95 protein-coding genes and 1 riboswitch (1 of these 96 only partly in view) are annotated in these 115,343 nt (G+C 50.0%); of the genes, 45 read left to right on the forward strand and 50 right to left on the reverse strand.

The annotated features are described in order from the left end of the window. Positions 1-201: the 3' end of a flavin reductase family protein gene (locus LMG33818_RS04810; RefSeq protein WP_442322235.1), read on the forward strand. Its footprint begins 429 nt before the window's first position; the window shows 201 of its 630 coding nt (coding positions 430-630); the start codon falls outside the window, past its left edge; it ends in the stop codon at positions 199-201. A gap of 169 nt (positions 202-370) precedes the next feature. On the opposite strand, the gene LMG33818_RS04815 is transcribed toward LMG33818_RS04810, so the two are convergent. After that, positions 371-664 (reverse strand): hypothetical protein, encoded by a 294-nt coding sequence (locus LMG33818_RS04815; protein ID WP_442322236.1) that lies wholly within the window; start codon positions 662-664, stop codon positions 371-373. Between the two features lie 1,070 nt (positions 665-1,734). Between LMG33818_RS04815 and LMG33818_RS04820 the strand changes: the two genes are divergently transcribed. Then, positions 1,735-2,436, forward strand: a complete 702-nt coding sequence (locus LMG33818_RS04820) for a response regulator (protein ID WP_442322237.1) — start codon at positions 1,735-1,737, stop codon at positions 2,434-2,436. Positions 2,437-2,582: 146 nt separating this feature from the next. Here the strand turns inward: LMG33818_RS04820 and LMG33818_RS04825 are convergent, their stop codons facing one another. After that, on the reverse strand, positions 2,583-3,011 hold the full coding sequence (locus LMG33818_RS04825) for an NUDIX domain-containing protein (RefSeq protein WP_442322238.1): 429 nt from the start codon (positions 3,009-3,011) through the stop codon (positions 2,583-2,585). A 141-nt stretch (positions 3,012-3,152) separates the two neighbouring features. Between LMG33818_RS04825 and LMG33818_RS04830 the strand changes: the two genes are divergently transcribed. Both LMG33818_RS04830 and LMG33818_RS04835 read left to right on the forward strand, forming a co-directional pair. Next, on the forward strand, positions 3,153-4,595 hold the full coding sequence (locus LMG33818_RS04830) for a peptide MFS transporter (protein WP_442322239.1): 1,443 nt from the start codon (positions 3,153-3,155) through the stop codon (positions 4,593-4,595). A 358-nt stretch (positions 4,596-4,953) separates the two neighbouring features. Continuing rightward, positions 4,954-6,933, forward strand: a complete 1,980-nt coding sequence (locus LMG33818_RS04835) for a S9 family peptidase (protein WP_442322240.1) — start codon at positions 4,954-4,956, stop codon at positions 6,931-6,933. Between the two features lie 94 nt (positions 6,934-7,027). Here the strand turns inward: LMG33818_RS04835 and LMG33818_RS04840 are convergent, their stop codons facing one another. Then, positions 7,028-7,948, reverse strand: coding sequence for a LysR family transcriptional regulator (locus tag LMG33818_RS04840; RefSeq protein WP_442322241.1), 921 nt, complete (start codon positions 7,946-7,948; stop codon positions 7,028-7,030). A 300-nt stretch (positions 7,949-8,248) separates the two neighbouring features. Between LMG33818_RS04840 and LMG33818_RS04845 the strand changes: the two genes are divergently transcribed. After that, complete coding sequence (locus LMG33818_RS04845; protein WP_442322242.1) at positions 8,249-8,926, forward strand: uracil-DNA glycosylase family protein; 678 nt, start codon at positions 8,249-8,251, stop codon at positions 8,924-8,926. A 38-nt stretch (positions 8,927-8,964) separates the two neighbouring features. On the opposite strand, the gene LMG33818_RS04850 is transcribed toward LMG33818_RS04845, so the two are convergent. Next, positions 8,965-9,504: a DNA-3-methyladenine glycosylase I gene (locus LMG33818_RS04850; RefSeq protein ID WP_442322243.1), complete on the reverse strand. Its 540-nt coding sequence runs from the start codon at positions 9,502-9,504 to the stop codon at positions 8,965-8,967. A 284-nt stretch (positions 9,505-9,788) separates the two neighbouring features. Here LMG33818_RS04850 and gloA point away from each other — a divergent pair, with 284 nt between their 5' ends. After that, a complete protein-coding gene (gloA, locus tag LMG33818_RS04855) occupies positions 9,789-10,229 on the forward strand; it encodes a lactoylglutathione lyase (RefSeq protein ID WP_442322244.1) in 441 nt (146 codons plus the stop codon). A 115-nt stretch (positions 10,230-10,344) separates the two neighbouring features. Next, positions 10,345-11,625 carry an FAD-dependent monooxygenase gene (locus tag LMG33818_RS04860; protein ID WP_442322245.1) on the forward strand — a complete coding sequence of 427 codons (1,281 nt, stop codon included), beginning with the start codon at positions 10,345-10,347 and terminating at the stop codon, positions 11,623-11,625. Between the two features lie 121 nt (positions 11,626-11,746). Here LMG33818_RS04860 and tatC read toward each other — a convergent pair whose 3' ends face one another. The 14 genes from tatC to LMG33818_RS04930 all read right to left on the reverse strand — a co-directional run bounded on the left by tatC (position 11,747) and on the right by LMG33818_RS04930 (position 27,266). Then, positions 11,747-12,499: a twin-arginine translocase subunit TatC gene (gene tatC, locus LMG33818_RS04865; RefSeq protein ID WP_442322592.1), complete on the reverse strand. Its 753-nt coding sequence runs from the start codon at positions 12,497-12,499 to the stop codon at positions 11,747-11,749. A 79-nt stretch (positions 12,500-12,578) separates the two neighbouring features. After that, positions 12,579-13,142: a Sec-independent protein translocase protein TatB gene (tatB, locus tag LMG33818_RS04870; RefSeq protein WP_442322246.1), complete on the reverse strand. Its 564-nt coding sequence runs from the start codon at positions 13,140-13,142 to the stop codon at positions 12,579-12,581. A 78-nt stretch (positions 13,143-13,220) separates the two neighbouring features. After that, entirely contained in the window at positions 13,221-13,454 is a 234-nt protein-coding gene (locus LMG33818_RS04875; protein WP_442322593.1) for a Sec-independent protein translocase subunit TatA, read from the reverse strand. Positions 13,455-13,909: 455 nt separating this feature from the next. Further along, positions 13,910-14,263 carry a phosphoribosyl-ATP diphosphatase gene (locus LMG33818_RS04880; RefSeq protein ID WP_442322247.1) on the reverse strand — a complete coding sequence of 118 codons (354 nt, stop codon included), beginning with the start codon at positions 14,261-14,263 and terminating at the stop codon, positions 13,910-13,912. A gap of 115 nt (positions 14,264-14,378) precedes the next feature. Then, complete coding sequence (gene ubiB, locus LMG33818_RS04885) at positions 14,379-16,007, reverse strand: ubiquinone biosynthesis regulatory protein kinase UbiB (RefSeq protein WP_442322248.1); 1,629 nt, start codon at positions 16,005-16,007, stop codon at positions 14,379-14,381. After that, positions 16,001-16,798, reverse strand: a complete 798-nt coding sequence (locus LMG33818_RS04890) for a ubiquinone biosynthesis accessory factor UbiJ (protein ID WP_442322249.1) — start codon at positions 16,796-16,798, stop codon at positions 16,001-16,003. The genes ubiB and LMG33818_RS04890 overlap by 7 nt, the downstream gene beginning before the upstream one ends. Continuing rightward, positions 16,795-17,565: a bifunctional demethylmenaquinone methyltransferase/2-methoxy-6-polyprenyl-1,4-benzoquinol methylase UbiE gene (gene ubiE, locus LMG33818_RS04895; protein WP_442322594.1), complete on the reverse strand. Its 771-nt coding sequence runs from the start codon at positions 17,563-17,565 to the stop codon at positions 16,795-16,797. Before ubiE ends, LMG33818_RS04890 begins: the two co-directional genes overlap by 4 nt. Positions 17,566-17,750: 185 nt before the next feature. After that, positions 17,751-18,287, reverse strand: coding sequence for a gamma-butyrobetaine hydroxylase family protein (locus tag LMG33818_RS04900; protein ID WP_442322250.1), 537 nt, complete (start codon positions 18,285-18,287; stop codon positions 17,751-17,753). Positions 18,288-18,636: 349 nt separating this feature from the next. After that, positions 18,637-19,956: an ATP-dependent protease ATPase subunit HslU gene (gene hslU / locus LMG33818_RS04905; RefSeq protein ID WP_442322251.1), complete on the reverse strand. Its 1,320-nt coding sequence runs from the start codon at positions 19,954-19,956 to the stop codon at positions 18,637-18,639. 4 nt (positions 19,957-19,960) lie between these two features. Beyond that, positions 19,961-20,482: an ATP-dependent protease subunit HslV gene (hslV, locus tag LMG33818_RS04910; protein ID WP_442322252.1), complete on the reverse strand. Its 522-nt coding sequence runs from the start codon at positions 20,480-20,482 to the stop codon at positions 19,961-19,963. Positions 20,483-20,877: 395 nt separating this feature from the next. Then, entirely contained in the window at positions 20,878-21,660 is a 783-nt protein-coding gene (locus tag LMG33818_RS04915; RefSeq protein ID WP_442322253.1) for a fructosamine kinase family protein, read from the reverse strand. A gap of 522 nt (positions 21,661-22,182) precedes the next feature. Further along, on the reverse strand, positions 22,183-23,124 hold the full coding sequence (locus tag LMG33818_RS04920; protein ID WP_442322254.1) for an SPOR domain-containing protein: 942 nt from the start codon (positions 23,122-23,124) through the stop codon (positions 22,183-22,185). Beyond that, a complete protein-coding gene (gene argS, locus LMG33818_RS04925) occupies positions 23,124-24,815 on the reverse strand; it encodes an arginine--tRNA ligase (RefSeq protein WP_442322255.1) in 1,692 nt (563 codons plus the stop codon). The genes LMG33818_RS04920 and argS overlap by 1 nt, the downstream gene beginning before the upstream one ends. 231 nt (positions 24,816-25,046) lie before the next feature. After that, complete coding sequence (locus LMG33818_RS04930) at positions 25,047-27,266, reverse strand: primosomal protein N' (RefSeq protein ID WP_442322256.1); 2,220 nt, start codon at positions 27,264-27,266, stop codon at positions 25,047-25,049. A 513-nt stretch (positions 27,267-27,779) separates the two neighbouring features. Between LMG33818_RS04930 and rpmE the strand changes: the two genes are divergently transcribed. Both rpmE and LMG33818_RS04940 read left to right on the forward strand, forming a co-directional pair. Beyond that, on the forward strand, positions 27,780-27,992 hold the full coding sequence (gene rpmE, locus LMG33818_RS04935) for a 50S ribosomal protein L31 (protein WP_442322257.1): 213 nt from the start codon (positions 27,780-27,782) through the stop codon (positions 27,990-27,992). Positions 27,993-28,084: 92 nt separating this feature from the next. Further along, positions 28,085-28,240 carry a hypothetical protein gene (locus LMG33818_RS04940; protein ID WP_442322258.1) on the forward strand — a complete coding sequence of 52 codons (156 nt, stop codon included), beginning with the start codon at positions 28,085-28,087 and terminating at the stop codon, positions 28,238-28,240. A 176-nt stretch (positions 28,241-28,416) separates the two neighbouring features. Here LMG33818_RS04940 and LMG33818_RS04945 read toward each other — a convergent pair whose 3' ends face one another. Continuing rightward, on the reverse strand, positions 28,417-29,259 hold the full coding sequence (locus tag LMG33818_RS04945) for a DUF481 domain-containing protein (RefSeq protein WP_442322259.1): 843 nt from the start codon (positions 29,257-29,259) through the stop codon (positions 28,417-28,419). Beyond that, positions 29,243-31,756, reverse strand: a complete 2,514-nt coding sequence (locus tag LMG33818_RS04950) for a penicillin-binding protein 1A (RefSeq protein WP_442322260.1) — start codon at positions 31,754-31,756, stop codon at positions 29,243-29,245. The genes LMG33818_RS04945 and LMG33818_RS04950 overlap by 17 nt, the downstream gene beginning before the upstream one ends. A gap of 148 nt (positions 31,757-31,904) precedes the next feature. On the opposite strand from LMG33818_RS04950, the gene LMG33818_RS04955 reads away from it, so the two are divergent. From LMG33818_RS04955 to LMG33818_RS05000, 10 genes are all read left to right on the forward strand, one after another. Beyond that, a complete protein-coding gene (locus LMG33818_RS04955; protein WP_442322261.1) occupies positions 31,905-33,227 on the forward strand; it encodes a hypothetical protein in 1,323 nt (440 codons plus the stop codon). Next, positions 33,221-34,231, forward strand: a complete 1,011-nt coding sequence (locus tag LMG33818_RS04960) for a hypothetical protein (protein WP_442322262.1) — start codon at positions 33,221-33,223, stop codon at positions 34,229-34,231. The genes LMG33818_RS04955 and LMG33818_RS04960 overlap by 7 nt, the downstream gene beginning before the upstream one ends. Continuing rightward, positions 34,224-35,501 (forward strand): hypothetical protein, encoded by a 1,278-nt coding sequence (locus LMG33818_RS04965; RefSeq protein WP_442322263.1) that lies wholly within the window; start codon positions 34,224-34,226, stop codon positions 35,499-35,501. The genes LMG33818_RS04960 and LMG33818_RS04965 overlap by 8 nt, the downstream gene beginning before the upstream one ends. Beyond that, positions 35,494-37,311, forward strand: a complete 1,818-nt coding sequence (locus LMG33818_RS04970; protein ID WP_442322264.1) for a type IV pilus secretin PilQ — start codon at positions 35,494-35,496, stop codon at positions 37,309-37,311. The genes LMG33818_RS04965 and LMG33818_RS04970 overlap by 8 nt, the downstream gene beginning before the upstream one ends. 9 nt (positions 37,312-37,320) lie before the next feature. After that, positions 37,321-37,863, forward strand: coding sequence for a shikimate kinase AroK (gene aroK / locus LMG33818_RS04975; protein WP_442322265.1), 543 nt, complete (start codon positions 37,321-37,323; stop codon positions 37,861-37,863). 195 nt (positions 37,864-38,058) lie between these two features. Next, a complete protein-coding gene (gene aroB, locus LMG33818_RS04980) occupies positions 38,059-39,162 on the forward strand; it encodes a 3-dehydroquinate synthase (RefSeq protein ID WP_442322266.1) in 1,104 nt (367 codons plus the stop codon). A 721-nt stretch (positions 39,163-39,883) separates the two neighbouring features. Then, positions 39,884-44,335 carry a glutamate synthase large subunit gene (gene gltB / locus LMG33818_RS04985; protein ID WP_442322267.1) on the forward strand — a complete coding sequence of 1,484 codons (4,452 nt, stop codon included), beginning with the start codon at positions 39,884-39,886 and terminating at the stop codon, positions 44,333-44,335. 89 nt (positions 44,336-44,424) lie between these two features. Further along, positions 44,425-45,864, forward strand: coding sequence for a glutamate synthase small subunit GltD family protein (locus tag LMG33818_RS04990; RefSeq protein WP_442322268.1), 1,440 nt, complete (start codon positions 44,425-44,427; stop codon positions 45,862-45,864). A 391-nt stretch (positions 45,865-46,255) separates the two neighbouring features. Further along, positions 46,256-46,981 carry a gamma-glutamylcyclotransferase gene (locus tag LMG33818_RS04995; protein ID WP_442322269.1) on the forward strand — a complete coding sequence of 242 codons (726 nt, stop codon included), beginning with the start codon at positions 46,256-46,258 and terminating at the stop codon, positions 46,979-46,981. A 267-nt stretch (positions 46,982-47,248) separates the two neighbouring features. After that, on the forward strand, positions 47,249-48,112 hold the full coding sequence (locus LMG33818_RS05000) for an oxaloacetate decarboxylase (RefSeq protein WP_442322270.1): 864 nt from the start codon (positions 47,249-47,251) through the stop codon (positions 48,110-48,112). Positions 48,113-48,460: 348 nt separating this feature from the next. Here the strand turns inward: LMG33818_RS05000 and ahpF are convergent, their stop codons facing one another. Next, positions 48,461-50,017 carry an alkyl hydroperoxide reductase subunit F gene (gene ahpF / locus LMG33818_RS05005; protein WP_442322271.1) on the reverse strand — a complete coding sequence of 519 codons (1,557 nt, stop codon included), beginning with the start codon at positions 50,015-50,017 and terminating at the stop codon, positions 48,461-48,463. Between the two features lie 243 nt (positions 50,018-50,260). After that, complete coding sequence (ahpC, locus tag LMG33818_RS05010; protein ID WP_442322595.1) at positions 50,261-50,818, reverse strand: alkyl hydroperoxide reductase subunit C; 558 nt, start codon at positions 50,816-50,818, stop codon at positions 50,261-50,263. A 574-nt stretch (positions 50,819-51,392) separates the two neighbouring features. Here ahpC and LMG33818_RS05015 point away from each other — a divergent pair. Then, on the forward strand, positions 51,393-52,067 hold the full coding sequence (locus LMG33818_RS05015; RefSeq protein WP_442322272.1) for a gamma-glutamylcyclotransferase: 675 nt from the start codon (positions 51,393-51,395) through the stop codon (positions 52,065-52,067). Positions 52,068-52,240: 173 nt separating this feature from the next. Here the strand turns inward: LMG33818_RS05015 and LMG33818_RS05020 are convergent, their stop codons facing one another. The 6 genes from LMG33818_RS05020 to LMG33818_RS05045 form a co-directional block, all read right to left on the reverse strand. Continuing rightward, entirely contained in the window at positions 52,241-53,260 is a 1,020-nt protein-coding gene (locus LMG33818_RS05020) for a branched-chain amino acid aminotransferase (RefSeq protein WP_442322273.1), read from the reverse strand. A gap of 330 nt (positions 53,261-53,590) precedes the next feature. Beyond that, positions 53,591-54,361: a DUF481 domain-containing protein gene (locus LMG33818_RS05025; RefSeq protein WP_442322274.1), complete on the reverse strand. Its 771-nt coding sequence runs from the start codon at positions 54,359-54,361 to the stop codon at positions 53,591-53,593. 638 nt (positions 54,362-54,999) lie between these two features. Then, entirely contained in the window at positions 55,000-55,686 is a 687-nt protein-coding gene (locus LMG33818_RS05030; RefSeq protein ID WP_442322275.1) for a DUF2076 domain-containing protein, read from the reverse strand. A gap of 415 nt (positions 55,687-56,101) precedes the next feature. Beyond that, on the reverse strand, positions 56,102-56,776 hold the full coding sequence (locus tag LMG33818_RS05035) for an HAD family hydrolase (protein ID WP_442322276.1): 675 nt from the start codon (positions 56,774-56,776) through the stop codon (positions 56,102-56,104). Between the two features lie 297 nt (positions 56,777-57,073). Next, positions 57,074-57,523 carry a hypothetical protein gene (locus LMG33818_RS05040; RefSeq protein ID WP_442322277.1) on the reverse strand — a complete coding sequence of 150 codons (450 nt, stop codon included), beginning with the start codon at positions 57,521-57,523 and terminating at the stop codon, positions 57,074-57,076. A 242-nt stretch (positions 57,524-57,765) separates the two neighbouring features. Next, positions 57,766-58,977, reverse strand: a complete 1,212-nt coding sequence (locus LMG33818_RS05045) for a benzoate/H(+) symporter BenE family transporter (protein ID WP_442322278.1) — start codon at positions 58,975-58,977, stop codon at positions 57,766-57,768. A gap of 426 nt (positions 58,978-59,403) precedes the next feature. On the opposite strand from LMG33818_RS05045, the gene LMG33818_RS05050 reads away from it, so the two are divergent. Both LMG33818_RS05050 and LMG33818_RS05055 read left to right on the forward strand, forming a co-directional pair. After that, positions 59,404-60,867 carry a SulP family inorganic anion transporter gene (locus LMG33818_RS05050; RefSeq protein WP_442322279.1) on the forward strand — a complete coding sequence of 488 codons (1,464 nt, stop codon included), beginning with the start codon at positions 59,404-59,406 and terminating at the stop codon, positions 60,865-60,867. Positions 60,868-60,929: 62 nt separating this feature from the next. Beyond that, complete coding sequence (locus LMG33818_RS05055) at positions 60,930-61,487, forward strand: DsbA family protein (protein ID WP_442322280.1); 558 nt, start codon at positions 60,930-60,932, stop codon at positions 61,485-61,487. Between the two features lie 134 nt (positions 61,488-61,621). Here the strand turns inward: LMG33818_RS05055 and LMG33818_RS05060 are convergent, their stop codons facing one another. From LMG33818_RS05060 to hexR, 3 genes are all read right to left on the reverse strand, one after another. Further along, positions 61,622-62,359 (reverse strand): glycosyltransferase family 2 protein, encoded by a 738-nt coding sequence (locus tag LMG33818_RS05060; RefSeq protein ID WP_442322281.1) that lies wholly within the window; start codon positions 62,357-62,359, stop codon positions 61,622-61,624. A 354-nt stretch (positions 62,360-62,713) separates the two neighbouring features. Next, complete coding sequence (locus LMG33818_RS05065; RefSeq protein WP_442322282.1) at positions 62,714-64,153, reverse strand: sugar porter family MFS transporter; 1,440 nt, start codon at positions 64,151-64,153, stop codon at positions 62,714-62,716. A 439-nt stretch (positions 64,154-64,592) separates the two neighbouring features. Further along, entirely contained in the window at positions 64,593-65,468 is an 876-nt protein-coding gene (gene hexR, locus LMG33818_RS05070; protein ID WP_442322596.1) for a transcriptional regulator HexR, read from the reverse strand. Between the two features lie 894 nt (positions 65,469-66,362). On the opposite strand from hexR, the gene zwf reads away from it, so the two are divergent. Together zwf and pgl are read left to right on the forward strand one after the other, a co-directional pair. Next, entirely contained in the window at positions 66,363-67,838 is a 1,476-nt protein-coding gene (gene zwf, locus LMG33818_RS05075; protein WP_442322283.1) for a glucose-6-phosphate dehydrogenase, read from the forward strand. Positions 67,839-67,841: 3 nt separating this feature from the next. Next, positions 67,842-68,513 carry a 6-phosphogluconolactonase gene (gene pgl, locus LMG33818_RS05080; RefSeq protein WP_442322284.1) on the forward strand — a complete coding sequence of 224 codons (672 nt, stop codon included), beginning with the start codon at positions 67,842-67,844 and terminating at the stop codon, positions 68,511-68,513. 118 nt (positions 68,514-68,631) lie between these two features. On the opposite strand, the gene LMG33818_RS05085 is transcribed toward pgl, so the two are convergent. The 4 genes from LMG33818_RS05085 to glk all read right to left on the reverse strand — a co-directional run bounded on the left by LMG33818_RS05085 (position 68,632) and on the right by glk (position 72,680). Next, entirely contained in the window at positions 68,632-69,099 is a 468-nt protein-coding gene (locus LMG33818_RS05085) for a hypothetical protein (protein WP_442322285.1), read from the reverse strand. A 626-nt stretch (positions 69,100-69,725) separates the two neighbouring features. Continuing rightward, entirely contained in the window at positions 69,726-70,622 is an 897-nt protein-coding gene (locus tag LMG33818_RS05090; protein ID WP_442322286.1) for an aldo/keto reductase, read from the reverse strand. A gap of 199 nt (positions 70,623-70,821) precedes the next feature. After that, positions 70,822-71,715, reverse strand: coding sequence for a D-hexose-6-phosphate mutarotase (locus LMG33818_RS05095; protein WP_442322287.1), 894 nt, complete (start codon positions 71,713-71,715; stop codon positions 70,822-70,824). Between the two features lie 5 nt (positions 71,716-71,720). Beyond that, positions 71,721-72,680: a glucokinase gene (gene glk / locus LMG33818_RS05100; RefSeq protein WP_442322288.1), complete on the reverse strand. Its 960-nt coding sequence runs from the start codon at positions 72,678-72,680 to the stop codon at positions 71,721-71,723. An 884-nt stretch (positions 72,681-73,564) separates the two neighbouring features. Between glk and gap the strand changes: the two genes are divergently transcribed. Together gap and LMG33818_RS05110 are read left to right on the forward strand one after the other, a co-directional pair. Beyond that, entirely contained in the window at positions 73,565-74,566 is a 1,002-nt protein-coding gene (gene gap, locus LMG33818_RS05105; protein WP_442322289.1) for a type I glyceraldehyde-3-phosphate dehydrogenase, read from the forward strand. A gap of 301 nt (positions 74,567-74,867) precedes the next feature. Then, the gene (locus LMG33818_RS05110) at positions 74,868-75,809 is read left to right on the forward strand and encodes a carbohydrate kinase family protein (protein WP_442322290.1); all 942 of its coding nucleotides are present in this window, start codon (positions 74,868-74,870) and stop codon (positions 75,807-75,809) included. Positions 75,810-75,945: 136 nt separating this feature from the next. On the opposite strand, the gene kefC is transcribed toward LMG33818_RS05110, so the two are convergent. Both kefC and kefF read right to left on the reverse strand, forming a co-directional pair. Beyond that, a complete protein-coding gene (gene kefC / locus LMG33818_RS05115; protein WP_442322291.1) occupies positions 75,946-77,814 on the reverse strand; it encodes a glutathione-regulated potassium-efflux system protein KefC in 1,869 nt (622 codons plus the stop codon). Beyond that, positions 77,811-78,338 carry a glutathione-regulated potassium-efflux system oxidoreductase KefF gene (gene kefF / locus LMG33818_RS05120; RefSeq protein ID WP_442322292.1) on the reverse strand — a complete coding sequence of 176 codons (528 nt, stop codon included), beginning with the start codon at positions 78,336-78,338 and terminating at the stop codon, positions 77,811-77,813. The genes kefC and kefF overlap by 4 nt, the downstream gene beginning before the upstream one ends. Before the next feature lie 236 nt (positions 78,339-78,574). Between kefF and LMG33818_RS05125 the strand changes: the two genes are divergently transcribed. Then, complete coding sequence (locus LMG33818_RS05125) at positions 78,575-79,306, forward strand: type 1 glutamine amidotransferase (RefSeq protein WP_442322293.1); 732 nt, start codon at positions 78,575-78,577, stop codon at positions 79,304-79,306. A gap of 128 nt (positions 79,307-79,434) precedes the next feature. Here LMG33818_RS05125 and LMG33818_RS05130 read toward each other — a convergent pair whose 3' ends face one another. From LMG33818_RS05130 to LMG33818_RS05155, 6 genes are all read right to left on the reverse strand, one after another. Further along, entirely contained in the window at positions 79,435-80,265 is an 831-nt protein-coding gene (locus LMG33818_RS05130; protein ID WP_442322294.1) for a transporter substrate-binding domain-containing protein, read from the reverse strand. A gap of 55 nt (positions 80,266-80,320) precedes the next feature. Beyond that, positions 80,321-81,049 carry an ABC transporter permease gene (locus tag LMG33818_RS05135; protein ID WP_442322295.1) on the reverse strand — a complete coding sequence of 243 codons (729 nt, stop codon included), beginning with the start codon at positions 81,047-81,049 and terminating at the stop codon, positions 80,321-80,323. After that, positions 81,049-81,774 carry an ABC transporter permease gene (locus tag LMG33818_RS05140; RefSeq protein ID WP_442322296.1) on the reverse strand — a complete coding sequence of 242 codons (726 nt, stop codon included), beginning with the start codon at positions 81,772-81,774 and terminating at the stop codon, positions 81,049-81,051. Before LMG33818_RS05140 ends, LMG33818_RS05135 begins: the two co-directional genes overlap by 1 nt. Positions 81,775-81,795: 21 nt before the next feature. Beyond that, positions 81,796-82,566, reverse strand: a complete 771-nt coding sequence (locus tag LMG33818_RS05145; protein WP_442322297.1) for an ABC transporter ATP-binding protein — start codon at positions 82,564-82,566, stop codon at positions 81,796-81,798. Between the two features lie 202 nt (positions 82,567-82,768). Then, positions 82,769-84,061, reverse strand: a complete 1,293-nt coding sequence (locus LMG33818_RS05150) for an MFS transporter (protein WP_442322298.1) — start codon at positions 84,059-84,061, stop codon at positions 82,769-82,771. A gap of 372 nt (positions 84,062-84,433) precedes the next feature. Then, on the reverse strand, positions 84,434-85,981 hold the full coding sequence (locus LMG33818_RS05155) for a GNAT family N-acetyltransferase (RefSeq protein ID WP_442322299.1): 1,548 nt from the start codon (positions 85,979-85,981) through the stop codon (positions 84,434-84,436). Positions 85,982-86,571: 590 nt separating this feature from the next. Between LMG33818_RS05155 and LMG33818_RS05160 the strand changes: the two genes are divergently transcribed. From LMG33818_RS05160 to LMG33818_RS05170, 3 genes are all read left to right on the forward strand, one after another. Further along, on the forward strand, positions 86,572-87,270 hold the full coding sequence (locus LMG33818_RS05160; protein WP_442322300.1) for a glutathione binding-like protein: 699 nt from the start codon (positions 86,572-86,574) through the stop codon (positions 87,268-87,270). A 349-nt stretch (positions 87,271-87,619) separates the two neighbouring features. Beyond that, positions 87,620-88,453 (forward strand): aldo/keto reductase, encoded by an 834-nt coding sequence (locus tag LMG33818_RS05165; protein ID WP_442322301.1) that lies wholly within the window; start codon positions 87,620-87,622, stop codon positions 88,451-88,453. Between the two features lie 534 nt (positions 88,454-88,987). Further along, a complete protein-coding gene (locus LMG33818_RS05170; RefSeq protein ID WP_442322302.1) occupies positions 88,988-90,064 on the forward strand; it encodes a PA0069 family radical SAM protein in 1,077 nt (358 codons plus the stop codon). A 175-nt stretch (positions 90,065-90,239) separates the two neighbouring features. On the opposite strand, the gene LMG33818_RS05175 is transcribed toward LMG33818_RS05170, so the two are convergent. Next, complete coding sequence (locus LMG33818_RS05175; protein WP_442322303.1) at positions 90,240-90,542, reverse strand: ElaB/YgaM/YqjD family protein; 303 nt, start codon at positions 90,540-90,542, stop codon at positions 90,240-90,242. A 329-nt stretch (positions 90,543-90,871) separates the two neighbouring features. Between LMG33818_RS05175 and LMG33818_RS05180 the strand changes: the two genes are divergently transcribed. The 3 genes from LMG33818_RS05180 (at position 90,872) to fabV (ending at position 93,383) form a co-directional block, all read left to right on the forward strand. Next, entirely contained in the window at positions 90,872-91,369 is a 498-nt protein-coding gene (locus tag LMG33818_RS05180; protein WP_442322304.1) for an NUDIX hydrolase, read from the forward strand. Between the two features lie 75 nt (positions 91,370-91,444). After that, positions 91,445-92,074, forward strand: coding sequence for a GNAT family N-acetyltransferase (locus LMG33818_RS05185; protein WP_442322305.1), 630 nt, complete (start codon positions 91,445-91,447; stop codon positions 92,072-92,074). Positions 92,075-92,177: 103 nt separating this feature from the next. Then, a complete protein-coding gene (fabV, locus tag LMG33818_RS05190; protein WP_442322306.1) occupies positions 92,178-93,383 on the forward strand; it encodes an enoyl-ACP reductase FabV in 1,206 nt (401 codons plus the stop codon). A gap of 63 nt (positions 93,384-93,446) precedes the next feature. Here fabV and LMG33818_RS05195 read toward each other — a convergent pair whose 3' ends face one another. Continuing rightward, entirely contained in the window at positions 93,447-94,361 is a 915-nt protein-coding gene (locus LMG33818_RS05195) for a YihY/virulence factor BrkB family protein (protein WP_442322307.1), read from the reverse strand. Positions 94,362-94,802: 441 nt separating this feature from the next. Then, on the reverse strand, positions 94,803-96,263 hold the full coding sequence (locus tag LMG33818_RS05200; protein WP_442322308.1) for a DEAD/DEAH box helicase: 1,461 nt from the start codon (positions 96,261-96,263) through the stop codon (positions 94,803-94,805). A 426-nt stretch (positions 96,264-96,689) separates the two neighbouring features. Here LMG33818_RS05200 and LMG33818_RS05205 point away from each other — a divergent pair, with 426 nt between their 5' ends. Further along, positions 96,690-96,959: a glutaredoxin family protein gene (locus tag LMG33818_RS05205; RefSeq protein WP_442322309.1), complete on the forward strand. Its 270-nt coding sequence runs from the start codon at positions 96,690-96,692 to the stop codon at positions 96,957-96,959. 135 nt (positions 96,960-97,094) lie between these two features. On the opposite strand, the gene thiC is transcribed toward LMG33818_RS05205, so the two are convergent. Together thiC and LMG33818_RS05215 are read right to left on the reverse strand one after the other, a co-directional pair. After that, positions 97,095-99,098, reverse strand: coding sequence for a phosphomethylpyrimidine synthase ThiC (gene thiC / locus LMG33818_RS05210; RefSeq protein ID WP_442322310.1), 2,004 nt, complete (start codon positions 99,096-99,098; stop codon positions 97,095-97,097). Between the two features lie 129 nt (positions 99,099-99,227). Then, positions 99,228-99,345: riboswitch (TPP riboswitch) on the reverse strand. A 307-nt stretch (positions 99,346-99,652) separates the two neighbouring features. After that, positions 99,653-100,024 carry a DUF4870 family protein gene (locus LMG33818_RS05215; protein WP_442322311.1) on the reverse strand — a complete coding sequence of 124 codons (372 nt, stop codon included), beginning with the start codon at positions 100,022-100,024 and terminating at the stop codon, positions 99,653-99,655. Positions 100,025-100,182: 158 nt separating this feature from the next. Between LMG33818_RS05215 and LMG33818_RS05220 the strand changes: the two genes are divergently transcribed. The 11 genes from LMG33818_RS05220 (at position 100,183) to lpxL (ending at position 112,759) form a co-directional block, all read left to right on the forward strand. After that, positions 100,183-100,671: a YajQ family cyclic di-GMP-binding protein gene (locus LMG33818_RS05220; protein WP_442322312.1), complete on the forward strand. Its 489-nt coding sequence runs from the start codon at positions 100,183-100,185 to the stop codon at positions 100,669-100,671. 274 nt (positions 100,672-100,945) lie between these two features. Further along, on the forward strand, positions 100,946-102,481 hold the full coding sequence (locus LMG33818_RS05225; protein ID WP_442322313.1) for an MFS transporter: 1,536 nt from the start codon (positions 100,946-100,948) through the stop codon (positions 102,479-102,481). 513 nt (positions 102,482-102,994) lie between these two features. Then, positions 102,995-103,393, forward strand: coding sequence for a cell division protein FtsB (ftsB, locus tag LMG33818_RS05230; protein WP_442322314.1), 399 nt, complete (start codon positions 102,995-102,997; stop codon positions 103,391-103,393). A gap of 2 nt (positions 103,394-103,395) precedes the next feature. Next, positions 103,396-104,523: a tRNA pseudouridine(13) synthase TruD gene (truD, locus tag LMG33818_RS05235; protein WP_442322315.1), complete on the forward strand. Its 1,128-nt coding sequence runs from the start codon at positions 103,396-103,398 to the stop codon at positions 104,521-104,523. A gap of 61 nt (positions 104,524-104,584) precedes the next feature. Further along, a complete protein-coding gene (locus tag LMG33818_RS05240) occupies positions 104,585-105,310 on the forward strand; it encodes a protein-L-isoaspartate(D-aspartate) O-methyltransferase (protein WP_442322316.1) in 726 nt (241 codons plus the stop codon). After that, the gene (locus tag LMG33818_RS05245; protein WP_442322317.1) at positions 105,307-106,497 is read left to right on the forward strand and encodes an undecaprenyl phosphate translocase family protein; all 1,191 of its coding nucleotides are present in this window, start codon (positions 105,307-105,309) and stop codon (positions 106,495-106,497) included. Before LMG33818_RS05240 ends, LMG33818_RS05245 begins: the two co-directional genes overlap by 4 nt. Positions 106,498-106,520: 23 nt before the next feature. Beyond that, positions 106,521-107,669 carry a peptidoglycan DD-metalloendopeptidase family protein gene (locus LMG33818_RS05250; RefSeq protein WP_442322318.1) on the forward strand — a complete coding sequence of 383 codons (1,149 nt, stop codon included), beginning with the start codon at positions 106,521-106,523 and terminating at the stop codon, positions 107,667-107,669. Between the two features lie 257 nt (positions 107,670-107,926). Further along, on the forward strand, positions 107,927-108,958 hold the full coding sequence (gene rpoS, locus LMG33818_RS05255; RefSeq protein WP_442322597.1) for an RNA polymerase sigma factor RpoS: 1,032 nt from the start codon (positions 107,927-107,929) through the stop codon (positions 108,956-108,958). A 159-nt stretch (positions 108,959-109,117) separates the two neighbouring features. Further along, the gene (locus tag LMG33818_RS05260; protein WP_442322319.1) at positions 109,118-110,506 is read left to right on the forward strand and encodes a TolC family outer membrane protein; all 1,389 of its coding nucleotides are present in this window, start codon (positions 109,118-109,120) and stop codon (positions 110,504-110,506) included. Positions 110,507-110,711: 205 nt separating this feature from the next. After that, complete coding sequence (gene alr, locus LMG33818_RS05265) at positions 110,712-111,821, forward strand: alanine racemase (protein ID WP_442322320.1); 1,110 nt, start codon at positions 110,712-110,714, stop codon at positions 111,819-111,821. Positions 111,822-111,844: 23 nt separating this feature from the next. Further along, positions 111,845-112,759, forward strand: coding sequence for an LpxL/LpxP family Kdo(2)-lipid IV(A) lauroyl/palmitoleoyl acyltransferase (gene lpxL, locus LMG33818_RS05270; RefSeq protein ID WP_442322321.1), 915 nt, complete (start codon positions 111,845-111,847; stop codon positions 112,757-112,759). 189 nt (positions 112,760-112,948) lie between these two features. Here lpxL and ettA read toward each other — a convergent pair whose 3' ends face one another. Together ettA and LMG33818_RS05280 are read right to left on the reverse strand one after the other, a co-directional pair. Next, positions 112,949-114,610, reverse strand: a complete 1,662-nt coding sequence (gene ettA / locus LMG33818_RS05275; RefSeq protein WP_442322322.1) for an energy-dependent translational throttle protein EttA — start codon at positions 114,608-114,610, stop codon at positions 112,949-112,951. Positions 114,611-115,011: 401 nt separating this feature from the next. Next, on the reverse strand, positions 115,012-115,230 hold the full coding sequence (locus LMG33818_RS05280) for a PA3496 family putative envelope integrity protein (RefSeq protein WP_442322323.1): 219 nt from the start codon (positions 115,228-115,230) through the stop codon (positions 115,012-115,014). Between the last annotated feature and the right edge of the window lie 113 nt (positions 115,231-115,343).

The following is a 115,343-nucleotide window of genomic DNA, read 5'->3' on the forward strand; positions in this document are numbered from 1 at the left end:
TCCGGTGAATTGCTGGATACCTGGTTGGTGCTGGGGGAAGTTGTTGGCGTTCATATTGATAATAGTCTGATCGAGAATGGCATCTATAATACTGTTGCGGGCGAACCTCTGATGCGTGGAGGCGGGGCAGGTGACTACTTTACCGTGAATAACGACACCAAATTCGTCATGATGAGGCCACAACCGCCTTCTTCTTCATGAATAAAGAGTATGTCGATCGATTATTGAATAGATGAATACCAAAGGGAGCTGATGAGCGTATATCATCAGCTCCCTTTTTTTGTGCTGACGCCTCATTTATCCGAATCGCTGCGATGTTGCTTTTGTCGTTATTGTTTTCGCAGGTTGTGGGGCAGCGGAGGCCTGCGCCTTATTGGCCAACCACGCGTAAACGGGTAGGTTCCGTGCTATCCAGCCATTCATTGATACGGCGTGGTCCGAAACCTTCAGGTGCGTCCGTAAAGTTAAGCAGATAGAGCGTGTCCTGTGCATAACTGTGCATACGCAGTCGTAGGAAAAGCTCCCGAGCCGTGAGCCGCGTGGCTACTAACCAGGTACCTTCCGTTATCGAGGTAGCATTGCCGCTTTTCTCAAGTGAATGCGTCACTTTAGTGTAACGTTCTGAGTCAGAGGGAATATCACAAACGACGATGTAACGTTCCATAATCGGACCTCTTGTCATCATTTTCGCACTTTTTTTAAGCACGAGGTTGACTTGAGCAGGAAATCCGACCACTATCAGGGAACCAAGTGGGGAGGTCGGATACCTACCTGAATATTGATTTGGAGGCTGCAACCTTCAAATCGGACAAACGCTCAGTGCTGCAACACTGGGCGTTTTTCATTGTCTGGGCCATATCTTTCGTAGCGTGCTTTCCCTTCCTGCAAGAAGTTGTTCACCCTGATTCAAGATATTTCGGCGGATTTTTACGCTTTATACTGTCATTAAAGACCTGTCTCTCTGGTGGTTGTGTGCCGGATCATTCAAGTGAATGGGGCTGCGTGAATAGGGTTGCGACTTCCGGTGAGGCAAATGGACCCGTTTCACATTATATTCAACGCATGTTTATCGCACTTGTCCGCATTTTGGAGTAAAGGTTACATCGGCTATTTTTCATGCCTATATCCTCTTTCCACGCGTGCAACGATGTGTTTGCCTTGGGTACCTGCTTGTTTGCGTACCTATAGGCCTAGACGTTATCCGTCATAATACGGTTAACAGCATGCGGTTATACATAAAGTAGCCATGTGCCGGGATAACTCTATATCAAGGTAACCGTGTGCAAAGGTACTATCATGCTCGGGTGCCTATGTGCATGAGCAGAGGCCTTTCCTGTTTTGGGTCCAATGCTTACTGCCTGTCGCCTTACGTTATCCACATCCGGTTTCCACCAAGATAGAGACGTTATTCATTCACGACAAGTGGATAAAATGTGATTAACCTGTGTGAAACTCATGATATTGACGCAAGCAGGCGTAAAGTAAGGAGACAAAAGAGATAAAATAATAAGTATCAATATCGTTAAATAGATTGTTTTTTTCTATTGTGTGAGTGGTAGCCGGTCGGAAATAAGGACGAAAAGTGCGTATTTACTGATATTCCGAGGAATTCACTCTTTGTTTGCTAGTCAAATCGATGTATAACCTGTTTTGATGATACTGCCATGCATAATGGACACAGGTTCTTCAGGTAATGATAATATATGCAGACAGCCGTTCATTTGGGAGCATACTTTGGATAATCGCAACGACCACATCTTGATCGTCGAAGATGATGAGCGCCTTGCTACACTCACGCGTGAATACCTTGAAGGTAACGGCTTTCAGGTCAGCGTTGAGTCGAGTGGTGCCAATGCTGTAGAGCAGATCCTCTCACTGCGTCCTGATCTGGTTATTCTTGACCTAATGCTGCCGGGTGAAGATGGCCTTTCCATCTGCCGTAGAGTCCGCCCTCAGTATTCAGGGCCGATCCTGATGTTAACCGCACGTGCAGATGACATGGATCAGGTCCTCGGCCTCGAAATGGGGGCAGATGATTATGTCTCCAAGCCTGTACCGCCCAGAGTCCTGTTGGCCCGTATGCGCGCTTTGTTGCGTCGCTCGGAAGTGGTTGAAGGGGCGGGTTCGGATGAACGTCTTGAGTTTCGTGATCTGGTTATTGATGCAGGAACACGTGAAGCCTGGCTGGAAGCCGATCGTATCGATCTGACCAGTGCTGAATTCGATCTCTTGTGGTTCCTTGCTTCCAATGCCGGGCGTGTGCTGTCGCGTGAAGAAATTTTCTCCGCATTGCGTGGCATTCGTTATGACGGTCAGGACCGTTCCATTGATGTGCGTGTTTCACGCATACGTCCTAAAATCGGTGATGATCCACATCATCCTCAGCGGATTAAAACCGTCCGCAGCAAGGGGTATCTATTTGTACGTGACGCGTAACTTATTGATGCCAGGCCAATCGATTGTCTTTTTTTCCTAAAGGATAATCCGCGTTGCCATACCCTTTGCTGATCGCCCTTCGGTTGTGATGACTGAAGGGCGTTTTTGTATTCTGTTGGTCGCAGGGGGCGGCTACAACACTTTTGTTATCCCCTCAAGAAAGAGAGTAGCCCTTGCGGGTATAGTGCTTTTTCTCCGCGGATAAAACTATCCAGTGAGCACCATTGCGCTTGAAATGGGGTGCCATCGTCCTCCACAGCATGAAGGATATCCCGTTCATACAGGGCCTTTTCATCAAATGTGATGTCGATGACCGAACAAAATTCATGTCCCTGCACGCCATTGAACTCGAAAATGTTTTCGAGGGTATGCCATTCCCCCTCAAGGGTGATCATGGCAGAGAATTCTTCCATAAACTCCCTTTTGATCGCTGTTTCACGACATTCGCCAAACTCAATGGTCCCCCCGGGAGGGCGAGCGCCCATGCTTCCATCGGCGGGGTCATCAATGGGTACCAGTAACAATTCATTACCCCGCCAGGCCAGGCCGAGCACCTTGTGCTTGATAATAGGCATTTATGCTCCTCAATGTTCTCTTGGCCTACGTCGAATAAGCCCCTTCAGGATTTGATGATACACTTCACGCACTCTATTCAAATAGACTTGGTATCATTCTAAACCATCGTTATAAACAATCCGTGTGTATGAGGTTACCGTTTGAACTCCTCCTCCAATAGCTCGTTTCTGGGACATCCCCGTGCATTATTGACGCTCTGCAGCATCGAAATATGGGAACGTTTTTCCTTTTATGGTATGCAGGGCATTCTTCTTATCTACATGTACTATTCGGTCGCACATGGCGGATTAGGGATAGACCAAACACTGGCATTGGGGCTGATGGGGGCATATAGCAGTAGTGTGTACCTATCGACGATCCTGGGTGCGTGGTGTGCCGACCGCGTGCTTGGTAATGAACGTACGCTGTTCTACTCCGGTTGTACGGTCATGTGTGGGCACATTGTCCTCGCATTGGTATCAGGTGTCTTTGGCCTGACTATTGGACTTGTGTTGATTGCGTTGGGAAGTGGCGGAGTGAAGTCGACGACCAGCTCAATCCTTGGGGCACTCTACAGCGAAGATAAATCACGCAGGGATGCCGGCTTTTCTATTTATTATCTTGGCGTCAATTTGGGAGGGCTTATCGGCCCCGCACTCACCGGTATTCTACAATCGGATCTCGGTTTTCATTATGGATTCGGGTTGGCCGCGATCGGTATGGCCTGTGGTTTGTTTATCTATGCCAGAGGGCGTAAACAGATTCCCCAAAGCGAGTGGCGTCCCAGTCATGCTTTATCGCCCAAAGAACGCGGGCTTTACGCACTGGGTGGGGCGGTGGCCATTATTGTGGTTGCTCTTCTGCTTGTGTCCGGTGGCATTAATGCGAGTAACCTCGATACTGTCTTTTTTGGTATCATTGCCTTTGCTTCAGTGGCCTATTTTGCCGGGATTCTCTTATCGCCTTCGGTGACCGGAGTAGAGCGTAAACAAGTGCTGATTTTCATTCCTATCTTTATTGCCAGTAGCTTTTTCTTCGCGCTTTATTTTCAGTTCTATACCGCTATCACTGTGTTGTTCGATCAACATGTGGATCGTATGGTGATGGGATGGGAGGTACCCGTTGCCTGGCTCAGCTCAGCAGAATCACTTTTCATTATTATTCTTTCCGTTGTCTTCGCGTGGCTATGGACACGTTTGGGGCATCGTCAGCCAAGCTCAACCATCAAGTTTGTAATAGCGCTTGTCATCCTTGCTATCAGCTACGCAGGCTATATTCCTTTTGTGGGTACAGGGCATCCTGTTCCGTTGTGGGTCCCTGTAGCAATGGTGTTTATCTTTGCCTGTGCTGAAATGTGCATTTCTCCGATAGGACTCTCTCTGTCGACCAAACTGGCTCCCAAAGCCTTTCAAACGCAGATGGTGGCTCTGTTCATGCTCTCGCTTGCTTTGGGCTTCGCTATGGGGGGGCGGTTGGGTCAGTATTACACTGAAAGTCATGCGGTTTTGTACTTTTCCTCACTGGTGATGATCGGGTTGGTTACGGCACTTGTCCTGCTATGTTTCTTTCCAATGATCAAACGATTGGCGCCGGGAGATTATTAGGGAAGAAGTGCCAATGAATGGGGTGTTTGGCTGGAAAGAGGTATGTACTTAAGGGCAACATGTACATAAAGGAACGATTAGGACGGAAAAAACACTAGCCCCGTATTTATGCTTCGATTCGGTGAATTTTTCCTATTCGATGAATTTTTCTTTAAGAAAGAGATCTGATATATCATTACATCAGACATAAGCAGGTGGAAGGCAAGTGTATTGCAATCAGAAATGATGCATATCCGGTAATACAACGTTTCCTAGTCCTCTTTTGGATAACGAAAGGGGTGACGCAGATGCGACGACAACAAAAATTCAACGCTGAAACTCTCTAAAGGTGAAACTCTCTAAAGGAAGGTGGACAGGCATGGCTGAAACATTGAATGACACCCCATTGATCCCACGTGATGTACTCTTTGGTAACCCTGAGCGTATCAATGTGTCTATCAGTCCTGATGGTGAAAATCTCGCATGGGTTGCGCCCTTGGAGGGCGTCCTGAATATCTGGGTTGCACCGGTCGGAAAACTGGAAGAAGCTCGAGCGGTCACAAAAGATACCGGACGTGGTATTAACAGCTATTTCTGGAGCTTACTCCCCGGAACGCTACTCTATATGCGTGATACAGGGGGGGATGAGAATTTTCACCTTTTCGCGCTTAATTTAAGCTCCGGTGAATCCCGTGATCTAACCCCCTTCGAAAACACCACGGCGGGTGTGACGACAGTGAGTCGAGAGCAACCGGATAAAGTGGCCATTGCGATGAATGATCGCGATCCCAGCTGGCATGATTTGTACGTTGTTGATCTGCACAGCGGTGAGCGTACGTTACTGGCGCGTAATGAAGAACAGATCGCCGGTTACATGACGGATGATAATTTCAATCTGTTGTATGCCATGCGCTCGTTACCGGATGGTAGTAGTGAAATCCTGCGTTACGATGGGGATAAATGGGCAACCTACGATACCATTCCCTTCGAAGATGTTTTGAATACCGCGCCCGGGTGGCTCACGGCAGATGGTTCAGTGCTTTACTTCTGGGAGTCACGAGGCCGCAATACCACCGCGCTTTATGCTATCGATGTTGAAACGCAGGAAAAAACACTGGTTCAGGAAGATTCACGCGCAGATGTCAGTGGCTTTTTGATTGATCCCCAGACCAAACGTGTGCAGGCAACGTCGGTCAATTACCTGAGAACGGAATGGCAGGTACTTGATGAACGTATTCAGCCGGATATTGATTTACTGAACGAACAAATTGAAGGCGATATCGACATCGTTGCACGTACTTTCAACGATGATATATGGGTGGTCCGCTCCGTTAGCGCTAACCGTGTGGGCGTTTTTTACCTTTACCATCGACACGATCGGGAAATTACACGCCTTTTCTCAGTGCAATCAGCACTGGAAGACAAACCCCTGGTGCCCCTTTGGCCGCTTGAGATTACTTCTCGCGATGGGCTGACGCTGGTGAGTTATCTGACGCTGCCTGCCTATGCGGACCCGAAGGAGACCGGGCGTCCTTCTGGCCCCGTTCCTTTGGTGCTACTGGTGCATGGTGGGCCCTGGGCACGTGATTCCTACGGTTTTAACGGGGCCCATCAATGGCTTGCCAACCGCGGTTATGCGGTGCTTTCGGTCAATTATCGAGGCTCTACAGGTTTCGGCAAGGATTTCCTTAATGCGGCGGACCATCAGTGGTCCCGTAAAATGCATGAAGACCTGATTGATGCGGTAGAGTGGGCGATTGAGGAAAACGTTACAACCCGAGATCAAGTGGCTATCATGGGCGGCAGTTATGGGGGCTATGCAACACTGGTCGGGTTGACGTTCACGCCTGATGTATTTGTATGTGGTGTGGATATCGTGGGGCCATCCAATCTGGAAACGTTGTTTGCCACGATTCCTCCCTACTGGCAGACCTTCTATGAACAAATGGTGCGTCGTATTGGTGATCCACGCACGGAAGAGGGGCGTGAATTCCTGGCATCCTGCTCGCCTATCACGCGCGTGAATGCTATCAAACGGCCGCTCTTGATCGGTCAGGGGGCGAACGATCCCCGCGTGAAGCAGGCCGAGAGTGACCAGATTGTAGCGGCAATGAAAAAACACTCGATACCTGTCACATATGTGCTGTATCCGGATGAAGGGCACGGCTTTGCACGCCCCGAAAACGACAAGGCGTTTTTTGCCATTACAGAAAACTTCCTTGTTGAACATCTGCATGGCAGGGCTGAACCGATCGGAGATGATCTGAAAGGCTCCAGTACCCAGGTACTGGAAGGTGCGCAGGATGTATCCGGTTTGGAGACGGCCTTGGCGACACACGAATCAGTGGAACGCACCTGATCGATGAATGGCAAGGATGTATAGGTGAGCCGGTTGCTTCTGTGAAGTCTCATTTGACAGAAGCATCGGCACGCTCATCATGGATATAGAGGCTTTAAAGTGCTGGGGGAACGATACCATCCAGCACTTTGGAACTGGTTTCGCGTGCCATATCAAGAAAAGCACGCATCCAGTCCAATGCTTCCTGTTCACTTCGAATTGCAGCATATAGAGTGCTCCAGACCCCATTTTCACCCAGCTGTACCGCTTTCACGTAATCCCTTTCAAGATATTCCGACAGGGCCCAATTGGGCAATGCCGAAACCCCACGACCACTGGCTACCAATTGCATCATCATCATGGTCAATTCTGCGGTACGTACCTCTTGAGGGTAAACGCCAGCAGGAGTCAGGAAGAGAGTGAAAATATCCAGCCGTGCATGTTCTACCGGATAGATAATCAACGTCTGATCACGCAAGTCTTCGGGTACGACCCATTTCTTACTGGTAAAAGGGTGATCCCGGGCAATCGCCAACAGGCTTTGGAATCCAAACAAGGGGACATACGTAATCCCCTCAATAGGGCGCGGGTCTGCCGTAATGACTAGATCCAGTTGTTCACGTTTCAGGTTATTTAGCGGCTCAAAAACGTTACTCCCCAAAATATCAATTTCAACGTCGGGGGCGACATGGCGGAATTCATCAATGGTAGGCATTAACCACTGAAAACAGCTATGGCATTCGATCGCCATATGGAGACGCGCATTGCGTTTGGCGGCCATTCGCTCAATATCACGTTCAGCCAGTTTGACCTGTGGCAGAATTTGATCCGCCAGAGCCAAAAGGCGTTGCCCGCTGGACGTGAATTGGACAGGGCGTGTTTTACGCAGAAACAGAGCCTCTTCCAAACGCCCTTCAAGCTCCTTTATCTGGTGCGAAAGAGCTGATTGGGTCAAATGGACACGCTCTGCAGCTTCCACCAATGAACCTGTGTCACGCAGGGCAACCAATGTACGGAGATGACGAAGTTCCAGCATGAGTAATATCGCTCGAGTCTCGGAAATGCCTAAGCAGCAGAAGAGGGCACTGCTTGATCTGTGATTGTTTTCTTACGGCATGATGCGTTTTACTTTACTGGATGTTGAGGCAAGTTGCATCCGGCAGATCGTGCATCAGGTGTTGGTTTTAGTCTAACCGCGGTGGTACGGGAGGCAATGCACGTTTAATTTGGTGAAGGTTTTACGTCCCTAAGAGCGTCCTGGAAACACAACACTCCTCACGGGAACCCAGTAATACAGGAACGTGGAACGCAGTGGGTAAAACAGGAGGAAGTTTAGTTGAACAAAAAATCAGCCATTTTCGATCAGATGCGAGCGCTGGCCGCTGACTTGAATCAACTCGATGTAGAAACGTACACACGCTTTGATCGAGACCCTTTAACCCCGATTGTGGGGTTGGGAGATAAAAATGCACCCATTGCTTTCTTTGGGCGTGATCCCGGCAAGGACGAAGTAAGACTGGCGGCTCCCTTTGTGGGCGCGGGAGGCAAGCTTATTCGTCATGCTTTGCAACGCGCGTTGGGGATGCCCGAATCTTCGACTACCGAAGCGCTATTGAACGCTGGTAAAGAGTGCTTTTATATCAATACCGTGCCTTATAAACCGATCGATAATAAAGCGTGGCCCATGGTGGTAAAGCGTCAATTTCAGCCGCTGATAGCGTCATTACTGGTGTCGCAATGGAATGGGCGAGAGATCATTACGTTGGGGAAAGAAGCTCTTTTATGGTTCGGGATCAATGCGGACAAAGCTCAGCGCGAAGCCTTGCGTGACTTCTGGGCAAGCAAGGATTGTTTTGAATCTTCGATTGAGGTTGATGTATTGGGTAAGTCATACCATGTCTCCCCCTTACCGCACCCTTCGCCCTTGAATCGCCGCTGGTACAGCCAATTTCCCGCGTTGTTGGACTATCGACTTGAAGTCCTCGACTTCGCCCATCGGGTGGCGAAAAAGTGATGGCATGGTGCTTCCTTACAGCGGTAGGGCATCTGATGTCATGATTCGCTATACCAAGCAGGTTGTTGCTTCATTACTCTTGAATAGACGGGGCAATCCTCACTATGCGCCCCGGGCAAGTACCCGGTACTCATCAAAAATTCGTTAACGATCTCAGGTCCGGTGAACTTGAAGGTTTTCTTGAAGAGTTTGACCCATTCAGGGAGCTCTCTGGGATGATGCGCATCCAGCCATCCTTTGAAGCTGCCGTGTGATTTCTTGAGGTGTAGAATTACATTGGCATTGTGAATAACGGCATCTACCTTCAAGCGATTACGGATAATAGCGGCGTTCGTGAGTAGCTGATGGCATTTGATGTCATCATACTGCGCTACTTTTTCGATGGAGAAGTGATCAAATGCTTCCTGAAAGGCCGCGCGCTTCTTCAAGATAGTGAGCCATGATAGCCCTGCCTGATTGATTTCCAGTACCAGCCGCTCAAATAGTATATCGTCGCTTTCAACCGGGAACCCGTACTCGCTATCGTGGTACGGGCCGTGAAAAGGGTGTCCGGGTGAATGCTCGCAATAGGTATACATGCAGGATTCTCCGAAGAAAGGGTAGGGTGAATAGGGTATAATGGGAAACGTTGCTCTGTACACATAATGAGCGTAGGTCAGCTATGCAACGTTGAGAGAATTCTCATTATGGGCAGACACCGGGGAAATAACGTTTCACTGCTCATCGTCTTACAGTGAACAGTATGTATAGTGTTAGGTATGTATAGTGTTAGGTTTATAACACCGCAACCAACACCGATTTCACATGGTCTTGAGTGTAAAGCAAGAGATTACCCATCCATAAGCATAATCAGGAGCGTCAAATGCGTTATCTACATACCATGGTACGTATCAGTGATATCGATGCCTCACTTCATTTTTACTGTGATTTGTTGGGACTGAAGGAAGTTCGTCGCAAGGAGAACGAAAAAGGCCGTTTTACGCTGATTTTCCTTGCTGCACCTGAAGATACAGACAGCTCCGAGGCTGTACAGGCGCCTGAGCTGGAACTCACCTATAACTGGGACCCGGAAGAGTATCAGGGTGGCCGCAACTTTGGGCATCTGGCGTATCGTGTCGATGATATTTATGCTCTCTGTCAGAAATTCATGGATGCTGGCGTGACCATCAACCGTCCGCCCCGTGATGGACATATGGCCTTTGTTAAATCACCTGATGGTATCTCGTTCGAGCTGCTGCAAAAAGGTGAACCCAAAGCACCTGCCGAGCCCTGGGCTTCGATGGAAAATACAGGCTCCTGGTAAGCAATATTGCCTGTCGCTGAGATATCGCTGATTCGCGTTACCGTGCAAATTCTTACTGAAACCATGGTGCCCTCCGCAGTAGCAACAATGAGTACATCCTATACGAGGACATGTCATGCAACATGATCATTTGAACGCTCCTGCCGTGGTAGAAGCCATTGCCGACAATGTCTTCGACCTAATCGTTGTCGGAATGGGGAGTGTCGGCCTCACGACGGCATTGTCTGCGGCACAGGGAGGTTTGCGTGTTGGTGTGGTTGATCCACAGTCCTTTGAACAGCTGCGTGGTGGGCATTTCGATGGTCGTGATGTGGCGATTTCAAGTGCCAGCATGCGTTGGTTGTCATCACTGGGTGTCGTGCAAGGCTTGGCACCCGATGAACAATCGCTTATTCGTGGGGCCTGGGTGCTTGATTCGGCCACGGAAGAGCGCGTTGCGCTGAAGCCTGCGCCGCAGGAAGAGGGCATTGGTGCCTTTGTACCTGAATATCGCCTTCGTCAGGAAGCATTGAAGGTGCTGGAGCAGCATCCTTCGGTTGAATTTTTCACCGAAGATAAAGTGGCATCGCTGCTTCATCTGACTGATCGAACAGAGCTTGCTCTGGAGAGTGGTCAGCATATTCAGGCGAGGGTGGTGGCGGCAGTCGATGGCCGTCGCTCCCCGCTTCGTCGTGAGCTGGGCATTGGTGTAACACAGCATGATTATGCGATGACTATGGTCTGTTGTCGGGTAAACCATACAATTGATCAGCAAGGGTGGACTTCACAACGTTTTGTTTCGGGTGGCTGCATGGCGGTACTGCCTTTGTCAGCGCAATTGTCCTCGTTGGCATTGATGATGCCGCATGCGGAAGCTGAGCGGGTCAATGCGCTGGGTGAAGAAGCCTTTTCGGATTGGTTGCAGCTTCAGCTTGGGGAAACTCTGGGCGAGCTATCACTGGCTTCGCGCCGTGTCAGTGTCCCTCTCTCGAGCCATTATGCAGATCATATGCATCGCCGTCGGGCTGTTTTACTGGGGGATGCGGCAGTGGGCATGCTACCCATTACGGCCCATGGGCTTAACCTTGGATTGATTGGTGGGCGTTCTTTAGTGGCTGAATTGCTTGCAGCTCGGGGTGCTGGCGAAGACATCGGTAGTGAGGCGGTCTTGAAACGTTTTTCATTACGTGCACACGCCACTGCCAAGCCTCTCTATATGGCAACGGATCGGATTTGCCGACTCTTTCAGCGTGAAGACCCGTTCTCCCTTCAGGCGCGGCGCATGTTACTGCAAAGTTCAGGCCCATTTGGACAGTTGATTGGGATGAATTGTGAGCAGGATGATCCCCGGCAAGTGCCCTGGATAGGTGTACTCCGCGACCTTCCGAGAACGCTATTAACTAAATGGATGGCGTAAAAGCTATCGAATCGAGTGGTTGTATTCGCCATTAACACGATGATCGTAAAAAGGATGACCCAATGGGCCATCCTTTTTTGTTGTCTCGTGTTTCTTTTTGAATCATGTGTTTCTTAAGTGCTTATTCTTTCTCAGCGCCTGATTCTTCATCGACATCATCTTCCGCTTCTGAACGCCCACCACGGTTACGCTTGACCAATCTTCCTGCCAGTAACCCTATTTCGAACAAAGCCCACATGGGAACGGCCAGCAGTGTCTGGGACATGACATCCGGTGGTGTCAGAAGCATGGCAATGATGAAGCACCCGACGATGACGTAGCCGCGTTTGGCAGCCAATGTTTTGACCGATACGGCACCGGTCAGAATCAGCAAGAAGGTCGCGATAGGAATCTCGAAGGTTAATCCAAAGGCGATAAACAGCTTCATCACAAAAGAGAGATAAGCATTGATATCGGTCATGACACGCACCCCTATTGGGGCTGTATGTGTGAAAAACTTGAACATCAATGGGAAGACGAGGTAGTAGGCAAAGGCTACACCACAGTAAAACAGCACCACACTCGAGGCCAGTAGAGGCAACGCCAGGCGTTTCTCGGAACGATACAAGCCCGGCGCAACAAATGCCCATACCTGATACAGCACATAGGGAATGGCAATGAAGAAAGCAACGATCAACGTCAGTTTTAAAGGTACCAGAAAGGGGGAGGTAACCTCGGTGGCAATCATTTGCGAGTGTTGCGGCATGATTGACATCAGCGGGTGGGCTGCGAACTCATAAATCCGGTTCGAAAAAGGGTACAGGCATAGAAATACCACCAGTACAGCGATAATGGCTTTCATCAGGCGTGAACGGAGCTCGATCAGGTGCTCCATTAAAGGCGCCTGTTCCTGAGCTTCCTCTTCTTCACGATGAGGGTCCTGTTGATGCTTTGAATCGGATGGCTCTGACACGTTATTCTTTCCGCAATGGTTGCTGCTCTGAGTCCCCGGCCCGTAGGGTCGGAGTCAGCTCTTCAATAGGCGCATGGAGGACATGACGTGCGATTACCGGCCGTTGCGAAGGGCGCGGCGGCGGTGACGGTGCGGCACGGACCTCTGGAGGAGCCGGCGGTGGTGTAAACCGGCGCTCAGTGTGAACGGAAGGTTCTGTCGGCGTTTTTGGCGCTGACGATAGATCGACATCGGCAGTGGGGGACGCAGGTTGCTCTGCTGGATGCTGTAGACCGGTATCGACTTTTTTCAGGGAATCCCGGATGTCACGGTCCGACTGGTTGATTGACTGACGTAATCGTGACAGACCGATATCCAGCTTGCTCTGGGTATCCTTGAGTTCTTTCCGTAGTTCTTCAGCCTCAAATTGCGCTGTGACTTCGTTCTGGAGATCCGTCATTGTCCGACGGATTTTGCCGATCCACATGCCTGCGGTTCGTGCCGCACCGGGCAGTTTGTCTGGCCCAAGGACCAACAGCGCAATGGCACCAATGACCAGCAGTTCACCAAAACTGAAATTGAACATGATGTTTTACTTCCATGCCATGACTTCTATGTTATAACTTCTATGTCATAACATTCTAATGTCATGACTTCGGGGCCATCACTTCTGAGTCGTTTCGTGCTCTTTTTCGTGAGCAGATTGTCCCTCGATGGGCGGATTCTGATGTTCGACGGATGATTTGTTTTCCGTTCCTTCGTCATTCACGGACTTCTTGAAACTATTGACGGCACTACCGAGGTCTCCGCCCAGATTACGCAGTTTCTTGGTACCAAAGATCAAAATGATCACGCCCAAGACAATAAGAAGTTTCCAGATACTAAAACCTTCCATGATGATTCTCCTGTATATCCGTGGAGTTGGCAGTGATAGGGTACCGATACTCCAGCGGCCAATCTCAAATAAAATGATCTATCAAATAAGCGATATGCAATGCCATTCAGCGTTGGGCAACATGCGCTATTAGGGCCATGCCTTACCTGACAGGGCTATCCCTTGCCTGAACCCGACTGATCTGGCTTGTCAAAGTATTGAGCCTTTAATGAGTAGCCGTCCCAAATCAGTGTGACGAAAGAGCTATTCTTCACGTATTACATTCGATCCTGATGGGCATTAAACGTTCCATCAGAGTGCAAATGTCTTTTTAAGACTATCATAATAAAACTCGAATGCGCTGGCGAGCAATCATTGAGCCCATGATACTACCAATCCCACCCTTGGCACAGTTAGGGGAGGGGTTGGGCCCACCTGAAATTACAACAACAGTTTCCCAAGAGAGGGTGCAGAAAAGCTCAGGACTTGTGTGTGCGAGATGCTTTCTCTTCAAGACCTGATTGGGAAAAACGGCGTTCGAGCTCTTTCAGAATGTCCTCATGGCTAATATTCAGGTGTGACAAAGCCACCAGCATGTGAAACCAGACATCTGCGCCTTCCTTGACGAGATCCAGCCTTGTAGAGGCCGAGCCAGCGTTTTCACCTTGCTGAAACTCTTTGGCTGCGAGCAAAAACTCGGTGGATTCTTCACCCACTTTTTCCAGAATCTTGTTAAGACCTTTATGGTGCAGGCTCGCTACATAGGATTCGGATGGATCTTTTTGGCGACGATCCTCAAGTGTTTGGGCGAGTTGTTCAAGTGTATCGTTCATGATGCCATTCCAATTGATTGCGGTTCCCAAAGGCCTATGTGTCGGAAACGCTGTTAATGCCTGTTAAATGCGTTGTTTGCTGTTGCTTGCTAAAATTTCCATCTAAAAAGCGTCATCAACGCCACAGAATCAACAGAATACCAATAACCCCGGCACTGACCAACGGCCACGGCTGGTGCATGACCCAATGCGAAAGCGGTTGCCAGAAAATGGCCAGTATCAGCAGCAAAACACCGATAGTCAGACGATGTGAAAAGCGGCGTGTGCGCTTCAGCCCTTTTTCAAAAGTGCGTAATGCTTCCGTGTTTTGTGACCGCTGACGTTCCTCACGTTCATAACGGCGCATGACCTGATGTGCCAACACGGGTAGCTCCGGCAGACTATAGGAAAGATCGGGCGCTTGACGTTTGAGGGAATCCCAGAAACCTTTGGGCCCCGCGCGCTCTTTCATCCACTTTTCAAGGAAGGGCTTGGCAGTGTGCCAAAGATCCAGGTCGGGATAGAGTGTTCGACCGAGCCCTTCGATATTCAGCAGCGTTTTTTGCAACAATACCAACTGTGGCTGGACTTCCATATGAAAACGTTGTGCTGTCTGGAAAAGGCCTAACAGGGCCTGCCCGAAGGAGATATCCTTCAACGGTTTTTCCAACAGGGGTTCGCATACTGCACGGACTGCCGCCGCAAATTCATTGGCTCGTGTCCCTTCACCGACCCAGCCGGATTCGATATGAAGTACTGCAACTTCATAATAGTCCTGACGGAAGAAGGCGAGGATATTACGGGCGAGATAGTCCTGATCTTCGCGGGTCAGGCTGCCCACAATGCCACAGTCGATCGCGATATAACTGGGATTGCCCGGGTCTTCAATCGAAACAAAGATATTCCCCGGATGCATGTCTGCGTGGAAAAAATTGTCTCGAAAAACCTGTGTGAAGAAAATTTCGACACCGCGTTCAGCCAGTGCTTTCAGATCTACACCCGCATCCCGCAGCAGATCGACTTCTGCCACAGGGATGCCGTAAATACGCTCTTGCACCATAACGCGGCGGCGCGTCATTGGCCAGTAGATAGCAGGTACATAGAGGGCATCGGAATTCTTGAAATTGCGTTTCAGCTGTGAAGTATTGGCCGCTTCCTTGGTGAGGTCGAGCTCGTCGAAGAGGGTGGACTGATAGTCGTCCACCACCTCTACCGGATGAAGGCGGCGCAGGTCGGGCACAATCATCAGCACTAGGGCGATGGTGTGCATCAAGGCCATGTCACTCCGCATGATCCGGTCGATATCGGGTCGGATGATTTTGACAACGACTTCCTGCCCATCATGCAGTGTCGCGGCATGAACCTGTGCGATCGAGGCGGAGGCCATGGGGTGCGCCGAAAAATGGATGAAGAGATTGTCGACGGAGTCACCCAGTTCGGCTTCGACAATCCGGCGTGCCACTTCACCGGGAAACGGCGTGACCTGATCCTGCAAGCGACGTAGTTCCAATGCGATATCAGACGGCAATAAATCACGTCGCGTCGATAGCATCTGCCCAAATTTGACGTAAATGGGCCCAAGCGTCTCCAGTGCCATGCGTAAACGGGCACCCCGCGGTGCTTCTCCCTTCGGGAAAATCCATATCGGGATCAGGCGAAAGGCAATACGTGCCAGCGGTGGCAAGCGATCCATCGGTACCAGGCTATCAAGACGATAACGAGCGATCACCCACAGGATGCGAATAAGACGCCAGAACTTTAGCAATCGTTGTCTCCCGTCTGGTGGTCACCTTCACTGGTAGACGTTGGGGAGTTGGCTGGCCCGGTAGAGGGAGATTCATTCCCGGCAGGCGCCTTGTTCTGGAGCGCTATCCCCAGCCTGGCACTGAGCTGCCGTTGAATCCGCTCAATGCGCGCTTCTGCGCGATCTGTGCTGATTTGCAGGCGGGTCAGCTCCTCACGTGCGAGTGCGAGTTGATCACGCCCTGCCAAAAAGCGGGCCTCTTCGAAGGCATACTCCTGCAAATCGGCTTTCAGTTGTTGCGTAGTACGGATACCGAAGGCATTGAAGCGCTTGATGCCATTAGCGAGCGTATGTGAAGGCGTGCTTCCGATATAGCGGGCCAGTGCCTCTTCCCAGTCTACATCAACATCCATTAGCAGGGTACGCAGCTGTTCCAGCAGGTGGATATCCCCACGTACTGCCAATCGACCATCAAACATCAGTTGTTCGGTCGAGCGACCCGCCGCCAGCTCACATAACGTATCGATGCCCAGCTCAACAATAGCATCTGCATCACTTTCAGCCGCATCGTGCAATTGGTGCAGGCTGATACCATCCTGTTGAATGGTAATCAGCGTTAGCAGATCAGGGTTTTCGAAACGCAGCAATAAACGTTTGTTGGCCATACGGGCCAGCCGTGAAGGGGCAGCGGGATCACGCGCAAGCAGACGATTAATGGTTGTTTCGATACCGGCAAGAAACAGAGAGGCAAACAGTTGCATGGGCGACTCGGAAACCGATTCGGCCTGCCTTTCGTTACACTGTACCGTCAAAGCTTGACTCCACGATGAAGCGCAACGATACCGCCAGTCATGTTTGTGTATTCCACTCGATCAAGCCCGGCTTCTTCCATCATTGCCTTCAGCGTTTCCTGATCCGGGTGCATACGGATGGATTCCGCCAGATAACGGTAGGAATCGGCATCATTGGCTACCAGCTGCCCTACACGGGGAAGTACCTGGAAGGAGTACTGGTCATAGACTTTCTCCAGCACGCTATTGGTCGGTTTGGAAAACTCAAGTACCAGCAGACGTCCACCGGGCTTGAGTACACGCGTCATGGAGCGCAGTGCTTTGTCCTTGTCGGTGACATTACGTAGGCCGAAAGCGATGGTAATGCAGTCAAAGGTGTTGTCATCAAAGGGGAGTGCCTCGGCATTGGCCTGCACATATTCGACTTCATGACCAATACCGGCATCAATCAGCTTGTCACGACCGACATTCAGCATGGAGGCATTGATATCCGCCAATACCACTTTGCCGGAATCGCCCACGCGTTTGACGAACTGACGAGTGAGGTCACCCGTACCGCCCGCAATATCAAGTACTTTGTTGCCTTTACGCACGCCTGAACGTTCCAGGGTAATGCGTTTCCATAAACGATGGATGCCAAAGGACATCAGGTCATTCATGACGTCGTAGCGTTTCGCCACCGAATGAAAAACATCGGCAACCCGGCCCGCTTTCTCTTCGACGGGCACATCCTGAAAGCCGAAATGGGTAGTACGCTTATCCATGTCCTTCCTCTTGTTCTGCTGAATATGGCCTGCTGCCGGACTTGCCGCGCAAAGCAACCCATCACAAATGTGGTGGTGTGCCGATTGTGGCACCTCATGTGGCAGAGTGTAGCGCTCTCGCGTCTGATTGTCTTTGTTCTCTATGCTTTTTTATCGGTGTTTTGCTCTATTGCTCAAGAAGCAAACACACATTGTTTACTTTTCAATCATCATAACTGTTTGATGAGAATGCTGGCGCCTTCACGCGATGCACCGGCGTTTTCCAATTCCTTCAAATAATGTGTCCACCAGACGGAACGGTGCCGAGCCAATTCATACAGATAGGCCCAACTGTATAATCCGCTATTGTGTCCATCATCAAAGACAAACTTGAGTGCGTAATTGCCGACCGCCTGGATATCCAGTAATCCTACCTCTTTCTTACCGGTTTGAAGCACCGCCTGATCAGGACTATGACCACGTACTTCTGCCGAAGGGGAGAACACGCGCAGTAATTCGACGCTGACGCGGTAACCCACCTCATGATCATCGGAGGCCTCATGGACATGAGGCTGAGAGCGATCAGTCGTAGAAGTGGAATCGGCAGACACATCGTTGTTTGCTGGGCTATCTGATGCGGGGATGTCCGTTCGTGCATAAACCAGCTCGACCTCTTTCTTCTTCTGGTGATAATGCACATGTATGGGGACGGGGGCGGGTGGCGTTGTCTGGGTATCAAAACGCTCTCTGGGATCATCTGTTTTCATGGCATCTTCCACCCATTGGAGAGGACATTGGAGGAGGGCAGCTGAATGTATGCGAGCACGCAGTGGCAAGCTGGCAATCAGTTAGGCACGCTTTCAGCTTTTAATTCATTCATATTATAAAAGAATAGCCCTCCCCGAAAAAGCCATGAAGGCGTATCAGGAAAGGCTAATTGATAATGAAGTATGCTCTCGCATACAGGATGTACAACTGTCTATTGATTCTCTTTCAACGCATCACTTCTGGCATATTTCATGAACCGCCGCCTTTGGCTAACCACATCTTTACTAAATATGGCGGCATAGGCGGCTGGCCATACCAGGCAACTGTCCAACAGACGTTGATTAAACGTTACAGAATATAGCGAGACAAATCTTCGTCGCGTGCCAATTCTCCCAGTTTTTCATCGACATAGCGGGCATCGATGGTTTGGGTCTCCAGCGCATCACCCTCGAAAAGAGCCTCTTCCAGCAATCTTTCCATCACGGTGTGCAAACGACGTGCCCCGATATTTTCGGTGCCTTCGTTGACCTGATAGGCAATTTCAGCAATACGCTTGATACCATCATCGGTAAAGTTGATATCAAGATGCTCGGTGCCCAGCAATGCCTTGTATTGACTGGTGAGAGACGCAGAGGGTTCGGTCAGGATACGCTCAAAGTCATGCGGCGTGAGAGCACTTAGTTCAACACGAATGGGCAAACGCCCTTGTAATTCAGGAATCAGGTCAGAGGGTTTTGCCAGATGGAAAGCGCCGGAGGCAATGAACAGAATATGATCTGTCTTGACCATGCCATACTTGGTTGAAACGGTCGAGCCTTCAATCAATGGCAGGAGATCACGCTGAACCCCTTCACGGGAGACATCCGTGCTACTGCCTTCGCTACGTTTGGCGACCTTGTCGATCTCATCAATAAAGACGATACCGTTTTGCTCAACAGCTTCAATGGCACGTGCTTTCAGGTCATCTTCATTGACCAGTTTGGCCGCTTCATCATCTACCAGCTGACGGCGGGCATCCTTGACCGTCATCTTGCGCGTTTCGGTCTGCTGCTTGTTCATGTTGGCAAACATGTTCTGCAACTGACCCGCCATCTCTTCCATGCCCGGGGGTGTCATGATCTCCATGCTCTGGCCCTGCGCAGCGACGTCGATTTCTATTTCTTTATCATCGAGCTCGCCTTCACGCAGTTTCTTGCGGAATACCTGACGTGTGGCGTTATCGCTGCTGTGGCTCTCCTGTTCCTTGCCACGTGCGGGGCGTAAAAGGGCATCCAGAATGCGTTCTTCAGCCTGATCTTCGGCCTTGTCCTTCACCTCATCCTTGGCTTGTTCACGGACGAGTTTAAATGCCACTTCGATCAGATCACGGATGATAGAGTCTACATCGCGGCCGACATAGCCCACTTCGGTGAATTTGGTTGCTTCGATCTTGAGGAAAGGTGCACCTGCCAGTTTCGCCAGTCGGCGTGCAATTTCCGTTTTACCCACCCCGGTAGGGCCAATCATCAGGATGTTTTTCGGCGTGACTTCAGCGCGTAGCTCTTCATCGAGCTGCATGCGACGCCATCTGTTGCGCAATGCAATAGCCACGGCACGTTTGGCTTCGGCCTGGCCTATAATATGTTGATCAAGCGCATTGACGATTTCGCGTGGTGTCATCTGTGCCATGGGATTAGTCCAGTGTCTCAAGTACGATGTTATGGTTGGTGAATACACAGATATCCGCTGCAATATTCAGGCTTTTCTTAGTGATTTCCTCAGCAGAGAGCTCGGTATTTTCGAGTAGGGCCCGTGCTGCGGCATTAGCATAGTGTCCACCCGAACCGATCGTAATAATGCCATGCTCCGGTTCAAGCACATCGCCAGTACCGGTAATGATCAATGATGCAGTGCGGTCTGCAACAGCAAGCATGGCTTCCAGTTTGCGCAAAGCTCTATCTGTACGCCACTCCTTGGCGAGTTCGACAGCGGCACGGGTGAGGTTGCCGGAGTTTTTCTCCAGTTGAGCCTCGAAGCGTTCAAATAGTGTGAAGGCATCCGCAGTACCGCCTGCAAACCCGGCCAATACCTGCCCTTTGTGGAAACGACGGATTTTGGTGGCATTGCCTTTCATGACAGTATTGCCGAGGGATACCTGCCCATCACCAGCCAATGACACTTGGCCATTTCGACGCACGGATACAATTGTGGTCATGTTGATCTCTCTTCAATTCGCTTACGTCCTGATCATGCTTTGAATATCATCATTACCCTGGATTTTCCGGGATCGGTGAGTGTGTATTGCCGGAGGTCTTGATCTCGGCGATACACCTGCTTCCCAGTGGGCATCATGATGCATGGCATGTCATCAGGGGTGAGTGTTTGATTAACGTTGGACCCCGTGTGCGGATGTACGGCACACAATGCAGAACGATCTGGTTGAGTCGCTTCCTGAACCACGATATTCAGGAAACATGTGCTTCCACGGACTGCATGAATGAGTTACATCAGGCCCCATACCGCTACCGGCATGTGTCACAGTCACTACATGTGGGCAGTAATGGGGCAAATCAAGGGGGAGATAGGTAGAGGAGAAGTGTAAATAGCGAATTAACCGGCAAATCGCTGAGCGACACGCACTGCTTGTTGTACGTAGGAGGCCCCGAAGAGGACTCCGTGAACGAGTAACGGGTAGATCTGGTGGAGAGGAAGTCGTTGCTGCCAATCTGCTTCCAACTGGGCGCTCTTCGCATAGTGGGAAAAGATGGTATCGATATAGGGTGCCGAAAAGAGCGCCAGCATAGCCAGATCATCAAGGGGATGACCACCGCAGGCGGCGGGGTCAATCAGGACTACATCGTTCTGGCTCCATAACAGGTTGCCGCTCCACAGGTCACCATGCAGGCGAGCAGGCCGATGTGTGTCATCAAAATCTCCGCTCTTCAGGCGAATGATCAGGCGCTCGAAAATATCGTGCTGTTGTGAAGTGAGTCCCTGGTGTTCCAGCATGTCTACATAAGGTGCTATACGGGCATCAGCGAAATATGTGCCCCATTGGTTCCATTCTCCATAAGGCATTGGCAATGCATCTCCCGTAGGGCCAATGAAGCCGTTATCACCCGGTGCCTCGGGCGGTTTACTACCGAAATAATCTGCGCCGGCCTTGTGCGTACGATGGAGTGCTTCACCCAATGCACTGGCGTTGGCCAGAGTGGGGGAGACAGATGTAATTTTTTCAATCGAGAGATGGTCTTCCCCCACCTCCATCACCCTCGCAACCCGTGCACCCCTTGCTGCTTCAAGCCATTTCAGCCCCGCGGCTTCCGTTGGGAAGAAATGAGCAGACACCTGTGTGCTACGTTTTGTGAAAGGGGCGGTGTGTGAAGAAGGCATACTTTTACTCCTGCTGGAACCCTGCTGGCAACCATGTATGTTAAGTCATTAACCCTAGCAGAGTGTTCGCCACTCAGCGAATGTCGCTGAAAGGGATGGGGAAGAGCACCTGACTGCAGATGCATGTGAAGTGTCTGCGGACAGGCAAATATCAAGGGCACATCCGTAAAGGAAGCGTGCCTCCGATAGGCAGTCGTGAAAAACGTATTTGAAAAATACGGTCACATTGAGAAAGCACGCACGGAGAAGAATTTATAAACTCTGACACGCCCACGTGTTCAAGCCCGGAACGCAATACCTGCAAATCAATGAGAACCGTGAATGTTGGCGTAGCAATACGTCTGGAATGCGCTGGTATTTGACAACACCATCAGATAGAACAAGGGAGGTTTTCGAGGGATAGGAACTGTTTTAAAAGCAGGCACTGTTTTAAAAATAGAAAGGCTAAAAGAACAAGCACATGGCTTGATGAGACGAGCAACATTTGCCCACTCTCCAGCCATGTACCTGATCGTTACCATATCAGCGCTGACGAATGGTCAACGCATCAATGCCTTTGCTTTGCATTACACTACGTGCATGTGTCAGTGCATTCGAGTCGGTGAAGGGGCCTGCCTGTACCCGATACCAGGTTGTACCATCGCTGGTTTGGACCTGCGTTACCTGCATGGTTAGCCCCATTTGACGGAAATTGCTGGCCATGGTGTTGGCATCGGACTGGCTCTTGAACGATGCCGCCTGAAGCATGTAGCTCACGCCACCGAAACTGGAAGACGTATTGCTGTTGGTACTTCCTGCATTGTTCGTATGACTGGATGTGCTGGTCGATGCTGTTTGACGCGGCGGAGTGGCCGGTTTCGTAGCGGGGCGACTGTTTGCTGATGCCGCCGTCTGATTCGATGCCGCTGCCGTATGAGTTGATGTACTGTTGGCAGCACTATTATTGGAACCGGCATTGGACGAGCCACCACTACCCGATGTTCCAGCTGTTGAGCCCGAATCGTTTTGTGTGCTCGGAATATCAGGTGCGATCACTTCAGATTCAGGTAGCAGGGTATAGAACTCGAAAGAGGGCATTTTCGTCGTGTTATCACCTGATGCCTGCCCATTACCCGTCTTTTGATCGGTATTGGTATCCGAGGATGTATTGTCAGTCGTGGAACGCGTCATGATGGAAGCGTTCCCTCCCTGCGGTTTCTCAGGATGGGAAGACGTCAGAAAATGTTTGCCCAACAAAACACCGATAATCAGAATCAGAATGATCCATGCCCATAAGGGGATAGGACCACTTGCCGCCGGTTGAACGCGGCGTTGGGTCGTTTGGCTAGCGCCTGAGCGGCTACTACTGGCGCGCTGGTTTCCTCGTGGACTGCCGCTACGCTGACCATTTCTGTTTTGACCACCGTTTTTGGATGGTCGCTGTTGGGACGCGGATGAACGCGTATCATTTTGCCGAGGTGGCATTACATCTCCTCCGGTGCAGACAGGCCAAGAAGCTCAAGCCCGTTGTGCAGCACCTGTTTAACGGCTGAAGCCAGTGCAAGACGTGCGTTTCTTACTTTTACGTCATCTGTCATGATTTTGACAGCATTGTAGTAGGAGTGGAAATCCGCTGCCAATTCCTGCAGGTATTGTGCAACCTGATGAGGCTCATGCGCTTTGGCAGCACGTTGGATCAGTTCGGGGAAGCCCGCCATTTTGTTCAATAGGGCTTTTTCGTGATCATCTTCAAGCAGGGCAAGATTTTCCAGCCCCACAGTTGAATCAAAAGGGGTCCCCTGTTCCGCAGCCTTGCGCAAGATGCTGTTCAGTCGTGCATGGGCATATTGCAGATAATACACAGGGTTATCTGCCGACTGGGACAGCGCAAGATCAATGTCGAATGTGAGTTGCGAATCGCCCTTGCGAGAAACCAGGAAGTAACGAGTTGCATCCTTGCCCACTTCATCAATCAGGTCTCGCAGGGTGACATAGCTACCGGCGCGCTTGGAGAGCTTGACCTCTTCCCCGCCACGCATCACCGTCACCATCTGATACATGGCATATGATGGCCAGCCTTTGGGGATACCCTCATCCAGCGCCTGCAGGCCTGCACGAACGCGGGCCAGCGTCGAATGGTGATCTGCCCCATGCACGTTGATAACCGTTTTGAAACCACGGCGCCATTTATCAAGATGGTAGGCAACATCCGGCAGGAAGTAGGTGTAATGGCCATCTTTCTTGCGCATGACACGATCCTTGTCATCACCGTATTCCGTGGTGCGCAGCCATAAAGCACCATCGGCTTCGTAGGTGTGTCCTTCGCTGACCAGTCGATCGACGGTTTCAGCGACCTTGCCATCCTTGTACAGGGAAGATTCGAGGAAAAAGTGATCGAATTCAATGGCGAAGGCTTTCAGGTCAAGATCCTGTTCGTGGCGCAAATAGGCGACTGAAAATTCACGTACCGCTTCACTGTCTTCGGGATCTGCCTTGGCGGTTACCTTGCGGTCATCAGCGACGACTGTTTCACCTTGCATATAGGCGTGCGCGATATCCTTGATGTATTCACCGCGGTAACCATCTTCAGGCCAGGAAGGGTCAGAGGGTTCAAGCCCTTTGATACGGGCAATGACCGAACGTGTCAGATTTTCGATCTGCGCACCGGCATCGTTGTAGTAGAACTCGCGGGTCACCTGATGGCCAGTGGCTTCAAGCAGGCGCGCAATACAATCGCCCAATACTGCATTGCGTCCATGGCCCACATGCAATGGCCCGGTCGGGTTGGCAGAAACAAATTCGACCTGGACCTTATCGCTGGCCGCCTTTCCAGCCGAAGAGTGACCAAATTGATCCCCTTGCTGCAATACGTGATCCACGATTTGTGCCGCAGCCGAGGTATTTGCAAAAAAGTTGATGAAGCCGGGGCCTTTCACCTCTACCTTGCTGATAATGTCTGATGCCGGCAATGCATTGATCAGGCGGTCGGCTACCTCACGGGGAGGCATTCCGGCGGGTTTCGCCAATACCATGGCAAGGTTGGTCGCATAATCACCGTGGGATTTGTCGCGAGTGCCGTCGATACGGATATCAGTGGAGAGATCTTGAGGCAGCAGGCCCTCACTCTTGAGCGTTTCAAGGGCTTGATTCAGGAGCTCAAGGAGCGATTCTTTCATTTGGGTAACCATCTTGAATATAAGTGAAGCAACTCAACAGCCACGACCAACATTGAGCATTGATGGCTTGAAAGGGTGTCATGATCAAGCATCAACACATTTTCAAGCGGGCTGTAAAGTTCAGAAATACAGGGATTAGGCGCTATTATGGGGCAGCCTTGAATTTGCCTCAAGTCAAAGGCGGTGATCTGTCCTCATGATGTACTGTTGTTACGTCGATTTGTATCCCTTTTATGCCATAGTGACAGGATCAATATCGATTGACCAACGAATACGACGTGCTGCTGGCGTTTGTTCCAGCCATTGGATCAGCCAGTCGCACGCCTGATGGAGCTGGCTTCGTTTGCCTCCAATCAACATCAATTGAGCATGGTAGCGGTTTTGGCGGCGCTCCATGGGGGCGGGGACGGGCCCAAGGCAGTGCACTCCCAGTTGGGCGTTTGACATCCACTGGCGAAGCGCATCGCCACCCTGTGTAAGTAATTCATCCACCTGCTGCTGTTGAGCCGATTCGGCTCTCAACAAGGCCATATACTGAAAAGGCGGTAGCTGGGCAGCTTTTCGTTCATCCAGCAATTGGTAAGCGAGGGCATCGTAACCCTGATTGACCAATAACTGGAGATGTTCATCTTCAGGGCGCATGGTCTGGATCAATACACGCCCCTGCAATGCGCCACGGCCCGCCCGGCCTGCCACCTGTACCAGTAACTGAGCGCTATGCTCCATGGCTTTGAAGTCACTGCTATAGAGTCCACCATCTGCATTAACGACGACGACCAGTGTTACATGGGGGAAATGGTGCCCCTTGGCTAACATTTGTGTGCCCACCAGCAGGCAGGGTTCGCCACTGTGTATGGTGCGAAGGGCCTGATCAAATGCTCCCTTGCGGCGCGTGCTGTCGCGATCAATACGAATGATGGCCGTATCGGGGAAGCGCGCACCGAGGGTTTCTTCTGTCCGTTCGGTACCGGCACCCAGGGGGCGCAAGTCGGCGCTGTTGCATTTGGGGCAGGCATCCGGCAAGGGTGCATGTGAATCACAGTGGTGGCACACCAGTTCCGCCGGTGAGCGGTGCAATGTCATGTGCGCATCACAGTTCCTGCAATTGAAAATATGGCCGCACTCCTGGCATGCCAGCGTTGGCGCAAAGCCTCTTCGATTGATGAAAATCAGTACCTGATTACCTTGCTTCAGCTGTTCTTCAATAGCATGCATGGCATCTTCGCCGACACCGCCTTCCCGACGTTTGACACGTAAATCCAGCAGTTCCAAACGTGCAAAAGAGGCATTGGCCGCGCGTTTGGTCAAACGAACATGTTCGAAGTCACCGTTGAGAGCATGATTCAGGGATTCCAGTGATGGCGTGGCACTCCCCAGGATGACGGGAATATTCTCATGCCTTCCCCTGACCAACGCCAGGTCACGCGCATGATAGCGCAGGCTTTCCTGTTGCTTGAAAGAGGCATCATGCTCTTCGTCCACAATGATGGCCTTTAGCGATGCCATGGGCGTGAATATCGCTGAACGTGTGCCAATGACAATGCTGGCCCGGCCAGAACGAGCGGCTTCCCATACGTCAAGACGTTCATGATCGCTCATGCCAGAGTGCATCATGACGACATGGGTATTGAAACGTCGTTTGAAACGTTCAAGCGTTTGCGGTGTGAGGCCGATCTCCGGAACCAACACCAGGGCTTGCCCACCACGCTCAATAACGGTCTCGATAAGTTGCAGATACACTTCCGTTTTTCCACTTCCCGTAACCCCATGTAAAAGTACAGGGAAGTAGCGTGACAACCCTTGATGAAGGAGTGAAAGTGCAGCACCTTGTTCACGGTTAAGAGGTAGTGAAGGCTCCGCCAGTAGTTTTTTCCCTTCAGGAAGGGCAGCGCAGCTCAAGGGCTCTTCGTGACTTGATATCAAGCCTTTTTCTTCCAGCCCTGTGAGTTGTGTTCGGGTGAATCCATGCGCCTGAATGGCTGAGCTGGTGAGCCCCTGTGGATATTTTTTCAGCACATCCAATAGCTCAGCCTGTTTGTAGGCCCGCCCCAACGCTTCAGGACGTGTTTCCTGACCCTTGGCCGTGCTGCACCATCTTTCACGTGTGCGTGCTTCAAGAGGGCGCCCGTGACGCAATAGGCCGGGCAGGGCCTGCATCAGTGTGTCGCCGAGGGCATGTTGATAATAACGAGCCGTAAAGTGGCATAGCCACCACCAGTCCTCTGGCAACGGGTGATCGTCAATGCGGGTTTGAATTGGCTTGAGCTTGTCAAGTGGTACTTCTGTTGAATCAGTCACTTCTACCACAATGCCCAGCACTGTTCGGTTGCCGAATGATACTTTCACACGAATTCCGGGCTGCCAACCCGACTCAGGGGGGGCACCGGCAGCGGAATAATCAAACAGGAGGCGCAACGGAGAAGCCACCGCGACGCGAAGTATGGTTGGCATGAGCATCCAGTGTTGATATTGGGGGTGGTAGCTCTTTTGTTGAGGCGAAAGTATGTTATTTCAATACATGCCTATGGCTATAGAACCACTATTATATACCGGATTCATGTCTATCCGGCCACGTGCTGACAACAGTGTTGGCCTAAGGGAATTAAGCTGCTAGAATACGCGCCCTCGGCTATTCAGGACTTGGTACTTGTGAGCGTGGGGCATTGGCCTGCACTTCAGGGGCAACGTGCCTTTTCGATATCGCACCTTCAGGTAGATACTGACATGAGGGAACGTGAATGGCACCAGTATACTCTATGCGGCCTTCGCCCTGTAACCGGCCCTTGTCATATGCCTGGTGATCCGCGTTAACGTGTTTCGTGCATAACGCATATTCACATGGTGCTGTCACCGATATATGGTCGAGCCAATTCTATCCATTTTTTTGCATGCGGTATCAGGCAGGGCACGACGCTAATTCCGTGCAGGACTTGATCTGATGGCGGCATGCAGAGTGAGGTTTTTATGAAAGAATCAATTCATCCCCAGTACAACACCATTTCTGCTTCATGCTCTTGCGGTGCCAAATTCGAGTTGGGCAGTACATCCAATGAAGATCTGAACCTGGATGTATGCTCTCATTGTCATCCGTTCTATACAGGCAAGCAGAAACAGGCAAACACGGGTGGTCGTGTTGAGCGTTTTAACAAGCGTTTTGGTGCTGCTATCAAACGCTAAGTGCTTATCAGCCAGTTGTAGAGGTGGGCGCTGTCATAATGGGCGTGGCACATTTCTACACAAGGACGCACTCTTTCAGGGTGCGTTTTTTTATGTCTGTAATAAATGAATACGATGACTATATACGCCCATTGATGAATGCCAGACATGAGCAGGGCACCGGAAACAATGCGCTTATGGATATGGAGCCAACTATCGTTGGACACTATGAAGTTGTAGATAAGGAGTTGTCGATGGAGTTGTTGTAGATTATAGATGAGACGTAATCATCGATGATAAGTAGTTATAGATGATGATAAGTAAAAGTAGGGAAGTGGTTTCAAAGCTCAAATCACGCTGGGGTGAATAGTCGATCTGGGCCAAGATCAGTGGCATGACGAAACAAGTGGGAGAGTGGACCTCGAATGCGTATAAAAAAGACCGGCTAGAAATTATATTGAAGGCTCACCGTCGTAGTGGTATCGGTTGCATAGGTTGCATTGGCAGGAGGGTTACTGTTGTAATCAATCAAGTATTCCAGGCGTAACGTAAAATCCTTGTTTAGCCCCACATTTAAAGAGGTATCGCTGTGAGTCGCCATTGAACGACCAGCGACTTCCACTCCCGCATTCTGTTCGAGTGAGACACGATCCGAGAGTGTATATTTGTAGTCAAAGCCAAGATACGCCAATGGACGGTAATAGATCGGCCCACGCTTGAGCTTGTCACGCCGGATTCCTGGGCCAATGTCTACATCCAGGGAATTTCTCTTTGTATCAATCAGTTGCCGACCATAGCCACCGGCAATCGAAAGCTGATTCTGGTAACCACTGAATCGATTGAAGCTTAATCGTACCTGACTGAACAGGAAAGAATCCTGATCCAGATTATACCGGGTTCTTCCTGCAAAGACGTAACGTTCATCCGTATGCGTTTTTTTCGTCCCTGAAGCGTAGGTATAAGCATTGAAATTATACGTCCATTTCTTGCGATACCAGGTCAGGTTGGTACTACCGTTGAGCGTTCGAGTGGTATCGTTCCCTCCATTTTCGTTGAATCCAAACTGTACCTGCCCATCAAAATCCCGATCGACCTTGGATGGTGTGACCAAGGTTGCGAAATCCGTAATGGTGTAGTTGGTTTCTGCATACGCAGGGCACGAGGCGACTGGCAAAGCGAGTGCAAGTCCAAGTGTCAAAAGAGGGTGGGAACAGGAGGTGGGTAGTTTTGCCGCAAAGTGCCGACCCCGAAGGGTCGGCAAAAATCCACTTTTAGAAAATGGCGTCATAAGAGCCAGTGCCTTGCGAGCCCGACTGATCTTCAAGCTTGGGCTGAACCGCAGGCTGCTGATATGCCGGTGTGTTGTTGGCGTCGAATATTTCCTGAATGCCACCCGGAACATTGTCAGGCAGGCGCAGCCCCGTACGAGGATCGATACGCAGCGTGACAATATTATCCGGACGTGGTGATTCTTCCGCCGGAACCCCTTTTAACGCACTGCCCATGAATTGTGTCCAGATGGGCACAGCCGCCCTGGCAGCATATTCGTGAAGGGAGGCATTGTTGTCCATGCCTACCCACACAGTAGCGACGAGGTGTGTGTTGAATCCGGCGAACCACGCATCGCGTTCATCATTGCTTGTTCCAGTTTTGGCGGCCAGATCAGGACGATTCAGAGCACGCGCATACCGGCCTGTTCCCTTACGGATGACATCTTTCATCATGTCCTGTAACAGGTAAACCGAGGCAGGATCAGCAATACGTTTTGCTACAGGATAAAGGCGACCATTGATATTGACCGTGGTCTGATCCGGAGCACATTGCGTGCACACAACAGGGGCTGCTGGTTCCTCAAGAATATTTTTGGGATTATCGCCACGGGTGATGCTACTGATGTACCACGGAATCACGTTGTAGCCACCATTGGCAATCTCGGCATAACCGCGAGCCATCTCAAGCGGGGAGAGCGAGGCACTTCCCAACGCAAGTGACAATCCGTTCGGTAATTGTGAACGGTTAAAGCCCATTTGTTCGAGCAAATTCAGCGTTTTGTCCAGCCCCGTCATGCTTAGCGCACGGATCGCCACAAGGTTACGCGACTCATACAGGCCAACGCGCAGGCGTGTTGGACCCGAGAAGGTCAATGTATCGTTTTGGGGTCTCCAGGCTTTACCATCTGCCTGATTTTGCACAATGGGCGCATCATTGATCACTGTAGCCGGTGTCATGTGACCCTGTGACAAGGCAGACAGATAGATGAAGGGTTTGAAACTGGAACCAGGCTGGCGGCGTGCCTGCGTTGCACGGTTAAAGTGGCTATGGTCAAAACTGAATCCACCCTGAAGTGCAAGGATCGCACCGTTATCGGGATTCAGGACGACGATCGCTCCCTCTACCCGTGGGATCTGGGAAAGACGCCAATGCGCGTTATTGTCGCCTTCGTGCATAACACGAATCAAATCACCTCGTGAAGCCAGTTGTGCTGCGCTGCTATAGCCGCGTGCACGTGCTGCCCAGCGCAGGTCTGACCAGTCAAGGGTCTCCAGCTCACCATTCGCCAGCAGGATACGCATATTGCGGCCTTGTGTATCCACCACAATAGCGGGCTGAAGCGGGCCAATTGCCGGCGTATTTGAAAGTACTTTTACCCAATTGGATACATCGAAATTCAGCCCCTGAACATGGGTGCTACTACGTTCGGCGGCCTGACGCGCGGTGCGCTCAACATCCGGTGAAGCGGAAAGCTCCTGCTCGAGCCCTCGGCGATCTACTGTGTTCTGGGCTTCGGCGAGGGTTGCCGGTATCTGTGTGCGCTCAGGCCCACGCCATCCATGACGCTCGTCATACGCCATTAATCCATCGATCAATGCACTGCGGGCATCATTCTGTTTTTTGCTATCCAGCGTCGTCGTAATGGTATAGCCATTGGTATAAGCCGCGCTTCCGAAGCGTGACACTGCAAACTCCCTTGCCATCTCCGCTACATAGCCGGCTTTCACCTGAGCAATGTTATGAGCACGTTGCACGTGGATGGGCGCTTCAACCGCAGATTTGTACTGTTGATCAGTGATGTATCCGAGGTCGCGCATGCGCAAGAGAACCCAGTTACGGCGAATCAGTGAGCGTTCAGGATCGGTAATCGGGTTAAGCGTAGACGGGGCTTTGGGCAAGCCCGCAATGGTTGCTGCTTCCGGAAGGGTTAATTTTGACAGCGGTTTGCCGAAATAGACTTCTGCAGCAGTACTAACGCCATACGCACCCTGCCCCAAATAGATCTTGTTGGCATAGAGCTCGAAGATCTGTTGTTTGGTCAGAATACGTTCCATCTGAAGCGACAACATGATCTCGCGGATTTTTCGCGCGAAGGTTTGGTCCAGCGTCAGTAGGTAGTTACGCGCTACCTGCATGGTAATGGTACTACCGCCGGAGACGATCTGCCCCCGATGAGCAAGCTGAAGCGCTGCGCGGGCTAGACCTTTGGGATCTACACCATCGTGATGGAAAAAGTCCTGATCCTCGGCGGAGACGAAAGCATCGACCATATCCGTCGGGATCTGGTTGTAGGTCACCAGAGTACGCCGCTGCTCGCCAAATTCGCCGATCAGTTTGTGATCAGCCGTATAGACACGCAGAGGCATGGCCAGTTGGTAGTCCTCCAGTGCGTGCACGTTGGGAAGGCTGGGCATGAAATAAATGGCAGCGCCCGAAACGGCAAGCAACACAGCTGCGATCACGGAAACCGCAAGCCAGAAGAGGTGGAAGATTATGCGTTTAGTTGACTTCATTCAAAACAGCCCATCTCAGGAGGGGGGTCATATTGATTACACAAAACGTAAAGCAATCACGGATTTTCTTAGCCGTTTTGCAACGGCGTACTCAGTCATACGAGTTAAAACTGCACTATATTATAGGTAGCTCATGGAGTTGGGGCCAGTGATAAAGCATGTCAGCATGTTGCAGATGCGTAAACGAATAGCTCGAGTACGCAAATCATTAATGTTGAGACACTCAAGTCGATACAAGAGTTCAGGGGCATATCATATCGGTATTGCGGCTGAATCCGGGTGTCTTCGTGGTGTGCTGGTTGATTTTTCAGGGAAGGCTCCCGTGGTGAAAGCAACGGGGGAAGAGCCGTGCCCAGCCTATCCTGAAGGCTACAGCGCCGCCTTGCATGCACTGTCCTTACGGTTGAGGGTACCCTGTTTCCAGCGTTCACATGTTCAACCAGTGCAAGTCAACGCGCATACTCTGTTACCGGATAATGGGCTTCTGGAAGAAAACCTTTTCGTCCCCCGGGGGCTAACTCCACATGCGCTGACCACTCGACTTACGCACCATGTAGACGCGCTTTCCCAACGGTTGTCCACGCCGCTGACAACAGGGTTTTGCGCTGGGCTCTATAAAGTGGCGCTTGACCTTCCCATTGAAAAAGCCCCTCAGGGGCGCAAAAAAACAGGTAAAAATCGGTCAGCCGCGACGTCTGCCTGCACTGCGTCTACGATTCCCTGCTATCTCGGCATGTGCCGACAGGCGCTACTGAATCGGTACATGGTAGCATTTTCCGCTGCGGGTTTTAACCTGATCGCGGTCGAATCCACGACTGTAGCGCTTGCTCGATTGGCAAGTTTCCTGCCCGGTTTCGCACTTGTCTATCATACCGATCATGCACTGATTTTATTCGTGGGGCACCCATTGGCCGGGTGGTATCAGTCTCGTCTTCTGCCCCCCGACACCATGACATTCATTGCTGATGTTTCATCGAAGCCGTTACTAAAACCGCGAGGATATCGGCGTGCGTTGCTGGCTTATCGCTACTTTGATCATTGCGCATTTGTATTGTCGGTTCCCCGTCAACAAGGTGAAACGCTGAGCTCTTTCGGTCCTTCTCAGGAGATAACGGCGCTTGAACAACTCCTTGCACGCGCGCGTGAGCTGATGTCTGGTGGATGTGAGGAGGATGTGGTTCCGGGGATGTTGCGTCTTGCCCCCCATTCGCATCCATTACGCCTGAGTCAACTGTGGTTGGCTGGTAAACCTTTTGCCCATTCAGAAGAAATATTGAGTAAAGCTCTCGCTTTACCGGTAAAGCGATTCTCGCCTTCTCTATTGTTCTCCCCATCATCGTTGAACGAAACGTTTTTATCCTCTGTTTTGGATAAAACGAATTCGATGGAAGAGACGAATACACCGGATCTTTGTGAAGAACGGTATACGCTGCCCCTGGCGCTCGCATGGCGGGGGGCATATACATGCTGATTCAGTGTAATTTCCTGGATGATCTCTCAAGTGACAACCAGATTTCATCATGTGTTGTTCAAGAGATAGGCAGTTCCCGAAAAGAGCCCTTCGACGAAGATGTGGGGGCATCAGAATCGATTCTATCAAGGTCAAAGCGTTACGTATGGCGCTGTATTCACGGTGGGACGGGATGGCGTAACAGATCCTCTGCCTCGCTCTTCAAGCGTAGCATTTTTGCCATTTTTAGCGGTATCACGCTGTGCTCAATCGTGGGAGGAATGTGCCTGTTTGGATTGTTCTATTTCGGTCGGGCAGATTCAGCAGAACGTTATTCTGCCCCTAATGCTACACCGCGTCTTCAAGACGTGCAGGCAATGCACCATGAGCGTCACGGTGTGATGGTCATGACACGGTTTTTACAGCAACAGGTCAACCGTCGCCAATCCGTCGCCAATTGGTGGCAATTGTTGGCTGAAAGTACCGTATTGCTTCATGGCATTGAATGGCAGAGGAATGCTATTGAGTTTACCGTTTCTGGCCGTTTTTCGGCAATCAATGAATTGATGACCAAGGCCAGGTCGCTGAATGGCAGTATGAACGTTGTATTACGGGAATTTCGCCCCGACACCGCACACCGTCACAGCGGTTCAATCACAGGTGTCGCCCAGCTCAAAATGACGCTGTGTGATGTATCTCAGCGGGCAGTTTTGACTTCTTCGGCTGTAGAGGGGGCGAGGAGGTCGCCGTCAAACGGTATGCTCCCCATACACACAGCCTTCTTATCCAACAGGGATGTGTCCAACGACGATTGTGCTCCCATGGCAGCTTTACTGATGAATGAAGCTCTGCATGTAAATGAAGATCTACCGATGAGTGATGCTCTGTCGACCAATAGTATTTCGATGACCGAAAGAGCGAGGCATGAAGCCCCCCACCACGAGAAGGGGATAGATGCTTCTCCGGTTGATGACGCTTTGATAAATCAAAAGGAGCTGATGACAGAGGGGCCGTTGGATGAGTGATTTTAACCTCTTCGGCATTTACGGAATTCTTGAAAGACATGGTCAGCCGTTAAAGCGTGCGCAGGTTTTTTTTAACCGGTGGATCGCCATTTTTCGCGAAAGTACTTTGGCCGGATGTCATTGGGAGCTAAAGGACGCACGTTTTTGGCCCAAATGGTTATCGACAACTGTGCCGTTATGTCTGTTCGCTTTAACGATGTGCGTGGTGGGGTACGGGTGGCAGTCGGTGATTATGACGAAGTGGCATGCGACAAGTACCTATCATCGACAGCTTGCCCTTGCTGCCTATTCGCAAAGATTACGATCCACCAGACACGATGAGTGGACATCTCAGCGCAAGGCCATTCATCGCCAGTGGCTGACATTGCTGGATAAACTCTCTGCCCCCGTAAGCCCTATGGAAATATTGACCAGAAGAGCGGAGGAGAGCGGGCTGGTGTTGCGCCATTTGATGCCTTTGGAGAAGGAGGGGCGGCAGTCCTATAGCCTTCTTCTGGAAGGTCAATTTAACGGAATAATGAAATTTCTACTTGATCCTGTTGGAAAAAGTATTTGGACAATGGATGCGATGACGATCGAATTTGCCCCTGCAGATAGTCCCATTGGCAGTGTGGATTATGCGCTACCCAGTAGCATTAATAGTAAGGCCGTTGCGAGTGTTCAAAAAACGAGCATCCGTGGCAAAGGCGCTGACGTGACAACGAATTTACTCGCCAAGGGTAACCAATTGCTCAGTTTGGCCGTTGTCGTTTCGTGGATTGAACCCCGCCTTTTGGCGTCTGCCTTATCGAGTAAACAAGCAGACATCCACACCGAAGAGCAATCGACGCATATAGATCTACTGAACAAGGGGACCGCATTGTTGGATCAGCTCACCCATGGAGGCTTTGACAAACCGCGCCTTAATCCTTTTGAAAAGCGACTCGGTCTATCAGCAGTTGAATCCTCCGATATTTCATCAGTGACATCGGATGTGCACGCTTATTCAACTAATGAAGCCACGGCACCTCATCATGCTCACATGAAGAGACAAAAGGACAATCCTGAAGTGCTCTTTCTGGGTACTTTTAGTGATCAATGGGGTAGAAAGGCACTCGTAAAGGTTGGCGAAAACGCCCCTTGTATCGTTGATAAGGGCGCGCTCATTCCCACGCTCAAATTGAAAGTGATTGCGGTGGATAAGCGCGTGCTGATCTTGGAACATGCGGACGGTACCCGTGTCACTAGAGTCCTCAAGTATGGTTTGGGGGAATCAGTAAATCATGAGTAGATTATTTCCGTATGCATTGTCAGCCTGGCGCCCCCTTCACTCCGCATACTGGCTTTGGGCAAGTGCACTTGGCATGTTGTTTTTTCTGTTCACGGAAAGTGCCCATGCCATTGAGTTACGCGATATCTCTGTGCGCAAGGGGGAAAAGCACCTCGAAGTGCTATTGGATTTCGATACCACTGGGGCAGAGGTTCAGGCTATCACACTGGGTAAGCCTGCTCGCATTATGTTGACTCTACCGGGTGTGCGTACCTCGCTGTCAGAAAAACACGCGGGGCATTCTTATATTCAGCAAGTGACAGTGCAATCATTTCTAAAGCGCACCCGTGTCATGCTGGCGCTGAATCGACCTGTGGATTTTTCGTTGAAAAGAGAAGGCAATCGTATCCGTCTGCTATTGATCCCACAGACAAGGGAGCCGCAGACTGCACATTCACTAGCGCAACAAAATATCCAGCACCCGGGCATAGTTCAACACGTCCTGGTTCACTCAGATCTGGAACGACAAAATCTAGAACGACAAAACATGGAACGTCAGGCGTTTACCGCTAGACGCATCACTGCCGAGAGCGCTCTGGATCTTCCGGAGAAAGCCAAAAAAGCAGGCCCTGTCAGCATGGATGTCAGCGGTCTTTCAATAAAATCGGCACTCATGATGATGGCCGAGTCTGCCGGTATTGATATAGTGGTTTCGGATCAGGTGGAGGGGCATTTGACGTTAGCGCTCAATCAGCTGCCATGGTCCACTGCATTGGCATTGATTCTGGATGCCCATGGGTTGGTGAGCCAGCGCAAGGGCGATGTTCTTTGGATAGTGCCACAGCGTCAGGGGGATTCCACTGATACGCAACAAGTCGGGGATACAGCGCCGCTCACCATGGATATAATTCCTCTGAAGCATGCACGTGCAGAAACTCTGGCACAACTACTGAACGAATCGAAGGGGGCGGGGGTGCTTTCGTCGCGCGGACATGTCGCTGTTGATGCGCGTACCAATCAACTCCTTATCTCGGATACCCCTTCGCGCTTGAATCGTTTGCGCAAAACGCTGGTACATCTGGATGTTCCCTTGCGACAAGTGCAGATTGAGGCACGTATTGTTGTCGCGCGGGAAAATGTGTCGAGGCGACTGGGAGTCCGGTGGGGGCAAATGGGGCTATCTCCGGCGATTGAACGCCGTGGTTTCTCGGATACGACTGTCTCCCTGGGTTCTGGGCAGGCAGACGGCCTCTCCATGGGGATGGGGCTTGATCTAGGCAATGCAGAAACCCCCAGTGGAGCGCTGGGACTCGGCTTTATCAATAAAAATATACAGATTGGGCTTGAACTGAATGCGATGGAGCTGGAAGGATTAAGCCAGACACTGTCACAGCCACGCATCATGACGTTGGATCGTGAACCTGCCAATATTCGTCAGGGGCAGGAAATTCCCTATCAGAACAGTAGCAAGAGAGGAGCGACCCACACTACATTTCGTGATGCGGTACTGGCGCTGGAGGTTGTCCCCCATATTCGTGCCAATGACAAGGTATTAATGAAAGTGGATATTCAGAATGACAGTGTTGCAGGGCGCTATTTCAATGGGCTTCCAGCGATCAATACCAATCGAATCAAAACACAAGTCGTCGTTGATAATGGCGAAACGGTGGTGCTTGGCGGTATCCTATCGCAAAAGCAAAGCAATGATTTGCGAAAAATTCCATGGTTGGGTGACCTTCCGGGACTGGGAAAATTATTCCGCTATGCTGAAAAAGCGCAGGAACAGGTAGAATTACTGGTTTTTCTTACGCCCAATATCATTAATGAGTAGCAGGTAATTATGCGGGAACCGGTCAACATTTTTTTAATCGGTCCAATGGGCTCTGGAAAAAGTACCATTGGCAGGCTCCTTGCTCATGAGCTGGGGAGCCCGTTTGTCGATAGTGATCATGAGATCGAATATCGCTGTGGGTGCAATATCCCATGGATATTCGATGTCGAGGGCGAGGCAGGTTTTCGTGCGCGGGAAGCCAGGGTGATTGATCAGCTGACCCAGCATGAGGGGATTGTGCTGGCAACCGGTGGTGGTGCCATCAAATATGCCGCAAACCGCCAGTACCTTAGGGAACGTGGTGTTGTAGTGTTTTTGAATGCTTCCGTGTCGCAGCAGCTTAGACGTACGGCGAAGGATCGTAATCGTCCTTTACTTCAGTGCGATAATCCGGAACGAAAGCTGCGTGATTTGATGAATGAGCGTGAGCCCCTCTATAGAAAAACCGCACATATCATTATCAATACAGAAAAGCGTAGTCCTCGTGGCGTGATTGCCGAAATAAAACGTAATCTAAAGAATTATCGTCAGAAACACGCTACGACTAAATAAACACGTCACTACCCACACAATACGGGTAGCTCATGTTTTAAAGTGGAACGTAAACGCAGATGATAAGCAGACACGTCAGCACACTACTACGCTAGCAAACGATAAAGTGAAGGCCAGGAGCAGGGTAGAGCGGCTCCTCAAGTAAGTACCCATTAGCCGCTCCTACATGCATTATGAGTAGCATTAAGGAAGGATATGCAGACGTTAACGGTAGCACTGGGGGAGCGTAGTTACCCCATCCATGTAGGTGAAGGCCTGATAGATCAACCTGAACTGTATACGCCCCATTTTGCCGGGCGTCAGGTCATGATTGTGACAAATGACACCGTTGCGCCTTTATATCTTGAACAGCTCAAGTCTCAACTGACCGAGTATGAGGTGGCTGAGGTCATATTGCCTGACGGTGAACAGTACAAATCAGTCGATTATGTCGAACGAGTCTGGGATGCACTTCTGGCTGCCGGTTTCAATCGTCGAGCCACTATTATTGCCCTGGGTGGCGGTGTTATTGGCGATATGGCCGGGTTTGCCGCTGCCTGTTACCAACGTGGTATTGCGTTTATTCAGATGCCCACCACGTTGCTTTCGCAGGTAGATTCCTCTGTAGGTGGTAAAACGGGTGTCAATCATCCGCGCGGCAAGAATATGATTGGTGCTTTCTGGCAGCCACGTGCCGTTATTATTGATACGTTGACGTTGAATACCTTGCCCGCTTCCGAATTTTCGGCCGGGCTAGCTGAAGTCATCAAATATGGCTTTATTCGAGACGCTGAATTTCTTGATTGGCTTGAGTCCGACATGGCGGACCTGCGCCAACTGAAACCGGAAGCCTTGCGTCATGCCATTCTGCGCAGTTGCCAAATAAAAGCGGATGTAGTGGCTGAAGATGAAACCGAGCAGGGTGTGCGTGCATTGCTGAACCTGGGACATACCTTCGGCCATGCCATTGAAACGGATCAGGGGTATGGTCAGTGGTTGCATGGCGAAGCCGTGTCGACCGGTATGGTGATGGCCGCTGACTACAGTCAGAAATTGGGCGATATCACCGAGGCGGACACTCAACGTGTCAGGCAGATCCTGCTGGCAGCCGGGTTACCGATTGAAGCACCTCAAGGGATGAGCGCCGAGCGTTTCATTGCGTTGATGAAGCATGATAAAAAAGTTATCGATAAAGGCATTCGTTTGGTGCTACTGAATCGACTGGGTGACGCTCGGGTAGAGAGCGAGGTTGATGAAGCAGGGCTGTATCAGGCTATTGCTGATTTCCCCAGAAGCACATTACAGCGTGCAAGCGTCTAAACTTTACGCCTGTATCTAACCTCTACTTTACAGCCAGGATGATGAGCCGATAGCAGTGAAGCATTTGTAATGAAGCATTTGTAATGGAGTAATAGTAGCCAACAGTGCGCTATTATTCGAAACGGGTTCAGTCGGTCTGACGCTAGTACAGAGTGTTCAAAAGTGTCCCTTTTGCGGGGGCACTTTTTTTATGTGTGATTTTTACAAGAAAGCCTAAATTTCCGATTCGATATGCCGAAATACATGTGTACATGCTTGATAGTATATGAGCGATAAACCTCTCTCGGAAAATTCAAAATTGAAGCTTGTTGTTCCGTTATTCAAAGTTGGTCTCAAAGTAAAATCAGGATGCTGACAATCGTTTGACCGATGCGTGTAACCAATATTTGCATAGGGTATGCAAAATCGGCATGGAAATATTGGTAGGCGTTAATCGATCAAAAAGTGTACATGACGAGAATCGATTGCTGTTAACGTTTTGAATTTTAATCATTTTTCATTTTTTGGATTGTTATGATCAAACCAAATAGCCTGTTACAAATTATTCTGATTGCATCTCGGTTATTGCCTGATTAGTACAAAGCTCGGTATTCTTCTTGCCCCCTTTTTCGTTATGAATATAAAAAACTTGCGCAACTGGCTTTTAGAAGGGGGACGAAGAGAGGCACGTAATAACAATACTCTCAACCGAACAAGTGATTAGCATCTTGAGAGGCAATTCATGAAGCAGGGTCTATACCAGCCATCCGATTTCCGCGACAACTGTGGTTTTGGTCTAATTGCTCACATGCAGGGCAAGAAAAGCAATGATTTACTTGCGACTGCCATCCGTTCTCTGGCCTGCATGACTCATCGTGGTGGTATCAACTCTGATAATCGCACTGGAGACGGCTGTGGGTTGTTGTTCAGCATGCCCACCCAATTCATGCAGGAAACAGCTCAGGCACTCTTCAACGTTGATCTGGGCTCCCAGTTTGCCGTGGGTAGTGTTTTTTTTGCTGACGACGATGCAAAGGAAGCACATGCGCGTGAAGTCATGGAGCATGAGCTCGAAAGCCGTGGGCTTACCCTTTATGGATGGCGTGATGTTCCTGTCGACAAAGAAGTATGCGGCCCGATTGCACTCGCTTGTCTTCCTCGTATTCGCCAGCTATTTGTCGGACCGGCTAAAGGTCGTGAAGATGATGCTCTGTTTGCGGTGGATCTTTTCATGGCACGCCGCAAATCGGAAGAGCGGCTGCACGAGGACGAGGATTTTTATGTATCCTCTCTCTCTCACAAGGTTATCTCGTACAAAGGCCTGATGATGCCGGCAGATTTGCCGACCTTCTATCAGGATCTCAACGATGAACGTATGCAGACGTCCATCTGCGTATTTCACCAGCGCTATTCCACCAACACAGCGCCACGTTGGCCCTTGGCGCAGCCATTCCGCTTCCTCGCCCACAATGGTGAGATCAACACCGTTGAGGCCAACCGAAGCTGGGCCAATGCACGCCGTAAAAGCTTCAAGAGTGAGCTGCTGCCCGAGCTTTCCGAGCTCAATACGATTGTCTCTACTGAAGGGTCGGACTCCATGAGCATGGATAACATGCTCGAAGTCCTGCTGACCGGCGGGATGGAATTGCATCGGGCCATTCGCCTGATGGTGCCGCCTGCCTGGCAGAACATGCAGATCATGGACGCCGACCTGCGAGCCTTCTATGAATACAACTCCATGCATATGGAAGCGTGGGATGGCCCAGCTGGTATTGTAGTGACGGACGGGCGCCATGCGATCTGTACGCTGGATCGTAACGGCCTGCGCCCCGCACGTTGGGTCATTACCGATGATGGCTATATCACATTGGCCTCTGAAGTCGGCGTTAACGATGTATCCCCTGAACGTGTGGTTGCCAAAGGTCGTGTCGGCCCCGGGCAAATTCTGGCCGTTGATACGTATACCGGTGAACTGCTTCATACGGATGACATCAGTGACCGCCTGAAATCAGCGTATCCCTATAAACGCTGGTTGAAAGAAAAAGCGTATTACATTGAATCAGCGCTGACTGAGCTCATTCCCTTCGAACCCATGACGCATGACGAAGTCGTGCGCTTGCAAAAAACCTTTTTGGTCAGCTATGAAGAGCGCGACCAGATGCTGACTCCATTGGCCGAGTTTGGGCAGGAAGCCGTGGGGTCCATGGGGGATGACACGCCCATGGCTGTGCTTTCCCGTCAGCCTCGTTTGCTGACCGACTATTTTCGCCAAAAATTCGCGCAGGTCACGAATCCGCCCATTGACCCCTTGCGTGAATCCATTGTCATGTCGCTGGAAACCTGCCTCGGTGCCGAGCGCAACGTTTTCACGGCCACGCCGGATCATGCCAACCGTGTCATTCTGACAACGCCCATTCTTTCTCCCAGGAAATTCAAGGCGCTGACATCCTTTGAAGATGCTTCATTGCAGAGTCAGCGACTTTCCATGGCCTATAACCCTGATGAAATGGGCTTGAGACAGGCGATAGAAAACCTCTGCGAGCAAGCCGTTGAGGCCGCTCGAAATAATAAGGTCATCCTTGTTCTCAGTGATGCGGTGCTTGAAAAAGGGCAGTTACCTATTCATGCGGCACTTGCCGTAGGTGCTGTACATGCCCATCTGGGCAAGCTGGCTATTCGCCCGGAAGTGAACCTGATTGTCGAAACAGGCTTCGCGCGTGATTCCCACCAGATGGCGGTCTTATTTGGTGCCGGAGCAACAGCTATTTACCCCTACTTTGCGTATCAGGTCATGGCGGATATGCAACGTTCAGGAGATTTATCAGGGGACGCAGCACAAATTCGCGAGAATTATCGCAAAGGGTTGCAAAAAGGCTTGCTCAAGATCATGTCGAAAATGGGGATTTCCCATATTGCTTCCTATCGGGGCTCACTGTTGTTCGATGGTGTTGGCCTGAATAGCGAAGTTGTCGATCTTTGCTTCCCCGGCATGGCAACCCGCATTGAAGGGACTGGCTTCGCCGAACTCCAGATGCAACAGGTGATGTTGTCGCGTGAAGCTGAACTTGCACGCAAGCCGATTCGTCACGGTGGATTGCTCAAATACGTCCATGGTGCCGAATATCACGCTTATAACCCTGATGTGGTCAAGGCGCTGCAAGCCGCTGTTCAACAGGGTAATTATCAGGAGTGGAAGCGGTTTGCCCGTTTGGTCAACGAGCGTCCTGTCGCCACCTTGCGTGACTTGCTCAAGCTTTCTTCGGAGCAAACGCCGATCCCATTGGAAGAAGTCGAGCCCATCGAGGATCTGTTGCCGCGTTTTGACAGCGCCGGAATGTCATTGGGTGCCTTGTCACCGGAAGCGCATGCCAGCCTTGCACAAGCCATGAACGAGACGGGTGGCCGGTCCAATTCAGGTGAAGGTGGGGAGGACCCGGCCCGGTATAACACAATTCAGAACTCGAAGATCAAACAGGTGGCCTCCGGCCGATTCGGGGTAACGCCTGCGTATCTGGCGAGCGCTGAAGTCATGCAGATCAAGGTGGCACAGGGGGCAAAACCCGGTGAAGGCGGTCAGCTACCGGGTGCCAAGGTCAACAGCCTGATTGCACGTTTGCGATACGCTGTTCCAGGGGTGACGCTGATTTCACCCCCCCCTCATCATGATATTTACTCAATCGAGGATTTAGCCCAGCTGATTTTCGACCTGAAACAGGTCAATCCGAAAGCTCAGGTCTCGGTAAAACTGGTCTCTGAGCCCGGTATAGGCACGATCGCCGCAGGCGTCGGCAAGGCCTACGCGGATCTGGTCACCATTTCCGGCTATGACGGGGGAACGGCAGCAAGTCCGATTACTTCCATCAAGCACGCTGGCTCCCCATGGGAGTTAGGGCTGCCGGAAGTTCATCAGTCATTACGTATCAACGGGCTTCGTCACAAGATCCGGGTGCAGACAGACGGTGGTTTGAAAACGGGGCTGGATGTGATCAAAGCGGCCATTTTGGGCGCAGAAAGCTTCGGCTTTGGTACCGCTCCCATGGTGGCGCTTGGTTGTAAATACCTGAAAATATGTCACTTGAACAATTGTGCAACCGGTGTCGCGACTCAGGATGAACGCCTGCGTGAAGAACATTTCCGCGGTACCGTCGAAATGGTGAAGCATTACTTCCATTTCATTGCTGAAGAAGTTCGTGAAATTATGGCGAGTCTGGGGGTTCGCAAGCTTACGGACCTGATTGGCCGGACAGACCTGTTGACTCAAATCGAAGGGGATACTCGTTCGCAACACCGGCTGAACCTTGATCGACTACTGCACAATGACCATGTTCCAGCGGATGCTCCGCAATTCTGTACCGTGGATCGTAACCGTCCGCATGACCCGGGGACCAAGAACATGGAAATGCTGGGTGCCATGCAGGATGCGATCGAGAACGATACAGGGGGAGAATTCTCCTTTGATGTCACCAACTGTGACCGCTCATTGGGCGCTCGCGTCTCTGGTGAAATTGCACGCCGTTATGGTGAAGCCGGATTAAGTAATCCGCTCAAGGTTTCGCTGAAAGGGGTGGCCGGGCAAAGTTTTGGCGTGTGGAATGCTCGCGGGCTTGAAATGACGCTCTCCGGCGATGCCAACGATTATGTTGGTAAAGGGATGAACGGCGGTAAATTGGTCATCAAACCAGCGGAAGGCAACCGTTGTGAAACACAGCATACGACCATTATTGGCAACACTTGCCTCTATGGTGCAACAGGCGGGAAGCTGTTTGCCGTGGGGCAAGCGGGTGAGCGTTTTGCGGTGCGTAATTCCGGGGCTCATGCCGTCGTTGAAGGTGTCGGTGACCACGGTTGTGAATACATGACTGGCGGTGTCGTCTGCGTGTTGGGCCGCACAGGAGTCAACTTTGCGGCAGGGATGACAGGTGGATTCGCTTACGTTCTTGATGAAGACCGTGATTTTGTGGATCGCTACAACTATGAACTGGTCGAAATTCGCCGTATTAATACGGAAGAGATGGAAGCGTATCGTCGCCATCTGCGTGAAGTGATTCAGGAATATGTCAGCGAAACAGGCTCCGCCTGGGGCAAACATATTCTGGATGAATTCAACGACTACCTGCGCCACTTCTGGCTGGTCAAACCGAAAGCAGCCAGTCTGAAATCGCTTCTGGCCTTACCCAGTCGTAACGCGGAATAACCTGTGGCATGCCTGCGGGCATTGCCTGACCAGTTTTGATGAAATCCTCGCCGTAATGGCTTGCAGGATAGATGAGGGAGAAACATCCCATGGCAGAACGTTTATCAAACAATTTTCAGTTTCTGGATGTTGGTCGGCGTGATCCCGAGAAAAAGGACGCCCGCACCCGTGCACGTGACTTCTCGGAAATCTATGCACCTTTTCGCCCTAATGAGGCGGCCTCACAGGCACACCGTTGTTTGGCCTGTGGTAACCCTTATTGCGAATGGAAGTGTCCGGTGCACAACTACATCCCTGATTGGCTGAAGCTGGTCGCCGATGGCAATATCCTTGAAGCGGCAGAGCTTTCCCATCAGACCAACTCACTTCCGGAAGTCTGTGGACGTGTTTGTCCACAGGATCGTTTGTGTGAGGGAGATTGCACACTGAACGATGGTTTCGGTGCAGTAACGATTGGCTCTGTCGAAAAATACATTACTGATACGGCCTTCGCACTGGGGTGGCGCCCGGATATGACCAACGTGGTGCCCACCGGCAAGCGGGTTGCGGTTATTGGTGCCGGGCCTGCGGGAATCGGCTGTGCCGATGTTCTGGTACGTAATGGGGTTAAACCCGTGGTATTTGATCGCTACCCCGAAATTGGAGGCCTGCTGACCTTCGGTATTCCCGAATTCAAGCTTGAAAAGCATATTATTCGCCGGCGCCGTAGTGTTCTCGAAGAGATGGGCGTTGAGTTCCGTCTTAACACTGAAATCGGGCGTGATATCCAGATGCATGAGCTGCTGGAGGAATACGATGCTGTCTTTATGGGCATGGGGACCTACAAATACATGGAAGGTGGATTTCCCGGCGAAGAGCTTAAAGGCGTCCATAAAGCGCTGGATTACCTGATTTCCAATATCAATTATAACCTTGGCTATAGCACGACACCGGCAGATTACATTTCCATGCAGGGAAAACGTGTCGTTGTACTTGGTGGTGGGGATACGGCAATGGATTGCAACCGTACCGCTATTCGCCAGGGAGCACAGAAGGTGATGTGTGCCTATCGTCGTGATGAAGGCAATATGCCGGGATCACGTCGAGAAGTGAAAAATGCACGTGAAGAAGGGGTCGAGTTTCTGTTCAATCGCCAGCCCATTGAAATCTTGAGTGGTAACAATGGTGAAGTGAAAGGTGTAAAACTGGCCCGTACCCGTATGGGGGAACCGGACGAAAATGGTCGGCAACGTGCTGAAGTCGTCCCCGGCTCGGAAGAGTTTATCGAGGCAGATGCTGTTGTGGTCGCTTTTGGTTTCCAGCCCTCGGAAATCAACTGGTTTGAAGACCATAGTGTCGAGATTGACGGGCGTGGCCGTGTAATTGCCGCAGAAGAAGATCTTACCAAAGAACTTCATTTCGCCTTCCAGACCAGCAACGAGAAGATCTTTGCCGGGGGGGATATGGTGCGTGGTTCTGATCTGGTTGTGACGGCCGTGTACGAAGGCCGAAAAGCAGCTGAGGGTATTCTTGATTACCTTCAGGTGTAAGCGGCATCATTTCGATACAAGAAGAAGAGGCTATGGCGCCAACACTTGAAGGATAGAGCGAGCCATTCCACCCGTCATCGATTTTAGTCACGATCAATATCGAAGCATATCAGAGGCCGGAAGAGTATTACCTCTTCCGGCCTCTGCATATTTTGTAAAGTACTGTCTTTTGTAAAGTACTGTCGGTCCGCCCGAGCCTGAGTACGTTATAGGCCTGTCCTCATGCAAAAGTATTATGGCGTGTTGCCGAATTGGTATAATGTGGGGAGTAACGTATAATTTTCCCCGCTGTTTCTCGGCAAAATACTCATTCCCTTTCGTGAATACTGCTGAACCTGACTGTCTTAACAAGTGGGTAAGCTGATTCATTTCGTTTTTCTGACGGTTTTCAATGGAAAAAGAGCACTCTTCCTTTCCGGTACAATCAATCCCCATGACGCGTCATACGCTCATGAACAATCTTGTCCGAGATTATCTGTGTCAGCACTTTCCGAATATTTCATTGGCCAGTGAAGAGGCATTGAAAGTTTCCATCCAGCACATGCTGGATACTCGCCCGGAAGAGGCAGCCCAGCAAGGAGGCGTGTATCTGTTCGCCTATGGATCATTGATCTGGAACCCCTGCGTTGAAGTGGATGACAGGAAAACAGCAAGGCTTTATGGTTATCATAGAGATTTTTGCCTGGAGTTGACGCACGGGCGAGGTTCCCCTGAGCATCCCGGGCTGATGTTGGCTCTCAAACAGGGAGGTTCCTGTCGGGGTGTCGCGATCCACATGCCTGAGTCAAATCTGGCGGAAGAACTCTTGCTGGTATGGCGAAGGGAAATGCTCACCAAAGCGTATTATCCGCGTTGGGTAAAATTGGCGACTGACGATCAAGAAGCTAGCCAAAATGGAAGGTTGTGGGCCATCGTTTTCGTGGCCAATACGCATCATGAGCGTTATGTTACTGATCTTACTGAAGAAACCGTGATACATAAACTAAAGACAGGGTACGGGGTTCTGGGCTCATGTCAGGAATATCTCGCCAATACAATTCATGATTTACGCTCCCTGAATATTCATGATCGGAAACTTGAGCAACTCGCAGCTCGTGTCGAGGCTTCCCGAGTATAGTGCTTTTGGCTCATTACTCTCATAGAGCTCTTTATACGATACTGGTGGTCTCCCTGATAGAGAAGGTGGACGGGGCTTCCTCAATTCCTCCGGGCTGCCTATTATACTGTATCAATCGTTACGCTATAACTTCCTAAAGCATGAAACGTGCCATGATAACGATGGTTTATTACGCGCTGCGCACGGCTGTTAGCAATTAGTAGTATACTATAGCTATATATAACTCAGTATGGCTGAGACTATTTACACTCTGGTAGGAGTTATTTGATGAGTATTCAATCGCAGCATCAACTGCGTGTTCAGTTCAAAGAACTGATGAAAGGCGATAAATGTTTTGATGCAGGCTCGGTTTTCGATCCCATGTCTGCTCGTATTGCTGCCGATCTGGGGTTCGAGGTCGGTATCCTGGGAGGATCAGTCGCTGCACTACAAGTGTTGGCAGCCCCTGATTTCGCCCTTGTTACTCTGAGTGAATTTGTTGAACAGGCGACACGTATCGGTCGCGTGGCTCAGTTGCCTGTGATTGCAGATGCTGACAACGGTTATGGCAATGCACTGAATTGCATGCGTACCGTTACTGAACTCGAACGCTCCGGTCTTTCCATGATTACGCTGGAAGATACCCTGCTACCGGCTCAGTATGGTCACAAGTCTACCGATCTTATTTCTGCCGAAGAGATGGTTGGAAAAATCCGTGCGGCGGTAGAAGCACGCGTTGATCCTGATTTTTCTATCTTTGCACGTACAAACGCCAAAGTATTGAATGATGACTTGCTCATCGAACGCATCAACATGTATCAGAGTGCAGGTGCTGATGGTATTTGTATCGTGGGTATTCGTGATGTGGAGCATCTGGAAAAGATTGCAGCACACGTCAGTGTTCCCTTGATGCTGATCGCCTATGGCAACCCTGAACTGCGTGATCTTGATCGACTGGCAAGCCTGGGGGTTCGTATTGTTGTAAATGGGCACGCGGCCTATTTCGCCTCCATTAAAGCAACCTATGATTGCCTGCGTAAACAGCGTGGGGGCGCAGATTCCGAGCTTTCTGCCAGCGATTTATCGACCAAGTATTCTACTGTCGATGAATATCGTGCCTGGGCAAGTGAATATATGGATGTGAAAGAGTAATGATGTAACAGCAGCTCAATAGGATATGTTTTCTGTTGATGCTGCAGGCTAACAGTACATTATGATCGAAGACCTCGCATGTAATGTGAGGTTTTTTTTGTGTTAAAAAGAAGGGGCGAGAGCGGGAGCAGCAAAAGGGGCGGATGAGAAGAAGCTTGAGAAGGAACTACAGCTAACGGGATGCGTCATCCAAACGTACCATCCGTTGATAGTCTCTTGCTCTTTCATTAAACGGAGAATGCCCGAAAGATGGGGTTTCATCCTTCGGGCATTCAAGCGTTTGTATCAGGTCGATTAATTGTCCGAGCGGTTGCTGCCCGCCAATTTGCCCGGATCAAACAACCTCAATCAAGTAGTACGAATCAGGTTATCAAAGGCAGAAAGAGCAGCTTTGGAACCTTCTCCCATGGCAATAACGATCTGCTTGTAGGGAACATTGGTCACATCTCCAGCACCGTAGATACCCGGGATGGATGTTTGAGCACGTTCATTGATCACGACTTCGCCTGCACGATTAAGCTCGACAGTATCTTTTAGCCAATGGCTGTTGGGAGAGAGCCCAATCTGTACGAAAATACCGTCCAGCGTCAGTGAATGCTCGCTGCCATCGTTACGGTCCTTGTATTCGAGGCCGGTCACTTTTTTACCATCACCGACGACTTCTGTCGTCTCGGCATTGGTAATGACAGTTGCATTGGGCAAGCTATTGAGTTTGCGCTGAAGAACAGCGTCGGCACGCAATTCACTGCCGAACTCAAGCAATGTGACGTGGGACGCCAGTCCAGCCAAATCAATCGCCGCTTCAACCCCTGAGTTGCCGCCGCCGATAACCGCAACCGGTTTCCCTTTGAAGAGTGGGCCATCGCAGTGAGGGCAGTAGGTCACCCCTTTGGTGGTGTAGTCTGCTTCGCCGGGAACATTCATGGTTCTCCAACGTGCGCCACTGGCGATAATCAGCTCATGAGTTTTCAGGCTGGCGCCATTAGCGAATACGACTTCGTGCAAGTCACCTTCCTTCGCTGCAGGAATCAGTTTTTCTGCTGTTTGCAGGTTCATGATATCGACATCGTAATCACGCACGTGCTCTTCGAGCGCAGCTGCCAATTTAGGGCCTTCTGTACGTTTTACCGAGATGAAGTTTTCGATGTCCATGGTATCCAGGACCTGACCGCCAAAGCGTTCAGCAGCGATACCGGTACGGATTCCTTTACGCGCGGTATAAATCGCAGCGGAAGCACCGGCTGGCCCACCGCCGATAACGAGTACATCAAAAGGTGCCTTGGCATTGAGTTTTTCAGCTTCGCGTGCTGCCGCACCAGTATCCAATTGGCCGACAATCTCTTCGAGGCTCATGCGACCTTGCCCAAAACGTTCACCGTTCAGGTAGACCGTTGGTACGGACATGATCTCGCGCTCGGCAACTTCTTCCTGGAAGAGTGCGCCGTCAATCATCGTGTGACTAATGTTTGGATTGAGCACGGCCATCAGGTTCAAGGCCTGAACAACATCAGGACAGTTCTGGCAGGTCAGGGAGATGTAAGTCTGGAACTCCTGTTTGCCCTCAATACTATTGATCTGCTCGATGATCTCTTGTGTGGCTTTGGAAGGATGGCCTCCCACATGCAACAGTGCCAGTACCAGGGAAGTAAATTCATGCCCCATGGGGTTACCCGCAAAGCGAACATGAATATCTTCACCGGGTGTTCCCAGTGAAAAGGAAGGACGGCGAGGGTGATCTCCCTTTTCATCCAGTGATACTTTGTCTGTCAGGCTGGCGATATCCTGCAGCAGAGACAGGATTTCGCGGGATTTATCGCTATCATCCAGAGAGGCCACGATCTCGATAGGACGTGTTACACGCTCCAGATAGCCTTTAAGTTGCGATTTGAGATTGTCGTCTAACATCGGATGGTATACCTCGAAAAACGTCGCATCCTGCGTGGATACGGCCAGCATTTGCTGGAAAGCCAATAGTGTAAGCCCCTGGAATTCAAAACGAATGCCGACTCACCATCCTTACCGGATTTACGGCAAGAGCAGCGTGGTGGACAAGGCTGTTCGGAAATGAAGTAGGTGGGGCCCGGATCAGGCGACTTCGTCATATCCTGACCCGGAAATCATTACGGGGTTATGTATTTGCCCGAAGGATTAGATTTTGCCAACCAGATCAAGAGAAGGAGACAGTGTTTCAGCGCCTTCTTTCCATTTTGCGGGGCAAACTTCACCGGGGTGCTGCGCAATGTACTGTGCCGCTTTAACTTTCTGCAGCAGCTCATCCGCTTTACGGCCCACGCCTTCATCACTGATTTCTACCGCTTTGATGACACCTTCAGGGTTGATCAGGAAAGTACCACGTTCAGCAACGCCATTTTCTTCAATGTAGACATCAAAGTTGCGGGCAATAACAGCAGTCGGGTCACCGATCATCGGATACTGGAGCTTGCCGATTGCGGGTGACGTTTCATGCCAGGCTTTGTGAGTGAAGTGTTTGTCAGTAGAAACACTGTAGATTTCAACACCAAATTTGGTGAATTCATCATAGATATCGGCCAGATCTTCAAGTTCAGTGGGGCAGACAAAAGTGAAGTCAGCCGGATAAAAGAAGACAACTGCCCATTTACCTTTCAGTGTTTCTTCGGTTACTTCCACGAAGTCGCCATTATGAAAGGCTGTTGCTCTGAAGGGTTTGATTTTGGTGTTTAGCAATGACATGTCGCGTACACTCCTGAGAGGTAGTTGTTAGTGATTTGATATTATCGGACGTAATACAACACGAATAATTGATTAGTTGCATGAAGTGGATTGGGTATACCTATCGCTCTCCGATACCTGTTTAGTGTACTGGTAGTGTGACCTCATCTATAGGCATTTTTTGTTGGGATACTTAATTCAGTATGAATATCGACATTTGCTCTTCTTTGTTGATTGAATAATGCTGCTATAGCTCGTTTCCAATGTTATGGCATCTTTGTCCAGAGGGTGAGGTAAGGGCCTGGAGTCTGTCTTGCACAGGAAAGCTACTTATTCAAGGTTATGTTGAACTGCGTTCTTTTTGAATGCATCGTTTTGAATTACGTTTTTTAAATTACTTTTGGATATAAAAAAATATTTTTAAATTCCTTTTTCAAAGTGGTATGCGGCGTTAGGATAATGACAGTCCCATCGGTAAACTTTTTCGTGGGGCCGATGCCTCTATCCCCAGCACGATACTGGCAATTTATCCCTTTTTGGAAGATAGCATGACATTCGGACGTTGATAGGCCACAGAAGAGCAAAGCCCATGATCGAATTATATGACTCCAGCATTCCTCACCCTGCCAATCCTTCCTGGTTGGAGTCTGGTTCGATGCCGTGCTATCCCCCACAGCTACCCCAGTCCCATCTTTATTCTGATGAAGAACTTGATGCATCTATTGCCAGCATGTTGTCACAACAACGAGAGGAAGATATCTGGTTATTCGCATACGGCTCTTTGATTTGGAAACCAGAAGGCCCTTCCGTAGAATGTATGTCAGCGGGCATCAGGGGATTCCATCGAGGGTTGAATCTCTGGTCTCGCATCCATCGGGGAACGCCAGAGCTGCCCGGGTTGGTGCTGGGGCTCGACGAAGGCGGTGAGTGCCGAGGCATGGTTTATCGGTTGCCAAGGGAAAACCTGAGGACCCAACTGAAGTCGCTTTGGCGACGGGAAATGCCGGATGACTCCTATCGTCCGGAATGGCTGGACTGTGCCCTGGATGATGGTCGTCATATTCAGGCGCTGGGGTTCGTTTTGGAACCTGACCGTGGCAACTATGCAGGGTATCAACCAGATTCAGTATTGAAGCAGGTTTTTTCACAGGCACGAGGGAAATGTGGCTCAAGCCGCGACTACCTGTCGAATACACTGAAAGCATTGAGAGCACGTTCCATGCCTGATTTTCAGTTGGAAGCCCTGTTCTCTCGCTGCGCATAATGTTTTCATGCCTTGCATGTGAAAGGCAGGAAAGGAAGGGGAGCGGTAAATTGCGTGGGAGGGCATTGCGCGCATCTTTCCACTTGTTATATCCATAAGAAAAGGGCGTGATTTCATGAATCACGCCCTTTTCCCGTATTCACCAATGCCCTTGCAGGGGCTTGGTCATGACGTTACTTGACCTTGACGATCCAGCCTTCAGGTCCTTCAACATCTCCATACTGAATGCCTACCAGCTCATCGTAGAGCGATTTGGTGACGGGGCCCACATCTGTTTCACTGTAGAACACATGGAAGTCATCCTTGTTCTGGATACCACCGATGGGTGTAATTACTGCGGCTGTCCCACAGGCACCTGCTTCCTTATAGTCCGATAGTTTGTCGATGAAGACGTCGCCTTCCTCAACAGCCATACCACGACGTTTGGCCAGATCCAGCAGCGAATATTTGGTAATACTCGGCAGAATGGAGGGTGATTTTGGTGTTACAAAACGGTCATCGTGAGTAATGGCGAAGAAGTTGGCTGAACCTACTTCCTCGATCTTGGTATGTGTTTCCGGGTCCAGATAGATGCAGTCAGCGAAGTTTTTCTTCTGGGCATCTGCACCGGGGAGCAAGCTTGCCGCATAGTTGCCACCCACTTTTGAAGCCCCAGTACCGTGAGGTGCAGCACGATCATAACTGGAAACAATGAAATTTGTGGGCTTCATGCCACCTTTGAAATAGGCGCCTACCGGTGTCACAAATACGGAGAAAATGAATTCCGGGGCAGAATGAACACCGATGTTATCACCCACACCGATCAGAAACGGACGCAGGTAAAGCGAGCCACCCGTTCCGTAAGGCGGAATATAGGCTTCATTGGCAAGTACAACCTTTTTGCACGCATCAATGAAATCTTCGGTAGAGATGGCCGGCATTAACAATCTTGCACAACTACGTTGCATGCGCGCTGCATTTTGATCCGGACGGAACAGGTTGATACTTCCGTCCTTGCAGCGATAAGCTTTCAGACCTTCGAAACATTGCTGACCATAATGAATGGCGGTAGAGCCTTCACTGATATGCAGTTTGTTGTCTTCGGTTAATGTACCGTTATCCCAACTACCCTCTTTCCAGTACGAGATAAAGCGATAATCCGTTTTGATGTAATCAAAACCCAGTGTATTCCAATCGATGTTGACGCTACTCATGGTGAACCGTCCCGATAATAAACAAGTATCCACTGCAGGGGGAGTCCTCATCGAACCCTACAGATCATTAGAGTACGCATAAACCAGTATCAACTACTTTCGGATCGGGAAGATTGAGCTGGCTGGGAAGCCTACCTTATGGGTGCTTTCCAGTGAATTGCGTATATAGTTATGTTAACGCGTTGTTGTTTTGTATTCCATGAGTTTTTTTGGCGTTTTATTCTAAAAAAATTTATTTAAATGAAACAATGTGCCAATAAAAACCGGCCTTTAAACAAGATGTTTAAAGGCCGGTTTCTTCATTACCTATTCAGATACAGCGAGCTGTCATTAGAAGCCGTAAATGATGGATACTGCCGTAGTGGTATCAGTTTTATGCGTTGCCCCACCATAAGGATGCGTATTGTTTTCGAGACTATAGCTCAGAGCGAGGGTGAAACGACTGTTAATGGCAACATTTAGAGCCGTTACTGAGCTGGTCGTTGTATTTCCTGCTGCAATTTCGGTTGCCAGCTTCTCGGAGAATGTTGCGCTCTTCGAGAACCGGTGTGTATAAGTTGCGGCTCCGTACAGAATAATACGGTTTTTACTGCCAGCCCCGTGGGTGTATACGTCGTGCCTGAAACCGGGACCTACCTCTACAGCCAATGTATTGTTGGGACCAGTCCAGATCTGACGTCCGTAACCCCCGTCCACAATATAGCGATCGCGATAGCCTGAGAAACGATTGCTTTCCCAACTCATTTGTCCAAACAGATAATTGAGTTTGTCCAGGTTGTAACGTGAACGGCCACCCAGACCATAACGTTCACCTGTACGTGAACCACTTGATTTACTGTTGGTCGCATTTGCCCATAGGCTGTAGGACCATGGATTGTGGTACCAGGTTGAGGTAAATGCTGCATTCAAGTTGGAACTGCTACTGTTACCGGAGTTACCCGTATAGCCGGCTTCTGCGTTTCCGACAAAAGGTGATTTTGCGCTCGCAGGGTCATCCAGAACGGTGAAATCGGTGATATCCGCCATGGCAGGCAATGCAGCCCCCATGAGAGACGCGCCCACCAGGAAAAGGGAAGACTTTTTCAAGAGAGTATGTGCCACGACAAGCAATCCTGTGGAAGTAGGTTTGATCTTATGATGGTGTTATCAAGTTTATGTTGCCATAAGGAAACACTGTTTTTAATTTACCATACCTTTATCGCATAAGATATTTTTTACATGATTATGGCGTGATTTTTATGCAATTTCATATTTATAAGCGACTTTTCGCTGATGAGTGGCGAAGATATGACAATTTATCCCGTCTTTGTTGGATCCCCGTGCCAAGTGTAGAATAAAAGGAACACGTGTTTTCATGTATTGATATCAAGCGGATTTTCACGGTAGGCGTGGATAAACATGATTAGCGGCGGCTTGCAAAGGTGCATGCTCAGGCCATATGAGAAGATCCTGCCAAAGGAAAGCTATCGTCGGAAAGAGGGGGAGCTATTGTAGGCAACCCAGTACAGTAGACAAGCTAGTACAGTAGGCATGCTACGTACCAGCATGAGGTTACAATCTAACCAGTTTGTTACCCTTAAAGGATTAACTCTGTTCAAATGGGCAGCAAGTGTATGCGATAGCCGGGTATTATAATAAAACACTCCATGCCAAAGCACAGAGTGTTTGTATTTGATCGCATGGCCGATTTGGTTTGGAAACCGCCCAGTGCGGACAGCAGGAGTGACTAACCGATAGGATTAGAAATAGTCGTCACCGCCGCCAAAATCATCGCCACCGCCGATGTCCTGAGAGTCACCCCAACCACCGGCATCCTGCTGAGAAGCATCGTCATAACCGGCGTCATAGCTACCATCCTGTAGCCCCTGGTCATAACCCTGATCATAACCGGCGTCGCTATTGTTACTTGCGCCATTCACAATGTCTTCACCGTGATGTCCTTCGAACATATTGGTTAGAACATTACCCAATACCATACCTCCCGCGACACCGGTAGCAGTTTGCAGTGCGCCGGACAGGAAGCTTCGCCCACCAGAAGGAGCCGCCTGGGCCTGAGGCTGAGCACTTTGAGTACCCCAACCGGGTTGTGCCGCTTGTGGTTGAGGTGCCGGCCGACTGGGCTGGGCGGATTGCTGGCGGTTACCGCCAAAGATACCCGACAGGAAACCACCGCTGGATTGCTGTGATTGACTCTGCTGGGAGCGAACTTGTTGTTCCAGCGCTTCGACACGTTCAGTCAGACGTTTGAGGGCTGCTTCCTGAATCAGAATGGTCTGCGCCATATAGTAAGGAGCGGCAGGCTGCTCATTGACACGTTTCGTGATCAGCTGATAGGCATTGCTATCACGCGCACCGGTTTGTTTTTCGGTTTGTTCGAGTCGGTCAAACAGACCATTAATGACATTTGCATCGTTATCTGAAGACATCGTTATGCCTCACTTTTCAGGCCCCTGTGAGAGGGCGTGGTATTGATTCTGGTAGGCAAACCTTGAGTTGTATCTTCGTCGGATATCGCTCAAGGCTGCAAGTGTTTCTGCCACTGCCAATGAGAGGACTTTTCTCTCTGCTACAAGTGGCATTTCAGCTGTTCATGGATGCACAATCGATGAGGGTACTTCTTCACCTATAAGACTTTCCAACCATGACTCACCCTAAATTCGATAGCTGTTTTTATTGCATGTTCCAGCGAACATTGCAGTAGCCAAGCGCGAGTATCGGAGCCTGTACACAGCCGGTTTATTTCCTGTTAGAGTCCATATAATGGGACGAGTTCCCTATTGGTTCAGCTGTATCAGGGTTAACCCTGTTTCTTCCCTTATAGATCGTTTGTACACAAGTTAATTAAGTATGGGCACGAATGATCTTTTCAACCATACCCGGTAATTCATTCATATGATGAATCTCATGGGCCCCTTCCAGTGTTTTTTCACGTTCACTGAAGCGGTTGATATGGATGACATGCATACCTGCGGCCAGTCCTGACTTCAATCCCACATCCGCATCATCAATCACAATGCAGTGGTCCGGTGGCGTCTCCAGTTGTTTTGCCGCGTAAAGGAAAAGCCCGGTATCCGGCTTCCAACTACCGACTTCATAAGCAGAATAAAGGTGATCACCGAAATAGGGTGCCAATCCACTAAGCCGCATGGATAAGCGGATTTTTCGTAACGGCCCATTTGAAGCAACGCAGCGGGGAAAATCACTCAGTTTATCTAGGGCTTCCTTGATACCCTCAATGGATTCCAGTTCTCGTTCCATTCTCAGTTCGAGTCGGCTACGCATTTCAGCCTCGAGCCGTTGGCGAGTCTCTTCGTTATCCACTTTGCGACCATTTTCCCTTTCAAGCTGCTCCAGAATAAAAGGGAAGGCCACGCCGCGGTACTCAAGCATGTACTGATTTGCTTCAAAGGGAAGGTCCAACTGGCGAAAGGTGGTTTCCAACTCTTTGGCCAGCAGGGGTTCACTATTCACAAGTGTTCCATCTGCGTCGAAAATCAGGCTCCATCGATCCGCCATGTTTGTCCTCTTGTATTCGCTGATTGTACTTGCCGTTCTGAAAGCGTTGTTATTTCAAAACCTGGCTGTTTCGAAAATCCGGTCGTCTCGGAAACCCAGTCGTTTGAAAACCTGGTTGCTTTACAAGTGTTATTATTTTGAAAATGTAGTTATTTTGAAAATGTAGCTGTTTTGCAAGCGTAGAGTTGAAACGTGAGTAGGGGAGCTCTATTGGCTAGCCGTTCATATCGCGCAGCCCACGAATGGCTGGTTCTGTTGCCAATCGCGGACAGAGTCCTCGTTTACCCCTGAAGCATTCTACTGATTATTGATAATGGCCATGTTGCCTTTCAAGGTGACTGAGGCCGTGAATGGGCCCACATTACATTGGTAGTTTTCACCCTGTATGGTGTGTTGATTGTAATAGCTGCTGATGTTGGTTACTGCATTGGAACCCAGTTCATTGGCACGATTTTGTAAATCAAGCAGCGAGGCGAGGGCTGTTCTGCGGCAAACACTTTGTACATTTTTCAATACACGGCTGGACCTTTCCGTAAAGTAAAAGCCGCCCTGTTGGCTGGATGCCGTGGGGTAAAGTTGATCGCCAAAATAGAGAGTGACAGCGGGTGACAGGCGGTTTTGTGCTTCCGGCATTGCCATTACATCACGGAAGGGCAATGTCAGGGTTTGGTCTGCCACGGCAACCTGTGTGCCCATCATTCCCAGTGCAAGGGTAGCCAGTACGCCAGCCACTTTTGATTTCGACATGTTCAAACTCCTTCGTGAGTCGTGCTTACCCTGTATCAGGTCATTCCCAGTGTCAGGTCATGCATACATGTGATGCAAGATACCCTTACCCACCGAACAGGGCAATTCATAGCGATATCATACGCTAAATTCCTGATTGCTTGTCGAATTGACCACTTTTATTCAGTTTTGATTCATGATTGGCAAGATATGTCGAGCAAGTATCATCATGCATAATGTGACAGCTTCTTCTTGTTACGGTTCTACATCTGTTTTGTCAGAGAAACCGTTTTCTCACTTGTTAAAAGAATGCCTCCTGCCACGACCCCCCAAAACGCAGAGCCAATACCCAACAAAGTGATTCCGGAAAAAGTAGCCAAAAACGTGATGATGGCTGGCAAATGGTGCCTGTCATTCTTTAAAGCCAGCGTTAGTGCATTCCCTAGAGTGGAAAGAAGGGCCAGACCTGCCAATGACTGAATCAAGAGCGGTGGAGTAAGATACACGAATGTTGTGGCATACCCCGCAATGCCACCCAGAAGCAAATAGACGATACCGCCTGTCAGGCTCGCCAGATAGCGTCGTTGCGGGTTGGTTCCGGCTTCGGAGCCTGCACATAGTGAAGCTGTAATGGCTGACAGGTTAATACCATGCCCCCCTACGGGTGCAAGTATTACGCTTACTAACCCGGTCAGGGAAAATGCGCTCCGAACGGGTATCGCATACCCATTGGCTTTCATGACGGCAATACCCGGAACATTTTGCGAGGCCATGGTGACGATAAAGAGCGGTATGGCGATGCCCAGTGCATCGACCCAATCGTAAACAGGGGGTATCCAGGAGAGGTGTGGAACCAACGGCATATTCTCGAACGCGTTGCTGGGGAGTGCGGCAGAAAGCATAATAACCAGAACTGTGGCCACTAATGCCACGAGTACGGCATAGCGCCTTATAAACAGCCATGCCAATAACCAGGAGATAATGATCGGCAATACCCGTGTAGGTATTTGGGCAATTGCATGGATGGGCGCCATACAGAGTTGGGCAAGAATTCCTGCCAGCATGGCACTGGAAAGGGATAGGGGTATACGCGCGATAGCTGTTCGTAGTGGATTCCACAGGCCTGCAATTACAATGAGCAGGCCGGTCATGATGAAAGCCAACACTGCTACGCCAAACCCTCCGTGAGGCATGCCATTTCCCATCAATAGTGCTGCTCCGGGAGTAGACCATGCGATACTGATGGGCTGCTTGTAGCGCAGACTCAGATAAATGGCCAACAGCCCTTGTCCCAGACACAATGCGAATAGCCCTGAAGCCGCCTGTACTGGGGACGCACCCACAGCCGTCAACCCCTGTAGTACAATACTGAAGGAGCTGGCATAGCCTACCACGGAAGCAACAATTCCAGCGATCAATGGGTGTATCCAGCTCGCGAGACGTGTTGGCTCAGATTGATCAGGTATTGTCATCATTGTAATGTCACTCTGGCGGTCCGTTAATGCAGCAGCCTTTATAGGGCAATCGTATGTTAAAAGCAGTGTACAAAGATGCACACGCTTTGCACAAATTGACTATACTAGTAGCGTTTATGTTTGACCCTGTCCCGCCTGTCATTATTCATGGGATTGGTCCCTCTATTAACTATAGCTTTTGTTAATAATTCGAACTTTTATTAATAACCATAGCCTTTCCTTTCGTTCCCAACAGGATCGAGCACAGTATTGACTATGGCGCAGTGCCAACCGGTGAGTAGCTGAAAAGATGGCTGCTCATGGGTAGCCGGTACGCTCGGCAGGCATTGCGCCAGGTGATGACTGTGCTCCTTTTGTTATGCACGAAAAACGTCATGCACAGAATCGTCATGTGTGGAACAAGGGGCACCTAAAAAGGATCTTTAGATGAATTTGTCCGAGTATAGAGCTCAGTGGACACACAAGCCCACGCGTGAAGTGCTGGCCGGTATGGTGGGAACCTTCGCCCTGATACCGGAAGTCATTGCCTTTTCCTATGTGGCGGGTGTGGCACCGGAGGTATCACTCTTTGCCTCATTTGTAATCTCTATCTGTATCGCCTTTGTTGGCGGCCGGGCGGGGATGATTTCGGGAGCCGCAGGTTCTGTTGCGCTGGTGGTGGCGCCTCTGGTGCATGAACACGGTGTTCAGTACATGTTGCTCGCTACTTTATTGGCAGGTGTGTTTCAGATTGTCTTTGGATGGCTGCGTTTGCAATTTGCCATGCGCTTTGTGTCTCAGGACGTTCGTACCGGCTTTGTTAATGCGCTGGCTATCCTGATATTTTCGGCACAGATCCCTCAAATGCTGGGGGTAACATGGCATACGTATATGCTGATAGCGCTTGGGCTTGTCATCATCTATGGGTTTCCCCGTATTACCAACATCATCCCTTCACCGCTGATCTGTATCGTGATACTGACCGTTATTACCGTCATTCATCCCATGCCTGTTCATGTTGTTTCTGACCTGGGGCAATTACCGACAGGCTTGCCACACTTTACCTGGCCTTCGTTACCCTGGACGCTTTCAACATTCGAGACGGTATTGCCTTACGCCATTGCAATGGCAGCGGTCGGTATTCTCGAATCGTTGATGACGGCCGGCGTGGTGCAGGATGTAACGGACACGCCTACCAATGAGCGTCAGGAATGTGTGGGGCAGGGTATTTCCAATATCGCGGTCGGCCTGTTTGGTGGTATCGCGGGTTGCGGCATGGTAGGGCAGACCGTAGGTAACCTGCGTTACGGCGGACAAGGGCGCCTATCCACTTTCACTGCCGGCGCGTTTTTGCTGATTCTGATGGTAGTGCTACATCGCTATGTTGCCATGATTCCGATGGCAGCATTGGTTGCCATTATGATCATGGTATCGATCAGCACATTCAATTGGGGGTCCCTCAAAGCCATTTACAAGGCACCCAAGCTATCCAGTCTGATCATGATCGTGACAGTTATTGTTACCATTCTGACCAAGGATCTGGCCGCGGGCGTTTGCACGGGTGTATTGCTGAGCGGTGTTTTCTTTGCATGGCAAGCCATGAAGCAGGTCAAAATCGAGCGTCTTAAAGAGGGAGATACGGATGTTTATCGTATTCGTGGACAGCTGTTTTTTGCTTCTTCACAACTGCTTAGGGACACCATCGATTTGCATACCTCTGCCAGTCGGGTTGAAATAGATGTTACCAATACGGATATACATGATCTGACCATGGTGCAAACACTTGATGACATTGTTGATCGGCTGCATAAGCATGGTAAACAGGTGACTGTAATTGGATTGCATCGTGATCGTCATGAATTTGTCGCTGAACATGCCAAATCCAGTGTACTGGTCAAGCACGTTAAATAATCTGGTGGTTATCTGAATTCCACTGGTATGAAATCAGTTTTCTGTGTGACAGGAGAGGAATAATGTCAGGCGATTTTTATGCAGAACCTTTGATATGGGGGCACGGGGATCAGGTTTTTGAGGTGTTTTTGGAACCAACCTGCCCATTTTCCGTGAAAGCGTTACGCAAATTGATGCCATTTCTGGAACGCGTAGGGGAAAACAATATTCGTGTTCGCATTTGGCTGCAATCACAGCCATGGCATATGTTCTCTCCCGTTATCTGTCGCGCAGTGCTGGCTGCCAGCACAATGCATGATGGTCGTGAAAAAGCCTTGCGTGTATTGAATGCTGTGGCAGATCATCGTGAAGAGTTCGAATTCGAGCATCACGCCACCGGACCAAATCGTGATGCAACGCCTAACGATATACTGGCACGGATTGTCGAGTACAGCGGTATTGATGTGCTGAAAGCTTTTGATGCACAGGCGCTTGAGCAGGTCATCAAGAAACATTCCAAATATAGCCGCCAAAATGGTATCCATGTGTCACCAACCTTTATGGTTAACGGCTTGATTGATCCTTCTCTCGGCAGTGGCGACGACATCGAAACATGGGCTGAGCGCTTTACACAGCAATAACACTACCGCGAATTTGCTACCTATTGCCTTTCAGGACACCAGGAAAGAGCCTCTCGTTCGAGAGGCTCTTTTGGTAGGTATCAAAGTACCAGGGAGTCCGGAAGGGTGTGCAAGTGTGTCCTTTGAAATCGGAACTATTCGGCCAATCGTTTTCGATTATTCGATTGCCGTTTCAATAACCATGGTAAACGAAGTGACATTCCTATCATGGTTTGAATATGCATCTTTAACATGGCTGGATATTCGGCTACGCCCATGTCATTTTCGGAGGCTTTCAGGGGTGCGATAACGTAGGGGGCCGTTGGAAGCCCCTTCCAACTCCAGCGGATCAAGAGCTCAGTATCAAATTCATATCCACGCCCGCAAGGAAAGTGCGTTAGAAGAGCATTGACGGTGCGAATCGGATAGAGACGCAACCCCTTCTGTATGTAACGCATCGCGGGGGAAAAGGCGGTAGAGGCCGTTAGGCGATGTCCCAACGTGATATCTTTACCATTGTTATCTGGACTCGCTGAATAATAAAGCACATCCGGCGATTGTGCGCCGAGCTCCAGTAGTCCCTGAATATCATCTTCCGAATAGTAAGTGTCAATCTCATGCAGCAAAACGTGGCTGTATCCAAGGCGCTGAGCTTCATCCAACCCCGTACGCGTTGCCGTGCCTTTTCCTGTTTTCTGAAGAAGGCGAACCAACTCTACTTCATATTGATTGACGATTTTTTCCAATGACTCCAGATGCTCTGCCTCGCTTCCATCATCAATGACCAATACGGGAAGATTCAGCGGCGCAAGATTTTTCAGTAAATCGGGCAGCCATGCTTCCTGGTTACGATTCACTACAAGTACGCAAGCCTGAATTCCTGTGTTTTTCATTGTTGCTGTCATGTCATGGTTTTCTGAGGTGAGTCAATAATGTTCTCTATTGTATCCGTGATGAACGTGTTCGGCGAGTCATGTGCCTGTCTTTTAAGCAGGAATTCCCTTCAAGGCCGCATTTGACAGTTTATGAAAAGACGGCTTCGTTCATGTATTAATGTCTGTGCTTTTTAAGTGAATTGGAAAAAGCGGACGATGAGGAAGAATAAAAGGGAAGAAAGAGCTTAACGCAGTGAGAGTACAACGCAGCAAGAGCGAAAGAGAGGGGGCAGGCCTCCTCCCGCATGTTAATAGGGAAGAGGCGCTGTCAGGGGGTAACGCCTCGGTAACTGCTTTGAGGCGCTTAATGTGCTATTTGCCAAGTTTACGGAGGGGCACATCCGACATCAGGTTTTTCTCGATATGTTCCAACGACACACCTTTGGTTTCCGGCACGAAATAAATCGTGAAGAAAATAAAGAGGATATTGAGAACGGCGATCATCAAAAAGGTATTCGGGCCACCCATTACATTGAGTAGTGTCAGGAAGAAGGCGGCAATAATCATATTGGCCACCCAGTTTGCCACGGTGGAGCAGGCAATGCCGAAATCGCGCCCCTTGAGTGGTTGGATTTCAGCGCAAAGTGTCCAGATCAACGGACCTGCAGACATCGCAAAACCGGCAATAAACAGCATCAGTGCTGTCATGGCAGAGTACTGAAGGAACGGTGTGTCGGGCCCAATATGCATGATAAAGCTAACTACACCCATCCCGATTGCCATGATCAGGAAGCCGGCATATAGCATGGGTTTCCGCCCCAAACGATCCACAAAACCGATTGCTACAATGGTTGCCAGCATATTGACCAGGCCAACCAGTACCGTACTCCATAATTGCGCGGAGGTATCATGGAAGCCTGAGAGCTCGAAAATACGTGGTGCGTAGAACATCATGACGTTGATACCGGTCAATTGCTGAACTACCTGTAGCGCTATGCCCAGAAAAACAGAACGGCGAAAGTTACGATTACTGAAGAAAAGCCCCCACGATTGTTTGTTGTCCTCATCCTGGACTGCAGAGGTGATCTCTTTCATTTCATAATCAACTTCACCCCGGCTGGCGCGAAGTTTGGAAAGGACAGTGCGTGCCTCCTCGAAACGATCCCGCGAGGCCAGCCAACGAGGGCTGTTGGGGATCATGATGACGCCAACAAAAAGGACTGCTGCCGGAATCATCAGAATGCCAAACATCCAGCGCCAGCTATTGATATAGCTAAAGGCCAGATCGGACGCGAACGCGGCCAGAATACCGGTTGTGACCATCAGCTGGTAGCATGAAATAGTCATGCCACGAATTCGTTCCGGAGTGATTTCAGAGAGGTAAAGAGGGGCGGTAAAGGAGGCAATACCCACCGCCAGCCCCAGTAAAATACGTGCGATAATCAGCACGTCGGTGCTAAAACTAAGCACTGCTATCAATGCCCCTACAAAGAACAGCACTGAGGCTGCAATCAGCGCCAGTTTTCGGCCCAGTACCCGTGATATCCAGCCAGAGCCCAAGGCGCCAATGGCGGCACCAAACATCATCGAGCTGACGATCCATTCTTCTGTACCCTGCGTAATATGGAATTCATTTCTGATCAGCGGTAGGGCGCCTGAGATAACCCCGGTATCCATCCCGAAGAGCAGGCCAGCAACAGCTGCCAACGCAGTGGTCACCCACACCATGGGGACAATGTCAGCATTAGAATATTCCTGCGCTGGCTCCCTGTTTTCGGAGCTGGAGCGTGGGCTAATAGGTGTTACAGCCATCAGTTTACTCCTTGTATTCAATATACAAGCGGTTGCGGTTATCGAAGCCCGTGTGTGCAGGGATGAACATTCCGCGTATGAGGTCGTTCACGTCATTTCAGTGTTACTACACATCCGAGCATAAAAATACAGGCGTTCATTACTCTGGTTTGATTGTGTTCAACCTGTGCAGATTACCCCTTTTTCAGGTGTTGTTGAGAGGTTAACGACTAAAGTTTTAAGGTTGAAAGGTGCGGGAAGTCCCTGAATCCAAAAGGCAAAGTAAGCATCATATCAAAAAGATGTATGGCTCAGGGGGGCAATAGGTGGAAAGGGCAGAATTCTGGAAAGGAAAGGACTATGTATCATGTTAGCTATGTTCTATGAGCAAAAGGGCGGCAACAACTACGCTATGTGGCCGCCCCAACTCTCATTCCATAAACTCTCATTCCATAAAAGCTTATTCCAGTTCATCTTCCGGATGCATATTAGGAGGGTATTTTGTTGGTTTGACGCTGTCCTTGATCTTTTTCAGATGCGGCAGGAAATCTTCACCGCGTCTGAGAGTAATGCCCGTAGCAAGAATATCGATGAGGGCCAGGTGGACAATACGAGACGTCATCGGCATGTAAAGCTCGGTGTCTTCCGATGATTCCACACCCAGAATTTCGGTGCATTCTTCCGCCAGTGGCGAATCTGCTTCGGTGATACCGATCACCACGGCGCCATTGTTACGTGCAATGGCACTGATTTCGACCAGCTCGCGTGTACGTCCTGTGTGGGAGATCACTACAACCACATCGCCAGTCCCCATGGCGGCGGCTGACATACGCTGCATCAACATGTCTTCATAAGCCAATACAGGCATATTGAAACGGAAAAACTTGTGCTGGGCATCAATGATGACCGGAGCTGAGGCTCCCATACCAAAGAAATAGAGCTGTCGTGCCTGCGAGAGGTAATCGACCACACGCTCGACCACTACAGGATCAATCTGGCGTTGGCATTGATCCAGTGCGGCGATGGTAGCCCCAAAAATCTTGCTGGTATAGGCCCCTGAGTTATCGCCACGCTCGACGGACCGAGTGACGTAGGGCGTTCCTCCCGCCAGACTTTGGGCAAGTTTTATCTTGAAGTCAGGATACCCTTTGGCATCGAAATTACGGCAGAAGCGATTGACAGTGGGTTCACTGACACTTGCCGCCTGAGCCAGCGTAGCAATGCTCATTCCGGTTGCAGAGGCCGGGTCTGCAAGGATCACTTCGGCGACCTTACGCTCGGAGCGATTTAGTTCATCTAGCCGTTCTTTGATTTTGCTAAGGAGGTTATGTGCCACCATGTGTTAATGATTCCATCGGTTAAGCCAACGATCGGTCAGTTTATTATGAATCGTATCTTGATGATTCTATTCATCTGTTGGATGCCATAGACGAATACTGCCCTGAAACGTTGCATTATTGGGCCTGCGTTAAAATAGCCCGTACGACTCTAATGGCGCTGATATTGCAATGCGGGCTACGTAATATGGATAAAGATATGTAACATCGTGGTGTACAACATGGGATTTGGCAACATCCATGACACATTTATGACGTTATAATACAGCAAGAGGGAAAATAAGCCGGTTGTCCAACCCCTTCGCCAGCTTGTCTTTCGCCTGTCATGCAAACCCTTTCATGTAAGAGGATACGGCGTCTCTTTCCCGGTTATTGGCTCTTAATGGATGGGTAACTTGTTGATGAACCGGATGGAAGTGAAACGGTGGATACTAACCGGTGCCGTTGTGGTTTATTTCCCATGAAGGCATACCGTGCATACTTTAGTCTCAAAGGCGATTGCCAAGAAATGTGGTAAGTTTACTAAAAGTTGTATTGCCTGATAGGTGATGGCGCTCTAAGGTGGAACCTCAACCTGTGAGATGTTCAGCCAGTATGGTTTGAAATCATGAAAAGCATGATTCGAATGAGTGTTACAGTATTTTGAATTATCCCCCGGGTGGCGTGTGGAATACTGGTGTTACTTGTCCCGAGTGGGATAGTAATCGAGAGAGATAGTAATCCTGTGATAAGTCTATCCACGCAGGTCAGGATGACGCAGAAGGCCATTATATGCATGGTGTCTTATGCCAATTCCCACCAGTACAGCCTCCGCTGAACCCGGGTTCCATAATCCTTATCACGTTGTCACCCGATTGGTTTAAAAAATTGGTGCTTTAAAAGGAGAGCTCGCAATGGCCGTAGAACAGACACCGGCAGTCGATGTCGCTTTATTTGGTGCACTCGGTGATCTGGCCCTGCGCAAGCTCTATGCCGCGATGTATTTTCTTGATCATGGCGGCTTGCTTGCGGAAGAGACCCGTATTCTTGGATTGGCTCGTCAGGACAATGACAATGCAAGCTTCAGTAAGCTTGTTGATGAAGCCCTGCACAAATATGTACCCAAGGAGTCACTGGACAAGGACGTCCTTAAGCGTTTTCTGGGACGCCTCGAATACCTAAAACTGGACTTCGCCGACGAGAAAGGCTATTCCGAAATTGCCAAATGGGGTAAAGGCCATGATCGCCCGCTGGTCGTTTACCTTTCAGTACCGGCCAGCCTTTTTGGTGTGATCTCGGAAAACCTCAAGAAAGCCAAGTGCCTCAATGATGAAAGCCGTGTCATTGTCGAAAAGCCCATCGGCTATGATCTTGAGACTTCCATCGAAACCAACGATGCCATCGGTAGTGTTTTCGCTGAAAGTCAGATTTATCGTATCGACCATTACCTTGGCAAGGAGACCGTTCAAAACCTGTTGGCGCTTCGTTTCGCTAACCCATTGTTCGGTAATCAATGGAATCAGTCCAATATTTCCCATGTGGAAATCACGGTAGCTGAAACAGTCGGTGTTGAAGGTCGTTGGGGATATTATGATCAGGCCGGCCAGGTGCGTGACATGCTTCAGAACCACCTGATGCAGCTGCTTTGCATGATCGCCATGGAACCGCCCACCAGTCTGGATTCCAATAGTATCCGCGATGAAAAGGTAAAAGTGCTCAAGGCATTGCGTCCGATTGAAGGCGAGCGATTGGCTACTGATGTTGTTCGTGGTCAGTACACAGCGGGTGTTGCCAATGGTAAACCTGTACCCGGATATCTGGAGGAAGAGGGTGCCAATGTGGATTCCCACACGGAAACCTTTGTTGCCCTGAAAGCAGAAGTGGCTAACTGGCGTTGGGCAGGTGTTCCTTTCTATTTGCGTACAGGTAAACGGTTACCTGAGAAACTTTCGCAAATCGTCATTCACTTCCGTCAACAGCCACACTATATCTTTGATCCTGATCAACGTGGGCTGGCAAGCAACAAGCTCGTGATTCGTTTGCAGCCTGATGAAGGTATTAACCTGCAGATCCTTACCAAGGATTCCGGTCTCGACAAGGGAATGCGTTTGCGTCCTGGTCCACTTCACCTGGATTTCCATAAGGAATTCCCCAAGGAACGTATTCCGGATGCCTATGAGCGCTTGATTCTAGAGGTAATGAAAGGGCGCCAGTACCTCTTTGTTCGCCGCGATGAAGTCGAATGGTCATGGCGCTGGATTGACAAGCTCATTCAGGGCTGGGAATCACGCGGTCTTCCTCCCGAGCGTTATCCGGCAGGTACTTGGGGGCCGATTTCGTCTATCGCGATGGTAACCCGTGATAACTATTCCTGGTACGAGGATTATTAAGTCATGGCACAGTCACAGTCTCGTGAAGAACTGGCAAGTAGCCTTGCTGAATCCGTAGCGGAGGCGCTCCGCACGGATCTTACCGGGCAGGAACGGGCATTGCTGATCGTTTCTGGCGGTTCAACACCACTTCCCTTTTTTGAAGCATTGTCCAAGCAATCGCTGGAGTGGGATCGGGTTGACGTCACACTGGCCGATGAGCGTTGGGTGGATGAATCAGCTGATGACAGCAATACTCGTCTGGTAAAACGTCATTTGATTCAGAATAACGCGGCCAAGGCGACCTTTATTCCATTGACGACAGGCGACAAAACACCGGAAGAGGGTGTGGAGGCACTGGAAGAGGGCGTGTCCAGGCTAAGTTGGCCTGCCAGCGTCGTTATTCTGGGTATGGGGGGTGATGGTCACACGGCTTCTCTATTCCCTGATAGCCCGCAACTGGATGAAGGGCTGACAACGACTAAACCTCTGTTGGCGGTCCATGCGCCCAGTGTTCCTCAGGCGCGTATTTCCTTTAGTCGACACCAGCTTGCTCAGGCGAAGCGTCACTATATCCATCTGACCGGGGATGAAAAACGTGCCGTATTTTCCAAGGCCTTTGCCGGTGACGATGTTCATGAAGCCCCTATTCGTGCTTTCATGAAACAGCCGTTGGCACTGTACTGGGCGCCCTAAATCAAGACGCTGTGTCGCTAACGTAGTTGTGAAGAAATGTAGTTGTGAAGAAGCGTAGTTGTGAAGGAGCACTCTTTGTAGAGTGCTCCTTTTTTGTATTCGTTCGTTTCAGATTTGGTTATTTTATGACAACAACAGAATTGGCCATTTTTACAATCTGTGATTCCTGTTCTTGTTCAGGGGTATTCGAAGGCATCTTCATTTGAAGAGCATATTGAGCGCCATCCTGCTGCCACCACAGATTGACGGGCGCGCAAGATCCACCACATGTGATCGCCCGAAAATGTGCTGTAATGCCATTCTTTAAAGTAACGGCTCGCGTATTGAATGTATAATCACCCAATTTTGATGATCCGCTAATCATCCCGCTAAACCAGTCATGGTTTTCAAAACGCTGATAAAAATCAATCTCGTACCCGTGTTTTTGATCTACCGTCCCGATACTGGCACTGGTGACCCCTTTGGGAATCTCAGTGGGGATTCGTAACGAAACCGGTGTCTTCCCTTGTAGCTCAGTAATGGGATATTTCAGGAGTGAGGGAATGCGATTTGTATGGGGAGAGGTGTTTGAACATCCTTCTGTCATCAACAAGAGCAAACCTGTAATCAAAAAAAATCCATTACGAGGTAGCGATAAATCCTGCTAAATATTGTCTGTGATGAGGATTGCCGAGATGTTTTATCAATATGCATGAGTCTCATGATAGATGCACTCACCATGGCGGTATCGTGAAAGGAACATTGTAAACACGGATACTCTTCGATGATTATTAATCATTGGTGGGAAAACGCTTTTGTCCATTTCTGGTATGGCAATGGGTGATGATGTCCTTTCCAGCTCGCTTACTCTATATTTTGCTAAAGTGATATAACAATTTTGCCAAAATCATGAATATGGACTATTACTAATAAACCACCTCCAAATGCGGCAGTGAAGTGCGGCATAACGTCGCGAATAGCGAAAAAACGGTGGTATTTGATTGTGGCACTTGTGCGTAATGGTTACTATGCACGCAGTTTTTTAGCGACCTTATTTATTTCTTGCACGGAAATAACGGTCTCTCAAGTCTCTCTCGACAGCCTAGGCTGTTTTTATAACCCGACTCTTTGAGTCGGGTTTTTTTTGGCTGAATTTTGAAGGTGCTAGCAGTGGATGGTAGCGATGGATGATGGGGTAGGCAGCGGTGGTTGAAGCGGGCCGAATAAGCCGAATCAAAGGACGCGATGTGCACGGGCTGATTCCAACAGCGCAAACCAGGCCTCGCGATCCAGGGTAAATGCGCGCTGCGAATCCGCCAGCAACGTTTGTATACGCTTGCTTCTCAGTGTTCCCACCACAGGCAGCGGGCTACCCGGAATACGATTAAGCCATGCCAGTGCTATTCCCCCGGGACTCAGTTGGTGTTCTTCTCCCAATTGGCACAGAAGTTCTTTCACCAGTACACCTTCGAACAGACGTCCACCAAACAGGGGTGAATAGGCCAAACCTTGCATGTTGTCCTGACAACAGGCATCCCAGCGACCGTCAAAAAGGGCGCTGCTACGCGCAATGGAAAGCTCGAATTGATTGGTTGCCAGAGGAATGTTGAGTACTGCCTGCAGGCGTCGCCATTGCGCGGGGAGGTGATTCGACACGCCAATAGCACCTACTTTCCCTGCTTCTACGGCACGCTCGAGCGTTCTTGCTGTTTTTTCAGGATCCAGCAGCGGGTCAGGACGGTGGAGGAGCAAATGATCCAGACGTTCAACGCGTAAGCGCCCAAGGCTGTTGTCAATGGAGCGTGTCAGATAATCGGGTGAGCTATTGTAATGTTTTACCTGAAATGGGGACGGGTCCTGCAGAGCAGGGATGATAGAGGTCTTGGCGACGATACGTACATTGCCTGCAAGCTCTGGCGATAGGGAAAGGGCATCGCCAAATCTTTGTTCATTGCCGCCCATGGCGCCACTTTCACCGTAGATATCAGCATGATCGAACCAGTGAAGACCTTCCTCTACTCGCGAATGAATCCATTTGTTTAATGCTTGCCTATTTCCCAGCGAGTCATTCAGATGCAAATTACGCATGCCCAGGATGAACGGTGAGTCAATCAAGTGGGAGCTAGACACAAAAGGTTTCCTTGAAACGATTAAACATGATGAAAGGCTGTAATAAAGGGTGCGAATCGTTTCAGGTAACGTTTATTCACACCCTTAGCGTACAATAGCTTACACATATGCAGGCATGTATGCTTGTAAGTAATCCACGCGTGTCAGTATAGGCATATTGAACTAGTCCGGAGTGGGGGGGCGTGATACCCCGTGACGTCTATTCGTGCTCAAGCGTAATATGCTGAACCAGTACATGTTGGCCGCCCGGGGCAAGCCATATTGGGTCGAGCTGTGTACAGGCAGCCTCTACGCATAGGAAATGAAATAACTCGTCTTCGGGGATATCACTGGGCGGGTGATTCCCCGGGTGCCAAATAACACTGGAATCGCTCCCTTCCTTGGCAATGCGCAGGTGACGGGTTTCGTCTGAGCGCGGGTCGACAAGTTCGAGTGGACGACTTGAGTGATAAATGCGATCAAGCGCATCGCGAATAGCCAGTTCGCCCATCTGATCGAACGTTCGTCCTTCGTTCAGCTTGTCGACGTAGGTAGTGCCCGCAAGGCCATTGACTTTACAGCTGTGACTATTTCCGACAGAAAAGTAGGTATGTAGCGCTTGAGTGAAGCGTACGGGTGTTTCACCGACGTGCTCAGTGATCAGCTCGATTCTCAGGCGTGTTCTGTTGGCCTGAACAAGCACTCGGGGCGCGAGCTGTTCATCCAGTTTTTCCACCGGTGAAAGATGGAGCTCGATGCCCTCTATACTCTCACCCTCATATTCATTTTCCTGTGCATCAATACGCCACTGGGAAATACGTGCGTATCCATGGGCCGGGCCTTTCCCATCCTCCTTGTCTCCAAACCATGGCCAGCAGAGCGGAATGCCGCCACGAATGGCTTCAGGCGCCGTTTTGGGCGTTGATGTTGTCCAGATCCATCCTGCTTGCCCCTTGGGTGCAAAGTGCAACACCTGTGCACCCTGTAAGGAAACGATGAGTGACCCCCATTCCTGATTGACCAAAAGAATGTTCCGGCCTTCCCACGTTTCCTCACGACTGCCGGAAGTCGTTGCCAGCAGTTCTACCAATGCCTGTGGTGTGGATCTGGTCATGCTCATCATGCCACCTCTTCGTTATAAAGGGCTTCGGCGGACCCCAATAGGCCCGTCCATTTGGCTGTCACTACCCAACTTGCAATCTCTTTGGTGTATTCACCCATACGGCCCTTGTCGGCCAATGCTTCTCTAAAATCACTTTCATCCAGAAGAGGAAGAATACGGGGCAATATGCCGCCTACCAGATAAATCCCTCCGCGCGCTCCAAGCGTTAACGCAATATCCCCTACGGCATGCCCGAGAATATGGCAAAAACAGAGGACCACCTTACGGGGGAGTGCTTCACCGGCCAGGGCTGCCTCAGTGACTTCGGCAGGACTTTCAAGCACGGCGGGAGCCCCTTCAAATTCGGAATGGGCACGGTAAAGATCCAGTAGCCCCTGTCCGCACAGGATGCGTTCTATGGATACCCGACCGTACTGCTTTCTGAACCAGACGAGAAGCTTGTCTTCAAAACTGTCAGTGGGAGCGAAACTGGCGTGTCCACCCTCACCGGCGAGGGGAATCCAGTAGCGCTGGCTGGGTGCCAGTCCCGCAACACCCAGCCCCGTTCCCGGGCCAATGACAAGGCGGGCGCATCCTTCTGCAGAAGTGCCATCTCCTACTTCATGAAGATCGTCAATACCTATATGAGGTAACCCGAGAGCCTGTGCCGTAAAATCATTGATGGCCTTGAAAATTTCAAAATCGAATTCACGAATGATTTCCGACTTGCGTATAACCCAGGGGTTATTGGTCATTTTGATTTCGTCATGGTGAACAGGGGCAGCAAACGCAAGACAGGCATCGCGGGGCATGTCACAGCCGACCTTGGCGATGTAGGCTTTTAATGCATCAGCGAGAGAGTCGTAATCAGCCGTCGGCAGAGTATCGATGTGTTGAAGCTCAAACTCGCCGGGGACGACAAGGGCAAAACGCGCATTGGTTCCGCCAATGTCACCCACTAGCGCTAACTGTGTCATTCGGCTTTCTCCATCTAAGTAACTGAAGCCAGGATGAAATGAAAATTGGCTGTTAGATACCATTTTACCTTAAGGGATCAGTATTGAGGATATGCCAAATGGATAATTTGCCGGTAAATTAGCGACGAATTGGGTAATAAAATTACCGAAAAATCCGCTTTTTTGTGACCGGAATGAGCTCGATTATAGTGTCTTAGACTAAAGATTGAGTGGTAAATGAAAAAAATCCCCCCAAAGTATGCGTAAATTTAGTAACGTCTCGTATCTGCGTAAGCAATGGGCTGAAAGCACGACTCATAAGGCTCTTTTAATGAACGATGTCATTGATTGAGGCATGCGTCGTTTGGAAATTCAGCCGAATGGATAAAATGTACCCATGAAAGCCTGTTGTAATCTGGTGCTCATGGCCGAGTAACGGTACACTTCAGCATCCTTTTTCAAATGTGAAGCCGTTTGTGCATAAAGCCTGGTATAAGGGTAAGGCTTTAAGGCCTAAAGCACGACTTGAAGATACATCTTGAAAACATCGTGCAAACGTGTGTTCGGATGAAAGGGCATTTTCAAGTAGCTATACCAAGTAGCTGTAAAGCAAATTCGATAACGGATTCGCTCGAGCACAAAGGGTTTAAATACAGATTTTGTTGAATAGGAATCTGGTTGGACGCAGGTAGCATGAGTCGATGCGGAATCCTGTGTATAGGCAGTGCTTTTGATCATGCGCGTTGTGATCGAAGGGGCGGCATACAGGGCCGCGTTTTGAGTTTCAGCATTACAAGGCAGTCCGGGAGTCATCTGACGCCTGACTGTTGTCTACATGTATAGCGACAGACATTCGTTTTGTCGCTTTCATGGAATACACTACAGAGACATGTTCTGGAGATATCATGACTTTAAGAGTTGCCATTAACGGTTTTGGTCGTATCGGCCGCAATACACTGCGTGCCCTGTATGAAAATGGCTACCGGGACAAAATCGAGGTGGTGGCCATCAATGACCTGGGTAACCCTGCATTGAATGCACATCTACTCGAATTCGATACCACGCATGGTCACTTTGCATACAAGGTGGAAGAAGCTGGGGATTCGATCAAGGTCGATGGTGATGCAATCAAGATTCTTGCAGAACGTGATCCTGCCAAGCTGCCCTGGAAAGAGTTGAATGTTGATCTGGTCATGGAATGCACCGGCCTTTTCACCAAACGTGCTGATGCTGCCAAGCATCTGGAAGCGGGTGCGAAACGTGTGTTGATCTCTGGCCCCAGCGGTGATGCTGACCTGACATGTGTCTTCGGTGTAAATGATGACAAGCTGACAGCCGAGCATCACATCGTCTCCAATGCATCATGTACCACCAACTGTCTGGCACCTGTTGCCAAGGCGCTGAATGATGCCATTGGTATCGAGACGGGTCTGATGACCACCATCCACTCCTATACCAACGATCAGAACCTGTGTGACGTGTATCACAAGGACATCTATCGTGCGCGTAGTGCTACCCATTCCATGATCCCGACAAAAACAGGGGCTGCTTCGGCGGTCGCGTTGGCGCTGCCTGAATTGAAAGGGCGTCTGGATGGATTCGCGATGCGTGTACCGACGATCAACGTATCCGTTGTGGATCTGACGTTCACTGCTTCACGTGAAACCACCAAGGAAGAAATTCACGATATTATCGACAAGGCTGCTGCTGGCTCCAGCGTTTTGGCGGTGAATGAGCTGCCGCTGGTCTCTGTGGACTTTAACCATAATCCGCACTCGTCCATTTTCGACAAGAACCACACGCGTGTGAGCGGCAATCTTGTGAAGATTCTCTCCTGGTATGATAACGAGTGGGGTTTCTCCAACCGCATGCTGGATAACGCACTCGCCATGCAGAAGTTCCTGTAATTCCCTGTATTGAGCGGGTGTGCTGAACTGACCAGGTTATTAAACGTTTATTTGGTCAGTTTGGCGCTATCGGTGGGGGAGACCATTTCCCCCGCCTGTACGTTTAGGTGATCATGCCATCAGGTTTCTCCGATACGTGCGGCAATACCAAATAAATGTTCGATACGTTGTTGTGTAGGCGTATTGGCGATTTCGTTCAACACATACTCTCCTGGGTGTATGTGGAGTTGATAACCTGAAGGTTCAGCTTCTCTGAAGTGTTAGGGTAGCCAGGATTCCAATTTCGTACTAAGGAAGCACCATGTTTTTGATTTGCGGTGAAGCATTATTCGATTTCTTCACAGATGCCGATTCAGATGATTCTTCATCCCAGTTAGGCTTTCAGGCGGTAGCAGGTGGTTCGCCGTTCAATGTAGCCTTTGGTCTGGCACGACTTCAGCGTAAATCATCCTTCTTCTCCGGGATTTCGACTGATTTTCTGGGTGAACGTCTTGTCCGTGTATTGGACCGTGAAGGGGTGGATCGTCGCCATTTGATTCGAGTGAAGAATGCTTCCACACTCGCGATGGTTCAGCTTTCATCATCCGGCTCACCCAACTATGCCTTTTATTTCAAGGACGGTGCCGACAGCTCAATCGGGCTTACGGACCTTCCGCAACTTGAACATAGCACCAAGGCTATTCATGTGGGGTCCTATTCCCTTGTCGTTGAGCCCACCTCGTCAACCCTGATTAAATTGATCGAGCAGCAGGGTGATAATCGCCTTGTGACATTGGACCCCAATGTACGCCTGAAGATTGAGCCCAGTCTGGAGCTTTGGCGTGAGCGTGTAGACCGTTTCGCACAGCACGCTGATATCATCAAGGTAAGTGAAGAAGATATGGCCTCACTTTATGATGATGAGGAAGGTTCCTCGCAGGCCGCCAAATGGCTTGAAGGGCGTACCTCACTGGTGATTATCACGCGTGGTGAAAATGGCGTCAGCATCTATACCCAAAGCGGAAATGACAAGGTCAAGACCGATCCTGTTGAAGTCGTTGATGCTGTAGGTGCAGGTGATACTTTCCAGGCCGCCATGCTTTGTTGGCTGGATGAGCATGATCTTGCGGATGCCAGGGCGGTGGCTGAAATGACGCCAGAACAGCTGCGCCGGATGGTTACCTTTGCCAATACAGCAGCAGGCATTACCTGTACGCGTCGTGGTCCGGACCTTCCCTACCGTCATGAACTTCCCGAAGGGTAATTAGTGAGCTCGCTATAAAAAACCACCTCCATGAATGAAGGTGGTTTTTTTGTGAGGGTGGGGGATACTACTTCCTGGAAAGACGACATGAAAGCATTCACCGTTGCCCACGCATTCACTTTCATTTCTTCCGTTTCTACTTTCTCGGTAATTCCCCATCCACATAGGCGTTATCCGCTACAGTGACGTCCTCCACAGGTGGTTTTTGCCACTTGTGATGCTCGGTATTCTTGCGGTACTCCATATCCCTGCCCATCATATCGGTCAAGCGTTCAGATGTCCGTTTGAATGCAGCTACACGGCCTTTTGTATCGTCTGCCTCCAGCTGCTCCAGTTCATCCATCATTGAAAGATTATAACGGCGGTACTTGTCTGCACGCTCCTTGGCTTCATAGGGTGGGGTACCCAAGGCTTCCAAGGCCTGGCGGCCAGTTTTCAATGCACTTTCGAATGTTTCCCTTTCAACATCCTGAATACCCAGTTTACGCAGTTGAATGTAATGATCTACATCACGTGCGCGTGACACAATGTGAAGATGAGGGAAGTTCGCTTTGGCCAGTTCAGCCAGTGCATAGTTGGTTGTCGCATCATCAATGGCGTTGATTAGCACACTAGCCTTTGCGGCTCCTGCCGATTCCAGCAGATCCACACGGGTAGCGTCGCCGTAAAAGACCTTGATACCGAAGCGCCTGACCGTATCAATATGGTCAGGGTCATGATCCAGAATAACGAGCTGTTCCCCGGCTGCATGTAATAAACGCCCGGCAATCTGACCATAGCGGCCAAAGCCGGCCACTATGACAGTAGGTTGATCGGTATCCACCGTATCGGGCTGCCTGGGTTGCGTTGAACTGCGTTTGTCCAATCGCCCCAGTACGACCAGCATCAACGGAGTAATGACCATGGAAAGCGCGACGGCCAGGGTGAGGGATTTCGTCCAGCTTCCATCAATGACATGCGCTGCACTGGCATTGCTAAAGACTACAAAAGCAAATTCACTACCTTGCCCTAATAGAACAGCAAACCATTTGCGGTGGTTACGGGTAATACCTAATGGCATACCCAATATCCATAACATGATCATTTTAATGACGGTGAAGCCGAGGGTGAGAAGGAGAACTCGAATGGGATCAGCCATCAGTGCGCCGAGGTCGATCGACATCCCTACGCCAATGAAGAAAAGGCCCAGAAGGAGCCCTTTGAACGGCTCGATATCGCTTTCCAATGCATGACGGTATTCGGAACTTGCCAATAATACGCCCGCCAGAAAGGCGCCCATCGACATGGAGAGCCCTACCTGTTCCAGCAATAAACCAAAGCCGAACACAAGAAACAGGGCTACCGCGCTAAAGATTTCCCTCAGATTCGAACGGGCCACAAAGCGCAGCAAGGGGCGGGATAAATAGCGTCCGATGAAGATAACGAGTGCCAATGCACCGATGACTTCAGCAGCCGAAATCAGGACTTCTGTAAAACTGGTTGATCCTCCGCTGCTGGCGAGCAAAGGGATCATGGCTACCAGAGGAATGGCAGCGATATCCTGCAATAAAAGAATTGCGAAGATACGCTGCCCCATGGGAGTGCTGGTCAAATTGCGTTCTGACATGGCCTGCATACTGATTGCGGTGGAGGAGAGTGCCAATGTCAAACCGATGAGTAGAGCGATCTTCCAGTTCAGGCCAAATAGACAGCAAAGACCCATCAGGGGAATACCACAAAGCACCAGCTGGAAAATACCCCCTCCGAATACTGCTTTTCTCAGTGCCCAAAGTTTACGAGGGTCCAGTTCCAAACCGATGGTGAAAAGCATCAGGAATACGCCTACTTCTGCCATATTCATGATGGTTTGAGCATTTGTCACAATACGCAGACCCCATGGACCTATCAGGCAGCCGGCAATCAGATAGCCGAGTACTGAGCCCAATCCCAATCGAATGGCAATGGGGACAATCAGTGAGGCTGCGCCGAGATAGACAAGCGCTTGAAGCAATGCGTGTTCGCTCATTGGTTGTTCTCTTTCCAGTCGATAATACATTTACGGTATCGGGCAACAGCCTCGTCTATTTCGGCATCAGAAATACCGAAGGTGCCCAATTGGGTGTAAGGCGCATGCCAATGCATGCCGCAATAAAGAGCTGTCGCCTGAAAGGGCTGGTAAAGTGCGTCTATACCCGGAGTGGTACCGGTATCAAAATGGTCTGATTTTCCACCCGTGGTCACCGCCCACATCAGCGTTTTACCCTGCAATGCTGTCCCCCCTTCGCCGTAGGCCCAGCCTTCAGTAAAGACCTGATCTGTCCACTCTCTGACAAGAGAAGGGCAGCTATACCAGCGCATGGGATATTGAAGGATGACAAGATCCGCCTTTTCCAGCGCGTGTTGTTCGGCATCAACATCAATATCGAAATCCGGATAAAGATTGTACAGGGGGCGCACCTCGATATCGTCGATATCACTGATGCCTGCCAACAATCTATTATTGACGATCGAACGAGAGGGGTAAGGGTGACCGTAGACGATGAGTATCATGCAGAAACCTTTTGTTTTATGTCTACGCAACACGTCGTGCCCAACAGCTCGGCACTTGGCATGGCGAATATATCGGGGTAGCTTACACCAGTTTCAACAAAGACGTTACGTAATGTTGTCTTGTGAGTATAGTGTTAGCATATCGGTTTTGTTGAATTGAGTGTCATAGTTGTTCATGGTCGCGCTGTCACGGTTCATACCGTGCTGCAGCATTTTCACTGGTATGGGTATTCAGTATGAAAATAGGGTTATTACAGTGCGATGATTTGGCTCCCGCACTCAGGTCTCGTTACGGCAATTATCCAGAGTTGTATTCAGATTTGTTGAAGTGTGCTGAAGACGATATAGAGGTGGCGACCTGGCGTATTCATGAGGGTGAAATACCTGCATCTACGCTTTCGGCAGATGCCTGGTTAATATCGGGTAGTAAAGCGAGTGTGTACGACAATAGCGATTGGATTTCAGCTGTAAGTGAATTTGTACGCCAGCTTTGGAATGAGCGCCGTCCAGTTATCGGTATTTGCTTCGGACATCAGCTTCTAGCACAGGTATTGGGCGGAACAGTAGAAAAGTGTCATCGAGGCTGGGGGTTGGGTGTTGCAACGAACTCAGTGGTCCAACCCCAGTCATGGATGGAGCCGCAGCAAGGTTTCCTGCGTTTGGTGGTGAGTCATCAGGACCAGGTGCTGACTTTGCCTGCTACGGGGGAAGTACTGGCTGCCAGCGAATTCTGCCCTTATTTCATGGTGCAGTATGGCGATTCCTTCCTGGGCGTACAGGGGCATCCTGAGTTTTCTACCTTATTGGGGCGTGACTTGTTGGAGGCGCATAAGGAATCCTCGTGTCCGGAACGTGGCCCCCTTTGGGAAGAGTCACTTAATGGGAAAATTGATAACCCCACCTTTGCACGTTGGATGATGGATTTCTACCACAATGCGTTAAAGCATGAAGCTGCCGGGGCATCGTAAGCAATTCCTTTTAGCGTACATTGAAACGATAACACATGGCAAAAGCACAAAAGGCACCTCAAGAGGTGCCTTTTTCGTTTGTCGCTTTAGATTGATATTTTTACTGTGAATATACAATCTTCACAATATTACTGGATGTCAGTACTGTCAGTGTTGTCCGCATTCGTCTTGAAATACTCGTTGACCAATTGCTGATATTTGCCGTTCTGCTTCAATTCGCTTAGCGCCTGATTGAATTTGTCAGCCAGCGCGTGGTCCCCCGGGCGGAAAGCAATGGCAAATCCATCACCAAAGTATTTTTTCGGCGTGCTGATCATATCGCCTACCTGCTTGAAGGCACCATGTGTTGCATGGATAAAGGTTTGCTGGCCGATGGGGTAATCAACGAAGGCCATATCGATGCGTCCGGCCTGTAGATCAATAGTCATATCATCAACGCTACCGTAGCGATTGATGGTGTTATCGCTTCCGTACAGGTCAGTCACATAGTCATCCTGCAAAGTACCACGCTGTACGCCGATATGTTGGCCTTTAATGTCCTGTGGAGAAATATTGCCAACCTGTGCATTGGCAGGGACGAACCAGGCGGATGGTTCCACAATGTACGGATTGGAGAACAGGAGCTGATGCTGACGTTGCGGGGTTACCGTCATTGCAGACATGATGGCATCTGCTTTACGGGAAAGCAGGCTCGGGATCAGGCTATCCCATGATTGAGACGACCAGGAACAGGAGAGTTTGGCTTGAGAACATAATGCTTTGCCAAGATCCACATCGAAGCCTTTCAGATTACCGTTGGCATCCTGATATTCGAAGGGAACATAGGGGGCATTCAGTATAAAACGAACCTGCTTGGGAATGGCACTATCATTATTCTGACTACAGCCTGCCAGCAGAGAGGCAGCCGCAACAGTAATGGCGATTCCCTTGAGAGGGGCGGCACTCAGTGAAATTTTCATCGTTTATTCCCTTGATACAAGTCGTGTTACTTGAATAGTGTGACCCGAAGGCTTTTTATTGCGCCGGACGAAGGTGTATCAGCATACGCTTTTCCAATTGCCTGAAGGCGGCCTGAATACTGAAGCTTAGTATCATATAGAGCGCTGCTACAAACAGAAACGCTGGAAAAGGTGCATAAAAACGTGCATAAACATAATAGGCTGCTCCGGTCAGGTCTGTCACGGTGACGGCCATGGCGACCACGGTAGCATGCAGCATGAAGATGACTTCATTGCCATAGGCTGGAAGTGCGCGACGAAATGCGCTGGGTAATATGATCCTGCGCAGTTGCGTTAGCCGTGACATCCCGAAGGCGCGTGCTGCTTCGACTTCTCCTCGTGGGGTAGCCTTGATAGCACCATGGAAGATTTCGGTTGTGTAGGCGGCGGTATTCAGTGCAAACGCTAACCAGCACGAATAAAAAGGATTGTAGTAGAAGAAACTGAAAATGCTGTTTTTTACGCCCGGTACAAACGTAAATCCGTAATAGGCGATGTAAAGCTGGATGAGTAGGGGGGTAGCCCGGAATAGATAGGTATAACCAAATACAGGCCATTTGATCCAACGGCACCGGGAACCCCGTAGTATAGAGAGCGGTACTGCAATCACAATACCGGTGACAAGAGCCAGAAACGTCAGCTGCACGGTAGTGACGAAGCCATGCCAGTACATGTTTAGTGTACTGACAGTGAAGATTTCATTTCCGTTCAGATAATGGGCGATATGGGTCAGCAGAGCATCCATTAGTCACGCTCCTCCAGTACGCCCGCATTGAAGCGTTTTCTTGCCCACGAAAAACCAAGTTCGGAAATGATCGCAATAATCAGATAACCGAGTGCTACCGGAATAAAGAAATAAAAGGGGTGGTGCGTGGCACGGGTGGCTTCATTGCCGACAAATACCATATCGCTCAGCCCGATCAGCGACACCAGCGCGGTCATCTTCAAAAGTACCATCCAGTTATTACTGATGGCGGGGAGTGCGTGTCGCATCATGAGTGGAAAACGGATGCGCATGAATGCCTTGAAAGGTGACATTCCGAAAGCGAGTGCTGCCTCAAGTTGCCCTTTGTCAACGGCCTGGAAGGCACCACGAAAACTTTCGCCCATATAAGCGCCGACGATAAATCCGATGGTAACAACACCAGCAAGAAAGGCATTGAAGTTGATATAGATATTGATACTGCCATTCGTGATGTTGGCGAGTACATTGGTAAAGTCATTAAGAAGGACTTGACCACCGTAGAAAAGCAGCATCATAAGAACGAGGTCAGGCACACCTCTAATCAATGTGGTGTAAAGGGTCGCCAGCCAGCGTAAAGGTGCAACTGAGCTTAACTTGGCACTAGCCGTCAGCAACCCTAGAAGCAGGGCAATGATCATCGCCAATAATGCGAGTTCAATGGTGAGTTCGGCCCCTGAAAGCAATCGCGGCCCATAGCCTTCAAAATCAAGCCAGGAAGGTAGCATGTATATCTCCGCAGTAAGCCGTTAACGTTTGGGCGTCAAAAACTGACGCAAACGATCTGTTTTCGGGGAAAGCAGAAGTTCTTCCGGTGTGCCTGCTTCCTCGATCCGACCCTGATGGAGATAAACCACCTGGCTGGAAACTTCCCGAGCAAATCCCATCTCATGTGTGACGACGACCATCGTACGCCCCTGGTCTGCCAGCTTTCGCATGACAGAGAGCACATCGCCTACCAGCTCCGGGTCCAGTGCAGAAGTGGGTTCGTCAAACAACAATACCTCCGGATCCATGGCCAGTGCGCGGGCAATGGCACCGCGCTGTTGTTGTCCGCCGGAGAGCTGGCTTGGGTAATGATTTTCCCTTTCAGCCAAACCGACCTGCGCGAGCAGTTCGCGTGCTTTTTCAATGGCTTCCTTGCGGGGCAGGCCCAAAACATGGATAGGCGCTTCAATCACGTTTTCAAGCAGCGTCATGTGTGCCCAGAGATTGAAGTTCTGAAATACCATGGAGAGGCGCGAGCGTATACGCTGAACCTGCCGGTGATCCGCAACGGTTCTTCCATGCCGTGTATTTTTAAAGCGGATGGGTTCACCATGTACACTGATATCACCTTCGTCGGGAATCTCCAGCAGGTTCATGCATCGAAGAAGCGTACTTTTGCCGGAACCGGATGAGCCGATCAGGGTAATGACATCGCCTTTGTGTGCGGTCAGGGAAACACCGTCCAGGACGATGTTGTCACCAAAGCTTTTGTGGATATCGCTAATAACCAGCGGGGGAGTCGGCTCTGACATGGTAAATCCCACTTATAGAGTAACAACGTTGGTCGGGAGGGAGAGTATCCAGGCTACTGAACGTTGTGTTGATAGATTGCAGATTCAATAAGGCCGAGTATTCTACCAAATCCTTGTACGGCATGCGCTCTGAATCTTTAATTAACCTTTTTTCTTTAATCCTTATTTCTGAATCATGGCTTCAGAGCCACTCTTCCATAGGCTACTCAATATGCCTTTCCTTGAAGTAGTAACACCCTATCAGGCTGAGGACCAACATCCCGATCAGATACCAGGCAGGGGAAAGAGGTGCTGCTGTCACATCCAATAGCCATGTGACTATAAACTGTGCGGTGCCACCAAAGATGGCAACGCCGGTCGCATAGGTCATCGAGAGCCCTGTTGCCCTGACGCTTCTGGGTAACGAGGTAGCAATCAACAGCATTCCTGCTGTCATGTTGAATCCCAACGCAGCGACAATGATCATTCGCAACAATACGGCCCACCCTAATGTGTCAGGGTGTGATAGAAGCGCAAAAGTGGGGTAGGTCAGTAGTAGAGCAACGATGATAGAAGCCATGGTGATTCTGCGGTAGTGAGGTATTCTGTCGAGCGTAATACCGGAGATGATGCCGGAAATGATCAACACCACACTTACCCCAAGGCTGATTAGATATGAGGTGGTAGCGGGGATATCAGTCACTTGCATCATGTAGGTGGGCATATAGAAAATGACGATGTACGTCATCAGCGTAGCCGCCATGATCAGGCCAAGCCCCAGTATGAACTCCAACGTGTAATGTCGGAGAAATGTGCTGACAGGATTTTTCCGCTGTTTATCGGTATGTATGGTGGGGAGCGTTTCATCGATCTGCCGCCGAATATAAAGCCCCACCGGGATAATGATCAACCCTACAAGAAAAGGAATGCGCCAGCCCCAGGCGTGAAGTGCCTGTACCGAAAGCATGGCTGATAATAATGCGCCACACAGGCCTCCAAGCAGTGAACTTATGCCTTGACTGGCGACTTGCCATGAGAGGAAAAAACCGCGTTGGTGCTGTCGGGCTGATTCCAGTAACAGCGTAGTGGAGGCGCCAATTTCGCCTCCGGCAGAGAACCCTTGTATCAGCCGCCCGATCAATATGATGACAGGGGCTGCAATACCTATTTGTGCGTAGGTAGGCGCCAGGGCAATGGTGGCTGTTCCCACTCCCATCAATACAATGGTGAGGAGCAAAGCAGGCTTCCGCCCGGCACGGTCTGCATAGGCCCCCAACATCATGCCCCCCAGGGGGCGCATAATGAATCCGACACCGAAAATGCTGACGGCCATCAGCAATGCCCCATACCGACTGATTGAGGGAAAAAACTCCGTGCCAATAATCGAGGCAAAAAAGCTGAAGACGGTGAAATCAAAAAGCTCCAGTGCATTGCCGATACTGGCAGAGACTATCAGGCGTTTGGTTGAACAACGAGGCGTTGAGACTTCGTCAGGTGAGAAAGAGGGAGTAGACATGGCAGGCCCTTATTATGACGACCCGTGCTGGTGCGCCAGCTCACTTAAAACAATCACTTTGAGGATTAGCCAGGTAAAATAATGAAGCTCTGCACAATGGAGCGTCTCAAGGCATCATGAACGTATGCGTTAATTTCCCAACGTTACTGGTTTGGTATTGACAATAAAAGCAGCTGGATTGAAATGATGCGCGAATAAAACAAGGATCGACGCAAATAGAGTGTCTGATGTCGCTTATGGAAAAGTCATTTTTGGAAAAGGGCAGTGTCAGGCAAACAGGTATATAGAAAAGCCCCTTTTGATAAAGGGGCTTTTGCATGGAGGGGGGCGCGGCACTACCTGAATGTAATGACAGGTATATCAGTGCACTTTTCAATCACCCGCTTTGAGGGACCAGTCCCTCCACCGGAGATCAAAGAGATCCTTGCGGCGATGCTTCAGGTTGGTCACGGTTCCTTCGTTACGCACGACTTTCAAGCGACGCAAATCCAGGTCAGAGAACATGAGCATCTCTGTGTTCGGCGTGGTTTCAGACATGACTGCATCGTGCGGGAAGGCGAAATCCGAAGGTGAGAACACCGATGACTGTGCATACTGTACATCCAGATTCTCAATGGACGGTACGTTACCCACACTTCCGCAGACGACCACATAACATTCGTTTTCAATCGCGCGGGCCTGCGCACAATGGCGGACTCGCAGATAGCTGTTTTTGGTGTCCGTCCAGAAAGGCACAAACAGGACATCCATATCCTGTTCCGCAAGAATACGCGGTAACTCAGGGAATTCCACGTCATAACACACCAGAATACCTACCCTGCCGGCATCGGTTTCAAAAACATTGAGGGTATCCCCCCCTTGAATGACCCACTCATCCTCTTCCTGGGGGGTGATATGGAGTTTTGGCTGGCGGTTGATGGTCCCGTCACGCTGGCACAGGTATGCCACGTTATAAAGTTGACCATCTTCGCCTTCTTCCACCAGTGATCCTGCAACAATATTGATGTTGTAGGAGACTGCCATGCGTGAAATCTCTTCCTTGAACCGCTCTGTAAAGCCCGCAAGGAAGCGAATGGCCTTGGCCTGATTGGTTTGATCCGTCAGCCCCATGAGCGGCGTATTAAAGAGCTCTGGAAGGACGGCGAAATCCGACTGATAATCGGAAATGGCGTCCACGTAGAATTCTACCTGCTCGAGTACTTTTTCAACCGAATCGAATTCACGCATCTGCCACTGGATGGCCCCTACGCGAATTTCCTGCTTATCGCGGTCGATGACGCTCTCTTCCGGTTCATAAAGGATATTGTTCCACTCAAGTAACGTGGCATATCCCATCGAATCTTCATCTTCCGGCAGGTAATTACGCAGTAGGCGCTTCACCTGAAAATCATTGGAAAGCTGGAACGAGAGGATCGGGTCATGAATCTCCTTGCGAGAGACCTTGTCGATATACTCGGTGGGCGAAAGTTCCGCCGCATAGTTGTGATAATTGGGGATACGGCCACCCGCAAGGATCGCCTGATAGTTCATTGAACGACAAAGATCCTTGCGCGCTTCATACAAGCGACGGCCTAAACGATATCCGCGGTAATCCTGATGAATGAGCACATCCAGCCCATACATGGTGTCACCCTCGAGGTCGTTCAGGATGATTTCCCGTTGGCCGATCAGGTCGTCATATTTGTGAGGAATGGAGAAAACGTCGTATTTCACCAATGCCGTTAGTGCAATACCCACAAGAAGGCCATCATCTTCGATGGCTAACTGACCATCAGGAAAATCATTGATTAGCCCATCGATGGTTTCTTTGGGCCATGCCCCGCCTATATCGTTATAGATACTGTCCATGAGCTGTTTAAGCTGTGGATAGTCGCTGGGTTCCAGATTACGAATACTTAAATGTAGCGCTTCTTTTGACATGAAAAAGAACCTGTAAACAAAGTAGAGCGGGGTATGCGTAGATGGTTTCTCAGAGGTGATGACAAATGGTTGCCTTGTGGCATAGCCGCAACGATCAAATCTACATACACACAGGTGCCAGACGCGGTAAACCTGTTTGGGGCAAGAATCATATTCGGACAAAAGTCATATTTAGCCAAATGGCAAATGTCAATGAAAGGGATTGTACAGAATATGGGATTTGCGTCCGGCATTTTACCGTAATGATCATGGATGCAACTATTGCCGGTAAGTACCCGATGGGATACTCCATGCATCCATTTCGACTGACCTTTGCAAATAACCTCTAAAGGGGTATATATGGTATTTATCATACCATAGGACTGACCTCGCAACCTCTCTAAACTGTGTCAACATGTAAGTAATGGGCTCTTCTTCCGGACACACCCTTCCATTTTGGAGTGAAGATCTTCTGAAATGTGCAGACCGAACGAATACGATTGAATTGTGTCCGGCCTATACTCATATCATTTGTAGGCACATTCATCCTGTCGGCAACGTTTCTAGCATCCTGTTTCGTTGGATCGACAATCATCCTATCGAGGTTTTCAATGATAGATCTTTACTACTGGACGACACCCAACGGCCATAAAATTACCATTGCGTTGGAAGAATTGGGTCTTGAATACGACATAAAACCCGTCAACATCGGTAAAGGTGAGCAGTTTTCACCCGAATTTCTTGAAATAGCGCCCAACAACCGCATTCCTGCCATCGTCGATCATGATGTCACCGGCCCTGATGCACAGGAGGGTCCGCTGGCGCTCTTCGAATCAGGGGCTATTCTGGAATACCTGGCCGATAAAACAGGACGACTTTTGCCAAAATCCGGACGAGGTCGCTATATCACGCTGCAATGGCTCTATTGGCAGATGGCGGGCCTGGGCCCGATGGCGGGTCAGAATCACCACTTCCGTAATTATGCGACTGAGAAAATACCCTATGCCATCAATCGCTACGTAGACGAAACCGCGCGCCTGTACGGTGTACTGGATCGGCGTCTTGGGAAGTCATCCTATGTGGCTGGGGAGGAGTACAGTATTGCGGATATCGCCATTTGGCCATGGATCAAATCCCATGACGCGCAAGGGCAGTCACTGGATGATTTCCCCAATATTCGCCGCTGGTTTGCAAGGATTGCTGAGCGTGATGCCGTAAAGCGTGCCTATGCATTGGCTGATGAGGTCAATCCTTCGGCCAATAAACCGATGGACGACGAAGCACGTAAGCATCTTTTCGGCAAACGCTAAGACACCACAGCGTGATGGGTGACGCTCACGTATGTAAACACGTGTATAAAAGAGTGTCCCCCATTAAAGACGTTTTTATTAAACAAGAGATTCAGGGCGCTTGTTAATTGTTGAAAAGCCAGCCTGTTACATAGATTATGGCGCCATCCATGGCTTGTATCAGTTCGCTATAAGGCTACAACATATTGATTGTTGGACTAAATTCGTCGCTGTGGTGAACTTATTGACTCACAGGCCTCTAATGAATAAAGCGTCGAATAACGTTTGAGGACGACAGGTTTGTTCAACTGGGCGACAAAATGCTCAGGCGTAAATCCCCATTTCGATTCATCAATCAAGAGAGAGAAACATGTCCGACATACCTAATATTACATTCAATGATGGTCATACTATTCCTCAGCTTGGTCTCGGGGTATGGAAAACACCTGCAGATGAAACCGAGAAAGTCGTCAGTACTGCTTTCGAACTGGGCTATCGCCATATTGATACAGCAGCCATATATGGCAATGAAGAAGGTGTGGGGCGTGCCATTGCTGATTCCGGTATTGCCCGCGACCAGCTGTTTATCACCACTAAATTGTGGAATGAAGACCAGGGGTATGATTCTACCCTGAAAGCATTCGAATTGAGCCTTAAAAAACTGGGGCTGGATTACGTCAATCTTTATCTGATCCACTGGCCTCAGCCCCAGGCAGACCGTTATCTAGATACCTGGAAGGCTTTTCAACACTTGAAAGAACAGGGTGCTATTCGTTCCATCGGTGTTTCCAACTTCCGCGAAGAAGACCTCGATAACCTGATTGCCAAAAGTGGTGAAACCCCGGTTGCCAACCAGATCGAAGTTCATCCGTTGCTACAGCAGGATGCGCTGCGTGCTTACAATAAAAAGCACGATATCGTGACTGAAGCATGGAGTCCGTTGGCACAAGGCGGTGAGCTTCTCAAAAACGAAGTTCTGCAGAAAATTGCCCAAAAACATGGTAAATCAGCGGCTCAGGTCGTTTTGCGTTGGCACATTGAATTGGGAAATGTGATCTTCCCTAAATCCGTGACGCCGAACCGCATCAAGGAAAATGCTGATATCTTCGATTTCTCATTGGATAGCGATGATTTGAAAGCGATTGCAGGGTTGAATGAAAACAAACGATTGGGGCCAGACCCCTCTACGTTCTCATCGCTATAAGGCAGGAGTTGAGTCAAGGTTAAGACTCCGCCTCTGCCTCATGTGTGAATGTGTTCTGCTCAAGGTTGGGCGACGCGATCAGGCATGAGGCATGTTGTGTGAATCCAAAGCAGTGTCACTGAAGAGTGGCGCTGCTTTTTTTATTCCGTAAAGAAATAAAAAAGGCCGCGCGCCCATGCTGTCATGCATGTGACCGCACAAGCACGCTGCCTTTCTTAATCGTATCTTGATTAAAGGGGTTTGAAAGCGTGACAGATTGACGCGTTTCATGTGTTTGCGTATATTTGTATATATATACAGTAGTTGGTAATGCTCTTTTGACTGTCTTTTATGACAAAACGAGCAGTTTTGGCGCAAGCCGTACTGCTTCTCGTGAAGTGGAAAAACTGGGGAGCGAAGTGGCGCGAACCGGAGAGCAAAGTGACAGGAACCGGAGAGCAAAGTGACAGGAACTGGAGAGCAAAATAGTAGGTAACCGGGGAGGATGTCTTCAACCTCATGAGTAAACGCTTGAATGACACAAGGACCTCCAATATGTCGCACAACGGCCATTCTAAAGGGCCCTCAAAAGGGCGCGGGACACACCTGAATGTGCCCAACCGCTTTCATGCCGCACGAATAGAGGCTGTAGAGGAAAATGACTGGGAAAATGACGCGCCTCTACCCCGGTTGACCGAGGTTCGACATGAAAGGGCCAAAACTGTCATCAGCCGAAACCGCTCACCGGATATTCCGTTTGAACAGTCGCTCAATGCCTATCGTGGCTGCGAACATGGCTGTATTTATTGTTTTGCGAGACCTTCTCACGCTTATTGGGATCTTTCCCCGGGGATTGATTTCGAGACACGGCTGATTGCAAAAACCAATGTGGCAGAACAATTGGAAGCTGAAATCAATCACCCTTCCTATATATGTAAGCCCCTGGCATTGGGGAGCAATACGGATCCTTATCAACCCATCGAGAGGGAATTGAAACTGACTCGGCAAGTGCTGGGCGTGATGCTGAATTACAGGCACCCAGTCACCATCGTTACCAAGGGGGCCCTGATTCTGAGGGACCTTGATATTTTGAGGGATCTGGCCGACCAACGTTTGGTCCATGTATCGGTTAGCCTGACAACGCTTGATATTCATACAAAACGAGTGATGGAACCGCGTACGGCTTCACCAGCAGCACGTTTACGTGTGATAAAAACACTCAGAAAGGCAGGTGTACCGGTTAATGTACTGGTCGCTCCCATTATCCCGATGATCAATGATCATGAAATCGAGGGAATATTGTCCGAGGCGGCCGCGGTAGGCGCACAAGGGGCTTACTATGCACTATTGCGACTTCCATTGGAGCTGGGTGAACTGTTCGAAAACTGGCTGAATGAGCACTTTCCCCTGCGGGCTGAGCATGTCATGAGCCTGATTCGACAAAGTCGCGGAGGCCGTATTTATGACTCGGATTTTTCACAAAGGATGAGTGGCCGCGGAGCCATGGCCGAGTTGATTGCGCAACGATTCAAATTGGCTAAAAAACGCCATGGATTGGATCAAGCTAAAAGAGGTACTCTGGACTGCACTGCATTCACCCCTAAAGGAGAACAGTTTTCACTTTTTGGATAACGCACATAACTTGGCACAAACAGGCCAGCTACACGCATCTTAATGCATTAATGATGTTCCTGCTTGAAGGTAAAGATCGTAGGTAAACATTGAAGGCAAACGTTGAAGGTATAACACTGGCTGGAAGGCTGCACCGCCCATGACGGTGCAAACCCTCGATGCTTGGTACCAGGCCTTAGCGACGACCAATGAAGTAACCAATGGCGACACCCAGTACTGTCCCGGCGGCCACATAGGCCCAGGGGTTATCCTGTGCCTGATGATGGATGGTCTTGGCTCCACGTTTGGTGAATTCCTGAGCCTGACGGCGCCCATCCTCAAAGTGGCTTCCAAAACGCTGGAGCTGATCACTGGCAGTGTCGCGCAGGTTCTGCAATTGGTTACCGCCCTGACGAGCACCGTTTTTTAGCTGCTTGTTCAGTTCATCCGCATAGGCCTTGGCTTCTTTGCGACGACTGGATGAAAACAATCCTGACATACTGTGCTCCTCTTGTAGAGTACTGACTAAAAGTGATGTCTAACACTAACAAGCTTTCAGGAAGACGATGACACCAGAAGATCTCTTTGTATGAGGATCCATTGTTTTACGGCCAAGATACTACCGTTAAGCTTGGTGTCAGAATTACTTTTAAGTGTGCGTTATGCAAGCATTTAATTGTAGAAAAAAGTGTCTTTGTTGCTTTATTGCGGAGTGGAAGGGGGATTGCCTTCACTTTGTTTGTTAACCAACATGGTCGTTAGTGTGATTCTTTTCACTATTCATCAGATCTACACTGGCTTACCCTGTTCCTTTCAAAAGGTGTCTTAATGTCTCCTTCCCAAGAGTTGATTCAGATTGTCGACGAGCAAAATCGCCCCTGTGGCGCGACAACACGTGCCTACATGCGGCGGATGAAACTTTGGCATCGCGCTAGCTATATCTACGTGCAGCGTAGTGATGGTTGTATTTGTGTGCAGAAGCGCACCGCTATCAAGGATATTTACCCCGGTGCATTTGATCTATCCGCAGGGGGTGTCGTGGATGCTGGCGAAGCCATGCATGTGGCTGCCAAAAGGGAGTTGGCTGAAGAGCTGGGGATCACGGGGGTGCCATTAACGTTCTGTTTCGAACAGACCTATGTGGATGACACTCTACGTATCCATGGTGGTGTGTTCCTGGTGAAATATTCAGGAAAACTGGTGCTACAGGAAAGCGAAGTGGATTCAGTGCAGTGGATAGCGCCAAGGGAAGCTCTTGCCTTGAGCCCCGTCACTCCGGATAGTCACCTTGCTCTGATCCGCTTATTGGATGAAGGATGGCTTTGATGAACATGCTATTGAAAATGTCCTATAGGCACTGATAATAGAGTTATTGCATAACAATTCAAACAAGGAATGCAAATGTCGAAGACTGCAACAACTTCCGAGTCAGCATTGAGTCAGCCATTAACGCAGTATGCAAGCAACCTGATGGAGGGGAAGCGTATAAGAGTGCGCCCTGCACAAGAGGGTGATTACGGTATTCTGGCGGAGTGGTGGAATGAACCGGAAGCGTTGATTTTTCTCTCACCTCAGATGGTTGTTGCAGGTGCGCAGAGCGTAGAAGAACAGTTTCGTGGTTGGAGCAAGAACGATACCCCGAGTAGTTTGGGCTACTGTATTGAAGATACTACGACGAGCTCATTGGTTGGACACGTGACACTGTGGGGGATCCATCCTGTGATACGTTCGGCCACACTGGGAATTCTGCTCGGCCCCAACGATGTTGAAAAGGGCATGGGTACGGAGGCAGTGGCACTCATGTTGCGCATTGCATTCATGGAGCTTGGTCTCAACAAAGTGGAACTGAATGTGTGGGAATATAACGAGCGCGCTATTCATGTGTACCAGAAACTGGGTTTTGTTTTGGAAGGTACGCAGCGCGCTGCCTGCTTTCATGCAGGTAGATATTGGGCCAACCATTGCATGGGAATGTTGCGTGATGAGTATCTGACGATGCACTCCGATGACGTACGTATAGCGAGGCTATAGGTCAAAATACATTAGCGCAGGAACAGCCTTTTGGACTGGATATTTTTCATCAGGCGCAACTCCCGTTAGAATAGGCGCATCGTACATAAATGAGGTAATTGCGTTGATCATCCATCCCAAGGTTCGTGGCTTTATTTGCACCACTACTCATCCTGTTGGTTGCAAGGAAAATGTTGCAGAGCAGATTGCAGTCACTGAGAAAGATGGCGTCAGACATGACGGCCCCAAAAAAGTACTGGTCATTGGTGCGTCCAGTGGCTATGGGTTGGCGGCACGTATCACAGCGGCCTTCGGCTACGGTGCTGATACTCTGGGGGTATTTTTCGAAAAGCCCGGAACGGAAAAGAGAAGTGGTACAGCAGGTTGGTACAACTCTGCTGCATTTGATGAATTCGCCAAGGAAAAGGGGCTTTTCAGCAAATCCATCAATGGTGATGCCTTCTCCAATGAGGCACGTGACCACGTCATTGATATCATCAGGAATGAAATGGGCGGTCAGGTAGATCTGGTTGTCTATTCACTGGCTTCCCCCGTGCGCAAGCTGCCCGATACCGGTGAAGTCAAGCGTTCTGCTTTGAAGCCTATTGGTGAAACCTATACTGCCACGGCTATCGATACCAATCGTGATACCATTATCGAAGCGTCTGTAGAACCTGCTACTGAACAGGAAATTGAAGATACGGTTACTGTCATGGGCGGGCAGGATTGGGAACTCTGGATCAATGCGCTGGATGATGCGGGTGTTTTGTCTGATAAAGCCAAAACGGTTGCCTTTAGCTACATTGGTACAGACATTACATGGCCGATCTATTGGCACGGCGCTTTGGGTAAAGCAAAAGCTGACCTCGATGCTACTGCCCAGCGGTTGGATAAAAAGCTGGGTGCCAAGGGCGGTAGCGCCAATGTTGCTGTTCTTAAATCGGTTGTGACACAAGCCAGTGCCGCCATTCCTGTTATGCCGCTTTACATCTCCATGATTTATAAGATCATGAAAGAGAAAGGGTTGCATGAGGGGACGATTGAGCAGCTGAATCGCCTGTTCCGTGACCGCCTGTATCCGGAAAATGGTCAGAAGGGTGAAACCGATGAAGAAAATCGTTTCCGTTTGGATGATTGGGAGCTGCGCGATGATGTGCAGAATGAATGCAAGGCATTATGGCCAACGGTGACAACGGAAAATCTTTTCGAGATCACGGATTACGCTGGCTACAAGCATGAATTCCTCAAGCTTTTCGGATTTGAGAACCCTAATGTTGATTATGATGCGGACGTGAATCCGGATATCAAGTTTGACGTGGATTCGCTGTAACCGGATACGACCAAGGCACCGCAGTCGCCTTGTGTACTGCGAGCCTACCCCTGAAGCCCGACACTATTGATGAGTGTCGGGTTTTTTATTTATATCCTGTTGCGAATCATATTCGCCCGTGCGAGTAATCAAGACATTCAGGTTGGCGCCCAGCAGGACGATATAGGTAGATAGCCATAGCCAAATCAACAATATAACGACGGTTCCCAGTGAGCCATAAGTAATATTGTAATGTCCGAAATGGCTGACATAGGAAGAGAACCCTGCCGAGCACAGCATCCAGACGAGGGTGGCACCCCATGTGCCGGGTAAGTGAAGCTGCCAGTGTTGTTTACGGCGGTTTGGACCATAACGATAAAGCATGGCAATCGCAACGGATGCCATGACCAATAAGATGATCCAACGTGCATAGTAGAGAAACGAACTGATGCTGAACCCGCCGATCGCTGGGAACCAATGGAAGAGAGCTGGTAAAACGGCAACCAGCATGAGCGTAATGACAGTTAACAGTATCATGCTAAAGGTCATCGCAACATTGAGTGCGGTGAGCTGTACGATATTGCGTGTCTCTTTATATCCGTGAATGATATTGAGCCCTTGTACAAAAGCCCGCACACCCCGAGAGGCACTGAACAGTATCAGACATAGGCTTACCACAACTGTCAAACTCAATCCACGGGTAACATGATGAGAGGTCGCTTCTGCTTGTGTAGTGATGAGCGTTGCGACTTCGGAAGGCAGGAAATGGGTGAACGAGGAAAATTGTTCCAACACAATAAAGGGGTTGGAGACCATGGCAACGACGGTGATGACTGCCGCAATCGTAGGGAAAAGAGCCATCAGCCAATAAAAGGCGATGCCGGAGGCAATAAGGCTGGTGTGGTTTTCGTTCGATGCCTGATACAACGCCCAACCGTAACGAAATAACCATGTGTTGCGCACTTTGTCGATACGGTGCTTATTCACCGGAAAACTCATGAACGGGGCTCCAACTGCATAAAATCAATGAGGTCATGGATGCGTTTGTAGGATACTTGCGTGGGATGCGTTGGCTCGCGCGCAAAGGCAAGCATGTCATCATGAAACCAAAGCGTCCACATCCTGATCGCTCACCCTGATTCTGGCAAGACACTACCATGTAAATACGGCAGGATCACCTCGTGTATCGTTTTCACTTAAGCTTAGCACTGATTTGATCCGAAGCCACTCTACCTAAACAAACCCACCGTGATAAACCTGCCGTAATATTCGGATGAATGAACCTTCCTGAATAACAGGCGCTTCAGAATCAGGGCTTTATAACCAAAGATATGAGAGGTGGGAAAGGAGAGGAGGTGGGAAAGGAGAGGAGGTGGCAAATGACAAGCGCAAGCAAAAGCACCTGTCATTATGGAAAGTGCCCCCTTGGTAGAGGGATATTTAGTCTTGTTGGCGATGGCGTTGGTTACTGGCTTTAGGCGATTTACCCCCAGTGTTTCCACGAGCAGGACGCTCGTTATTCGATGCCCGAACGCGATCTTTTGATGCAGTTGATCTTCCGCTAGCCCCGGATCGATGCGCAGAACCGTGTTTTCGTTCGTTATCACGGTTGTGATGAGTATTATCGCTATGAGTACTGCTGTTACTACGCCGTGGCTTGCGGCGTCGATTTCCCTGCCCCTGTGCCTGCCGATGTTGAGAGGCTCCCCCCTGTTGACGATGATCTCGGGAGGGTGACGGTGCTGATTCCATAGCTGGTTGTGCAGCGGGATCGAAGTTTTCCGCGACGGCGACCGGTAATTTTTTATTGATCAGCCGCTCAATCTGCTTGAGCTGCCCCTGTTCTTCCGGCGAAACAAGTGACATGGCTTGCCCTGAGGCCCCTGCACGTCCGGTACGGCCAATTCGATGCACGTAATCCGGTGCCGCCTTCGGCAACTCAAAATTGATGACATTCGGTAATTCGGAAATATCAATACCGCGGGCGGCGACATCGGTGGCAACGAGCACATTCACACTGCCATCCTTAAAACCGGCCAGTGCCGAGGTACGTGCATTCTGACTCTTGTTACCATGAATGGCCGCCGCAGAGATGCCAGCACGTTCCAGGCGTTGGGTGACACGGTTGGCCATGTGCTTGGTTACTGTGAATACCAGAACCTGCTTCAATTGATGCTGTTTGATCAGGTGAATCAGCAATGCTGACTTGGCACCTTTTTCAGTTTTATAGATGCTCTGGTCGATCGCCTTGGCTGTTGTATTGCGTGGCGCCACATCGATGGAAACCGGATCAACCAAAATGGTATTGGTCAGGGCACGAATTTCGCTGGAAAATGTAGCAGAAAAAAGCAGATTTTGACGTTTCTTCGGTAACAACGCCAAAATGCGTTTTATATCCCTCAAGAATCCCATGTCCAGCATGCGGTCTGCTTCATCCAATACCAGTGTGTTTACCTGATCCAGGAAGATAGCTTTCTGGTTAACCAAATCCAGCAGGCGTCCGGGGCAAGCGACCAGCACATCAGCCCCCTGACTAAGCCGCTCAATTTGAGGGTTGATTTTAACCCCACCAAATACAACCGCTGTTTTAGGCCGTGGTTTCATGAACTGACTATATTCGATCACCGCTTCATGTACCTGAGCGGCCAGTTCCCGGGTAGGAGTCAGTATCAGCGATTTGACCTTTCGGGCGGAAACAGGCTGCTCTTGCGTTAGCTTTTGCAAAATGGGCAGGGTGAAGGCCGCTGTTTTGCCTGTCCCCGTTTGTGCGGCTGCCAAGACGTCATGCTGAGCATTAATGGCCGGAATAGCCTGAGCCTGTATGGGGGAGGGCTGCGTGTAGCCCGCTTTTTCAACGGCTTGTAGCAGCTTCGGGTCGAGTCCTAAAGAATCAAATGACATCTAATACGATAATCCTGGGAAAAATCCAATATGCCCTTACGTAATGGGATGCTGACAGAACAACGTGTCGGCCTCTCTCGTAAAGGCACCACTGTAATGAGTGGGTAAAAAGCCAGTATACCACACTGATTGCGTACACTTGTTTTTGTACAGCGAGGTAATGGATGAATTGAGTGTGAGGTGTACGTCCCCTTCGTATTAATGGCTACTGGGGAGTATTTGGCGGATTTATCCAGACGTTGAGTATGGTTGTGAAAATCATAGCCTTGCTCAATCGAGGGATTAGAAGGACTTGGCTTGCATACAGGCATAAGCACGCTAGACTGACGTCATATTTCCATTTTTCTTATTCTATTGGATGCACTGTAGGTAAGCGGCAGGAGCGATTGAGCTTTATTGCCCTCTGCTGTGCTGTCAGGAGTTTTTATGTCTGCAACCCCCACCATTCGTTTGGCGCTTTATCACTTTCAGTCGTGCCCGTTTTGCAGAATTGTACGGCAACACATTCAGCAAATGGGGCTGAATGCGATTGATATGCGTGATATTCAGTTGGATAGAAAAAACAGGCAGGATTTGATTGAAGGGGGAGGTAAACCTCAGGTGCCCTGCCTTTTGATTACTGATCAAGAGGGTAATCAGCAGTGGCTATATGAATCCGCTGATATCAATCACTATCTGGACAAAAACTTCGGATAAAGATACTAGTCGGAAAAATGTTTTTATTAAAATAATAAGGCTAGGGGGCTTGGCTCCTTTTATTTGAAAAGCGCCAGTGCAATTATTGTGCGCTGGCGCTCTGATTTACTTTTTGTAGTCTACACTACGTCGGGCTCATACTTCCTTGTAAAGCTCACTCCCTTCTTCCTTGAACCGTTCAGCCTGTTGACGCATTCCTCTGGCCTTTTCTTCAGCCGCGTTATCTAAAGTAGAATTATCGATGGCACCCCTATCAAAAGAGGCGCCATCTGTAGCAGCCTGATTGATCGCTGGATTTTGTTTTTTCCCGTATTTATCCCTGACTTCCTGAGTAATCTTCATGGAGCAAAACTTCGGTCCACACATCGAGCAGAAATGAGCTACCTTGGCAGATTCCTTGGGAAGTGTTTCATCATGGAATTCACGTGCGGTATCAGGGTCTAGCCCCAGATTGAATTGATCTTCCCAACGGAATTCGAAACGAGCCTTTGACAGGGCATTATCACGCCGTTGTGCACCGGGGTGGCCCTTTGCCAGATCCGCTGCGTGAGCGGCTATCTTGTAGGTAATGATGCCGGTTTTAACATCATCCCTGTTAGGCAGACCCAAGTGTTCTTTTGGAGTGACATAACAGAGCATGGCGCATCCGTACCAGCCAATTTGGGCTGCACCAATCGCCGAGGTGATATGGTCATACCCCGGAGCGATATCCGTAACCAATGGACCAAGTGTGTAGAACGGCGCTTCGTCACAGCATTCCAGCTGTTTGTCCATGTTTTCCTTGATGAGCTGCATTGGCACATGTCCCGGTCCTTCGATCATGACTTGAACATCGTGCTCCCAGGCGATGCGAGTCAGTTCTCCCAGTGTTTCCAACTCAGCAAATTGTGCAGCATCATTGGCATCCCGTATGGAGCCAGGGCGTAGTCCGTCGCCAAGAGAGAACGAGACATCGTACGCTTTCATGATCTCGCAAATATCGTCGAAGTGAGTGTACAAGAAGCTCTCTTTGTGATGTGCCAAACACCACTTCGCCATGATCGACCCTCCGCGCGAGACAATCCCGGTAGTACGCTCGGCAGTAAGGGGTACATAACGCAGCAGTACACCGGCATGGATGGTGAAGTAGTCCACGCCCTGTTCGGCTTGTTCGATAAGGGTGTCGCGGAACAGTTCCCACGTGAGGTCTTCGGCTACGCCATTCACTTTTTCGAGCGCTTGATAGATGGGAACAGTTCCAATAGGAACGGGGGAGTTACGAATGATCCACTCCCTTGTTTCGTGAATGTTCTTGCCGGTTGAGAGGTCCATGATGGTATCGGCTCCCCACCGGATCCCCCACGTCATCTTGTCCACTTCTTCTTCAATGGAAGAAGAAAGCGCGGAATTACCTAAATTACCGTTGATTTTGACGAGGAAATTACGGCCAATAATCATCGGTTCCAATTCGGGATGATTGATATTCGCCGGTATGATGGCACGCCCTCTGGCAATTTCTTCGCGCACAAATTCGGGGGTAATGTCCTCCGAAATCAGCGCGCCAAACGATTCCCCGCGATGTTCATGGGAGAGTTCTTCTTCCGCAAACTGGCAGCGTAACTGGTGCCTCCGCTGATTTTCACGTACGGCGACATATTCCATTTCAGGCGTCACAATACCCTGCCGTGCATAGTGCATTTGTGAGACATTACAACCGGGTTTGGCTCTATAGGGTGTTCTTTTCAAGTCGAAGCGTAGGGGGGCCAGCAAAGGATCTTCTGCACGTCGACGTCCGTAATGAGAGCTCAATTGAGAAAGGGGCTCTGTATCGTCACGCTCATCTATCCATGGGCGGCGCAACTCTGGTAACCCTTTGCGTATGTCGATATGAGCCTCGGGGTCGGTGTAGGGGCCGGAGGTGTCATAAACAAGTACGGGAGGGTTTTCTTCTATCTCAGTACTGGTTGTTGTTGGTGTTAGGGTGATTTCCCGCATGGGAACACGAATATCTGTACGTGACCCTTGAATGTATACCTTGCGTGACGCAGGTAATGGATCAATGACGGCCTGATTCACACTGGCTTTTTCGGCCAGAAAATTTCCAGTCAGTGATTTTTTCTTGCTTGCAGCAACTTGGTTAGGATCTTGTACTGTCGTCATCTCTCTCTCCTGAAGTCATTGGCTTGACTGGATAGAGCTGATCACGGAGGGCAGGGGACGAGGAAGTATACGGTCAGTGGTTCTGGTATAAGCAAACCGCATACACATTGGGAGACGCATACAACAAGAACAGTTGCGCCGCTTGATTCCTACGCCGGTACTAGCCGGATCAGGTTCTACGGGATCCACACTTGAGCGTTGCTCTGTGTGATCTCAGCCGGTATTACCGGCACCCCGTCAAGCAAAACAGGTAACATGGGTTACCCGGGCTTTAATGGAAAACGTTGTCTCGGGTGACGGCAACCTTGTTAGCGCCAACCCTTCAATCATCAACATTTTCTTTCGAGAACGTCCATACTGCCAGAGTTTTCACTACTGGCACTTTTCGCCACGATTAATTTCGAACAAAAATTCCTTTCAACATAAATGATATGTATCAAGAATTATTCAGACACAACGGTGCTGAACATGACGTTCACTTAAGGATATCCTCAAGATAGGCTTAGTGTGTTGTGTCCGGTGAATCGGGTCAAGTCCTATCTTCATTTCCTTCTTCAATAAAGCCATGAGGCAAGTTTGGAAGGAGATTCACGCCTGTCGAGTGCCTTCCATCCACGTATACAACGAACAATTATCCATAGATACAGGAAAGGAATCAGTACATAACCTATCACTATGATTGAAAGGACTGCCACGATGATACCGTAGAGCAGGCTGATCCAGAATGTTCGGCGCTGGAATCTCAGGTGTTCTTCCAGATATGGGGCAGAGTTGCCTCGGTAAATATAGGCCATGGCACACCCCACTACGGATGAGATGCCTACCGCAAGACCAATTAGATAAAGTACATAGATAATCCGGACAGTAGGGGTAATGTCCTGTTTATTATCCGAGTAAGGCGTGTTTTCTGATAGGGAAGTATTCATGTCATCGTCTCGTCTTTTCCCAACAGCATTCATTACTGGTCAGGAAGTTTTGTATAATCTTCGTAATCCTGGGTGATGCAGGTGCATTTAGTGCCATAGATCGAATATAGGACATCATCTTAGACACGACAAAAGCCAACAGTTCAAGGAGCAATAACATGCCTTCATTCGATATCGTCTCCGAATTCGATAAGCACGAAGCGACCAACGCCGTGGATCAGGCCAACCGTGAGGTGGAATCACGCTTCGACTTCAAGGGAGTGGATGCTTCTTTCACTCTTGAGGGAGATAATAAAGTATCTTTGGAAGCAGATGCTGATTTCCAGCTTAAGCAGATGCTGGAAATGCTCCGCGGCAAACTCATCAAGCGCGGTATTGATGCCCGTTGCATGGATGAACAGCCCCCTCAGCTTTCAGGGGTGAAAGCGCGTCAGGAAGTGCTTTTGAAGCAAGGTCTGGATCAGGTGGAGGCCAAGCAGATAGTCAAGTTACTCAAGGATGCCAAGCTTAAGGTTCAGGCCCAGATTCAGGGTGACAAGGTGCGCGTTACCGGCAAAAAACGTGATGATCTGCAAACGGCGATTGCTCTTTTAAAAGGAGAAAGTGGCCCGGATCTTCCATTGCAATACAATAATTTCCGTGACTGAAATTTCCGTAACTGATGTTGGCGATATCCGGATGATTTGATGTCGGCGTTATGGAGAATATTTTCGTTGGGAAATAATTCTCTGCTTTTTTGGATTGGCAAGAAGGCAATGCCGGCGTATAGTCCGCCCGTTTTCGGCATTATTCATGTGCTGTGTGGTGTTATCCGTGCTGGAAATTGTGGCTACATGTTACGTGTGTATCAGGTAGCCTTGTCTTGTTGATTCTTCCTTGAAATGGATTCTCTTTCCCTGGGAAGATTGCATGGAGTTCCTCATGCCCCGCCAAGTGTTTGCTCTGGTATTAGCGCCTTTACTGGGCCTTTTCATTATGGCTCTGGGGAGTGGCTTTCTCACCACATTGGTCCCCCTCACGCTGTCTGCTTCCGGTGTTTCCGTCGAAGCCATCGGGTATGTCACAGCTGCCTATTATATCGGCCTGTGCCTTGGGGCCGTGTTCAACGAACGCCTTCTACTGCGTATCGGCTTTATCCGTTCCTATGCCTGTTTTGCTGCGATAGTGGCGGCCACGACGCTCGCGCAGGCCTTGTGGATTGATTTCTATTCATGGCTCTTCTTGCGGCTCATTTGTGGTTGGGCGACGGTGGGGGTTTATCTGGTCATCGAAAGCTGGTTGCTTACCAGTGGTGAGAGCGCACAACGCGGCCGAATACTGGCGTTTTACATGATTTCCTATTACGCCGCATTGGCGCTGGGGCAGTTGTTGCTTGGCGTTTTTGATGAAGGTACTCCTTCTGACCCAGCGCTCAAGCCGTTCATCCTGATCGGGATGCTGGCAGCATTATCTCTCTTGCCTGTTGCCATATTGCCTCGTGTATCACCTACCCTTGAAGCGGCCGAGCCGCTGTCGCCATGGCAACTGGCAAAGTTGACGCCTACCGGCGTGATGGGCAGTTTTGGTTCCGGCATACTGATGGGGGGTATTTATAGTCTGCTGCCCTTGTACTTGCAGCATAATTCGCCTCCCTATTCGCTGGATCGAATAGGGACGCTTATGGCCATAGTGATACTCGGGGGGATGGCGCTTCAATATCCTATCGGGCGCTGGTCCGATCGCCATGACCGTCAGCGGGTTCTGATTGCGATTTCCATTCTCCTTGTTGCGCTCGCGTTACTGGTGCCTCTGGCAACAGGGTGGTTTGGTGCGCTGATGGTGACACTTTTCTTGTTGGGGGGCGGTCTGTTTGCCCTTTATCCTGTCTCCATGAGTCACTCGGCTGACCGGGCACCTCCCAGTGCATTGGTGGGGATGACTCAGGGGATGCTGTTGATCAATTCGTTGGGTTCCGCCGTAGCAGCCCCATTATTGACACCGTTGATGGCAAGAGTAGGCAATAATGGGTTGTTTGTCGGCATGGGTGTCATACTGATTGTTCTTGTTGGCTTTTTCATTTGGCGGCGCTCCCAGCGTCCTGCGCCCATGCCAGTGGCCCCTTTTTCACCAACACCGGCGCATTCAGCTGTTGGTGCTGAACTCACAGTCACGCCCGAGATGATTGCCGGCGCAGAGCAGGCCGAAGCCGAAGATGCAGCGCATGAAGAGAATGCAGAGCGTGATCAGGCTGAAGTGCAGGCATTGGATATTGAGCAGCAAATGGCCCAGAAGGGAACACCCATTACCGAGCTTCCCACTTTACGTAGTCAGGAGCCTTCCTCACTGGCTGCCGACGACCATGCGTATACTGGATCAAACCGGTTTCAGGACAAGAGTGTCACGGGGAATCCCGAAAAGGATGAACTCACTGATACGCACGCTTCCCCGAGCGTACCCCAAGGCAAACCGAAGCAATAATCCGGGGTTGGCCCGTTTTGTTCCCTCTCTATGAATAGAGTGTTATGAATATATAGCCATGCACGTAGAATCGTGAAATACAGATACGTGCATGTGGCTATGAATATGTGGTTATGGATATGTGGTTATGGACATGTAGTTATTGGCATGTAGCTATGGATTTGTCGCTATGAGCATGTGATCACACAAAGAAAAGCATGTTAAAGGTATCGGTCACGAGTTCTGCTCTCTATACTGTGAACGCTGCCGTTGTTTTTTCTGTTTTGCCGATTGCTTCGGCTTGATTCACTGGATGGCCAGTATCGTATGATTTGCGTGTTGGATGAGTATTGCAAGAGTAGAAAAGAGGTGTCTTTTTTATTCGACATGATCCGTATCGAACGCGAAGGCAGGTCTCGGCAAAGGTAGAAGCAGGTCATGCAGTTCACACTTAACGTACCGCAAAACAGCCAATTCAGAATCGGCTTTATCTACAGAATTGGTTTTACATAAAAGTAAATGGATATGAGTTAAATGTTGAAATGGGTCTCTTTGGCATTATTGGTGCTACTGGCCTTGATGCAATATCACCTCTGGATGGGGGAGGGCGGCATTTTCGAATTGCGGTCCATTACCGCTCGCGTAGATGCCTTGAACAAGACTGATCAGGCATTGCGAGAACGTAATGATCAGCTCGTGGCCGAGGTGATTGACCTGCGTACAGGGCTGGATGCCGTTGAAGAACGGGCCAGAACAGATTTGGGGATGGTGCGCAATGGCGAGCAATTCATGTGGGTGCCGGATGTTGCCAGTAGCTCCCCGGATTCTCAGCCAGATGACACCGATGGGAGTGCGGATAGTTCCTCGGAAGGAGGGGCACCTGCCGTTTCCAGCTCGTCCAGCTCTGGTAACTCGACCTCTGGACAACACTGATTATGACTGATGTGTCGCGGGAGGCCAGCAGTGTGCTCCCCGAGTGGTCAAGGGTTTTCAAGAAGCCGCCGCAAGGTTGCTTCAAAGCCACACCTGAGGATTTTTCGGTAACAGAAGAGCTTGGATTTGTGCCTGAAGCCTTTGGCCCTCATTTATGGTGTTGGGTTGAAAAACGTGGCATTGATACGTTACAGGCTATTTCCATTCTTTCACGTGTGACTGGCCTTCCGGCACGTGAAATTGGTTATAGTGGCTTGAAGGATCGGCAAGCCGTTACCTACCAATGGTTGTCGCTACCCCTGGAGCTTCTTGGGCAATCCGATTTGGCTGAAGAGCATATTATTGAGCTTCAGCAATCCGGTATCGTCGTGTTGCGTAGGCAACGCCACCCACGCAAGCTGAAACGTGGCAGTCACCGTGCCAATCGTTTTGTCATCACTATTTCGTTCGATGAAGAGCAACGTGACTTTCTACGCCAGCGATGGGAACAAATAGTATCGACAGGGGTCCCCAATTACTTTGGCCCTCAGCGCTTTGGTTATCTTGGGCAGAACATTTCCCGATCACGTGCATTGCTCAAGCGAGGTTGGAGCAAAAAGCAGGATCGAAAAGGCCTAATGCTTTCAAGCGCGCGCAGCTATCTCTTCAATTTGACGCTCAGTGCTCGGGTCGATGCAGGTAGTTGGAATCAAGCCTTGCCGGGGGAGGTGCTCAACCTTCAGGGAAGCAACAGTTTTTTTCAAGGCAACAAGGCGACGATGGCTGAAATAGCGCAGCGCATCGCTGAATTCGACGTACATCCTACTGCCCCTCTATGGGGTAAAGGTCAGTTGGAAAGTGAGCTGGACGCTCGATCTGTCGAACAACAGGCCGTGCAACGGGAAGCTGAACTAATAGACGGGCTTGAACGCGCAAGAGTGAATATGGCACGTCGGGCATTACGGCTTGTTCTTGAAGATGCTCAGTGGGTCGATATAGAACACGCGCCCGTAAATGCGCAGGTGAACCAGCGCGCTTCGGCGAGCTCGAGTCCTGGGCTGCAGGGCAGTGCTCGGTTATCGTTTTCGCTGCCTCGTGGCGCATACGCAACCGCCGTATTACGGGAGCTGATTGCCGCTGAAGGGCTCTAATTCGATCTCGCTTGGGTCTTGTCGCTTGCAGGCGGATTCAATCAGGTGAGGCATTTCCCTAATGACAAGTTCATTTGATTCACACCCTTTCCGTAATGCCACCTTCACTCAACATGCCTATACTCCAGCCGAAATAAACGGAATTGGCGTCACGTCGCAACGAGTTCGTGACCGTATGGTGGCTCTTCTTCATGCCGACGGAATATCCGATGCTGATGTGTTGTCCCTCATGGCATACGCTCCCCGCCATCTCTTCGTTGAAAATGCTTTTTCCCATCATGCCTACCGCTCCGATTCCCTGCCTATAGGGTTTAACCAAACGCTTTCCAAGCCCTGGATAGTTGCCCGAATGAGCGAGTTGGTTCACAGGGAAGAACCGCGTCGTGTATTGGAAGTGGGTACCGGCTCCGGATTTCAAACGTATTTGCTGGCCCATCTTTGTCGGGAAGTTTTCAGCATCGAAAGAATTCATGCACTCAGTAAAAAGGCAGAAGGCCGGTTACGTCGTCTGGATATCAGAAATGTCCGGCAATGTACGGGAGATGGCCGTTATGGTTGGCAGGCTCACGCGCCTTATGATGCTATTGTAGTAACAGCGTGTACGGCAGAAATTTACCCTGAATGGATTCACCAGCTTGCTGATGGTGGAGTGGTTATTGCGCCATTACAGACCGAATTCTCTCATGAACAACGATTGGTGCTGGCTCGGAAAAATGCTTCTTCTATACATCTTCAACAATTGGAAGCAGTCAGATTTGTTCCTTTGATCGAAGGAGTCTTGCGTTGATTCGGCAGCTACGAGTATTAGGCCAACACATGATGTGGAAACAACCGCGCGCATTGGGATGTATTGGGTTATTGTTTGTGCATGGCGGCATCGTAGGCGCTTTCGCAGAGTGGCCCGGGCTGTCAATGGCTACCCTCTTGTTGGCATTTGGTCATTACGCTTTCTGTATTGACAACTTCCATGCTCTGTTGAAGTGGCCCTTTACCTGGATCAACACTCTTTCTTCACGCACGGGTTATCGTTCATCTACGACTAAAGTTTGCTGCCCATTAGGGGGCAATTCCGGTTTAAATGAACAGAATCAGATTATTGCGCAATCAGAAGCGCCGTATCGTAGTGGTAGTCGTAACAATATTGCGAGCCAGGATAGTATCGATAGCCAGAGCCGGATGGATAGCCAACATTGTATTCATCGCAAAACAGGAGCGCGCGACACCGACCAATGCTCTTTTGTAAGTGGCGCAAATGTGGGGCTGTTTCTGGTTTTGCTTGCAGGAACCCTGGTTGGAATGTTCGGGTGCCAACCCTGGGTACTGCAGTGGGGCACGAGCCACCGCATCCTGGCCAATGCGCTCGCTCTGGGAGTTGTATTATCAGCCGTTATGCAATTGTTGATTACTACGCGGTTGATGGGGCTCAAAAAGTTTTTTGCACTGCTGCTAGGGCTTTTTTGTATGCATGCGTTGCCAATGTTGCCCTCTTGGGTGGGGGGTGGCTTTGGGGGCGGAGTGCTATCGGGCATCGTAGGTGCCTTCACGTGTTACTTGCCCGGAGTGAGCTTTGACTTTAGCCAGGCAATCATCGGGCATCCTGTGTTTCTGTCGCGCATGGAAAGCCATGTCACCATGCCGCAAATAGGCTTCGGCCTTGGCATCGTGTTGGCGCTGATAGTGTTAACATTTTTGTTTTTCGTCATGAAAAACAAGGCTCAAGGTTTGCTACGGTTGTTTTTAGCCGGTTTAATGGTAGCAACTTTCCCCCTGCTTTGGCCTTGGCAGCAGGTGGACGACTATCTTCTGACGGGAGCCGGGCAGGCTTTTCCCCTATCGGTGACGCATTTGTCTCCCTCGACTTATGCCATGATCACGGGTGAGCCTGCCCATCTTCCAGGGGCTCTAGTGTGCATACTGGCTGGATTCATGCTCACCTGTCTCACTGGGCGTCAGGGTTTCAAGAATACGGAGTAAAGGTAATGGTGAGGAATACACGAATGGGTAACCCGAACGATATTCGAGCGAACAGCTTCAAACAGTGGTTACGCCCGGGCTTGGCGAGTGCCATGGTGATGGTGGCTGCCCTTGCAGGGTGCGCGAGCAATTCCGGAGACCCCGTGATTCAAAACGCTAACTGGAATGGTAGCAATGGTGGTAGCAATGCCAATACCTCTTCCTCAAGTATCGGTTCAAACGACTCTACGTATCAGGTTCGAAGTGGCGATACGTTGTATAGCATCGCCTGGCGTCAGAAAATGTCGTATCAGGAGTTGGCTCAACTGAATAATATCCAGCCTCCTTATACCTTGAGTGTCGGGCAGAAACTTCGTCTGAATCAGAATGGCACAAGCTCGACGCCTTCGACCTCTGCGGGCAGTTCAACAACCAGTGCCAATGCATCGGGCACCCAAACTCATGCACTGGGCAATGATTCGGCTCCCGTTACTTCCAGCAATAGCGATAATTGGCTGCTGCCCTCCAACAGCAGTAATGGCGCGAATGGAACGAGCAACAGCAATGGTGTAAGTGCTGCAGGTGGAGCAGCGGCAGGCGCTATAGCCGGGGCGGCTGCTTCCAATGGGCAGGCGAATAACACTGGCACAAATTCCCAGGCGACCCCTGCTTCATCTGCGAATCATTCTTCCAATACTGCAACCAATCAAAATCAGCCTTCTACCGCTGGTACTACCACGGCACCTCATCAGGTTCAGGCTGCCGGTTCTGCTTCCAGCAGGCCACAGGCTGATGCAACTCGTAAATATGTGCCGGCCACCACTATCCATTGGCAGTGGCCTACAAATGGCACCGTTATTGGTCAGTATGGCAACAGTTCTGATATTACGTCGGGGATCGACATTGCCGGGCAGCAGGGGCAACCCATTTATGCCGCAGGGCCCGGCCTTGTTATCTATGCCGGTAATGGTGTGCGCGGATACGGTAATCTGATTATTATTCGCCATAATGATCACTACCTGAGCGCGTATGCACATAATGCTTCCCTGCTTGTTAAAGAGGGTGATGTAGTGGCGGCGGGGCAGAAGATTGCCACTATGGGTGATACCGAATCTTCCAAGGTAGAGCTACATTTCGAAATCCGTCAGGATGGCAAGCCTGTGGATCCAGTCAATTATTTGCCCAAGCAATAAGATGAACACGGCCAGCATTCTGCCCAGTTGACAGGATGTTCACCGCCCATTGGCAATGATAGTGTTGGTAGACGTGACAGTTGTGTACAAAGACTCGTGAGACACGCAATACGCTGGTTTGACACTAGTGTGTTGCCGCCACTGAGCCAGGCATCCTCAATGAACGGGTGCTCACTCATGCGCTTTCTGAGGGGCAGGAGAAGTGGATGATGGATTCTGCTTCTCATCATGGATGAAGGAGAGTTGTTATGTGTGCGATGACCAGTGTCAGATCAAAGCCTCCTGGCAAGATCGAAAGTACAATAAGTACAGAGGTTGAAGGAGACGTTTCAGAAGCCGATATCGGATTCGACGAAGAGGTATTGGCAACTGATGAAGAAGATAAAGAGGATGACGCAGCATTTGAAGAGGTAGTTGCACGGCACTCATCTGCCCGTGCCGAGTCATCCCATTCAGGCTCTCCGGATGCGACTCAGCTTTACCTGAGTGAAATTGGTTTTTCTCCCTTGCTTACGCCTGAGGAAGAGGTTCATTTCGGCCGTTTGGCGCGGCAGGGAGATCCGGTAGGCCGGCAACGGATGATCGAGTCCAATCTGAGATTGGTTGTCAAGATATCCCGACGTTACTTGAATCGAGGGCTTACCTTGCTGGATCTGATCGAAGAGGGCAATCTCGGGCTGATCCGTGCGGTTGAAAAGTTTGACCCCGAACGCGGGTTCCGTTTTTCGACCTATGCGACCTGGTGGATTCGCCAGACGATTGAACGCGCATTGATGAACCAGACGCGGACTATTCGTCTTCCCATTCATGTGGTCAAGGAGTTGAACGTCTATTTGCGTGCCTCCCGTGAGTTGGCGCAGCGATTGGATTATGAGCCAACGGCGGAAGAAATCGCTGAGCATTTGGATCGTCCGGTAGAAAATGTCAAAAAAATGCTCGGCTTGAATGAGCGTATCGCTTCAGTGGATACCCCTTCCGGCGCAGATCAGGAGCGTCCATTACTTGATATGCTGGCCGATGAAAACGAGCTGACGCCTGAATCCAATATGGTGGATACAGATGTCAGGGCTCAAGTGGATGCATGGCTTGATGAGCTTTCCGAGAAACAAAAAGATGTTGTTGTCCGACGTTTTGGGTTGCGCGGTCATGAATCGGCTACACTGGAACAAGTAGGTGCAGAAATAGGGCTTACGCGTGAACGAGTCCGTCAGATTCAGGTGAATGCACTTGAAAAATTACGCCGTACGTTGGATCAGCAGGGGTTAACCCTCGAATCTATTTTCGAATAGCGCTATTCAATTCAACATACCGGAATTATGATAAATACATGCACCCATGTATGTAAGAACTTAAACTATGATATTCTGGGTGGCATAATTATTCCGCGGCACCGTTTGTTCCGGCGCCCTCTATGGATCATTTCAAGATTATTGGATAGGAAGGCATCAATGTCGACGTTCAGAGTGCTGCCTCTGGTTCTCGGTCTCTCCCTGGCGCCTCAGTTGGCGCATGCGGCAGACTTAATCTCTATTGCTCAGGATGCATTGTCCAACAATGCCAGTCTGTTGTCCGATCGGGCCAACCTGAGTGCCACACACGCGGCACAGCGTGTCACATTGGGCCAATTGCTCCCTCAGGTATCCGCTACTGCGGGTGTCCAGCGTTATCGTAATTATCATAGCGAATCAAGTAATGCCCTGAATGGTTCGTATAATGAAAATACGGTTTCCGTACAGGCGACCCAAACGCTTTTCAACGCGACTAACTGGTACAAGCTTAAAGCGGCCAAGCGTCAGACTGCGCAAGAGTCCTTGAACTTTGCCAACAGTCGCCAGCTGTTGTTGTTCAATGTATCCAAGGCCTATTTCCAGGTGCTGCAAGCGAAAGAACTACTGGATACCTACCGTGCGGCGGAAGCTGCCTATCACCGTCAGTTAATCCAAACCCAACAGCAGTTTGATGTTGGTGTGGTGGCAGCTACGGATTTGCGTGAAGCCGAAGCCTCCTATGATTCTGCGCGTGCGCAACGTATTTCGCAGGAGAGTGTGTTACAGGTTGATTTTGACGCGCTCGAACAGCTGACAGGCAAACAGTATCCCAGTATTGATCGTTTGGCTGACAACATGCCGATCAAATCGCCTGAGCCTGTATCTCGCCAGGCATGGGTGGATATGGCGAGTACACAGAACCTGGCGTTGCGTGCCGCACGTGCAGCAATTGATCTTGCACGTGAGAACGTCAATGTGGCTCAAGCCGGGCATTTGCCCTCACTTGAAGCCATCGCATCCTACTCTCATGGTGGCACCAGCCGCTTGCCCGGCTTCAATGGTTATAATTCCATTGGTCTGCAGGCTTCCATTCCGATTTACACCGGTGGTGCCACTAGTGCTCAGGTACAGGAGAATACGGATAAGCTGGAAGCCGCACAGTTCTCTGCCATTGAACAGCTAAGAACCTCCGTTCAGCAGGTGAGTGCCTACTTTGCCCGTTCCAATTATGATGTCGATACGGTTGAAGCAGATCGCCGTGCCGTTGAGTCCAACCGCGTTTCCTTACAGGCAACACGTGAAGGTTATGCCGCAGGCACACGTACCATTCTCGACGTGCTGAATGCTCAGCAGAACTACTATAACGCGCTCTCTGATTTGGCAACGGCCCGTTACACCTACGTTTTGGACATGCTGCAGCTGCGTCAGGAAGCAGGTGTACTTGATTTGGGCACCTTGCAATCCTTGAATCGCTGGCTGGTGCATGATGACACACCTGTTCGGTTGGATGGCAAGGGTATCCAGCCCATTGGCAATGCCAATATTAATATCAACAATCTTGGGCATTGATTCCCGACAGGATCGATATTTCGATTGTTCATGACCGGTTGCGTTTCATTGTGAACCGATCCTGTAGGCTAACACCCCGTGACGACAATGTTCGTCCGGGGTGTTATGCTTTCCGGGATATCATCCGTGTGAAGTCGAACCGTGTTGTAACAGATCTTCGACGCGGATTTTTTCTTTGGATTTTTGGATGGATCAGGAAGCTTGTATGTCACGTCCATTGCGTGCCCGTATTAATCTCCAATCATTACGCCATAATTATCAGTTAGCCTGTAAATGTGCACCGAATGGGAAGGCAGTCGCTGTCGTTAAAGCCAATGCGTATGGGCATGGGGCGCTCATGTGTGCCCGCGCGCTTTCCGATATGGCTCCAGCCTATGCTGTGGCGAGCATCGAAGAAGCCATGGTGCTGCGGGAAGGGGGCATCAAGCAACCTATTGTATTGCTTGAAGGTTTCTTCTCTGCTGATGAGCTCCCGTTGATTGCAGCCAATAATATTTGGACAGCTGTACATAGCGAATGGCAGATCAACGCGATTGGGCGGAGTAACCTGTCTTCACCTATCCATATCTGGTTAAAGTTTGATTCAGGCATGCACCGTCTTGGCCTTGATGCGGATCAAATCGTTAAAGCATGGCAGTGTTTATCAGCGAGTGAAAAGGTGGCGGATTTGCACCTGATGACGCATTTTGCTACCGCAGACAGTCAGGATGACCATCGGTTCAAGTACCAACAGGCTCAGGTAGATCAGTTGACTCAGCGGCTGAGTGACATGGGCCATGAGGTGCCACGCTCATTGGCGAATTCACCTGCGACCTTGAAGCAGGTCATTTCGGCAGAGTGGTATCGTCCGGGGTTGATGCTTTATGGTGCTGATCCGCTTGAACACAGCAATGCGTTAAGTCGCCAGCTCCAACCGGTGATGACTCTGGAGAGTGAAATCATTGCACTTCGTGACGTCCCCGTGGGTGAGCCAGTGGGTTATGGCGGCCGTTTTGTGGCGGATAAGCCTACACGTATTGCGGTCGTCGCTTGCGGCTATGGCGATGGCTATGACCGCCATGCCCGCGAGGGAACACCGGTATTGGTGGAAGGGGAGCGTGCGTATGTCGCTGGGCGAGTTTCGATGGATATGATGACTATTGATGTGACACACCTGCCAACAGTTGCGCTGGGCGATAAGGTGACATTGTGGGGTGTGTCCTTGCAAGGGGCTGTGTTGGACATCAATGAAGTTGCCTCTTGCTGCGATACCATCAACTATACGCTGATGACGGGGGTTATGGCACGTGTGCCACGTATTCCCGTAGGTGAATAGAGCAGGGGAAAGGCTTCGTACGAATGGCAAAGAAAACCTATCCACACTCCTTTTGGCATCCTGCTTATTGGCCCACATGGCTAATGATTGGTGCACTTCATGTCGCAGCTTTCCTGCCATGGAAGGTCAAAATCGTGTTGGGCAAGGCATTGGGTGAATTCGGTTATCGTTTCATCAAGCGGCGCCGTCATATCACTGAAACCAATATCCGTTTATGTTTTCCTGAACTAAGCGCGGACGAGCAGGCACATCTGGTACGGCGTATCTTTCATGCCAATGGCATCGGCGTTTTCGAAACGGCAACCGCATGGTGTCGTGACCCGGAGCATATGCGCTACCGAGTGATTTATCGCGGTAGCGAGTATATTGAAAAGGCGAAGGCGCAAGGTAAAGGCGTCCTGGTGGTTGGTATTCATTTCTCCACGCTGGATCTGGGCGGCGCGCTTCATTCGCTTTTTAATAAAGCTGATGTCGTTTATCGACGTCATGATAATCCATTGTTTGAAAGATTCATGACGAAGGCCCGGCGGGGTATTCATGGCAATGCGATTGATCGGCACGATCTACGAGGCGTGATACGGCGAATTAAAGAGGGAAATATTGTTTGGTATTCGCCTGATCAGGACTTTGGTCGTGCAGCCAGTGTTTTTGCGCCTTTTTTCGGAATTAATGCTGCCAGCATTCGTTTAACGGCAAAAATAGCACGCTTAACAGGTGCGCCTGTGGTGCCGTTCATGTTCCATCGTAATGATGACAACAGAACGTACACATTGGAATATGAGCCCGCGCTCGAGGATTTCCCTACTGGTGATGAAATAGCAGATGCAACTCGGGTCAACGACTTCATTGAGCGTGCAATTCGACGTCATCCCGAGCAATACCTCTGGTTACATCGACGTTTCAAAACACGCCCGGAAGGGGAGCCACCTCTCTATTAGCAGGATGATATTGATGAGTGGCCCGCTAATACATTTTAGTATGTGTGAATTGAACACTATATGTGAATAAGAAAGGGAGCCGTTGGGCTCCCTTTTTATGGCCTTTAATGAAAGGCTGAATGGTGCTTACCTGTACACGCCCCCATTGGGCAACAGGCGATACATGCACAGGTATTCTTTCTTGTTCCTTTAGGCATCAATACGTTTGTATTTGACCTTCCTAGGTGTGTCGGTACCTACCCGCTTGTGATAGTCCGCTTCGTACTCGGAGTAGGAGCCTTCAAAGAAGACAACTTTCGAATCCCCTTCGTACGCCAGGGTATGGGTCGCTACACGGTCAAGGAACCAGCGGTCATGGCTGATCACCATGGCACACCCGGGGAATGCCAATAAGGCCTCTTCCAGTGCACGCAGTGTTTCCACATCAAGGTCATTGGACGGCTCATCCAGCAGCAAAACATTGGCGCCTTGTTTAAGCGTCTGAGCCAACTGCAGGCGCCCACGTTCCCCACCGGAAAGATCCTTCAGGAATTTTTGCTGGTCAGTACCCTTGAAGTTGAAACGCCCGACGTATGCACGTGAAGACGTCTCGTAACCGTTGATATTGAGGATATCCTGACCATCGGAAACGGCTTCCCATACCGTCTGGTTGTTGTCCAGTGCATCACGCAGCTGTTCAACATACGCGATTTTCACGGTATCACCGATGACGACTTCACCTTCATCAGGCTGTTCTTTGCCGGTCACCAGCTTAAGCAAAGTAGATTTCCCCGCACCATTACCGCCCACGATCCCCACGATTGCTCCTTTGGGAACCGTAAAACTCAAGTCTTCAAACAGTAATTTGCCTTCAAAACGTTTGGAGACATGATGGAATTCGATGACTTTGTCACCCAGCCGGGGTCCCGGTGGGATATAAATTTCATTGGTTTCGTTACGGGTCTGGAAGTCAGAGGACTGCATCTCTTCGAAGCGTGCAAGGCGCGCCTTGTTCTTGGCCTGTCGACCTTTTGCCCCCTGACGCACCCATTCAAGCTCCTGCTTGATGGCTTTCTGACGGGATGCTTCCTGCTTGGCTTCCTGTTGCAGACGTTGGTCCTTGTTATCTAGCCACTGCGAGTAGTTGCCTTCGAAAGGAATACCACGGCCGCGATCCAGCTCAAGAATCCAGCCGGCCGCATTGTCCAGGAAGTACCGGTCGTGGGTGACCGCGACAACGGTACCGGGATATTCCACAAGAAAACGTTCGAGCCAGCCGACGGATTCAGCATCCAGGTGGTTGGTTGGCTCGTCCAGTAGTAGCATGTCAGGCCCTGAAAGTAGCAGGCGGCATAAAGCGACACGGCGACGTTCCCCTCCGGAGAGGTGTTCAATTTTTGCTTCCCACGGGGGAAGGCGCAGCGCTTCGGAGGCTACTTCGAGCTTACGCTCAAGATTATGAGCATCTGCCGCTTCGATAATATTTTCAAGCTTGGCCTGTTTTGCGGCGAGCGCATCGAAGTCTGCATCAGGTTCAGCATAAGCGGCGTACACTTTCTCCAGTTCTTCCTGAGCGTCCTTTACCTCGCCAAGTGCTTCTTCCACCGTTTCGCGCACTGTTTTGGTATCGTCCAGCTCGGGCTCTTGCGGCAGGTAGCCGACATTGATGCCCGGCATGGGAACGGCTTCACCGTTATACTCTTTGTCTACGCCCGCCATAATGCGGAGTAGGGAGGATTTCCCCGCACCATTCAAGCCCAGAACGCCGATCTTGGCACCGGGGAAAAAGGAGAGGGAGATATCCTTCAGGATTTCACGCTTGGGAGGAACAATTTTTCCCACGCGGTTCATCGAGTAGACGTATTGCGCCATAGTGTTGTCGTGCCTTGTAAATGTCAGTCAGGAATCAGTTCCGTTATAGGCGGGAATGATAAAGAGACTCCACGCCAATGGCTAGTCATGGGCGAAAGAAAAGAATGTTACAGGGCCAGATAGGTGCTCAGGCCCTCGTACCGGTACGTTGTTGATCGCTGATGAAACGTTCCAATGAAGAGAATGTAAGAGTAAGCAGGTAGACGTCAGCTTTAAGGCCCGAAGGGTGCCGGGAGCCTTCGCCCCCTTACAGGATATAACACGCACTATGTTGGCAAATTAAATGACTATTCATCCTCTTAAGGGGACGTGAGCGTTCCGCCATCAGATTTTCGTTCACCAACCTTCAACATTAACAATACTGCCTGATTAGGCCGATCCAGGGCTTGCCCACCACTTGGCTATTCTCCCCAGTCATCCCAATCATCAATCATTTTCTTCAGACGGCGTTCCTCCAGCAGCGCTTCTACACGCCGACGTGTATCCGTATTCGCTTTCCCCTGGCGATAAGGGGAGTATTCTTCATCATTAACGGCTTCTTCAGAATTATCGACGTCAGTCTCCATATCGTCGAGAGTATCAAGATCATTGCTTTCAGTTGAGTAGGTCTCAGTATTCATTTTCCACCCCCATGAACTTCGTTCAATTCCACAGCGACAGTTATAAATGGCTATATAATCCTCTTCTTCATCGAAGACAAGCGCTTTTGTAGAATGTTCACTTCAATTCTTCC

Source organism: Cernens ardua, assembly GCF_051251085.1.
Lineage (GTDB): Bacteria > Pseudomonadota > Gammaproteobacteria > Pseudomonadales > Halomonadaceae > Cernens > Cernens ardua.

Excerpts from the sequence above, each read along its gene's own strand:
- ettA (WP_442322322.1), bottom strand. The coding sequence starts at position 114,610 with ATGGCGCAATACGTCTACTCGATGAACCGCGTGGGAAAAATTGTTCCT.
- LMG33818_RS05145 (WP_442322297.1), bottom strand. The coding sequence starts at position 82,566 with ATGTCAGAGCCGACTCCCCCGCTGGTTATTAGCGATATCCACAAAAGC.
- LMG33818_RS04970 (WP_442322264.1), top strand. The coding sequence starts at position 35,494 with ATGAGTAGATTATTTCCGTATGCATTGTCAGCCTGGCGCCCCCTTCAC.
- LMG33818_RS05215 (WP_442322311.1), bottom strand. The coding sequence starts at position 100,024 with ATGAATACTTCCCTATCAGAAAACACGCCTTACTCGGATAATAAACAG.
- LMG33818_RS05055 (WP_442322280.1), top strand. The coding sequence starts at position 60,930 with ATGTCAGGCGATTTTTATGCAGAACCTTTGATATGGGGGCACGGGGAT.
- LMG33818_RS05195 (WP_442322307.1), bottom strand. The coding sequence starts at position 94,361 with ATGAGTTTTCCGGTGAATAAGCACCGTATCGACAAAGTGCGCAACACA.
- LMG33818_RS04940 (WP_442322258.1), top strand. The coding sequence starts at position 28,085 with ATGTCTGTAATAAATGAATACGATGACTATATACGCCCATTGATGAAT.
- LMG33818_RS05250 (WP_442322318.1), top strand. The coding sequence starts at position 106,521 with ATGGGTAACCCGAACGATATTCGAGCGAACAGCTTCAAACAGTGGTTA.
- kefF (WP_442322292.1), bottom strand. The coding sequence starts at position 78,338 with ATGATACTCATCGTCTACGGTCACCCTTACCCCTCTCGTTCGATCGTC.
- LMG33818_RS04850 (WP_442322243.1), bottom strand. The coding sequence starts at position 9,504 with ATGTATACCTATTGCGAGCATTCACCCGGACACCCTTTTCACGGCCCG.
- LMG33818_RS04880 (WP_442322247.1), bottom strand. The coding sequence starts at position 14,263 with ATGAACGATACACTTGAACAACTCGCCCAAACACTTGAGGATCGTCGC.
- aroK (WP_442322265.1), top strand. The coding sequence starts at position 37,321 with ATGCGGGAACCGGTCAACATTTTTTTAATCGGTCCAATGGGCTCTGGA.
- ahpF (WP_442322271.1), bottom strand. The coding sequence starts at position 50,017 with ATGTTAGACGACAATCTCAAATCGCAACTTAAAGGCTATCTGGAGCGT.
- LMG33818_RS05200 (WP_442322308.1), bottom strand. The coding sequence starts at position 96,263 with ATGTCATTTGATTCTTTAGGACTCGACCCGAAGCTGCTACAAGCCGTT.
- LMG33818_RS05240 (WP_442322316.1), top strand. The coding sequence starts at position 104,585 with ATGACAAGTTCATTTGATTCACACCCTTTCCGTAATGCCACCTTCACT.
- LMG33818_RS04835 (WP_442322240.1), top strand. The coding sequence starts at position 4,954 with ATGGCTGAAACATTGAATGACACCCCATTGATCCCACGTGATGTACTC.
- LMG33818_RS04995 (WP_442322269.1), top strand. The coding sequence starts at position 46,256 with ATGGAAAAAGAGCACTCTTCCTTTCCGGTACAATCAATCCCCATGACG.
- lpxL (WP_442322321.1), top strand. The coding sequence starts at position 111,845 with ATGGCAAAGAAAACCTATCCACACTCCTTTTGGCATCCTGCTTATTGG.
- LMG33818_RS05135 (WP_442322295.1), bottom strand. The coding sequence starts at position 81,049 with ATGGATGCTCTGCTGACCCATATCGCCCATTATCTGAACGGAAATGAA.
- LMG33818_RS04990 (WP_442322268.1), top strand. The coding sequence starts at position 44,425 with ATGGCAGAACGTTTATCAAACAATTTTCAGTTTCTGGATGTTGGTCGG.
- ftsB (WP_442322314.1), top strand. The coding sequence starts at position 102,995 with ATGTTGAAATGGGTCTCTTTGGCATTATTGGTGCTACTGGCCTTGATG.
- argS (WP_442322255.1), bottom strand. The coding sequence starts at position 24,815 with ATGAAAGAATCGCTCCTTGAGCTCCTGAATCAAGCCCTTGAAACGCTC.
- LMG33818_RS05205 (WP_442322309.1), top strand. The coding sequence starts at position 96,690 with ATGTCTGCAACCCCCACCATTCGTTTGGCGCTTTATCACTTTCAGTCG.
- alr (WP_442322320.1), top strand. The coding sequence starts at position 110,712 with ATGTCACGTCCATTGCGTGCCCGTATTAATCTCCAATCATTACGCCAT.
- LMG33818_RS04840 (WP_442322241.1), bottom strand. The coding sequence starts at position 7,948 with ATGCTGGAACTTCGTCATCTCCGTACATTGGTTGCCCTGCGTGACACA.
- LMG33818_RS05225 (WP_442322313.1), top strand. The coding sequence starts at position 100,946 with ATGCCCCGCCAAGTGTTTGCTCTGGTATTAGCGCCTTTACTGGGCCTT.
- LMG33818_RS05085 (WP_442322285.1), bottom strand. The coding sequence starts at position 69,099 with ATGACAGAAGGATGTTCAAACACCTCTCCCCATACAAATCGCATTCCC.
- LMG33818_RS05000 (WP_442322270.1), top strand. The coding sequence starts at position 47,249 with ATGAGTATTCAATCGCAGCATCAACTGCGTGTTCAGTTCAAAGAACTG.
- LMG33818_RS04860 (WP_442322245.1), top strand. The coding sequence starts at position 10,345 with ATGCAACATGATCATTTGAACGCTCCTGCCGTGGTAGAAGCCATTGCC.
- LMG33818_RS05155 (WP_442322299.1), bottom strand. The coding sequence starts at position 85,981 with ATGTCAAAAGAAGCGCTACATTTAAGTATTCGTAATCTGGAACCCAGC.
- thiC (WP_442322310.1), bottom strand. The coding sequence starts at position 99,098 with ATGACGACAGTACAAGATCCTAACCAAGTTGCTGCAAGCAAGAAAAAA.
- LMG33818_RS05030 (WP_442322275.1), bottom strand. The coding sequence starts at position 55,686 with ATGTCTTCAGATAACGATGCAAATGTCATTAATGGTCTGTTTGACCGA.
- tatB (WP_442322246.1), bottom strand. The coding sequence starts at position 13,142 with ATGTTCAATTTCAGTTTTGGTGAACTGCTGGTCATTGGTGCCATTGCG.
- aroB (WP_442322266.1), top strand. The coding sequence starts at position 38,059 with ATGCAGACGTTAACGGTAGCACTGGGGGAGCGTAGTTACCCCATCCAT.
- LMG33818_RS05095 (WP_442322287.1), bottom strand. The coding sequence starts at position 71,715 with ATGACCAGATCCACACCACAGGCATTGGTAGAACTGCTGGCAACGACT.
- LMG33818_RS05045 (WP_442322278.1), bottom strand. The coding sequence starts at position 58,977 with ATGATGACAATACCTGATCAATCTGAGCCAACACGTCTCGCGAGCTGG.
- LMG33818_RS05110 (WP_442322290.1), top strand. The coding sequence starts at position 74,868 with ATGTTTTTGATTTGCGGTGAAGCATTATTCGATTTCTTCACAGATGCC.
- truD (WP_442322315.1), top strand. The coding sequence starts at position 103,396 with ATGACTGATGTGTCGCGGGAGGCCAGCAGTGTGCTCCCCGAGTGGTCA.
- LMG33818_RS05170 (WP_442322302.1), top strand. The coding sequence starts at position 88,988 with ATGTCGCACAACGGCCATTCTAAAGGGCCCTCAAAAGGGCGCGGGACA.
- LMG33818_RS05175 (WP_442322303.1), bottom strand. The coding sequence starts at position 90,542 with ATGTCAGGATTGTTTTCATCCAGTCGTCGCAAAGAAGCCAAGGCCTAT.
- LMG33818_RS05060 (WP_442322281.1), bottom strand. The coding sequence starts at position 62,359 with ATGAAAAACACAGGAATTCAGGCTTGCGTACTTGTAGTGAATCGTAAC.
- zwf (WP_442322283.1), top strand. The coding sequence starts at position 66,363 with ATGGCCGTAGAACAGACACCGGCAGTCGATGTCGCTTTATTTGGTGCA.
- kefC (WP_442322291.1), bottom strand. The coding sequence starts at position 77,814 with ATGAGCGAACACGCATTGCTTCAAGCGCTTGTCTATCTCGGCGCAGCC.
- LMG33818_RS05260 (WP_442322319.1), top strand. The coding sequence starts at position 109,118 with ATGTCGACGTTCAGAGTGCTGCCTCTGGTTCTCGGTCTCTCCCTGGCG.
- LMG33818_RS05040 (WP_442322277.1), bottom strand. The coding sequence starts at position 57,523 with ATGTCGAAATCAAAAGTGGCTGGCGTACTGGCTACCCTTGCACTGGGA.
- LMG33818_RS05050 (WP_442322279.1), top strand. The coding sequence starts at position 59,404 with ATGAATTTGTCCGAGTATAGAGCTCAGTGGACACACAAGCCCACGCGT.
- LMG33818_RS05150 (WP_442322298.1), bottom strand. The coding sequence starts at position 84,061 with ATGTCTACTCCCTCTTTCTCACCTGACGAAGTCTCAACGCCTCGTTGT.
- LMG33818_RS05165 (WP_442322301.1), top strand. The coding sequence starts at position 87,620 with ATGTCCGACATACCTAATATTACATTCAATGATGGTCATACTATTCCT.
- LMG33818_RS04960 (WP_442322262.1), top strand. The coding sequence starts at position 33,221 with ATGCTGATTCAGTGTAATTTCCTGGATGATCTCTCAAGTGACAACCAG.
- LMG33818_RS04900 (WP_442322250.1), bottom strand. The coding sequence starts at position 18,287 with ATGAAAACAGATGATCCCAGAGAGCGTTTTGATACCCAGACAACGCCA.
- LMG33818_RS05140 (WP_442322296.1), bottom strand. The coding sequence starts at position 81,774 with ATGCTACCTTCCTGGCTTGATTTTGAAGGCTATGGGCCGCGATTGCTT.
- gltB (WP_442322267.1), top strand. The coding sequence starts at position 39,884 with ATGAAGCAGGGTCTATACCAGCCATCCGATTTCCGCGACAACTGTGGT.
- glk (WP_442322288.1), bottom strand. The coding sequence starts at position 72,680 with ATGACACAGTTAGCGCTAGTGGGTGACATTGGCGGAACCAATGCGCGT.
- gap (WP_442322289.1), top strand. The coding sequence starts at position 73,565 with ATGACTTTAAGAGTTGCCATTAACGGTTTTGGTCGTATCGGCCGCAAT.
- LMG33818_RS04930 (WP_442322256.1), bottom strand. The coding sequence starts at position 27,266 with ATGCCAACCATACTTCGCGTCGCGGTGGCTTCTCCGTTGCGCCTCCTG.
- LMG33818_RS05185 (WP_442322305.1), top strand. The coding sequence starts at position 91,445 with ATGTCGAAGACTGCAACAACTTCCGAGTCAGCATTGAGTCAGCCATTA.
- LMG33818_RS04965 (WP_442322263.1), top strand. The coding sequence starts at position 34,224 with ATGAGTGATTTTAACCTCTTCGGCATTTACGGAATTCTTGAAAGACAT.
- LMG33818_RS05065 (WP_442322282.1), bottom strand. The coding sequence starts at position 64,153 with ATGGCTGTAACACCTATTAGCCCACGCTCCAGCTCCGAAAACAGGGAG.
- LMG33818_RS05130 (WP_442322294.1), bottom strand. The coding sequence starts at position 80,265 with ATGAAAATTTCACTGAGTGCCGCCCCTCTCAAGGGAATCGCCATTACT.
- gloA (WP_442322244.1), top strand. The coding sequence starts at position 9,789 with ATGCGTTATCTACATACCATGGTACGTATCAGTGATATCGATGCCTCA.
- LMG33818_RS05125 (WP_442322293.1), top strand. The coding sequence starts at position 78,575 with ATGAAAATAGGGTTATTACAGTGCGATGATTTGGCTCCCGCACTCAGG.
- LMG33818_RS04920 (WP_442322254.1), bottom strand. The coding sequence starts at position 23,124 with ATGCCACCTCGGCAAAATGATACGCGTTCATCCGCGTCCCAACAGCGA.
- hslU (WP_442322251.1), bottom strand. The coding sequence starts at position 19,956 with ATGGCACAGATGACACCACGCGAAATCGTCAATGCGCTTGATCAACAT.
- hslV (WP_442322252.1), bottom strand. The coding sequence starts at position 20,482 with ATGACCACAATTGTATCCGTGCGTCGAAATGGCCAAGTGTCATTGGCT.
- LMG33818_RS04945 (WP_442322259.1), bottom strand. The coding sequence starts at position 29,259 with ATGACGCCATTTTCTAAAAGTGGATTTTTGCCGACCCTTCGGGGTCGG.
- LMG33818_RS04915 (WP_442322253.1), bottom strand. The coding sequence starts at position 21,660 with ATGCCTTCTTCACACACCGCCCCTTTCACAAAACGTAGCACACAGGTG.
- rpmE (WP_442322257.1), top strand. The coding sequence starts at position 27,780 with ATGAAAGAATCAATTCATCCCCAGTACAACACCATTTCTGCTTCATGC.
- LMG33818_RS04825 (WP_442322238.1), bottom strand. The coding sequence starts at position 3,011 with ATGCCTATTATCAAGCACAAGGTGCTCGGCCTGGCCTGGCGGGGTAAT.
- LMG33818_RS05280 (WP_442322323.1), bottom strand. The coding sequence starts at position 115,230 with ATGAATACTGAGACCTACTCAACTGAAAGCAATGATCTTGATACTCTC.
- LMG33818_RS05020 (WP_442322273.1), bottom strand. The coding sequence starts at position 53,260 with ATGAGTAGCGTCAACATCGATTGGAATACACTGGGTTTTGATTACATC.
- rpoS (WP_442322597.1), top strand. The coding sequence starts at position 107,927 with ATGACCAGTGTCAGATCAAAGCCTCCTGGCAAGATCGAAAGTACAATA.
- LMG33818_RS05220 (WP_442322312.1), top strand. The coding sequence starts at position 100,183 with ATGCCTTCATTCGATATCGTCTCCGAATTCGATAAGCACGAAGCGACC.
- LMG33818_RS05180 (WP_442322304.1), top strand. The coding sequence starts at position 90,872 with ATGTCTCCTTCCCAAGAGTTGATTCAGATTGTCGACGAGCAAAATCGC.
- LMG33818_RS04950 (WP_442322260.1), bottom strand. The coding sequence starts at position 31,756 with ATGAAGTCAACTAAACGCATAATCTTCCACCTCTTCTGGCTTGCGGTT.
- pgl (WP_442322284.1), top strand. The coding sequence starts at position 67,842 with ATGGCACAGTCACAGTCTCGTGAAGAACTGGCAAGTAGCCTTGCTGAA.
- tatC (WP_442322592.1), bottom strand. The coding sequence starts at position 12,499 with ATGGAGCACCTGATCGAGCTCCGTTCACGCCTGATGAAAGCCATTATC.
- LMG33818_RS04815 (WP_442322236.1), bottom strand. The coding sequence starts at position 664 with ATGGAACGTTACATCGTCGTTTGTGATATTCCCTCTGACTCAGAACGT.
- LMG33818_RS05015 (WP_442322272.1), top strand. The coding sequence starts at position 51,393 with ATGATCGAATTATATGACTCCAGCATTCCTCACCCTGCCAATCCTTCC.
- LMG33818_RS05035 (WP_442322276.1), bottom strand. The coding sequence starts at position 56,776 with ATGGCGGATCGATGGAGCCTGATTTTCGACGCAGATGGAACACTTGTG.
- LMG33818_RS05160 (WP_442322300.1), top strand. The coding sequence starts at position 86,572 with ATGATAGATCTTTACTACTGGACGACACCCAACGGCCATAAAATTACC.